We start from the raw sequence: 115,343 nt of genomic DNA on the forward strand, positions 1-115,343 counted from the left end.
TTAAAAGAAGAACGGCAAGGCAAAGCGCCTAAAGCAACACCCATGACTCCCGAGCAGCTTAGGATAAGAGAGCTTGAAAAGAAAATTGAACGCATTGAATTAGAAAAGGAAATTCTAAAAAGGCTACGGCTCTGTTGATGTCGGACTCACTGAACAATTCGAATTAATCGAAAAACTCAATCAGAGCCATAAAGCTAAGGTATCCAATAAAAATATTGTGTGATGTCTTCGGTGTTAATCGTAGCAGCTTTAAATATTGGCTGAAACGAGATAATTCGCCGTCAGTCGAGCATCAAGTATTACTAAAGAAGGTTGAGAATGCTCATGAGTTAAGCGGTGGCTCCGCAGGTGCCAGAACAATCAGTGAAATCATTACACAAGATGAAAGTGACGTAACGTTGAGTCGATACCGGGCTACTAAGTTAATGAAAAAGCTTAATTTAGTGAGTTGTCAGATACCACAACATGCTTATAAGAAAGGCTCAAAGGAGCATGTGGCAATACCTAACTTGCTTGGTCGTCAGTTTGATGTAACTGCGCCTAATCAAGTCTGGTGCGGCGATGTGACGTACATATGGACAGGAAATCGTTGGGCCTATTTAGCTGTCGTGATTGATTTGTTCGCTCGAAAACCTGTTGGGTGGGCAATGTCACACTCACCTGACAGCGAATTAACAGTCAAAGCACTAACAATGGCTTACGAGCTACGTGGCAGACCTGAAAACGTGATGTTTCACAGTGACCAAGGCAGTCATTACACGAGCCGAAAATTCAGACAGAGGCTGTGGCGTTACCAGATAACACAAAGCATGAGCCGTCGCGGAAATTGCTGGGACAACGCACCGATGGAGCGATTTTTCAGAAGTCTAAAGACAGAATGGGTTCCAACGGTAGGCTATCGTAGTTTTAATGAAGCCAAGATAGATATCACGAAATATATTATTGGCTATTACAGTCAAGTTAGGCCGCATCAGCATAATGGCGGTTTGGCACCAAATGAGTCAGAGAGAAGATACTGGCTAAACTATAAAACCGTGGCCAAAAACAGTTGACCACTACAACCAGACTATATAAAGTTGAGTACAAGTAATGATTTTAAAACTTAATAACGTTAACAAAATCCTTACTAATTGGCTTGATAGTTTGTCGAAAGGAAAATATGAACCTTTGATTAAAGTGTGGTCAGGGCCAAAGGGTACAAGACGTCATTTATATAAAGGGATCAAAAGTGGCCGAACTCACCATTTTTTAAGTGATGGTGAAAAGCGCCTAGGAATTGTAAGAGATTCTCTGCCCGAGACCGTTGACTATTTTGAACAATATCCACTTTATGTGTAACCAGACGCAGTGGTATAGGTACTTAGACTTTGGTCATTTGGGCTTCCAAGCTGCAAAAAATAAAGAAGCCCATTGGGAAGATGAAACAAAGGAAATTTTCAAAGGCTCTAGGCTCGATGAAGCGCTAGGTTAACTTGACGAAAATATTGAGTATTATTCAAACTAATAGAATATGGATTATTTATTGCGGTTGGTCATTGATTTAAGATGCCTAACTGCATTTAAAATTAAGGATTAATATATGAAACAAATTTTGATCATTTTGTTTATTGTAAGTCTTTTAGGTTGCGAATCATCGAAGGAAGATGGACTAATCGCAGATATAATCTTTGTAAGTGAATCAGTTGAGTCTTGTATTAAAGAACGAGCAGAAGCTGAGAGCTTTACTAAGGTAGAAGAGTTAACAGAGGTTCTTTGTAAAGGGGGCTATGGTTACTCAAATTTACAAGACTTAAACCACTTTCCAAATTTGAAAGGAGTCGCCCTTCATTCACTAGATGCTCATGAAGTAAACTTCGATAACATTCTGTATGTCGAAAGACTATCAGTAATTTCTTCGGAGCAACTTCGCAGGCTTACAATACAAAATTCTTCTAATTTAGAGACTTTTAAAATAGAAAATTCACATAAAGTTAACGAAGTTTCCCTTGATAACCTGCCAGAACTAAAGGATTTAACGATTCGAGACACAGTACTAGAAACTTTAGACATTGGCGATATACAGTCATTGGAAAGTTTATCAATAGGCACATATGGCTCTGACTCTTTTCTTTTTGATTTAGTAGTGTCAATTGAAAGTTTAGATCTTACGGCAAATCAAAACCTAGAAGAAATTACCTTAAAATACACAAAATTGAAATCAGTTATGCTTGAAGGTCTAAATAAGCTAAAAAATCTTACAATTCATAGCAGTGAGCTGGATCAAGTATATTTGGACCTTCCTAGCTTGGAAGAATTAGTTTTATTTCAAAACAAAATCTCTAGCATTGATTTAGGGTACGTACCAAAAATTACGCACCTACAACTTCAAAATAATTTTATTAATGAAATTGATTTAGATCCGAATACAAATCTTTCTTTTGTACGCTTAACCGATAATCCATTGTCACAAGAAGCTATTGAATATCTGGACTCTATAGATTGGATTGATGATTTAAAATACTAATAGCGTTTATAGATTAGCGGTCTGACAAGCCGCTAATCGCAAATACATACAGTGTTGTAAACTCACATTAGCCAACTTCAATTTTGCATCGATCCAGATCAAATAACGTATTCAATGTTTTCCAGCGCTCTTTGGCTCTAATAGCATTAACAAGAGAATTATAATTACCTACAAAAACACTGGTTTTTGAAGAGCGAGTTAGAGCAGTATAAATCATGCTTCTTTCTACAAAATCAGGTCTAACCTTTATTAAGTTTGGAGATAGCTAAGATGATTTGCTTATTATAAAAAGGTATTGAGCTTGAACTTTGCAGTAACATTATCATGGAGTCGAGTCCAAGCTCATTGCATTTTGATCCGGCTCATCAAAAATTATCAAACCGGGGATTACCGCTCATGCTCGTCGCAAGTTTATTGAAGCGAAGCAAGTGCAAGGTAAAAGAAGACCGGCAAAGCCGATGTGGTACTGAGCCTTATTCAAAAGCTCTACGGCATCGAGTCGAAAGCGAAAGACAAAACGCCAGCTGAGAAACTCGAGATAAGAGCGCAACAATCACAAGCTCTCATCGATAAACTGCATGCATGGTTAGAGAAAAACCAACCAAGGTTGATAGGAAAACGAAATTAGCAGAAGCGGCCAACTACCTAGCAAACCAATGGCGAAAGCTCATTTTCTACTTAAAAGATGGTCACCTGAACATTGGCAACAACCGTGCTGAACGAGCAATAAAACCGTTCGTCATTGGCCGCAAAAATTGGATGTTTAGCCAATCAGCAAACGGTTAACAAGCCAGCGCCAATCTATATAGCATCATTGAAACCGCTAAATCGAATGGCTTAGTGCCATTCGATTACATCATGCATTGCCTAGATGAACTCTGCCATGCAGAGCTTGACATTGATTGCTTACTGCCCGGAACTTTAAACCTTAAGTGGTGCTGGCCGAACGTTCACTGTCTAATAGGTAGTGTACTAGGAGGACCCCTTTAGGACCGAGCTTAAAGAGAAGTTGTAGTGATGAGGGTTCCATTTACCAAGTGATTGCGTCGGTATCAAAACAAACCAACTGGTAAATCATCGGTGGTGGGCCAAATTCGAATATAATATCAAAGCAATTCGGGTACATATTGTAAAAATCAACAAAACTGTCATTTAGTATATGATGCTGTACGACTATGGTGCAAAGGCCGTTGTCACATTTGATGGCGAATCGATTGAGGATAGACTTCCTAACAGGGTTTAAATCCAACGTTTCGATCACTCTCGCTTCGTGACTATTAATAGTAATATTATTCATGAAACTTGGCACAGCGTATTTGTCTGCCCAATCCCACATCACGTTAAATGTCTCCGTAATTCCGCTTGAGTCGGATAAGGCGCGCCACATTACATCGTCCATGTAAAGTGTGTCATAGCCATGCAATTTATACACAGCAAAAAGTTCGATACCCCAGCGGTTCTTGTGACAAGCTTTTTGCACTCCAAGCTGAGATGTGCGAGCTTTGCAATTATAATTTCCGCCCTCCAAAAATTGAAGTAGCGATAGATAGTCTTCATCACTCGGATAGATAAATCGTCCCTTTCGCAATTGGTTAAATTCATCCCAGTCAAATTTTGGTTGGTCGCTAGTATCGACAACTTCCCCGTTAACTTTTCTGAAACTGTTTTCATAATTGAGGCGGAGCATGTCGTCATATTTTTGAAACAAGTCGTTTTTTACAATTTTAAAAATGTCATCTAGTAGTGTAGAGCTATGTGATTCAGCATCGGCATGCATTACATTTAGTGGCGAGCTTGAGCTAATGGCAGGGTTGTTTGGTTTACTCTGATCGTTGAGTGCAGTAGAAAGGGCTTCTGCCTTATTCGTACTGATTACATCTTGTTCGTAAATCGGTGATTCGGCCAATGGAGGCACATCCGGTTTATCTAAGTATTGCCAAAGCATTGAGGTGATTAAAATCACCATACTTGTAATTAGAAGTCGTTTCATAAATGCCCTTTACAAAACCCCTTGTAAATAGCTTTCTAACTACAGGGTAATATTCATCGAAAAATACTAGGTATGATAGCAGACAATTAATACATCACCCGATACATTCGGATTGGGAATAGTCTTACAAGTCTCACCAATCGACCCTCTAAGACTATTAGTGCACGTAGAGCCTTTTACATTGTCGTCCTCATCCTTTTGTTCAACACAACTCAATGTAATATTCCCATATGCACTGGACAGCAAAAGTAAAGTTGGGTCTGCACTAGTGCCGCTGCCGCTAGATGAAGTTATTTCGTCTGCGTCAATGAATCGGACATTTTTTGGGTACCCATTCACGATGGCAACTTTGTTCCGCAGAAGTATCACTCTGTCTGCTTACTACTTCATATACCGCGACTGCATCATTTACCGGAACCCAGTTGCCGTTAGCGGAATCATGGGGTCAGGTCTTGCTTTTGCATAATTGGGAATAACAGCGACACCCACCGTTATTTCACTGGGTGATTTTTGTGACTGCACAAAGTTCGACTATATTGTAACTCATTGTATATATTATAATTTCAACTAGGTTGCAGTGGTTCGTACTAGTTTAAATGCAGGCACGATACTATGATCCAGTCATAGGTCAGTTATGCTCCAATGATCCGTTTGGTTGGATCGCGTTGGTCTATATTAAAGATATCGCTGTGATATTTAAACTAATGCATTAGTTATTAGGTTGTATAATTTAAATTTAGGTTTTCTTTTTGTGTAAAATCCTATTGGCAGTGTTCTGCAAGAAAACGTACAAGCATTAATGTTAAATTTTCGCGGCGCGATTTGTCTGGCCAAATAGCGTAATAGCCCATTGATTTTAATTCCCATTGCGGCAGTACATGTACAAACTCACCTGTTTTCAACTGCTCTGCAACTACATGCTCGGGTAGAATTGTTAAACCTAAATGTTGGCCCGTAAAATAAGACAAAGCATTAGCACTGTTCGCACTAATACGGGAGTTTTCGCTTATCGTCACTTTTTCACCAGTTGTCCCTGTAAACTCGATCGTATTGGTTCGCATTTGAAAGCGTATCCAATCCCAATCTGTTAGGTCTGATGGGTGATTAGGAGAGGGGCGCGCAGCCACATAGGATTTACTTGCCACAAGTAGACGCTTACTTTGACCTATTTTTCGCGACATCATCGAGCTATCTTCTAACCAGCCGACCCGAATACTGAGGTCGAGTCCTTCGTCTAGCATGTCCATGCGTTGATCAGTATAACTTAGCGATAATGATACCTGCGGGTTTTGAAGAGCAAACTTGGCAATGGCATTAGAAATAACAGAAGAAGTTAAAAACGCCGGTAGAGAAATTTTTAGCTCGCCAATATGTTTTTGGGATAACGTTTGTAGTTCGTTTAAACCTGCTTCCGCATTTCTCGTGATATCAACGACATGGCTATAGAACTTGCGGCCTTCATTGGTCAAAGCAAGCTTTCGTGTTGTTCGGTTTAATAAAGTTACGTTCAGGAACTTCTCAAGATCAGAAACCGTTTCACTGACACGAGATGGTGCTAAGCCAAGGTTTTTAGCCGCAGCGCGAAACGAACCCTCATCTACGACGATGGCAAAAATAGCCATATGTTTTAAATAATTTATCACTGGTCTGGAATTCCGAATTATAAAATACAATTATTCTATATATTCAGGCTAATTTGTACAGGATATATTACCCCTAGATTTTCCCTTATAAGCAAACCAAATGAATTGTTCATTTTGGTTGCAAACAAATTACTTCTAGGAGGTTTTATGAAAAATTATCACCATCAACTCGTTTTAGGCATCGCATTGGCTTTAGCTGGATCAAGTACCGCTCAAGCCGCTGGTTTTACGTATCAGGTCAGTTAGGTGTAAGTGAGCAAGCTAGCGATGTTGAACCTTACGGTAACAATATTGCTGTAGATAGCGAATTTCCGGGAGCTTTCGACAATGGTGACGGCACCGTTGGCAGTATTGGTTTTGGTTATATATTTAATCAGAATTATCGCCTAGAAGGCCGCGTTGGCAAGCGTGATGGAAGTTTTAGTGATAGTAAGTTAGGAAGTGGCTCTCGTGACGGCGAAGAATATATTGTCAATGGCAAACTTAAGAGCGCGACGTTTACTGTAGAAGCATTTTATGATTTTGCTAATGACACGGCCTTTACCCCTTATGTAAAAGTGGGGCTTGGTATTGCTGATAATAGTTATTCTGCTCGCCTCGGTGGGGCTGGTGTGGCTGCGTATGACGCTTATGATGGCTCGGTAGATGGTTATTACGACGCCTATGCAGATGATGAATCAAGTGAGTTTTCTTGGAATGCCGGTTTTGGTGCCAACTATGCGTTATCGCAAAATGTTTCTTTGTACGGCGAATATCAGTTTGCGACATTTGGTGAGGTAAAAACTGGGCAAGACTCTTTTACCGATGGTTTTAAAATAGACGATGCGGCGGCCCATGAGATGATGATTGGTATTCGCATTAAGCTTTAAATATTGATAATGCCTAGGTTAGTTCTATATGGGCATTTTTAACAGGTTTAAACGCATAAGTAATAGATAGATGTACATAAAATCACAGTACAAATATTTATTAAGTTTGAGTAAACAGCATAGAGAAATAAAATGAAAAAATTAATGGTTATCTTTGTATCAGCTTTTATGTTTATCAGTGTTGGTACATATGCAGCAGACAAAAACTTGGAACACCTATTAGACGGTAGCTCTATGAATTACCACTATCAATCAGGTAGTGGTATTCACATGGAGTTTTATAACGGTAAGCTTAAATATGAATGGATCACTGGCCCTCGCAAAGGTAATGGTAATAAAGATCTTACCTATAAGTCACGTAAAATAGGCCATAAAATGTATATGGTGAGTTGGTTAGAAGCCGAGAATCCAGACTATATTACCTTGGTATTTAACTTCGATAGCAGTGTTATGTACTCTTCTGGAATCGCTCGTTTTGGCTCAAAAAATCAATTTACGGTTTTTGATGGCGGTATTATTGAAAATTTAGTGTTAGTTGAAAAATGATCGACCAAGGGGTCAGAGACGCTGAAAGTAATAACCTCTTCAGTATTGTGTTAGCTGCGCTAAATATCGCCTAGGCGCGGCTAACTATATACCCTCGAGGAATGAGGTTTTAGTTTTTGTATTTTAAGCAAATAATAATCGAGAATAACGTGAATAGAACATCAGTGATGTTATTCTAACTGGCCGTAACTTTACGTAAATAACCAAGTGTGCATCATCCGTCCTTAAGCATCATAGCTAAGCTGCCAGCTATTAATAGCGCGCCCACATACATGCCAAGCATATGTCTTTTATGCGCACCCACATCGCCTTTTCGAATTGCTAAAATAGCTAATGGAACGGTTACAAACACGAGGACACTTAATAAGTGAATAAACCCGAAGTGGTTTAAAATTGTAGGGCCGACAACGGCTGGCATAAACAGAGTAATAAATGCGGTTGCAAGCATAAAACTCACATAAAGCTTTCCTAACATTTTGTGTTTTGGCGTTCCTTTGCGAATAAATAAAATGTATGTCCCGAGAAAGAAAGCCGGTACTACAGTGGCTAGATGTAAATATGCGAGTTGTATGTATGTCAAAATATGTCATCCATTTTTGTTTAAAATTAGATTAAACGATTACTCTTTTACATTCAATACGTTCTGATATTACTGACAATAAGGACCACGAATTTAAGTCGTTCTGTTCTTGCTATCCAGAACCGCTTGTTGTCGACGCTCTAAAAATTGTAGCCGAAAGTGCAAAGTTAATGAGCAACCGTTATCGCCTTGCGTAAATTTAATGTCATCACTGGCGAACTTATGGTCACGCTGTCAGTCTACACACTACTTTATTGACAACCATTTTATTTTATTGAAAGTCATTTTACTCAATTGAAACCCATTTAAAGCAAGGATGTTTATGAAAATCAAAGCATTAATATTTACCGCAGCAGTAACATTTATTTTGAACGGATGCATGAGCATGCCGATTAGCACCATGTATAAAATGAGTCAATTTTCGCCTCTTGATATAAAACCCCATGAGCTAAAAGTCGCAATTCGCACAAATGAAGCCATCAATATCCAAAGCGGCGCAGTGCAAATTAGTATGGATGTTCAAAGCAAGGGAATGGAAAAAGCGAGCGGTATCTCTAAATCGCAACTCGATGAGTTTGGTCCTCTGGACATTGCATTAAAAATGAATGTTCGTGTTTTACCTGAAAATAAAAAGGGTTTTGCGCCAATTTTGTTAGACGACATTGGGGATGATGAGCGTTTAACAATATTGAGTCTATCGGATGAAGATGCACAAACTATGTCCGACACGCTGGCGTTGGTTCGAAAATACAAAGCTAATGGCATAAAACCACGTGGTTCATTTGGTATATCAACGCAGTCACAATGTTTTGGTGACTTTTCTGGCTTCGATGAGCTTGAAGTTGATGTATTTATTCAGGTTGATAATCAAGAAGGGTACATCATGTTTTTAGAAGACATAGACATTATTGAAGAAGCCAACGACCGAGACTTAAAGATGCTCACAACAAATAAATGCGAATAGCAGACCTATGTGCTCAGAATAGCTTCGTTGATTTTTGAAGGATAGCGGCTAGGCTTAACATTCGTACTTATTATTAAAGGTTATTATTTATGGCACGGATGCTAAGATTAAATTTAGCAAATGTTCCGCAACATGTGGTGCAAAGGGAAATAATAGACAAGTTACGTTTGTCACACGTAATGATTATGTCGCTTATTTAGAAAAACTTAGACTCTACGCAGAAGAATACAAAGTGCAGGTCCATGCATTTGTTTTGATGACTAATCATGTTCACCTATTATTGACACCAACGACAGAGAAAGGCATTAGCCAATTAATGCAATCTTTGGGGAGCTATTATGTTCGCTACTTTAATCATGTACATAAACGAACAGGCACGCTGTGGGAAGGACGTTATAAGTCGACTCTGGTTGACTCTGAGAATTACTTCTTATTAGTTAGCCGTTATATTGAGCTTAATCCCGTAAGAGCCAATATTGTTAGTCACCCTGCAGATTATCCATGGTCAAGTTACCAACAAAACGCCGTTGGCAAACAAATTCAGATGCTGACTGAGCATATAACTTACTTGGCTTTGGGCAGCAATAGCGAACAAAGGCAAGAGCGTTATCGCTTCCTTTTTAATTCCGAGATCCCAGAAAAGTCACTGGCTGAAATTAGAGACTCTACGGATAAAGCATGGGTATTGGGCAATGATAAATTTAAAGAACAGGTGGAACAGTTAACGGGAAGAAGGGCATCGCCAATGCCCAAGGGAGGTGATAGAAAGTCTAAAAAATTTAGGGACAGACAAGGGGAGAATATCAGCGACTCTGACCCCATTGGTCTTATTTTGAGATGATTTTGTAGGGTAAATACGGAATGATTTTGTCTTCCCATGCTTTTACCTTTGTCGTCATTTCTTTTACTAAATCGGGGTGGTCCTTAGCGATATTATGCTGTTCAGAAATATCTTTAGATAAATCATATAATTGCGACTTTTTATAATAAGGGCTTACTACCAATTTCCATTTTCCAGATCGCATTGCTTTACTTTTATCTTTAGTTAATAAGCTCGTCGCTTTAACCGTTAAACCACCGTTGCGCCAAAACAATTCACGTTTTGTTTCTTGTTGCCCAAGAAAGGTAGGAATAAGATCAATCCCGTCTAGTTGATGATCTTTAGGCACACTAGCGCCCGATAACGATAAGATCGTTGGCATAATATCTAACGTTGTAGCTAACTGGTTGTTAACTGTGTTTTGTTCAATTTTATTTGGCCACCAAGCTATCGTAGGCACTCTGTGACCACCTTCAAATAAACTCCCTTTTTACCGCGTAATACACCGGCTGAAGACAGCGACATTGGTCCATTATCTGACGTAAATAAAATTAACGTATTGTGACTAATACCTGCACGTTTAACTGTTTCGACAATTTTTCCAACACTGATATCTAACTCTGTTAGGACTTCTTTATAAACGTCACTGGCCTTAATGTTCTTATCTTGTTTTTGTTTATTAGGCCCTCGTTGTATACGTGAATTCGGGCCTTGCATGGGATCATGTACAGCCTCGTGAGCAACGTATAATACAAACGGTTTTTCTTTATTGGCGTTAATGAAGTCGGTTGCGTGTTTCGTAATAAGATGAGTGGAGTATCCTTCTTCTTTAACTTGTTCATTGTTGTGCCACCAATCAAACGTACTCTGGCGGTCATAATGTGAAATGTAATCAATATTTCCAGATAAAAAACCAACAAAACGGTCAAAACCAAAATTCATTGGGTGATAGCGTTGCTCATAGCCAATATGCCATTTACCGATCAATGCAGTTTTGTAACCTTGAGATTTAACTAAATTTGGAAACGTTATTTGGCTTTTAGGATCAACACCAAAACTATGTGATGGATGTTTAGGATCTGCGTTTACTACCCCATCTACAGTAGATCTATGTTGATAACGGCCTGTAATAAGTCCGGCGCGAGTTGGGCTACAAACTGTGCCGCTTGAATGAAAATCGGTAAAACGCATACCTTCTTTGGCTAACTGATCTAAGTTCGGTGTTTTTTGTTTTCCGTTATAACTGCCTAAGTCACCGTAGCCTAAATCATCGGCCATAATAATAATGATGTTCGTTTTACCCGGTTGTATGTCTTGTGCGCTTGTTTGTGCAATTGACAGTAAACTAGCAATGATTATTAATATGGTTTTCATTCGTTCATTTCCTTTCAAAGTTCGACCAGTGGGGTCAGAGTCGCTGATTTTCTTGCGCTATAGACATCGGCTGACAAGTGAGGACCCTAATGGCCGTGAAACGCCCTATATTAAATATAATTAAATCGTCAGGGGCCAATTACTGACCCCTCGCGGTATGTTGGTATCAATGTTCATTTGTTGTTTAATTGTAATCTGTTGAATCTTTGGAATGAATCTCATTATCTTTTATACTTTCAACGCCTTTATCCAACGATGAACGTACAAATTGATTATTTACAGTTTCAATCTTAAATACCCACGCATGTTCGCTTTCACCAAAATCTTTTGGTGGCTCAATAACCAACCCTTTTCCATTTAAATGCCATTTTATTTGTTTCGAAGATCCCAATAATGATACGCGTTTGACGGTAGAATCAGCCCAACCTTTTGTACCTTTTATGGTGAATGGGTGATTTGGTTGCTCCGCAGCAATAGCAAATAGGTCATTACCTTTAACGGTAAAGTACAATTTGTCTTTTTTCTGCTCTGTATGTTTCCAATAACGGCTACCATAAATTGCTTCACCGTTGATCTTTAACCAAGTGCCCATATTTTTTAAACGTTGAACTTGCCAACTAGGGATCGTACCGTCAGCTTTTGGCCCAATATTAATTAAGAAGTTACCATTACGACTGATAATTTCTATCATTTCATGGATCACTTCTTTATCTGATTTTTCTTAAATGGGTAATCTTCTCTTTCTTCAGCTGCAAGATAGCCAAAAGAAGTGCCAAAAGTAGTACAACTTTGCCATTTTGGGCCTATGCTTTTTAGTCTCAAATTGTCTTTTTCGTATGCGCCAACGCCCGCTGGAAAATTCGGGTTACCCCTTTATTATTGAGGTAAACCTGCTTACCTTTTGCCGCAGCTTCGTTCATAAAGTCAGTGATCATTAATCGCACTTGATCATAAAAATACTGAACTTCTGGTCGAGAACTCTGGTGGCGGCGGATTCGTGTTATTACGAGATAAATTAGACTTATTACCATCGCGGGTTAAAATTGGATAATCATCCATCCATAAAAAGTCAGGGTCATATTTCGCCTGAATTTCTTTCCACCTTGCAACATAGTCATCCACAAACTCTTTTGAGTAAGATGTTGGTCCATATAATAAGGCCGCTTCAGGATTAAGCCTGATCTCTTCAGCTATATCAGATCGTCTAACACCATTTACAGTAAACTTTGTCTTTCCCCTGGTTCTCGCAAATTAAAGTGGTTAGGTAAGCGTTCGCGATGCGTTGATGGTGCGTATTTTAAACCTTGTTTTCTTAAAGCTTTTCCTAAATCTCCAACCAAGTCACGATTCGGCCCTTTATCCATTGCATTCCACGGTGTTAAATCTGAATCCCAGTTCGCCCAACCGTCATGATGTTCTGCGGTAAATACAACATAAGTCGCGCCGACATCCTTAAACAATGAAGCCCATTGGTCAGGATCCCAATTTTCGGCTTTAAAATGATCGATGATGTCTTTGTAACCAAACTCAGGAGGATGAGCACCAAAACGTTGTTCCAATAGCGGGTAATAATAATCCGGTTCGTCATACATTAGACGTGGAAAATGCTCAGCGTAGCCTCTGTCTCCTTTTTTGGCACCTACAACACTATACGGCCCCCAATGAATGAAAATTCCTATTTTCCCATCATCAAACCATTTAGGGACAGGCATTTCTTGTAAAGACTCCCAGCTGCCATCATAGGGTTTTTGTGGCTCATTAAAGTACTTTTTTGTGGGGCACAGCCGCTCAAAGCGGTTCCGAAAGCCAAAAGAACCGCAGTGTATTTGAGCCAATGTTTAGGTTTACAATATTCCATTAAGAGCACCTGATAGCTAAGTTACCTATATAAACAAAAGGTTAATTGTAAATCCGTAAAATTAAACCTAAACCTAAACCTAAACCTAAACCTAAACCTAAACCAGTGGGGACAGCGTCGCTGATTTAAAATTTTACTATCAGCGACTCTGACCCCATGAAGTCGATCAGCGACTCTGACCCCATGAAGTCGGTGCGAAATCGGAAGTTCCGGTTGGTGTTGTCACACTGATGGAAATTTTGTCGATTTTGGTATCTGCAAGGCCATCAATTAGCAAAAGGTCGACAGCACTAAACTTCAGTTTTTTAATAACTTCATGGTCATTGCCTTCGAGTTTAACTGTGTAATATTCAGCTTGAGGGGGGCGATATTACAAGCGCAACGGCGTTTTCACCAGCAAGTACACCTTTAAGTTCAGGAGGTTGTGGTTTGGTGTTTTTATCCGCGATGGTAAAATACAACCACTGGGACCAAACGGTTTTATCGCCTGACTCATTAACGCCACGCACACGAACTTTTTGTTTGATATTTGTAGGTAAGCCTCGTACTCGTGATGCGCCTTTCACTGTTGTGTTTTGACGTTTAATTATGTGTTCATCAGAAGCGCTGGCAACTTCTATATCCCAAGATGTCTGAAGTTCGCCACCAATAAAACCAACCATCAAATCGTTTGAAACAGGGATCGCGGCTTGGATGATTGGAGCCATTTCAGTTTTGGTTACTAAGGTATGAGTCGTGATCTTTGACTGTGTAGCGCCAACTGAATTTGTTGCTTTTAATCTAAACGTATATGGCTGATTAGGTTTTAACCCTGATATTTCAAGAAAGGTCTCTTGTTTAGTGGTTACGTGAACAGTGCTTTCTTTTAGCTTCCCATCCAGCAAATTGCCATCTATTAAACTCAATTCGTATTGGTTAGCTCCGGATACATGGTCAAATATTACCCGAATCGAATTACTTGAGGCGATGATCTGGCGCACATATGGCGTACTAGGTTTGGCAACAGGTACGCGGGTAACATCTACTTCGTAGCCAGTGGGAGTTAATAGACTAACCCGTTCTGTAACTAGGTTTAGGCCATTTTTGTGCCATTGAATATTTATATTATATTGACCACTTCCGGGGATTATGTCTTGCAAATTTTCGACTTTTCCACCAAGCACTTGGCCTTTTTTATCGATGCCTTGCACCACTATTTTGTAGCCTTTTAAGGCGAATGCAGGTAGTTCTTCGAGGGATTTGGCATTAAAGGTGACTTGGGTTCCTGTATCGGTTGAAACCGCTGTTAGCCCTTGTACGGCTGACATTGCTTTTTGCATCTGGAAGTATGCATTTTTAAATCCCTAAGGCATTTTGTAAACCCCAACCTCTGAAACCATTGGTCGATGTTCCTCTATAAGTCGAACGATAATCATTATATGCCCACACAGATGTGCCCATAACCTAGGGCTGTTTTTGGTATTTTTTAATAATACCATCAGCGCCAGTTGTGTGATTTAACCTTTCTCTAGAGGTAGGGTAGACAAATCCATCGGGGCTATATTCTGAGATGAAAACGGGCTTGTTTGGGAATGACTTATGGCTTTGCAGTGATTTTTTTCGAAATTTTGATAACTGTTTCGGCTTACAAAATCCGTGTACTGTGATGCTTCGGCGGGAACAACGTCATTATTGGTTGAAAACGTTAGAAACCGAGTTGTGTCATGTTGATTGCGAATATAATCCATCATGGTACGAACAAACGTTCTGCCGGTGTCATTGCTGCTTTTTATTTCGTTGGCGACCGACCATGCAAATATCGAGGCGTGATTCCAATCTCGTTGCAATAATTCATCGATATCTTTGTAGACTTGCGCGTTACTTGCGATAGACAGATCCGCTTTTTTCCCCAAACGGGAACTTCGACCGTTAACAGCATGCCTTTTTCATCGGCATAATCGAGCAGTGCAGGGTGTTGCCCATAATGCATAATTCGAGATAAATTGGCCCCAGCCGCTTTCATTCGATCCATATCTCGACGGATAACATGCAGGGGTTCTACTGAACCATGTGCTCGGTCATCAGAAACTCGGTTATAACCGTTCAACCTTACCTTTTCACCATTTAATACGAAGTCAGTCCCACGCAGTTCAATTTTACGAATGCCTACGCGATCAGAGACTCTATAGTTGCCGGGGCTAATTTGTACATTACTGCGATATAAATTGGGGTGATCAAAATGCCAAAGTTTGTATTGACTGGCATTAAGTGTCGCGGAAAGGCTCAGGGAGCGTGTTTGGCCAGCGGGTATGTCTATTGAATTTGATTGGTCAAATTGAGTGGTAAACGGAACCGCAGTCGCTCTATTATCGTTAAGATCAGAGAAGTCACCAGATATTTGTACGGTGCGGTCCGTTTTTGACATGTTTTCAATTGTTACTTCGGTCTTGATGTGTGCCTGCCCACTAATTAAGTCAGGCTCAGCAACAAACTTTTGACGAACAATTCTCACCGCAGAATCGACAATTAAACTTACATCTCGGGTCAGACCTCCCCAATAATACCAAGCACCAACGCTATAGGTATTATCATTCCTAACCGCAATTGTATTGGTTTGTTGCAATAACTCAGTAACGTCAAACTCAAACGGGGTATAGCCGCCTTTATGATTACCAAGGAAATGACCATTAAACCACACATCGGTGTCGTAATAAGCGGCCTCAAACCTTAATAAGACACGTTCATCATCTGTATAACTCGGTTTGTTAACAGTGCGCCGATACCAAGCGTCACCGACATAATTGGCATAATTGTCGTATAAACTCCAACTGCTAAGGTACGTCAATTGTGTCCCATTTTTTGTCATTAAACTTTTCGTTTTTAAATCCTAATGACACACCATTATTTTTAACATCCGTGGCAAATTTCCATTGCCCATTTAATGATATCGTTGTTCTCCCGTCGGTGACTTGATGTCCAGGGCCATCGACAATAAATTCGGCATGAGTCAAACATGAGAAGTACATTAGAGACAGTGAAAATAATGCCCAATATTTAGATCGGGTAGATAAAGATGAACTCATATTTTTGTCCTGATTTATTAACTGAACTTAGCGCTGAAGGTATTGTTAATCGCTTTCTATGTTAAATTTTGGTGTCGTATTATATGTAACAATTACCAAGTGCAAAAACGTAATAATATCTCGTAGAGAAACATCAAATCCAAAAATACATTCGCAGGTTGTTGCCTTTTGCCTAGATTAAGTTGCTAAACATCGGTGGTTTACAATGATATTTGTCAAAGCCAATGCAAGCTTTTAAAAAGCAACTAAACTTAATTTGAGTTAACTTACTTTAAAGGTGTCGCTATGCGTAAATCTATATGTAAAATCACAACTCTATGTCTGTCGATTGTATTCGCCAGTCCTGTCATCGCCGATTCTTTTTTGACGTCTTTTTTGACGTAACTTATGACACAGCCAGTGAGGCGCCCCAACTGATGGTCTCTAGTCGAGTCGTCACGCCTGGTTCAGGGGTTAAGCCTGTTGAAACTAAAGTGGTATCGATGAGTTCGTCGTCCCACAGAGGCATGGAAGATGGAAGCGTGAGCTATTCGTCTAGTGTCGCTGTTCGCAGTTGGCTTTCCAGTAGGGACGGTAAAACTAAACCAGTAGACTCATTTTTTGATGTTTATTATAAGTGTGTGACGCTCGAAAAAGAGAAACGAAGTGTGTGATCACAAATACGGCGGCTAAAACAAAAGGAAAACACCGCGGTCATGTCACGGTATTAAAGTAATAGCGAACACGTTTAGAACGTAAAAGGTAACCATACCCAAATGTAAAGACAAGCGCTGGCAGACGCCGATATTATATTGCTGGCTGTCAGCGCTTATCCTTTTGTTTTCACTATTGGTGTCAGGAATACAGGTTTTGAGCGTTCAATGTTTGGTGTTTTTTAGTTTTAAGAGTCTGCATTAATAAACACAAAGTAACTAAAAGCGCACCTATCCAGCCGATGGCGTTAAACTGCTCGCCTAAAATACTGACGGCCAATATTGTCGCGACTAAAGGTTCTATCAAAGTAATCAAGGTTGCTTTACTCGCATCAATAAAGGTTAATCCATACCCAAATAATACATATCCTAAAAACATTGGAATAATAGCCATATAAAGTGCAACTGAAATATTGGTTGCGCTGGCAAATAGGTTATCTCCGGTAAACCACAATGAAGGTAAAAGTACTAAAGAGGCAAGTCCAAATAGACCCGACATCGCCGATTGAGACTTTGCACCTGTTTCAATTAAACGTCTAGCTGCCCAAGAATAGCCTGCGTAAGTTAGACCGGCAATGCAACCCAATATTATCCCTATCAATTGACTAAAGTCACTTGTCTGCAAAGTCTCATTTTTTGCGCGGCCTAAGGTTAAAAGTGCGATGCCAACGGCTCCCATAATAAAGCTTATTAACCATTGTTTAGTGATATGTTTTTTACTTATCAGACGGTCTAGGATAGCTGCAAAAAACGGAGCAGTTGCAATAGAAACAACGGTACCAATAGCAACGCCAGTCAGCCGCATCGACGTGTAAAAAGCCAACGGGTAAATTGCCACGCAGGCTGCACCAAAAAGTAATACGATAGGTTGATTAAACATCAGCTTAGCGTCAATTAAGAGGTTTTTGTGGGCATTAATGACAAGTAATAGGCCACCAATACCCATTGAAAAGGCGCCAATTGCTAAAGGACTAGTGTCTGGTGAATAGCTAGCGACCGTGCCCGTTGTGCCCCACAAAAAGCTGGCGATAATAATGGCTAAAATTCCAGTAAAGCTTGTGTGTTGTCTATTCACGTAATGACCTAAAAGTAATGAAAGTAAAAAATACAGCACAAATCATAAGTCTGAATAAACCATTTGTTTTAACCATTCGGACGCATTGGTTAGCAATTACGACTTCGTTATTTTTTAAACTTGGTGGGGGACAAACCAAAGTATTGAGAAAATTTTCGGCTAAATGCTGAAAGCTCGTTGTAACCTACCATTTCACCAACAATTTGCATGGGGTAGTCGGTGTGAGTTAATAACGCCTGGGCTTTTTCCATTCGAACTTTAGTTACATAGTTCATTACGGTCATAGATGTTTGTTGTTTGAACAACTTTTTAAATTGGGTTTCACTTAAATAAGCGGTTTGCGCTAAACAGGTAATCGTGAGGGGGCTTGCAATGTTGTTAGTAATAAAAGCTATGGCTTTGTTAATACGGTTATCTAATTTCGGTAATAGAGTTTGTTCGGCAAGTAACAAGCAAAACATATCAGACATAGTCTGCTCTAATTGATTGTTAATTTTGTTTTCAAGCTGGCTTTCAATAAAACTTAAATATTTAACAAGTGGTGTACTAATTGCGAATACTTTAATTTGCGACGCTGCAATATTGTCTGGTAGTTGGTCGATATCTGCGACAACAAAACGGGCTTCAGAATTTGCGGTAAATAAATGCGACTCGTTAGCTTTAACCACGACACACTCATAAGGCGATACTTTGCCATTAAAGTAGCCTACGTCAATGCTAATCACGCCACGCAGTGGCTAAAACCAATTGGTTAAATTGGTGAGTATGACGCACAGGTTTAGTACTGTAGGACCTTATTGAAAGGTGATTTTTCATAATGATAGAAAACGGTAAACGCAGCCTGATGATAGTTGAATTTCCATATTAAAAGATTGAGAACTAAAGTAAAACATTCGTTTTATAATTAACTATTTTAGAATGTATAGCCGTAACTAGAAGGGTATTTAGCCACATCTAGATCCGGTGTTGAGAACATGCTGTTTAGCTATTTGCAGCTTATATTCTCTTTGATTACCGCTATTCGAGCATTATCCGGACGTTATCCTTTCATTATCCTGGGCGGCCGTCAGGTCGAGGGCTAGTTAAAATTTTCCAGTAAAATATGACATAACTCAGATAAGCTAAGATCCAACATCCTGCGGCAATGAGATAGATGTTTATACTAATGTTAGCTTGTAAATGCTGGGCGCAAATTCGACTTATTGCCGCAAAAACAATTAACATAAAAGCATACTTCATTACCCAGTGGGGCGTTAATGTTCTGCCGGTATGACCTAATGAAATTCTCGCTACCATCGCTAATATTATAGAGCTAATCGCACCTGCCGTTAATCCGTGTAAAGCGGTAGACGCTGTTATGTTTACGCCTGCTTTATGCAAGGCAAATAATCCAAAGCTAACGGGTATAAACCAATAAGATAAGTGTAATGACCAAACAAGAGGCGTACCCAAAGTTACCTGTGGTCGCCAACGCATTGCTCTAATTGCATGGCTACAGGCCGCAAAAACGAATACAAGTGCCGTGACCATGTTTGGTAAGGTTGAGGATAAATTGGTTAGATACAATAAAGCCAAAAATAACGTAGAACCAATTACTGCGGTTTCGAGATTGGCTAAATTAGGTACTTTTTCAGTCTGTGTACCATTAGCGGTAAACATAGGTAATACGCGGCCAGCAATAATTGTGATGATTAAGGTGATCGTCATTACGGTACTATGCGCTCCCCAAATGTAAAACGCTGGGTTCTGGTTTAATACGGATAAGTGAGTGAGCGAATTTCCTATGACCAAGAGCAGAAGCACCGGTAAAAATATCATGTTGCGGTATTGCTTCACTTTAAATACTAACTGGCCCATAAAGACGGCTGAAACTACTAAAAAGCTAATGTCGACTAGAGCTGTTAACCATGGAAAGGGCGATATATTGGTTAAGATCAAAATGCGACCTGCAAGCCATAATGTCACAAGAGCTGCTAGCGGCTTTCCATGTGTTGCACGTAATCCCGTCCAGTTTTGCACTGCTGTAAGTAAAAAGCCGACGATAATGGCGGCGACAAACCCAAACAACATTTCATGTGCATGCCAAAAAGCGGTCCGCCATAAGGTGATAATGAAATATTTCCATTTAAAAACAATGCCCAAAGCGCCATTGAAACAATGGCAAATAAAGTCCCGATTAAAAATAACGGCCTAAACGCTTGTCGCCAAATCGCAGGGATGTTTTGTTCTACACTCAGATCAGAAATATTCATTGTTGCAGTCCAATTGATTTAAGATACATATAATATGTATCTTTTAAAAGGTGCATATTAAATGTATCATTTAATTGTGTCAATCATAGGGCAAATAAATCAAGGTCATCCTAATGCAACTTACACGATATACAGACTATGGCTTACGAACTCTAATCTATCTAGCTTTGCTGCCCGCTGGACATAAGGCGAGCATCGATGAAATTAGTCAAACGTACGGGATTTCTCGAAATAATTTGAATAAAATTGTTCATCAATTAGGCAAAGCAAAAGTTATTCAAACACAAAGGGGAAAAGGCGGGGGCATGTTTTTAAACCAAGCTCCAGAGCAAATTAATATTGGTGATATGGTGCTGTTATTAGAAAATACCATGCGGGTCGTGGAATGTGATAAACCGCCATGTTGTATTTCGCCAGCGTGTAAACTTAAAGGAATATTTGCAGACGCCACGCAAGCCTTTGTGACCAGTTTACAGGCATATTATTTGTCTGATCTGTTACTTGAAGAGCAAAAGCCATTATTGCGAATTTTGGTGTAGAGGTCGTGTACTTATAGCACTTCCCAAATAACGATGAACGATATAATGTGGTAAACATAGTTCCTAATAAAACCCCTTTTTAAACAAAGCCAATTTAGTTAAAAGTACACAAGGAGTTGTTAATATGACTAAAGTACATTCTTCATTTTCTGGCCATGATATTGCGGGTAATAGCCATTTAAAACAAGAAGAGACTGCCTATTACGGCACTCAGCTATCTCGAATATCTATCGCTATTATTGCCTTGCTTCAGGGCCTTACACTGACCTATTTATATAAAAGTGTTGATTTGGTTTTTTTGCTAAGGCAGCAGTTAAAAACAGAAATCTCTCAATCCGAACCAGAAGTCGAAATAGTATATTGGCCAAATAAGGACGCATTTAATCCAGATTTATTGGCTTATATCAACAATAAAGATAATTACATTAACGTGGTTGATAAATCCATGTCACTTTCCTATCTGATCTCGTCTTACAATATGCACTAAATTGTTTAAGGGTTCTGGTTTATGAAAATGGAAGCCTTGTAAGTAGTCGACACCGACATCTATTAGGTAATCTGCGATGGCTTCTGAGGTGACAAATTCAGCGACGGTTTCAATGCCTAGGGTCTTGCCAATGTCTGCCATAGACTTGACCATAGCCTGATCGAGCGGGTCGTTGTCTACGTTCCTGATAAAACTGCCATCAATCTTTAGATAATTGACGGGAAGGTTTTTGAGATAGTTAAAAGAAGATAAGCCCGCGCCAAAGTCGTCTAGTGCAAATTTAAATCCTTCAGCACGCAATCGTTCAATGAAAGCAGACGCCTTGGATATGCTTCCTATAGCGGCGGTTTCAGTTATTTCAAAGCAAATATCGGCTGGATTAATATTAAATTCCTTTTGATAAATTTCTATCTCTTCAATAATTTCGGTTTTATCTATGGATTTGCCGGACAAATTTATCGCGCATTTTATTTTATGGCCTGCCAGAGTTTTTCTTTGCTTATTTAGCTAAGGCAAACGTGTGGCAAATGACCCAAGAGTCAATACGATGAATTAAACCATAACGTTCAGCCGCCGGTAAAAAGGCACTTGGCGGTATTATTAAGCCGTCAGCTTCTTTCATTCGGATTAGAATTTCAAAATGCAGAGGTGGTTTTTGCCCCTTTGTATGACTCGTCGACGGCGTAATGAGTTGGAAAAAGAGCTCAAACCCATTTTCTTGAATAACCGCTTCTTGTAATCGACCAGCCCAATGCGCGTCGCCGCTAATTTGTTCGATTTCAGCATCGGTTTTTTAAATACAGAGACTTGGTTTTTACCGCGCTTCTTAGAGGTGTAACACGCAGAATCTGCTTGTATCAACACATCTTGTACATTAGTGGTTTGTGCATTTATTTCTGCAACACCAATACTCGTGGTGACACCAAACTCTTTTTTATCTTGTTTGTATTTGTACTGGGATATATTTAGTTTAATTTTTTCCGCAATGACTAAGCTTCGCTCAATTGGGCAGTCATTTAGTATAATGGCAAATTCATCCCCACCTAAACGCGCTAGAGTGTCTTGATGACGAATTGTCTCATTCATAATGCTACTGACTTCTTTTAATAACGTATCACCCGCGGCATGGCCGCAAATATCGTTAACAAACTTAAACTCATCTAAATCGATAAATATTAAACTATGTTCGACACCAGATTTAGGCTGGCTTTGCACGTCATCAACAATTTGTTGTAGGCGAATGTCAAACTCTCGGCGATTAAACAAGTCGGTAAGCGGGTCGTGGGTTGCCTGATGGTTTAATTTTGACTGTATTTGTTGAGACTGAGTGATGTCCCGGAACACAATAACAATGCCAGTTAGCTTATTTTCCTTATCAAAAATAGGGGAGGCGGTATAACGAATGGCGTATACATCGTCACTACGACTAAATAGCAATTGGCTTTTTTGAGTAATAATGGTTTTGCGATTTTGATTTATATTTGTGATTAATTGATCGTTTGGATGATCAGTGATTTTATCAACAGCACAAAACACTCGATGTAGTGGTTTACCTATGGCGTCTTTGTCTAACCAGCCAGTGAGTTTGGCTGCGGTACGGTTAATGTACTGTACGTTGCCACTAGGTGAAGTTGAAATAACCCCGTCACCAATCGAATCTAGCGTTTTATTGGCTTTTTCTTTTTCTTGGAATAAATCGTTTTCGGCAATTTTTTGTAAAGTGATGTCGTGTACGAAACAAATGGTTTCATCTTCACTGTGGCTACTGGCAGACGCCGTCATATTAAGGAAGATCGGTTCTTTTGTTGTGGTAAGTTCACCTTCAACAAATATCTCTTCGATGGTGTCGAAAACGGCCACCCAGGGCAGATGGGTGATGTTAACCTGTTGTGGTAAAGCGAGAGCTTTTTGTGGGGTAATTAATTGTTCAAAGGGAATAGGGAAGTGATGGCTATCGGAGATACCAAAAATTGCTTTAGCAGCTGGATTTGCATTTATTACCTGAGCGTCTTTGTTTAACGTAAGAATACCAGCTTGAACATCTTTAATAATGTTTTTGGTTTTTTGAACCGCATCTTCAGCGCGTTCCATTAATTGATTGTATTTTTGGGCTATTTGGCCTACTTCGGTAAACGGCTCAACCGGTAGACGCTTCGACAAATCTTCATCAACATTAGCGTCATTTACGGACAATAAGAAGTCAACTAAGTCTGTTCGAGCGTCATGCTCTGAAACGTTCAGCCCTACATATTCTTCCTCAGGCGTGACTCGTAGTCGATAAAATCGACTAATAAGTTTTAATAGTATCCAAGTAATAGAGAAGGTCCAAACGGCACAAATTAGTATGCCTATTAGTTGCGCTTGAAACTGCTCCGAGCGAGACAATCCGGTTCCTAATAACTCTAAGTCAGAAAATAGCGCAACAGCAATTGTGCCCCAAATGCCAGCAAATAGATGAGCCGGAATCGCATCAATGGCATCGTCTATTTTGTAATGAACTAACAAGGCCGAACCGTAATAGACGATAACGCCGCCTACGGCACCGATGACAATGGCCGCAGGTTGCCCGACGGCATGGCAGCCCGCCGTTATAGATACTAATCCCGCAATTATGCCATTTAATGGCGCAACGCTCGTTTGAACATTAGGGTTTTTCGCGAACGAGCTAAGTAAATAGCTGCTGATACCGCCGGCCATGGCCGCCATAATAGTATTTACAATAATAGTTGGCACTAAGTTGTTAAACTTTAAGGTACTTCCTGCGTTAAAACCGATCCAGCCAATAATAAACAAAATAATGGCTAAGGTAGCTAGGGTTAAGTTACTTGCTGAAATATGCTGACGGCCTTTTTCAAAAACTCCGGTTCTAGGCCCAATGATGATAACCGCGGCTAAAGATGCCCAACCGCCTAAACTGTGCACTACTGTGGAACCGGCGAAATCGACAAAACCTATGTTGCCTAAATAACCTTTATCTCCGCCTAAAGCTCCTCCCCAAGTCAGGTGGGTAAATATTGGGTAAATAAGGGATGCGACGATGACGGCAATAAACAAGTAGGCTAAAAACCGAGTTCGTTCTGCTACAGCGCCAGATACAATTGTAATAGCGGTGGCACAGAACATTGCTTGAAATAAGAAGAAACTGCCTAATTCAGGGGTGTTTTGATCTATAGTAACAAAAAATAATTAGTGCCTAATGTGCCACCCCATGAATCACCAAACGCAAGTCCAAATCCGATAGCCCACCACACCATAAAAGTGACAACCAGATCGGCTAAATTTTTCATAGCGACGTTAATAGAGTTTTTTGTTCTGGTAAGCCCAGATTCAAAACAGAGGAAACCTGCCTGCATGATAAGCACCAAAATGGTGCCGAACATTAACCATAATGTATCAATTGTCACTTTAACTCCTTTACGCTAATTAGGGCTTAAAATCTGATTAACTAAATGCAAGGTATTGATTTATAGGTATTTGTTATTTATTACAATAAATTTGAATATACTGGTTATTATAAATAACGTGTCACTGAACTTGTAAAGAGCAATAAACCTGCCACTTGCCTTTAGCTACGAATAGCATGGGGTCAGAGTTGCTGATTTAAAAAAGTGTCGTGTATTCATAAAGATATGACGGTAATTATAGCTAAGGTGGAGTTTCTGGCAACTTTCGGGAGCTCTTTAAATTCCCACTAAGGCAAGGGTATAGGAGCGCACTAATTTGTTGAACTAAAGCCTTTGGCAAACACACTACATACTTGTTCTACCATCACTGACAACTCTTCTTCTGTGCGTTCCGGTTGCCATTTAATTGCTCGTTCCCAATAAACCAATTGTTTTAAGCTACCATAAAACATAGTTGCCGCAGTTTTTGCGGGATCCCTCCAATGCGCCGGCTCGCTCGGCTGTGGAAAACCAGCCAGACATGCCTTTTTCGCAGTCTTTAAATTTTGAATTCACTTTATCCGCAGCTTCTTTAGAACGCATGGACTCAATGATCACGATACGTGACAGCGTTAAATAATCTTCATTATTGGTTAACTTAATTGCTTGGTAAGCGAGTTTTCTCAATTGCTCATGCATAGGAATATCCATTTGATAGGGACATTCTGTTAGGCGACTAATTGTACCGAGTTGCAAATCTATAACGGCGTCAAACAATTCATCTTTGTTGGCGTAATTTTTATATAACGTTCGTTTGGAGACTTGAGCTCGTTTGGCGATATGTTCCATGGTGGAGCCCAAAACACCAAATTTAGCAAATTCACTAATAGCGGCACACAAGATATCGTCTTGTTTAGAGTTACTTTTCTCCGGACAATTGCCTAGCGAATTGCATAAGGTCATAATTTTTCGCGCCTTTAAATAATAGTTACCGTTTCAATTAACATGCTAACGGACAATTTAATATTTTTACAAACAAAGTAAACGATTGCGTGTACCTGTAATTATTTTTAGTATACACTATCGTTTACTTTTGCTTAACCCCTTATTTATAAACGTACTGAATTGAGTTTGGAACCAATATGCAAATTAAGAATATTCAAGTTTTACCCCTTTTAAAACTCCCTGTTTTAACAGTCATTTCTCTTATAATGGTTGGTTGCGGTGAAACACCTTCTGCCGGTGGCCATGGTGGAATGCCTCCTGCGAGTGTGCAGGTTATGTCGGCAACGACTCAGGACGTACCTTTTAATATTGAATTACCAGCGACGTTGTCTGGTTCAAAAGAAATTGAAGTACGTTCGCGTGTGGGTGGTATTTTAACATCGAGAAATTTTGATGAAGGCCAAACTGTAACAACAGGGCAGTCTTTGTTCACGGTCGATATTGAACCGTATCAATTGGCTGTGGCTCGCGCAGAAGCGTCTTTAGAAAGTGCCAAGGCAACGTTAAATAAAGCAAATAAAGATGTCGCTCGATTATCAAAATTAAAAAACACTATGTCTATTTCTCAAAGTGAATTAGATAGTGCCCAGTACTTCCGTAGAAGTCTCTGAAGCTGAAGTGAACAAAGCAAAAATCGAATTAAAACAAGCTAATTTGAATCTAGATTACGCTCAAGTTAAAGCGCCTATTGGTGGTGTAATGGGTCGAGAATTTGTGTCTGTAGGTACATTTGTATCAGGCCCAGAGCTCCTATTGAGCCAAATTACGCAACTTGACCCAATCCGTTTACGTTTTGGTTTGTCTGAGCGTGAACAACTCGCGATGCGTAAAGACCAAACTGCCGGCAGTCTAACGTTACCTGAAAATGGTCACTGGCAAGCAAGCATTAAACTACAAGATGGTTCTGCTTATGCTCATGCTGGATCTGTTAACTTCAACGACATTCGTGTAAATCAAGCAACTGGCACAAGTGAATTACAAGCCATTATTCCTAATCCTGAATTTAGTTTACGACCGGGACAATTTGTACGGGTTTCGCTATCTGGTGCTATCCGTAAAAATGCTTACGTAGTGCCACAACGAGCCGTTTTAGACAACGGAACTGGCAAATTTGTATACCTATGCGGCTAAAGCAGAAAACGGCATGTTGATAGCGCAACCTGCACCTATTAAAGTTGGCGAGTGGGTACAACAAACGGTTGACGGGGAAATTAAAAACTTTTGGGTTGTCCGTTCTGGTTTGAAACAAGGTGACCAAGTGATAATTGATGGGATGGCACGTATTTTCTTCCCTGGTATGCCGGTCGCAATTGCTCAAGAAGCCGCACCAACAGCAACTAAATAAACGCAAAGTAAGTTAATAAAAGGACAGTTCATGTTTTCAAGATACTTTATTGACAGACCCATATTTGCGTTTGTCATTTCCATTGTCATTGTATTAGCAGGCTTAGCTTCAATGCGAAGCTTGCCTATTGCACAATACCCACAAATTTCGCCTCCGGTTGTAAATGTAACAGCAATGTACCCATAAGTGCGTCTGCAGAAGTACTGTCGCAAACCGTTGCATCGCCGATCGAAAACGCTATTACTGGCGTTGAAGGCATGATGTATATGTCATCGACCTCTTCAAGTTCAGGCGTAGTAACTATTTCAGTTACATTTGAAATAGGCACAGACGTAGATAAAGCAACAGTAGATGTAAACAACCGAGTTAAACAGGTTGAAGCAAGGTTGCCAGAAGAAACTCGCAGACAGGGCGTTGTCGTTGAAAAGGCGTCTTCAAGCTTTTTGCAGATCCATGCTTTTTACTCACCAGATGGCAGTAAATCGAGTTTGTGGACGTCAAACTACGTGACGTTAAATATTCTAGACCGAGTTAAACGTATTCCCGAACCACCAGTGTCCAAGTTTTTGGTGCCAAGGATTACGCAATGCGTATTTGGTTGCGTCCAGATATCATGAGCCAGTTAAAAGTGACTGTAGATGATGTTGCCGGTGCAATTAGAAGTCAAAATTCTCAATATGCCGCCGGTAAAATTGGTGCGACGCCTACGTCGAGTTCGCCACAGGAATTAGTGTATAACGTAACTGCTCAGGGACGTCTGTCACAGCCTGAAGAATTTGAAAACATTATTATTAGAGCAAATCCTGATGGCAGCAGTTTACGATTAAAAGACGTTGCGCGTGTTGAATTAGGTGCCAAAGATTATAACTTTAAGGGAACATTTAATGGCAAAGAGGCCGTCTTATTAGGTGTATTCTTAAAACCTTACTCAAATGCTTTGGATGTCGCAAGTGACGTAAATGATGTTATGGCTGAGGTTAAAGCTGCGTTTCCACAAGGTTTAAAACACTCAACCTCTTATGACACAACTCGTTTTGTAGAAGTTTCTATATCCGAGGTTGTAAAAACATTAGCAGAAGCCATGGTATTGGTATTTTTAGTTGTTTTCCTATTCTTACAAAACTGGCGAGCGACATTAATTCCAACATTGGCCGTACCTGTTTCATTGCTTGGCACATTTGCTGGCTTATATATGCTTGGATATTCAATCAATACGCTAACCTTATTTGGCATGGTGTTATCCATTGGTATTGTTGTCGACGACGCTATAGTTGTACTTGAAAACGTCGAACGAATTATGCATGAAGAAGGTGTTAGTGCGCGTGAAGCCGCAATTAAAGCAATGAAAGAAGTCAGTGGACCAGTTATCGCCATCGTTCTTGTGTTGTGTTCAGTTTTTGTTCCTATCGCATTTTTAGGTGGCTTAACGGGAGAATTGTTCCGTCAGTTCGCAATAACAATTTCAATATCGGTATTTTTGTCAGGTGTTGTGGCATTGACCATGACGCCAGCACTTTGTGTTTTGATCTTAAAACAAGAACATAAACAAACGTCTGCTTTTTTCCTTTGGTTTAATCGCAAATTCACTGCAATCACAGGTAAATATGTAAGTACGGTTAGCTTTATGGTTCGACGTGGCTTTTAGGTTTGGTACTTGTGGTCGGTATGATTGCCATTACCGGCGCAATGTGGAAAAACACACCAAGTTCATTAGTACCAGATGAAGACCAAGGATTTTATATATCAGCGGTATTTTTGCCAGATGGTGCATCATTGGCCCGCACAGAAGAAGTTGTTGGCGAAGTAATAGAGGCCGTACGCTCAAACCCTGCGAACTTAGACATTGTCGCGTTTACTGGTTTTGACTTCATCGGTGGTGGTTATAAAAATAATGCCGCAACGTTATTCGTTACTCAAAAAGATTGGAGCGAACGTGAACAAGACACCAACTCTTTGGTCGGCGAATTGTTTATGAAAACCGCACATATTAAAGAAGCCTTAGTTTTAGCGTTTAACCCACCTGCAATTATGGGGTTAGGCAATACTGGCGGCTTTGAAGTCTACCTACAAAGTAAAGGCAACAACAGTACCGAAGAGCTTAAACAAGGCATGCAGATCTTAATGGGGGCAGCCCAAAAAAGTCCAATATTAGGTGGCATACAAACGTTATGGCGTCCAAATGCTCCGCAACTTAGTGTTGATGTTGACCGCGAACAAGCTCGTGCAATGGGCATTAATATTAGTGATGCGTTTAGTGCGTTAGCGGGCAACTTAGGCACTTACTACGTAAATGACTTTAATAAGTTTGGTCGTGCATGGCAGGTTGTAATGTCTGCAGAAGCAGAGTTTAGAAACTCGCCTGAAGACATAGGCCGTATATATGTTAAGAGTCAATCTGGTGAAATGGTTCCTATCTCGGCGTTTGCTGATGTGAAGTTCAGTCGCGGGCCTGACAGTCAAGACCGATATAATAACTTACCAGCAGTTAAATTATTAGGTAGTGCCGCACCGGGTTATAGTTCTGGTCAAGCGATTGCTGAATTGGAACGCATTGCAAAAGAAGTATTACCACCAAACTTAACGTATGAATGGACGGGCGCCGCGTATCAAGAAAACCAAAGTTCGGGTACAACTGGTTTAGCTTTAGGCTTGGCTGTAATTATGGTGTTTTTAATACTGGCAGCACTTTATGAGCGTTGGTCACTGCCAATTTCAGTATTGTTAGCTTTGCCTTTTGGTACATTTGGCGCACTCATTTCAGTTTGGATAGCAGGCCTAACAAATGACGTTTATTTCCAAATTGGCCTAGTTACCCTGTTGGGGTTAGCGAGTAAAAATGCCATATTGATTGTTGAATATGCCCTAATGAAACATCAAGAAGGCTGGAGCGCGAGTAGCGCGGCACTTGAAGCTGCACGATTACGTTTCAGACCTATCATTATGACATCACTTGCCTTTATCCTTGGTGTAGTGCCTTTAGTCTTCAGTTCTGGAGCTGGGGCAGGCGCACGTCATAGTGTAGGCACTGGGGTCATGGGCGGTATGATGGCTGCAACGTTCCTAGCTGTATTTTTTGTACCAATGTTCTTCTATTGGTTAACAGAACGTAAGCTAACAGAAAAACGTTCACGCCAAGAACTTGCAGATGAAATTGCGGAAAACCACAAAAAGAACACGTAAAAACCCAAGAAGGTTTAGTGTAAATAATCCTCATTTCAATTGTTAAAAAAGGAACCTAAAAGGTTCCTTTTTTATGTGCAGTGACCCATACTGGAGTAGTTTTAGTTTTAGTTTTAGTTTTAGTTTTAGTTTTAGTTTTAGTTTTAGACTGTTTTTATATACAGTATTGAATGTTTTTCCTCCTAAGTCAGAAAAAGAGGAAACTTTCCTCATTTCCACAAATTTTCCAAAAGATTACAATCTCCCAAACATAAACGTTGCAAACCCCCAAAGAATTTGCTACTAATAAATAAAATAAACACAGGGAAAATATTTTTTCAGGTTATGAGGAAACTTTCCCTGATTAAACTGTTATATTAACCAATCATAATCGGAGCCCTGTTATCAAAAAAGTAATCTATTTAGTCTCTCTGATTCTAATGTTTGGTTGTTCCGATACAGAACAATGGCAGCCCAAAATTGAGAGGATGGTTGCTGATTCACCTACAAAAGCACAAGCCATATCTTTTAGTCGCGGTGCTTGTTACGGAACTTGCCCAGTATATGACTTTTATATTTTTCCTGATGATAACTTTGTTTTTATTGGGCATGCACACGTAATAAAAATAGGAGCTTATCGAGGAGCTCTAGAAAAAGGTACATATAAGAGTTTAATCAACCTTGTTGATAATAATAACTTCTTAAAATTATCTAGAATTGGTTACTTTGGAAACTCTCACTCAAAAGAGGCAACTTTTAAATGTGGCTCATATAAAACTGATCACTCAACTGTTTCTATTGGTATTCAGCTTCAAGAAGCTGAATTAAAAGTAACACATAATTTAGGTTGTTCTGATTTTGCTGAGGAACAGGTAATAGTAAATATGTTTTCTAAATTTGAACAAGTTGTTGTATTAAATGGTAAAGGGTTAATATAACAAGTCATTAAAGCAGGACAAAAAACAGTTGGTTTTTGCTCGTGCCTCGCTTATTTTAACCAACTATTTTTAGCCTCTTAATGAGGCGTTATGTGTTTCTATGAATTACGATGAATTTGTCAACGAAGTCCAAAAATACGATAGCGACGCTGATGTTGCTAAGTTATTGCGCGTATTGAAAGACTGGAAGATTAATGGTGAAAGTGTGGTTCAGCTTCAATCGACCATTGAAAGGTTTTTGGGTCACTCTTGGATAGAGAGTAAGGAAACTCATAATCACCTTTATAAGTTGTGGTCATCTTTCAATACAAGTGCAATTGGAAACATCGGTGGTATGACAATGAATGAACGGCTTTTTTGGTTTGGTTTATTTGAGCAATTTGATAGTTGTAAATCTGAGGCTAAAAAACAGTTGATTTACAGTAAGTTGTCAGCCAACACATAACAAGTCATTAAAGCAGGACAAAAAACAGTTGGCTTTTGCTCCTTCGTCGCTAATTTTAGCCAACAATTTTTCGCCTCTTAATGAGGCGTTAGGTATACAAGGAAGTATTGAGTCTAGTGTTCATCCTTAAAGAAAAATTCAAAGCTATTTTTGAGTCTACTTTCTTAATCGTTGTATTCTCACTTTGTGGGCTGGCAATTAGTGAGATCCTAATTCAGCCATTTGCAAAACTCGTATTCGTATCTCTATTCTTTTTAGGATGGTTTGTATTGCTAATTTATGGCTTAATTTACAAAGAGTCTTATATGTTTAAGTGTTCTGTAAAAAGTAGATTATTTATATACTTAGCCGAGCAATTTATATATTGTTCTTTAATAATCATTACAGGTATTGTTCTCTTTCGAGCAGTGTATACCTAACAAGAACTTCAAACGGAAAAATACAGTTGGCTGTTTTCACTCCGTTCAACATTTTAGCCAACAATATTTTTCCGCTTAAGTAGGCGTTATAAGCCAAAGGCTAGTTTGGAGTATCATGGAAGAAAATAAGTTTTTTAAATTAGTTTGGCGTTTCAATGGGCTAATTATATCTGTTGCAGGAATTCTTGCGGTAGGTCTACTCGCTTTTGCTACATACAAGCTCTTTCAAGATGTTACTAGGGAAAGAACAACCCGAAATATTGTAAATATCGAAGAAAATGCAGAAATAAAGGAAAACTGGAAACTAGGACAATTTTCAGAAATAGACGATGGGAAAATCTTAATGCTCCCACTTAATTCTGATCAATCCTTTGATCGAGCCTATTTCAGTAAATCATCAAATTCTACTCGTAACTATCTATTCATTAATACCGATACTTCTGAAGAAAAGTGGTTATTTAACCATACTGATTATCTAATAGAGCGCAGTGATAAGTTGAGATTAGGTGGTTACAACTCAAAAGAGCCAATTGTCGCAATCTTATATCAACTAGTTAAGTTGGACTCTGATCATGATAACCGTCTGTCTGCGTCTGATTTAACAACAATAGCGATCACAAATCCCGATGGTTCAGCTTACGAAGAGTTAATCAAAGAAGTGGAGCTAATTGTTGATCATACACTTTTAAATAAAAATGAATTGTTCCTTATTTATCAAAAAGCTGGTGTCTCATATTCAGCGGTACTGAATTTAAATAGCCGTGAATTAACTAAAAGTCATCAACTTCCTAAAGTTGGCTTATAACAAGTCATTAAAGCAGGACAAAAAACAGTTGGTTTTTGCTCGTGCCTCGCTTATTTTAACCAACTATTTTATTGCCTCTTAATGAGGCGTTAGCAAGTCAAAGGAAGGGCTAGGATTTTTATTTAAACAAGGAATGTGTTCTGCTCAAATCAAAGCAATATTTCAACATTTCCTAGTTTGCACCAAATCCCGATAACGTTTCGTAAAGTATTTAAGTAGTGTGGTAGTTTGGCTACTCACATTTTATGTTTTGAAAAAGTGTGGTTTATCTGAGAAAGTTGAACCATGAATTATTAATTAAAAATTGTCTCACAGCGGAATTCTGTTTTGGCTTGGATTAGTCGGTAACTTACAGTGGCAGCAGTAAATTGCACACTCTGAAGGTTGCCAGCTAACAAGTCACTAAAGAAAGACAAAACAGAGTTGTACCGGTTCTTGCAAACGACGCAACAACCAGTCCAACAAACTGTTTTGCTTCTTAGTGAGGCGTTATATTTCACGGAAGGTTCATGGAAATACTCATTGATTGGAGTCTAATCAAATCCGAAGATCAATTTTACGATGTACTCTTATCACAAGTTGGAGCTCCAGATTGGCATGGGCATAATTTAGATGCTTTGGCTGATTCGTTAATTACAGGCTCTATCAATTCTATTGAGCCGCCGTACAAATTGATGTCTGTTAATTCCAGTGTTAATTTGGGTGAACTTAAATCATTTCAAACTAAGGTGTTAGCCATTTTTACTGAGGCAGCAACAGAACAAGACCGAGAAATCGAGTTTTGTGTAAAGTGAAATATAACAAGTCATTAAAGCAGGACAAAAAACAGTTGGTTTTTGCTCCTTCGTCGCTTATTTTAACCAACTATTTTTAGCCTCTTAATGAGGCGTTATGAGTATTAGGGATGATTGAGCTTTTAATATTTCTTCTGCCAATAATCACGGCAGGAATTGGAATATATCAAAAAACGATACTAGATGAAGGTTCTGCTATTTCCTTTGTAGATTATGCAAATAAGCATGGTGCAAAAGCGAGAACGTTAAAGTCACCTCGTTTCTTTTTGCAATTAACCTCATATATCATTTCGCCTCTGTACATCGGTTTTGGCTGGGTTTGGATGATATTAGGGGCACTTTATTAATTTGGATGGTTGTTTATTTTTTATTTGGTGATGAAAAAACGGTTACGCCAAATCTATGTTCTTCTGACTTTGATAAACTTGTTCTAAAAAGAAGAAAACAAGCAATGGTAAGCTCGGTGGTAATGTTATTATGGATTGCTAGTTGGGTTGCAGAATACTCATAACAAGTCATTAAAGCAGGACAAAAAACAGTTGGTTTTTGCTCCTTCGTCGCTTATTTTAACCAACTATTTTTTGCCTCTTAATGAGGCGTTATGTTTAAAGGAATAACCCGTGAAAACTTTGTTTTGGATTTTTTGTTTGTTGTCCTTTCAAGCAACTTCCAAAAGTAATGAACTTAATTTATTGGGTGGCCTTTATTGGAATCACACAGAAGAGGCCTCCCTTGTAATTGGTGGCGCCTATATTATTGATAGCCCTACTTCTGAGAAGTTAGCTGAAGGTGAACTTTCACAGTATCTTTATGCTGATATCGAGGTTGGCAAAAATAATAAACTTGCTACTTTTGGTCGAGGATATAAGGGACTATTTGGTGGAAGTTTTAGATATGGTGCCAGTATCGGAAGATTAGATGATTCAAATGTTATAGGCTTAGTCACAACCGCTTCTATTTTAACTATGAGTGCAAAGATTGGCATCTACTCTAGTTCTGAAAACCAAAGTAAATTAATACTCGGTGTCGGTTTTCAATTTTAAACATAACAAGCGCATTAAGTCAGACGGCCTCAACTTTGGCCCCATTTAATGCAAAAGAAACGACGCATAAATGCGTCCTAAATTGGTCCGCTGCTTATGCGGGCGTTATGTTTCAATCGGGAATGGTTGTGTTCGAAAAAGGTTTATCAATTTCAGTAGCTATTGCTTTTATTTTTAGTTCATTTCCTTTCGTATTTAATGCGGGATTTGAAATAGTCATGTTAAAGGACTTTTGGTTAACCACCTCAGCTATAATCGTTGCACTTTTTTATTATGTACTTGCAGTTGTTTCTTTGTATTACTCACTTAACGCCCCAAGATTAAACTATAAGTTTTTAAATTTTACTTTGGCAAACAACAAGTACTTGGTTCATTTACCAATACTTTTATGTACTATTTTTCAGTATGTGTTTTGGTTTGTGGTATCTGAAACATAACAAGTCATTCAAAAGGACAAAAAACAGTTGGTTTTTGCTCCTTCGTCGCTTATTTTAACCAACTATTTTTTGCCTCTTAATGAGGCGTTATGTACTAAAAAGGAATTTTAAACATTGAGAAATTTATTGCTTACTCTATTCGCAGTCCTTTGTTGCTCTTGCGCTACAGTCAAAACCCTTTCTCCCGAAAAAATCATGTTGTTATTAAGCATCAAGGTAAAAAAGCTATTGTGAGGAAATTCCTCGTATTTACAGTGGTATTTCATATAATTTTTGTCTTTTATATGGAGAGCCTAGCAAAAGTAAGAATTTAGGTGGTGGTATTAATGATGTGCCTTGGTTTGTTTTTGATTCAGTTTTCTCTGTTGTTGCTGATACTGTTGTAATCCCGTATACGATTGTAACTCAATCAAATAAAGGTAATATTAAAGTTAATTAATATTGTTTTGGCACGTACATAACAACACGCCCTGAGGTGGACAGCAAGTATTAATACTCACTTTCCACCGCATATTTCAGAAGGGGTGAGCCCTTACGCTTTAGTGCTTCAAGGTAGGTTGTTTCATCGTATGCCGTCTTTGTTTTCCAACATCTAAACAGTATCCTTATCCACTTAAATGCCAGCGCACGAATGATAGTATTATGTGGCTTTCCTTTGCTTACTTGTTGTTGGTAATAAGCTTTGGCCCAAAACGAATATCGCACTGATTGACCAGCCCATTCTACAAATGTCTGCCTTAAAAAGGTTGTGCATGAGTAGCGCCAATGTATCCATTCTTTTTGCCACTTCGTTCCGTTACAGGAGCAATACCGGCGTATTTTTGTATCTCTTCACATGACTGGTAACGCTCGCGATTTGACCCCATTGCGGCTAATAATCGAGGGGCCATTTGGGGACCAGCTCCTAGCAAGCTATCATAAATAAATCGGTCGCTGTTCTTTTTATAAATCGATTTTATCTCATGGTCGAATCGTTCGATTGATGACATTAATTGCTTGAGTTGCCCAATCAAACATTCAACAAGAAGTTGGTTAGGACTGATTATGGCATTGTCGTTCGTTAATGGTTCAGCTTGCTTAATTTCTATAATACGCTTTTCATTTACCGCTGAGTAACGTGAATTGTGTTGGTTAAAAAGTCAATTAAGGTTTGCTTTCTAGCCCGTTTAACTTGTGCAAGTGATGGCCAACGTGAAAGAAAATCACAGAATATCATGCTGTCTTTTTCTTTAAACCAATCAAGTACATGCGGGTAATAATTTTTTAATGTAGTGGAGAGCCTATTCGTTAAGTCAACTCGGTCCTGCACCAGTGTTCGGCGGTATTCCACCAGTTGAGCTAGTGACCTAATACTTTCGGTGTCGGGAGTGATAACTTTTAATTTACTCATGTGCTGTTGCAATATTTCTAATTGGATAGCTGCATCAGTGGGGTCATCTTTGGCACCGCTATGTGTAAATGCCTTTCGGTATTTTGCGACAGTTGACGGATTGATAGTAAACAAAACGATATGTTTAAATTTACTTAATGCGTAAATTAAAGGCCCCTTTTTTAATTCACAGGCGACCGCAATTTGTTGCCCATTGTACTTCTGCTTTAAAGCATTAGCCCAAGCACTAATCGCCTCGGGTTTAGAGGAAATTACGCTAAAAATGGGTTTGTTGTTTTGGTGATCGAGTTCACAAATGTCGTGCTTACGGTCGGCCCAATCAATAGCGATAAGAGCAGTAAAATCGGAAGGATTAAATACTTTCATTTTTTAACTCCGAAGCGTAAAGTTAACCATGGAATATGGCTGAAATATTGTTTCTCGCAGGTCTTATAGATAGTCGATATAAACGGCAATCCCTGAGTATGCGTATTGAAACAAGTGACCTCTGTTGCTCCGAAAGTCTTGTTAAAAGCATCGAGTGTTTGCGCTCAAATATTCGTAAGCAACAGAAGCATATTCCGCTTATTAATGAGCTAGGTAAACAGATTAATTAGTGGAACGGAGCAACTATAAGTCATTAAAGCAGGACAAAAAACAGTTGGTTTTTGCTCCTTCGTCGCTTATTTTAACCAACTATTTTTAGCCTCTTAATGAGGCGTTGAGGCTGTAGAATAAGTCCCTTTATGATCAAAAGTTCGTTCAGTATTGATTGCTAAACTTGTTTGTTATTTAGCCTCATTTTCGTTTGTGCTATGCGCTTCGCTATGATCTAATTGATATTATTCCGCCAGAGATAATTCCCAATGGCAAAGTACAAACCTGACTTATCCTGCCAGAGTAAGTTCATTCCCATCGACTTTTCGCGTCAAATACTTCGGGAACCTTTGAGTATGCATTGGCTCACATTGTCGATAATCATCTGGATTTAACGGGGTTTGATGCGTGGTATAACAACGATAAAACGGGCGCTACCGCTTATTCGCCAAGGTGTCATGTTAAAGGTCATTATATTTGCCTATTCCCGCGGTATTATCAGCAGCCGAAAAATCGCGTTGGCCTGTGAAACGAATATCACCTTTATGAGTCTATCTGGTGATATCCAGCCTCACTTCACCAGTATTGCGAGTTTTGTCGCAAATATGAAAGAGCAAATCGAGCCACTGTTTACCCAAGTGTTGATGATATGCGACCGTGAAGGCTTAATCGGTCGCAACATGTTTGCCATTGATGGTTGTAAAATCAAATCGAATGCCAGTAAAGAGTGGAGCGGAACATTTGAAGAGTTGCACCGAAAAGAAGCCAAATTGCGTAGAGCCAGCCAACGTATATTGGAACGGCATCAAGCCCTAGACACTCAGCCAGAAGATGGAATAGAACACGACTTAAAGCAACAAAAAAGTTGGACGCGAGCGCCGATAAAATCAAAGCCTACCTAGACAATCATGACGAAAAATTGGGCAGCAGGGGCACGCCTGTAAAAAGCAATGTGACCGATCCGGACAGCGCCAAAATGACCACAAGCAAAGGTACAATCCAAGGTTATAACGGTATCGCGATAAACGACGACAAACACCAAGTTATTTTGCAAGCTCAAACATGGGGCAGCGTAGGCGAGCAACAAACGTTAAAGCCGGCAATCGAACAATTGAAAACTCAGTTGAGTAAATTGGGCACACCGGAGTCACTATCGAAATCGAAATTTACCGCCGACAGCGGCTTTCACAGTGAAGCAAACTTAAGCTATTTATCGAGCACAGGGTTAGATTGTTATGTTGCAGATACAGGATTTAGAAGTCGAAACCCTCTGTTTAAAAGTAGTGAAAAGTATCAAAGTGAAAAAGAAAAGCGTCGGCACAAACGCAGAAAAGTAAAAAGCAAACTGTTCACATCTGAGGCCTTTTACTTTGATAAAGAAAGCGGCAGTTGCCAATGTCCAGCAGGGAAAACGCTGTGGCGACAAAGCCAAAGTATTAACAGCGGTGACAAATCGTATGTGCGGTTTACCGGTTACTTGAAAGATTGTAAATCGTGTCCATTGCAACGCGAGTGTATGAGAAAGCCGCCAAACAAGACCGGGCGCCAAGTTCAGTTTCAAATTAATAAAGAAAAATCGCTGAGTTTTACCGACCGGATGAAAGTCAAAATAGACAGCTCGATTGGCCGACGGCAATACAGCAAACGGTTAGGGGCAATAGAGCCGGTATTTGGCAACATATGTGTTAATAAAGGCATGGATAAATTCACCCTACGAGGGCAGGAAAAGGTAAATGCCCAATGGCAAATGTATTGTTTGGTTCATAATATAGAGAAGCTAAAGGACAGACTGCATTAATCGAAAGCCTATGGGCTTATAGACCCCGTCAATCACTCATCCTATCCCCCAAAAAAGGCTTTAAAGTCGATAATCCCCGAAATCGCACAGTAAATTAGAATTTAAAATTGAAAGCTCAATAAAACTCAGATAACGTTTATTCCATAAAAATTAATAGATAAACGAGTTAATCTACAGGCTCGTTATACGCTAATGAAACTTTTATTTTTAATTACTATTATATTAATCATACCGTTTAAGGCAAAGCTCTTGATTCACCCATATTCCATTCGGTCAATATTGGTGATCAGTTCATAGGTGAATATATATATTTGGGCTATTGGGATCAGGAACCTTTAGAAGGAGGTGCTAAGGGGATATCATATAGATATGGACTTGGAACCCATGGTCAAAAGGTTACAGTGTCATTTTCTAAATTTCAGTATTTTGGCGGCTATGATATTGGTTTGAGCTACATTAAACCATATGAAGAAAATACTCATGTATTTAATGGGAAAAACTCTGCATTAGCTATTGAAGGAACCTTAAGGTTTTTTCTATCAAATCTGACTATTGGTGTCACTGAAGAAACTGTATATGCTTCAGTAGGGTGGTCTTTCAATTATGGCTTTTAGCGTATAACAAGCGCATTAATAATGGACGTCTTAAACTTGGCTGGACGCTCATTCTTCGCTAATTTTAGCCAAGTCTAATACGCCCATTATGCGGGCGTTATATTTACATGGAGTTTCGTGAACCAATGAAGTCTTTTCTAATTATATTATTATCTGTATTTCTATTTTCTTGTGCCTCAACAAAAGAACAAGCTAACCACCTTGAATTCATGATGTACTCGGACGCACACCCTGAGCTAAACGATGCAGAAAGCAGTTTATGGTTTGGTTATAGTTTCGGGCTTGGTATATGTATACAAAACGAAAATGCATCTTATGATCGTTATCCAATGAAATGTGAAGTTAGTGCTAGAAAAGCTATGGCTCAAATGTACGAAAATGAAACGGATAAAAGTAAATATTCGAACTCTTATCCAAAGGAGTTATTCAGTGTATATCGCGCGGGTTTTATGGAGGCTTATGTTTGGTCTAACAATCAACAAAAAGATTGGAAGCGCCCTAAAAACACCGATGAATTTCAGACATGGGCAATTTCAAACTTAAAAAGTCATATCCCACAACAAAAGTTTATGGGTAAGTTTCAGTAAATATAACACATATGAACCTTCTTCCGTCAAATAGACAATAGGATCTTTTTAGCTGCTGTTAGGCAGCTAATTGTATTCGTCAATCAGCAAAATAATCTACTTCGCAATGTCATTGTGGCCGTTAAAATTGTTTACGGCAAACACATATAGAGGCTCTCTTATTGTGGTCTCATCACTGCCTAACTCTGTCATTCCTTTTGTTGGTTAGGGGCACTACGACTAAATGGATTTAGGAGGTAGAGCGACGCAGGATGCCAAAGCCGAGACATTCATCGGTTAACCTTACGAAGGCGCTATTCAAGTCAGTTGGCTCATAAGTCCAGTTAGTTTCAGGCTCAGCTAAGGTGTAAACAATTTTGCTCATTGTTAATGCGCACCAATGGGGTGTCTAATCAAGACCTAGTAGCTTATACAGCGACTATATTTACCTGCGATATGTTGCTTAAAACAAATAGGCCACAAATAACACGCGATAGTTCTTTCTTATCTAGTTAGGCGTTCAGCTCACCCCATTGTGCGACTTAAGCTTTTAAAAAACGTTCATCATCAAATACCGTTTTATTCTTTAACATGAAATAGACTGCTCGACCAAGCTTGTGTGCTAAAGCCGATAACGCTTTGGCTTTGCTCATGCGTTTTTGCAGTTTGTTTAGGTAGCGTCTAGCTTTGTCATTACCTCGTAAATAGAGCACGGCTGCTTCACTGAATGCCCATTTAAGATGACCGTTTCCAATTTTATTGCCACTTGTGCCGTAGGTTTTCCCAGCGGATTCAGCCTTACATTTCACTAATCGAGAGTAGGAGGCAAAATTTTGTACGGACTCAAAACGGTTGATATCCCCAATCTCATATAAGATAGTCATGGCTAGGATTAAACCAATGCTAAGGCACCGTTCTGAGTTGAGCATAGTAGTCAGGTCGATGTTGCTTTGCTTTATTTTCTAAAAAACATTCTAGTTTTTTTAACTCTAGGGCATAACTTTCGAGAATGACTAAATCAAAGGTTACGTTTCGCTGAACCACCTCATCGTCATAGCGGGATTTAAACTCATCCCTGACACATTTATTCTTCATGTTTAACTCAAGAGCAGGGTAGTTGTATTGGCTATTCGTGTTTACAACATGAGCTTTAAGTTGGGCTCCATGCTGAACCAACTTAGTTCGTCGGCGCAGTAAATCGCGAGTCGCTCTCATCTCTCTTGGATAATCATAGGCAAGAGGAAAGTTACCGCCTCTTAACAAACTAGCAATTTTATATGAGTCGATTTTATCGTTTTTGGCTTTACCACCGTGGATAGCTTTCATATATAAAGCATGACCTAGGACAAAATCAATGTTGTGCTCAGCGCATAAATCACTGACCCAATACCAGCAATGCATACACTCAACGGCAACGACCACGTCACCTATATAGGGTTGCAGCAAATTTAATAACGCTCGTTTATCAGCGCCAATCTTCTGGTGAAGAACCTTTTCGCCTTTGTTATTTAATATGCAGACATAAAGAATTCGAGCATGTAGGTCGATTCCGCAGTAAAAATTGTGTAATTTAGTATAAAATTTCATTGAGCTTTCTCCTTTTGGTTTGGTCGCCTTGAAGTTTAGCTAAAAGCTAAACTTCGGGGAGAAGGTTCAATAAGTATCAAGTCGTTCAAGCGGGACAAAAAACAGTTTGCTCGGTTTCGCTTCGCTACACATTTTAGCAAACAATTTTTAGCCCCTTATTGGGGCGTTAGCTTTCAATACGGGCTTGGGTGTAAGATTATTTAAACGGATTTAAAATGGAAAATTTAGTTAACAAAATATCTAGCAAAAAAGCTAATTACCTCTACCTTATTACCTTTTGCGTGTTTGCAGTTTTAATTTATATACGTGAATCAAAAAACTTTGGTCATATTTTTGATTTTCTACCTGTATTAGGTGGAAGTATTCCCTATTTCGTTTTGACAATCTCTTTAATTTTTATATATAAAAATAATGGTAATAACCTTAGAGAACTTGGGTTGTCGTGGCCCACATTTGGCAGTACTAGATTTAGATCATTATTGTTCGCATCTCTTTGGGCATTAATCATTATACTGATTGGACTTGTGAGTGGCTCTATCGTCATGGAGTCTTTCGATCTTATTGTAGGGACAGTGACGGACTCATCACCAAGAAAAAGTGTATTGGTAGGGAATTTACCTTTGTTACTCTTACTTACTCCTTTGATGTGGCTAGCCGTTATTGGTGAAGAGTTACTTTTTAGAGGATTCATTATGAATTTTCTTGCGAAGAAGTTTGGTGGTACAACTAAAAGTTGGATACTGGCAATTGTTGTATCTTCACTGATTTTTGGTTTAGCTCATTTTTGGCAAGGAGCTCGAGGGATAGTGGGAGCTGGTGTTTTAGCCTTAATATGGGGAACGGCTTACTATCGTTGTGGACGCAACCTGTGGCCTACTATAATTGCACATAGTGTTGGCAATACAATTGCTTTTATTTCAACCTACAATAGTTAAAGTATCTAAAGATCGTAGACTGAAAGCTAACAAGAACTTCAAACGGAAAAAATACAGTTGGCTGTTTTCACTCCGTTCAACATTTTAGCCAACTATATTTTTCCACTTAAGTAGGCGTTATATTCTTATCGACAACTGATGCGCATCACGCTACACTTGTTGCATGATTAAATCTTTTAAACACAAAGGCCTTAAGAAATACTTCCAAACTGGAAGTATTTCAGGTATTCAGGCAAAACATCAACGTAAATTACGTATGCAACTGACCGCAATAGATACCGCTCAAGAAATTGATGATATCAATTTACCCGGTTTTAAATTGCACCCATTAAAAGGGGATCGTGATGGGATTTGGTCTATTACAGTAAATGGTAACTGGCGCATTACTTTTGAATTCATCGATGGTAATGCATATATTCTCAACTATGAGGACTATCACTAATGACTATGCATAACCCGCCACACCATGGAGAGTTTATTTATGACGTATATCTAGAGCCAACAGGCTTTAGCTGTCGTTATTTGGCAAAACAACTAGATGTAGCATCATCTACTTTAAATAGGGTTCTAAAAGGGCAAAGTGCTATCTCACCAGAAATGGCACTTCGTTTGTCTAAAGCAATTGGCAGAACCCCTGAGAGTTGGTTAGCAATGCAAGATAACTATGATCTTTGGCATGCTAAACAGCAAATTAATTTAACAAATGTTCATGCAGTAAATTTTACAGTGGCATAAAAACTATAAGTTGCTCAAAAGGAAAAATAACAGTTGGCCATCACTCCGCGATTATAGCCAATCATTATTGTCCTCTTAGCTAGGCGTTATATTTCACGGAGTATTCAAGCATGAGTGAACAACAAATAGTTTATTCTTTCGCATGGTTTCAGCCTGAAGAATGGAAGTGTTTAAAAGAAACAGTAGATGATCCAACTACGCTAGATGATACTTATCAAGAATGGCGACATAATGCTGAAAATGCTATTGGTGAACTTAGGGCTAATGGCGAGCAAGTTAAAAAGATATCTATCAAAATTAGTAAGCTTGTTAGCTGGTGTGAATCTAAAGGTATAAAACCTGATAGTAAAGCTAGATCTGAGTATGCGGCATTTCTTGCAGACCAAAGAAGCAACTGAAATATAAAAAGAAAATTAAGCGGGACTGCTAACAGTTGGCTAGGTTTCGCTCCGCTTCACATTTTAGCCAAGCTAATCCGCCCATTATTTGGGCGTTAGCTATACAGTTGAAAGTTTTGCTTTCAGTGATACTATAGTAGCACTCACCCCTGTTAAGAGTTCGATTATGAAAGTAGAATTAGTTACAACCTTAAAGAGGCAGGCCACTAAAATATTGGCAGATCTCCATTCTTCTAAAGAACCAGTTTTAATTACTGAGCATGGTCAGCCATCTGCATATTTGGTCGATGTTGATGATTTTGAAATGATGCAAAAGCGTATGTCGATATTGGAAGGAATCGCTCGAGGAGAGCAGGCAATTAGAAATGAGCAAGTCGTTTCAAATACGCAGGCTAAAGAGCAAATGAATAAATGGCTGAAATAGTTTGGACACAATCAGCTCTTAATAAGCTTGATGAAATTGCTGAATACATTGCAGTGGCTAATTTGATTGCTGCGAAAAAACTAGTTCAGACTGTATTTAGTAAAATAGAAAGGCTAGAAGTACTAGAAGTACACCCCGAATCGGGAAAAGTTCCTTTGGAAATACCGACCCTTAATTACAGGGAGCTAGTAATAAAGCCATGTCGAGTATTTTATAAAATTGATGGGAACAAGGTTTTTATATTGCACGTTATGCGTCAAGAACAAGATCTTAGGCGGTTCTTGCTAATTTAGTGAAGTTATTATCCATACAAGTTGCTTAAACGGACACTGCTAAACAGTTGGCTAGTGCTCGTTCCTCGCAATTTTAGCCAACATATTATTTGCCTCTTAACGAGGCGTAATACGCTTCTTAAGGATATTGTATGAATTACCTAAAATTAATCTTACTAAGTATGTGTATAGCCACTTGTTATTATGCACTGACAATTTCCGCAATAGGGATTGCTGCTGCGGGTAAAATATTTTGGTGGTTTCAATGGAAAGGTAATTTTGATTTTTACCATATCGCTCAAAATTTTGTTGGTATTGGCTTAGCTGCTTTGATCCCAGCATTTCTCGTTCATAGTTATGAACCAAGTAAAAAGTGGTTAAGTATTTCTATTGTTATTTTAGTTTCTATGCTTTTTCACGGTAACATAAATTATATACCGCTTGATCCTAATGGTTTTGTTCGTTTTTTAAAACGACACTTGTTTATGGTGATATTGGTTCTGTCGGTGTATTTTTGGAAATTATATTGCTACCAGTACTCTGGTTGCTTGTGTTTAAACGTATAGGGCATTTAAACAGGACAAAACCAAGTTAGCTTTTGTTCGTGCATCACTATTTTTAGCCTCTAGCCTCTGAATGCGGCCTTATATTTTTCAGAGCGCGCGATTAACACCCATACTTTTGTGTAACATTCTTACAATCAAAATTTGATTTGTTTTGTGCTTTTTATAATAAACTACGTAACCACCTTGAGGGCGTTTTCTGTAACCTTCTCTTAAATAATCGCAATTAACTACTAACACAGGTTCATCAGCTAATTGATGGAACGTATTAACTAATAGTATTAAATAATCATTTCGTTGAGCGGTTTCCCATGTTAAAGAGTGTATTTTGCTACTTTTATTAAATCGTTTTTAGCTTTTCCTGATAATGTGAATTTAGGCATTAGTGGTTATCTTTGTCCAACTCTAAGATCAAAGAATCATAGGAATAATCGGAAACACCACTGTTTTCACCTTCAATAAGCATATTACCTAAATTAAGTATTTTTACTTCCTGATCTTCCAATGCTCTTAAACCAGCACGAATGACTTCACTTGCAGTGCCAGAACGATCTGAGTTAAGTTGCTGATGTATAAATTTATCAACATGCTCGCCTAATGTTACGCTCGTATTCTTAGCCATAATGTAAACCTCAAGTACCAATATATATTGGGTAATAGTCTGAAAAATATATCAAGGTAATCAAACGGACAAAAACAGTTGGCTTTTTGCCGTGCCGCTACGCGTCTATTAAATATCATCAATGAATAAGGAAGGGCAGTTCTAGCTCTCCATTTTGTGTTCCCTCCTTGAACTGTAGTGTCTTCGAGTAGGATAGTTTGCCGTAACTATAGAAATAAAGATTCCATTAAAGCTTTCTTAATCAATTAAAAACATGTGCGCATGCCTTAATCAAATTTAGTCACTTTTATGTATCTTTACGAATGACGAGGGATCTGAGCTGAAAGTTATAGCCTATAAAATAAACTTGCTCTGCCTTACTGTATTTTATTATTCATTAATATATACTCGTTAATTGTCAACAATAAACAATAGATGCCAGTCCATGAAAAAATTATTAACTCTTTGGTTTGTTATGCTCACCATTTTGCTTTCGTTTAGTAGTTATTCAGAAGATAAACGACCTAACATTATCGTTATTCTTTCAGATGACTCTGGTTATACCGATTTAGGAAGTTTTGGTGGTGAAATTGAAACCCCTAATATTGATCAACTAGCTAATGATGGGGTCCGTTTTAGTAACTTTTATAGTAATGCCAGATGCAGTCCAACACGTGCAACTTTATTAACTGGGGTAGATGCTGCACACGTTGGTTTTGGTGGCGGCGTTGTTGGTGATTGGGTGCGTGAATTACCTTTTGAAGCTCACCGTGGGCGATTGTCTTATGAGCAACCGTTAATTTCCGAATTACTTGGAAGTAATGGTTATCAAACAATGATGGTTGGTAAATGGCATTTAGGTGGAAGCTATATTAAAGAGAACCCGAAAGAAATGTCACCAGAATGGATAGCGTCGCATTCAGGTATGGAACTGACCCAATATGAAATGGACCAAGATTACCTTAGTTTGCCCCTCAGCGAGGTTTTCAGAAAAGCTTAGTTTTCATTGGAGCACAAGGAAATCTTTTTGCGACTCCGGAAGATAAACATCAATATTATGATGGGAATGATAGGGCAACGTTAAAATACGATTATAACTATAATATGCACTGCTATGCTGACACACCTTTTCTCAAAAAACATTATGGTGCTTGTCATGGAAAATCGGGGAAAGCCTTTTACTCAACCGACGGCATTACAGACCGAGCCGTTGATTTGATAGAAGAAGCTTCAGATCAAACAGATCCATTTTTTATGTATGTTGCTTACCGAGCGCCACATAAACCACTGCAGGCTCCAGAAGAACTCGTTCAAAAATATCTAAAACGTTATACAGATCTACAAAAAGTAGCTGATGATCGCCATAAGGGATTGGTTTCTGCAGGCTTGTTTCCACAAAATGGTGATATCGCTAATAATAACTTTTTATGGACAAAGCAAGATAAAGAAAAAATTGAGAAATTCCGTCTACAAGCTGCTGTACACGCCGCTATGGTAGAAAAGTTAGATGAAAATGTAGGTAAGCTGATACAAAGCCTAAAAGATAATGGCGAGTATGAAAATACGCTTATTTTGTACTTTTCAGATAATGGTGCGGCATCTCATATTGGTGATCTAATGAATTCACCTTATAAAGGGGTTAAAGCCTTGCTTTGGGAAGGTGGTGCACGAACGCATGCTATTGCGAGTTGGCCTGACGTAATAAAGCCGGGAACGATTTCAGATGATTTAGTGTGGGTTGGTGACATAACTCCTACCTTACTAGAGATCACTAACACCGAATTTCCTGAAAAGTTTCATGGATCAGTACCAAGAAAACCAGACGGGCGGAGTGTTTTGGCGAGTCTTAAAGGCAATAAAATGTTACCGCCTGAAGCTATTTTTTCAACGATAAAGGCCAGCAAAGCGTCATTTATCAAGGTCGATGGAAGCTTTTAATTGAGGCTGGTTGGTATCTACAAACACTTGCGAAACCAGGGATCACATACGAACTTTATGATTTAAATAACGATCCGGGTGAAACTAATAACTTGGCAAAATTAAAACCAGACCTGGTAAAAAACTAACAGCTATGTGTGACAAATGGAAAAAAGAGAACAAAATAGTTGATTATGAAAAGATAATTAAAATAAAACCACAAGACCCTTATTAACTATTGCACGACTATATCGACGGCCTCGGACAGGGGGCCTGCTTAGGGATAGAGCTTAGGGGCAAAGCTTTAGGAGTTGTTTCTTTGTGCACCTAGCAGAGCTAATCAACGGCAATGGGTTAATAGACCTGTTGCCTTTGCCGGCTTACTGGTTCGGGGCGTACGGGCTTATGCTCTGGTTGTATTTATTATTGGTATCTTGCCTTTGTATGGGCAAAAACCGGGCTTGGAAAATAGCTCAATAACAACACGCTTGTACACTTCTAGTATCTTGTTTGTTTTAAGGTTTCACGCTACGCTGGTTGAAAATAAACAACGAGGCTAACGTATTTTTGCGCGACGATAGTTAGCTGCTTTAAGGTTTTTATGTTTAGAAATATATTAATAACTAGTTTGTGTCTTTTGTTTGTTGGGTGTAAATCAACATCGGTATATGTACCTAAATCTCTTGTAAATGCAGCCGACACTGATCTTGTCACGCTAAAGGCCGATTCAGAGCATGACCATGGTATTTTTGTCGCATTCGATGAAAGACTCTACATTTCCTCAATAAACGGTGAAAGTACATACGATTTTATGTCTATGGACGGTTATCCAGAAACAGCAAAAATCCCTATCGGTAATAATAAGATTGAGTTGAAATATATTCAGGGTCAAGTATCGGGAGATGGTTGCGTTGTCTTTAAAGCAGAAAAAGGCAAAGTTTACTTGGCAACTAAAAAACGAGACGGCATGCGCGTTTTATACTGGATTATTGAAGAAGGCACAAACAATAAAGTGAGTAAACCTTGTATCGAATAATATCTCCGAGTAGCCAGTTAACCTTAGGCTGATAAAAGTTCTAGTATCTCCTATATCACGAAATTTAGCCGTAACGTTCGTCCTTTATTGGAGAGCCTAGATGAGTTAGATTCATTTTGAGGTAATCGATCAAGGCCGATTGTTGAGCCACAAATTAACATACAATTGTGTGGCTCAAGTTCAAAAATGTTAGTCAATTAAGGCCAAACGCTTAATGTAGTTGTCATCTAAAGCTTGGCTAAATATCATTATTTCCGCAATGCTGCCATTTAAGTTTCTTAATGGCTTTTGAAGCCGTTTTGGGTCCCAGTTACCTATGGAAGCCGGGCCAATCAACCAATAATCTGAAGGTTTCATTAATTTAGTTTGTTTGACTTTTTCGCCATTGACAAATAATGAGACGGTTTTAAGTTCACTGTCAACTCGCGTTGCCAGATGATACCAAGTGCCCGAATCTGAAACAGAAAAAATGGTTCATAAGTATAGTTTTTGGGGCCAAGTTCGCGTGAAAATAAACCTAAAACTATAGTGCCAATCCCTGCATTTATACCTTGGGCACGATAGTTAGAAATCTGCCAATGTATATCACCGGGTTTATATCCATCGGTTAATAACAGAGAATTGTATCTTCTATCTAAACTGTCTCATTTTAACCCATGTTGCCATGGTAAAACTGGTTAACTTCTCCTCAATATCAACACGAACGCGGTCACTTGCTCGTTTAAATTTTAACGCGTGTTTGCCTTGCCATGGACCTTGGCTCCAACGAGCACCAACGATAGCGCCGTGATGTTTATCGCCATGGCTGGATAAATTAGTGAGAATTCTAGGCTTTTTAGCACTTGGTTCAAAGTCGTAATACGTCACCAAATTGGAGTCAGCGAGAACCTCAGCTTTAACTGAAAGCCATTTTTGATGCTGTTGGCTTATCGCTGTGCCAGTGAGATCGTCGATAGTATTAAACTCGGCAAATTTGGCTTTTGAGGCGATATCATCGCGCCATTCAGAACGGGTCTCCCCAGAAAAATTTATTGCTTGTCCTTTTTCAATCAATTGTTGATAACCTAAGTCATTTCTAACTTCAACTAAGCCTTCAAAAACATGGACTTGAGATAAGCCATCCTTTGTTACTTCAACCCCGATTTCGGTCCCTAAGTCTATGATTTCGCTATTAGGTGTATCGATAGTAAAACCAATAGCCACTTTGGGAACATCGGTCATTACTTTGCCGCTTATTAATTCTACTCGTTCTTCATTAATAATATTGATGGCGGCCGGGCCGGAAATTTTTAGCTGTGCGCCGCGGTAAAATTCGAGCTCAAGAAAGCCCTCTGATAAATGTAATTGACCGGGTTTTACAGAGTCGCCAATTTTAAATATGGCGTTTTCGTGCAAGCCAATGGCATTGGCGATAACCGCAACGCCCAGATCTTGATATTCGTATTGAGGTTTGGCTTTATGCTCTGTTGGCTCTGATAATTGTGTGGTTAACTGAGTGGCCTCAGCGTGGTTGGATTTGTCGTGATTAGGCTCGGCCGTTAAAAAATGAAATGACAACAACGCACATGCCGCTGTGCTTAAGGCGGTTAGTAACCAAGGAAAATAGCCTCGAACAATATTGTCATCGGCTGGCCTTTTATCAAATTGATTGTTGGTAATCGCTGAAATAATGTCTGACTCAAAACGTTTATTGGTCTTATTTTCAAAAGCAGTAGTAACCGTTTGGTTCACAAAATTATCGAGTAGGTCGGTCGCTTCAAATCGTTGTCGAACTAAATTATCAATAGTGAGTTGTTCACTGAGTTGATTTTTTAATTCGGGATTATGTTCGGCCAATGCGATAAGCGCGTCAAACTCGTGATCAGCTAGCTTGTTATCTAAAAGTAGCGCAAGCAATGCTTCAAACTGTTTTTTATGCTCCATGTTATTGTTCATAACTCAACCTAAAATCTAGACATTGTTTCAATTTAGTTCGGATCCTCATCAAGGATAATCGAATGGCGGTTGGGGTCATTGCCATTTGCTCGGCAATGACCTGAGTGTCGTCTTCCATATGATATTTACGACCAATAAGTTCTTTACTTTTTAATGGTAGCGCATTGATACATTCTTTTAATGCATTAACCTCTTGATGTTCACCAAAAGTAACTTCATAACTTTGTTCAAACGAGTCAATTAGAAACAGGGTTAGTTTGTCGTTCATTATTCGGTTATGCCGAGCATGTTTACGAGTTTCATTCCTAACCAAATTTCGAGCAATACCTTTTAACCAATGACCAAAATCTAAACTTTGATCAAACTTTTCCAACTCTTTGTATGCAACGATAAAGGTTTCTTGGGCAATATCATCTACAGCGTGTGAAAATACTCCAAGTCCACGAATATAGCTCCTGAGAGTCGCTTGATATTGCCGAATAAACGATGTAAATAATTGATGTTCTTTAGTCATGTCCACATCAGCTATTGACGTTGTTGATGCCAGTCGGATTAGTCATTAACAAAACCTTCGGCTTGCTCTTGTTTACGGGCAAATAAACTAAAGACTAAAACGACCGCAAAACAGAATAACGGTAGCAAATAGCTAAGATTTACATTGGCGGTTTGATCAATGATACGACCTTGAATAGGTACAATTATCGCGCCACCTAAAATGGCCATAATAATAAATGAGCCACCAAGTTTTCGGTCCTCGCCAACGCCTGTTAACCCTAAACCGTAAATAGTTGGGAACATTAACGACATACAAGAAAAACAAGCTAACAAGGCATAAGTACCAATATTACCACCGACAAAAACGGCAATAGAAATTAACACGATTGCTAAACTTGCCATTATTGTTAGAAGACGAGCTGGGTGAATATAACTCATTAAAAAAGTACAGATAAAACGAAAACAAGTATAAACACACAGGCCATAAAAGACATAGTCTCCTGCTTCAGCTTCGTTTGTGATGCCCGATAGGTTGTCCATGATATACCGTATGGCATACGTCCATATTCCAACTTGGCAACCCACATAGAAAAACTGCGCAATAACCGCAAACTTCCACTTACTATTTTTCTTTAATCTGCTAAACGAAGCTTTTAAATTTCCAAATTTGTCGTCTGACTTACCTGACGGAAAGCGAGTGAAAAAGATAAATGCGGCCAATGTTAATGCGACAAGAGCGACGATTACGTAAGCCGAGACAACATTACTTAATTCTTGAGCTTGCATAGTATTGAGTTGCTCTGGCGACAAGGCTGCTCGTTCAGTTTCATTTGCACTATTTAAGCCTTTTAATATTACTTCCTTACCTAAAAATACGCCCATTAACACACCAATTGGATTGAACGATTGCGCAAGGTTAATCCGTTGAGTTGCGGTTTTTTCTGGCCCCATAGACATAATGTATGGCGCAGCAACTGTTTCTAAGATGGCGCAACCAGAGGCAAATACATAAAAGGCAAATAGGAAAAATTCAAAACTCATGGCCTTACTTGCTGGATAACATAAAAAGCACCAATGGCGTAAATTGTTAATCCAGTTAATACACCGTTTTTGTAGCTGTACTTTTGGATCAAATAAGCCGCGGGTAATGCCATGCAAAAATAAGCACCATAAAAGGCAGATTGGATAAATGAAGATTGAAACAAGGTCATACTAAGTACTTTCTGAAATGCAGGTACGAGCAAGTCGGTCATGTTGTTTGCCGCGCCCCATAGGGCAAAACAGGCAGTAATCAGTATAAAGGGCAATAATAAGCCTTTTGAAATAATCTTATTAGCATCTTTTGACGCGTCTGTTTGGGCTGTTCGCCTGATTGGGGCCGCCTCGATTGTTTGATTAACTTCCATTATGTTCTCATCTTTTCGTTATTATAATTAATATGAGTAGTTTGAATTACCCTGTAAATAGCGGATTAAACCCCGCCAAATGTTCATTACTATCTCCAAATTGACTTGTAGGTACACCACCGGCTTGAAGCATCTTTAGAAATAAATTAGACATTGGGATGTCTTCGGTGAACTTGTGATAGCGACCATGTTTAAGCCCCATGTTTTTACCTCCAGCTAAAATAAGAGGGCAATTTCGAGCATTATGGGTGTTACTGCATGCACTGCCATAAAGTATTTGCGTGTTGTCTAATAGCGAGCCGAATTGGTCGGTGGTATTTTTCATTCGGTCAATAAAATAACTAAAATGGCCCGCTAGCCATTGGTCATATTTACCCCAATCTTGCCAATGTCCGGTTGTTTTATCATGGGTAATTGCATGGTGGCCTTTTTGAGGCCTAGTTGAATTTTAGGGTATGCATCTCCCAGTCCCATGCCGTCTTCTCGGGCAATCATGTATGAAGCCACTTCTGTTAGGTCGAGTTGAAATGCCAAGACAATAAGGTCGTACATAGTGCGGATATAGGCTTGTGGGTCTATTTTAGCATCTACTGCAAGGTCAATATGATCCGCATTAAAGGCCCCTAACGGGATGTCTAACCATGCTTCGTTGCGCTTAATCTGTTCTTCTAGATCATTTAACGACGCTAAGTGCTCTGAAATTTTATTTCTATCTGCAACGCCCAAACGTTTTTGCAATCGTTTAGCGTCTTCGAGTAACAAGTCGACTACCTTTTTGTCTCGATGCAAACTTTTCTTGCGTTCGATAGATGTGTTTTGGCCGTCTGGGGCAAAATAACGCTCAAAAATTTGTCTATGGCTATGCTCAGATGGCAAGGCTTTACCCTGATGATTAAACGATAAGGTTGAAGCTCGTGACTTAAACCCAACACCGCCGTCGGCGGAAAGGATCAATGACGGGTATCGGGTATTGTGTTTTTTAATTGCTGCAGCGTATTGGTCTACAGAAATACTATTTTTGTAATCGCCACGCAGATCCCCAGCTGTTAAGAAACTATCACCGGCGATATGCCCTAGTAATTGTCTCGATTTTGGGTGGCTTAAACCACCTATAATTGAAAGGTCTTGTCTGTGCGGGTTGAGTGAAGACAATACGTTGGTGAATTCATAATTGTCGCCTTCGCCAGAGGGAAACCAGTTCCATTGTTTATATTCGGAGTCCAAGCTAAGGCAAACTAACACCATTAGGTACATACAGATAACACATGCGTTTAGGGGCGGTGAGTCGACTACCAAGTTGTTTAGTTTCCGCCATACATTCTAAGTATGGCAAGCTTGCCGCCACACCAATACCTTTGATGAAACTGCGGCGATCTAATTTAAACCCTTTAATGTAATTCATATCTTCTCCTTTAACTTGGGCGCTGGTTTATCTGTTTGTGCAGAAGGTGCTCTAACAAATGCCGGGCTTCTTATTATTGATGTAATTATGCTTTGCATTTGGTACTGGTTGTTTTTAACTTCGGTTAATATGGCATTTAACGCGTCTTCATCATGAAAACTGACTTCTTTGGCAAGGGCATAGGCGTATAGATGTTTGATGAGCGATAAGACCACCTTGTCTTTCTGCTCGGTCACAAGGTACTGCTTAATTTCTGCTGTACCTTTGATTTTTGTGCCGTCTGGTAATACGACAGAATCATCAATTTCGCCACCTTTATAAGATGCACGAAGGCGACCAACCGCATCGTATTTTTCAAATACAACACCAAAGGGATCGATTTTAGCGTGGCAATCTCGGCAGGAGTCTTTGTCTCTATGCAACTCTAATTGTTGTTTTAATGTTAAGTTTTCGAAACCAGGGTGTCGGGATCAAGCTCTGGAACATTAGGAGGTGGCGGAGGTGGAGAATCCCCTAAGATCTTTTCTTTTAACCATACCGCTCGTTTAACAGGGTGGCTATGTACGCCGTCGGCATGGCCTGTTAGGAAAGTCCCTTGGGATAATAAACCGCCTCGAGCATTATCTTCACCTAAAAGTACTTTGACAAACTCACTGCCTCTGACTTCTTCAATGCCATAAAACTCCGCTAAATTTTGATTTAACATCGTAAAATCGGCTTTAACCAAATTTAATGCTGGTAGGTTTTCCTGCAGTAAAATTCGTATGAAGTGTTGGGTTTCTAGTGCCATATCTTGTTTAATAAAACGGGTGTAGTCGGGGTAGGTTGCAATATCAACAGATTGATTTTTTTGTCTGTCTAATCTTAGCCATTGACTCGTAAATACATCGATAAAACGCATGACTTTGTCGTCGTTTATCATTCGTTTCATCTGTGTCTCTAGTTGACTTTCCAACTGGCCATGTTTGGCAAGCATCAACAATTCATTATCAGGTGGTGAATTCCAAAGGAAATAGGATAAACGGCTTGCTAATGCGTATTGGTGCATTTGTCGCGTTGTCTCATCACTTACTTTACTCGTCGTTATAACTGGTGCTGCTTGTGTTACAGAGTCAGTGAGCTCTGCCTTCATTTGTTCATCATCAGCTTGATATATAAATAAGAAGTTTGTTGAACATAGAACCGCAACTAAGGTCTCTTTTATGCTTTCTTCAAAGGACGAGTAATCATCTTTTATGTTTTGCCAATAATTAAAATAAAACATCACTTCTTCTGCGGTAGCGGGTCGCCGATATGCATTTGATACAAACTGTGTGATGATTTCATTGGCGTAGATTTCAGGATTGTTTTTGTTCGCCGATTCTATGAAGATCTTTTGATGTGCCTGCGTAGGCCACTGTTTAAAATAGGGGCTTCAAATTCGATGTAATCTATATGCAAAGGACTGCCAAATTCATCTGAACTTTTTACTAAATTATTATTCCAAAGTCCGACTTTTAAGCTGCTACTGGTAATGTGATCTCCCTGTGTACCATGGAAAGGGATTGGCAGGTTTTCTAGGCGGCCATAAAAACTAAAGACTTTTTGGTTGCCTTCAATATTTTCTACGCGGACACTTTTAGTAAATGTTTTATAATCCATACCATCGTCGGTCCGGGTTCCGATATAAGGCATGATCTCTGGTACAGCGTCTTCAAACTGACTGGTGTCGAGATATTTCGCAGGTAGGTTTTTAACATGTTTATGGTTAGCCTTTAACTTTGTAAATACAAGGTGGCTGAAACCGGGAAAGTGTTTGTCACTGCTAAATGCTACTTTTAGTTTGTCACCTCGAACTAAGTAAGCGACCCCTATGCTGGAAACAACCAAATTGTTTGCCGTTGATTTATCAGTGGAGACAAGAGGTGTGTTAAAACCAATATCTTTAGTAAATTGCAAATTAATATGACTGTTAACGCCTTTTGGCAATGCTGGGTGTACTAAATCTATTTGAAAATAGTCACCGCCACGCGCTGGTGCCTGAACCACAATTTCGCCAGACACGTTTTTACTATTTGGACTAGGTAATAATATTTGTGTCTCTTTAGTTGGTTTTTCAAAACCAATTGTCTTTTTGCATTTTTAGCTAAAACAACAAATCGATTTACACCTTTAGCTGGCTTTTTAAGCGAGGTATTGTTTTTATCTAGTTCAGCTAAAGGTTTGGCGTTGGTTAATGACTTTGCATTTAGCGCTAGTACGTCAAAAGCATATCCTTTGCTCGCCTTTACCCGTATTGCAAAATCGCCATTGCGTGGGTATTGATCTTTAATTTGCATCGATAAGTTAGGTGAAGGACCGTTCCAGAGCGCCATATCTGCCAGCTTGAGTTGTTTCCTTGTGCGGCAACGCGGAATAAAGAGTGATGCCATCTTCCATCATTTTGAATCGTCTAGGATTTGAACCTCGTAAACTCGCACTGAAATAAGGTTTTATTTGTTCTACTTGTTGGCCGTTTTTCGCCAGTCCATTTTCATCCAAAACTTCTACATAAAAATCATTTTTAGCAACGGCAACTTCCATATAACCTTTTGTCAAAGTATTAGGTTCGCCCTTACCGACACCTTTGCCAAAATGCATTCGGTAATGACTTATTGCTGGTTTGTCGCCCAAGTTAATTGCTTTATCTAATGCGCTTCTGGCAATTTTTTGGAAGGTTTCGAGATGCAAGTTTGATGTCGACAAAAGTTCGGCATTATTACTAAAACCAATTTCGGATAATTGGTCGTCAGGCAATTCACTCTCAAAGTTTACCGATACACCTAATAAGTCTTGTAAGGTATTTGAGTATTGCTGTTTAGTTAAGCGTTGCATTACCTGTTTGCTTGAGCCTTTTTCATCTCTTTGGCGGTAGCAATACCATTTGTAAGCCAATCTACTACGGCACGTCTTTCTTCTGTACTGAGTTGGTGTTCCTTCGGCGGTGGCATTTCTCCAGAGTTAATCATATCTAATATTGCATGCCACTGCGGGGCATCGTAACCGTTAACAAAGTCTGGATTTAGCGCTGAAATTTGTACTCCGCCTTTTTGTTTTTCGTCACCATGGCAGCTGTAGCAATATTTATCAAACAAGGGTTGGATGGTTTGCACAAATACTTCTGTCGTTACTTTCCGATAAATCAAATGCCTTAGCGTCTTCAGGTAACCATGATTTAATGGCGTTAGGTGCAAACCGCGTTAAGTAGGTTTCGCCATGTACCAAATTGCCGCCAGCGTGGGCAGCAAAAAACAAAATAATGAGTAACGCGATAGATGAGGTTGTATAGATAGAGGTTAACAATATTTGGTTTTTGGGGTTTTCACCAGTTTCACTGGTTTTACTAATCAACGTGTGCTTTAACGCTGTACAAATAAAGGTTATTAGAGCAACGCATATACCTGCGGTTAAATGGGCTTGAATTTGCTCAAAACGAAACCCTTCATTGGAGGCTAGAGTCATACCTAACATAACAGTGACAAAAACCGAGAACGAAGCAAACCACCATATAAACAGAATAATTTCGCTAATTTGAGGCGGTGACTTCTTGCGTACAAAGAACTCTAGGATTGGAATTAGCACGATAAGTGTAATGGGGAAGTGTAATACCAATACATGAAAACGTCCGAAGAATCGGGCGATACCTTGACCATCTATTTCATTAAATGGAATTGTAAGCGCGGAGGCGATTATTATTAATGCTAAACCAATTAAAATTGGAATTGGTTTAATCAATCTACGTAAATACATCTTTTTCCCTAGTTGTCGCTGTTAATCCGAAAACAAACAGCATTGAACATTATTATTATTTTGGTTGTTTTATATAATTGTCATGACTAAGCAAAGTGTTTCATTATTTATAATAAAATACTTATAACAGGTTTGGGAGCCAAAAACCGTTTATTAACTTGGATAACAGGTTCGATTTAGCAGAGTAAGAACGTAATCTTTTTTGACACTTCTTATTTTTAGCGATGTGGGGAGCGATAAATGACAGGGTTACGCTATTTAAGCTTTTATTCGGTGGTTACTTTCTTTGTCCATTTTATTGCTCTGCACCGCTAATATATTTGATGTTTACATAGGCTAAAGCTAAAGGGGGAGGCCTTTCTGGACAACACTTTATCGAAGCCTGCTACATTAAAATTAATGATAGGTATTGCAAAATACGCAGGGTTGCTAGAGCGTTAATATTTGGTGTTAAGACTTGGCTTATTCATTTACTATTTGCGCTAGGTCTAATTTTTTATACTAAAATGAATAACGGAAAAGCGCGCCTCGAATATGAGGTGTTCCTCCCCCATAAAAGGTCAATGTTATGTCTAAATTATTTATATTAATTGTGTTGTTAATGCTTAGCTTTACATCGTTTGCATCTAAAACCCTCATAAGCAACCTGACGATGCGATATTACTGACTGTTTTTCTCAAACATGATCAAAGCCATAGTTTTGAGGAGTTTCAAAAAATCCTTGAAGAACAAGGTTTTTTGACAACTTTCCACCAAAAGGGGTAACGGTTGTTAGCTGGTACGTGATGATGGGCATAGGGCAGGTGGTTACTTTGGAGGTGCCGGCCCATAAACTAAGAGAGGTTAATCTTGCTGTTGAAAAAAGTGCATGGAAGGCGTTTTCTACGGAATTTTACCCTACGTATAATCTGTACCCTGTATTCAAGGATAAACTTAAAAACAAAGCTAAAGTGGCATATTAGTTGTATTGCTATGTATAAATAAATTCGTGTTCGCAATATGTTATTTGTAGGAATGCCATTTATTATGACGTGAAAAATAAGTTTAAACTCTGACAAAGCCCCTAAAAGTAAAAGGGGCTTTTTTGTGTCTTTAGCTCTGGTAAATTATAGCTCTGGTAAATTATAGCGCTAATGTTGTTTTAATATCGGAAATGGCTTTAGTGGATTTACCCGAAATAAATGGAATTTAAAGGAATAGTTATTAAATGGATGTTGTAAAAAGTCGGTGGGCCGTCATTTTTTACCTAGCCGTATGTTTATTCTCAAACACGGCTAACGCGCTATCCCCTATAGAATGTAATAACAAAGATGCCTTTTTACAGGAAGTGTACTCTTCAATTGAATTACTCAATGTAACGGATCTCAAAAATAAAACTCATATACTATCAGCACTTTGTTTTGATCAATCACACCTCACATTTACTAAACTTGCCATCGCAGATGCAGAAGACGACGGACGAAGCATTGTTGAACTTAGAGATAAGATCGCTAATCAGCATTTGCTAAATAAAAATAATCCTTACTTTCATTGGCAGCTGTTTACGGTATTACAAAGTCACTATTGGGATGTCGATTATCAAGTAGCCATTGAAACCCTTTCGAAACTGAACGTTTACCTTAACCCGATTGCTAACACTGAGATTGAAGTAAGACTGTTTGTATTAATCGGAAATTTATACTGGAATGCAGAGACCGAGCTGCAATTGGAACACCAAGCTTACTACAAAGAGGCGTTGCGTTTTGCTCAGCAACAAGGAAATAAAGAGTTACTGGCTTATGTTTTGTATCATATCGGTGACTCCATTCCTTTAAGGAATGTTGATTCTGAACGCGAATTTTTGGCAAAAAAAGGCAATGGCTACAGTTAATTAACAATATGCCAAGTAGTGTTACAAAAGCGGATGTGCAATTGTTGTTAGGCACAGCCAATGTTGGAAATACAGCACAATCAAATATTCGCTTTGTTGAAAACAGTATAGAATTATTCGATATGTTTGGTGTGCGACGTTCTTCGATCAGCGCTAGGGTCAGTTTGGCTGAGTTATTATTTGAATATGGTTTGTATGACAATACAGTAGCGGTTATCAACGACTTACTCACAGAAAAAATACTTACTGGTTTGGATAAATCCAAGTTATATAAATTCCTATTTTTAATCTCTAAGAATCACAATAACTTTGAACAGGCAATTGTGTGGCAGGAATACTATTACGAATCAATTTTAGAACAGTCGTTACCTGAAGAAAGCTTAGACATGTTGTTAGCAAATTATAAAGTGGCCGAACAAAAAATAAGGCAATGTTACTGGAACAAACACTTAAAGTATCTGAGCTTAAAATTGAAAATAACAAACAACATATGGTTAATTTATTTTTACTTGTTGGTCTACTCATCGTTGGGCTTTCGTTTGTATTATTTATGTATCAGAAAAATCATAAATCAAAACTAAAATATGAAAAATTAGCAACCACAGACACATTGACTGGTGAAAAAATAGATATTCAATCTTACAATGTGGTGAAAGGGAAGTAGACGTTTCAAAACGTACTGGTATTCCGATGACCGTTGCGCTTGCAGATATTGATGACTTTAAAAAGATTAATGACCAGTATGGACATGACATAGGTGACGAGGCGTTAAAACTGTTTGCGGATGCTTCGAAGTCAGCAGTTAGAAGTATTGATTATTTTGGTCGGTATGGTGGTGAAGAGTGGTTATTTATTCTGCCAAATACCACAGAGGCAGAAGCTAACGCCTTGTTTAAGCGGATCTCAGTTAAACTCAGTAATAGCAGACAAGAACATGGTTTAAACCATATGACATTTAGTATGGGCGCTGTGGATTTGCATGGTGGTCACAACACCTTAGAGCAACTGATCAAAATAGCTGATGAACGTCTATATACTGCAAAAAACAACGGTAAGAACCAAGTTTGTGTCAACCCAACGGATCAAGTGCTTAATGTAACATTATCTAATGCATAAAAAACACCTGCGATAAGCTAGGGGATTTTAGCGCTTTAGTCCCATTTAATTAGACCGCTTCTGTTGATACTAGACGCTTATATATCTACATTTCATTTTAATAACCTCTGACATTGGATGTCATTTAACACTTAATTGCCACCGTCCTAAATCAATTTTAACTTCCATTTTTATATGATGCTAAATTTTGGCTAATATGACCACATATTGGTTTTGGAGTTTATTTTGTTTTTGATTTTTTGTATCGAATTTTATTTAAGTTATTGTTAATTATATATATTAAATGTTGGCACCCTCGTTGCAAAATAGAAAATAACTAAACATGAGGATTAAAATTATGAACAAATTAACTAAAACACTTTCAACAATCGTATTAACTCTTTCAACAATTGGTATGGCAAATGCGGCAAATTCAGTTGTCGCTGCTGATGATTATGTCACCACTAACCTATGTGTTGTTGCAGCACAAGGAGATCGAATTAAACTGCACAAAGCAATTAAAGACTCCCGTTTAAGTAAAAACTTCATTGCAGAAAAAGTTACGTGTAATGACCAGAACATCTTAGCTTTTGTGGAAGCGCACGCTGAAAATCCAGCCAAAATTAATAATCTACTGATGAATGGTCAGTATGATACTCAAGTTAAAATTACTGACTTAGCCGCTGTACAATACTAGGCAACGTCGTTTGGACTGATGTAAGCGGTCAGACTCAAAATCTGAATGTAAACATACAGGGTTCGATAATGATTTAACTCAAAAGTGAGCTTATTGCTCACTTTTTTGTGGGTGGTGAAAACCTGTGATTTTTCTATTAATTTTCCTATATAGTGGCGCTACACTATTCAGTATTTTTACTTAAAAAGGAATTTACGGCCTCAATGCATAACTTTCTAAAAAAGGTTTATCTGCGGTTCGCTCTGTGGCTGATAAGGCTTCAGAAGAGTTAACGTCGGGTTATACCCTTGTTAAAGAAAAGGTAAACGGGCTGCCGATATTTATGTCGGCAGAACAATCGGGTAACTACGACGATACCGAATACGATGAAAAACACTACTTTGTTATCCCCTACGAGCTATCTGACTATAAATTTGCGTTACATACAATGCGGTGTTTACCAAACGGCGTACCAGAAATTAATAATCTTCCGAAAAAACGTATTTTCCATTTCCCGAACGAACATTCGGAAGAAATGCTTAAAGGTTTTATGCGTCAATCTGCTGAGACGTTGGTTAGGACTCGAAACGATGGAAAACTAAATAGTCTTGAATCGTTAGCCAACCAAATTGATTTACTTGATAAAAAGCTCACCTATGGCATGTTGTTAGTGGGTGGTCTGGCGGCGATTGTAAATCCTCTATTAGGGGCTGGAATAGCAGCTAAAGCACTCATACCGAGCGTTGGTGGCTTACTTAATAGATACGGACTGCGTCCCACGGGTGAAAAGCTTTCTCAGTATCAATTAGATAAATCGATAAAAGAAGCAGAAGCACATATTGCTAAGGAATTTGAAGGTGCGGATACCTTGCAAGTTATTAATCCGATCTTACAAGAATTAGAGTTTGCGCTAAGGACGACTCAATCACAACATGACCCGCTAACTGACCCAAGCCTTGCTGATGGCAGCATTAAAGAGTTGGACGATGATAGGTGGCGTGAGTTAACTGAAAAAGCGATTTGTCATGTTTATAAGGAAGTTTATGAAGACAGTAGGTTGCATAAACAAGCCTCACTTGGACCGGAAGATCTAAGATGGTTACAAACACTCTTTTATGTTCATGATAGAAACATCTAGTCTCGAGCAACTGGAACATATAATAAAACTATTAATTTCTTAGTAAATACCTAAAATGGCAGCCATTAAATTATTCTAAGTACCTGTTCTTAGTTCTTGAAATCAAATCCTAAAGTTTATACATGAAATTATTGAAGTCAGCTGTTCACCCTGAAATACGAGATCTTTCTGCCCCAACGTTTACCCGTAAAGCGGCACGCGCCATCGTGCTTAAGGGTGAAGATATATTGCTTCTTTACACCCAAAGATACCATGACTACACATTACTAGGAGGTGGCATAGATGACTGTGAAACCCATGTAGAAGGATTAATAAGAGAATTGCGAGAAGAAACCGGTGCTCATTCAGTAACTAATATTAAAGAGTTTGGTTTATATGAAGAATTTCGGCCATGGCACAAAAGTGACTTTGATATTGTCCACATGGAATCTTATTGCTTTGTGTGTGATATCGATAGTGAATTGTTGACCACAAAATTAGAACCGCACGAAATTCAAAATGGCATGACACCGGTTTGGATCAATATTTTTGATGCCATAAAGCATAATGAAGAAACCTTAGCGAGCAACCCTAAAAAAGGATTGTCTATTGTCAGAGAAACCTTTTTATTAAAACTTATTGTTAAGCAATTATTGGGATTACAAAACTAGTAAGGAAAACCACTGATTTACATCTTGTTTGAAATAAAGTTAGTCGATTTCAATTGACTCACCACGTTGGTCAACTTGATGCGACAGATTTGTGGTAGAAGGTGAAACGCCACTTTGGAGATAACTTGGGATATTTTCCAACTCTAACGGGCGAGAATGAAAATAACCCTGAAGATATTGCACTCCAAGTTTTTTAAGGGCATTGGTTTGTTTTTCTGTTTCGACACCTTCCGCGATGACCAAAAAGTTAAAAGAGTCTGCAATATTGATAACGGCAGTCACAATGGCTGCACCATTTGAATCCATTTTAGCGACAAATGAACGATCTATTTTGACCATATTTACCGCTAAATCTTGCAATACAGATAGCGATGAATACCCTGTTCCAAAGTCATCGATAGAGACTTTAATTCCCATTCTTTGAAGTTGTTTTATCAGGTTAGATGTCGAGTCGAAATCGGCAACAAAAACTGACTCGGTTATTTCAAGATGTAATAATTCTGCCGGCAGCCCACTGTTTAAAAGAGCATTTTTAACAATATTGATAAAATTTTCATTTTGAAATTGGATCACTGAAACATTCACGCAAACAGCTACGTTACGTCCTATGCCCCATTGACTCGCGTGCTGACAAGCATGATTGAGTACCCAGGCGCCGATTTCGTGAATAAGGCCATATTGTTCAGCAATGGGAATAAACTCATCTGGTGGTATGTTTTCATCTTCATTTCGCCATCGAAGTAGGGCTTCAAATGCCGCTATTGTGTTATCTTCTGAGCGGATTATAGGTTGGTACACTATCCTGAGTTGGTGTTGTTCAATTGCTTTGGTCAAACCGTTTTTTAAACGTAACTCTTTGGAGTAAAGTTTTTCCATCTGTTCTGAAAACACTCCAACGGTAGAGCGCATTTGCTTCTTTTGAAAATACATTGCCATGTCGGCTAATTGAATTAGGCGATCTTCAGTCCTCGCATGTTCTGGGTACAAAGCGATACCAATAGTTGCACCTACCGATAAAACACCGTTTTCAATTTTGTGGTGTTCCGACAGCTTTTCAATTAATTGTTTTGATTTTTCTATGGCACTTGATTGGCGGGTATTGGTAAACACGATAATAAATTCGTCACCGCCCCAACGACATAACAATTGTGACTCTAACGTATAGGCTTTAAGGCGATTGGCTGTTTTCTTTAAAATTTGGTCTCCAGCCTTATGCCCAATTGAATCATTTATTTTTTAAAGCCATCGAGGTCAATAAACAGCAATGAGAAGGGCTCTATTGGTTTAGATACCATCATTTTTAGCGCGTCTAAAAATGCCGTGCGGTTGTATAGCCCGGTAAGGGATCCAAATTGGATAATTCATAGATTTTTTGAGTACGTTGTTTTACTTTTTCTTCCATCCGGTGCACTAAAACCGCGTTTTCATTTTTTAAAAATAATGCATTTCGCGTGAAATCAGCCGATTTTTTTGATGTTGCCAACATAACAAAGCCAAATGCTAAACCGAGGACACCGAGGAGTTGTAATGCCTCTATATCGGAAAAAGTAAACCAATGGCGCCGGGGACGAGCAAAATAACCGGATAAAACATCGAAGTGTATTTGTGAGCCGCAAGTATCGTTGCCGCACCACCAGCCATTGAAGCGACAGTAATAACGGTGGTGGTCAATTCTATACCGCTACTATGTGTTGTGGCATAAACTAGATAAGTGGTCCATACAATAGCGGTTGAATTAACCCCGATAATAAACCGTGTGATTGCTTTTTTCCGTCAAAGTCGGTGTTTTTTTCTTTAAAATTCCACCACATAGCATCAATAAATCGAAGAGAAAGGACGGCTGCCATTATCGGCCACCATACTGTTTTGAAATCGGCGGTTTGCGGGTTGTCAAAAGCAAAAACTAAAAAGCTAGAGGTGAGTAAAGTGATTAAAATACCAGAAATGGCGTTACCATATAACAGCACAGCCGCATCTTGTTCGACGTGCTTATTTAATTCCAAATTATTTTTGTTCAAAAAAACAATCTTACTTCTATTTAGACTATGACCTTAACCATAGCCTAAATTTAATAAAAAGCGCGTTTTGCATTACTAAAATGGCGGTTTTGTAAAAATATGCTATTCCATTGTATTTAGCACTATCTAAGTAGCCAGCTAAATTGCAACTTTTGCCAAATTCCTTGCGGTGCAATAAGGGCTTTAATTGCGGTTTTACATTTGCGATGAAAGCCATCACATACGGTCATCCCCGCGACCACGTTATACCTATTTCTAAGTTCGTTAAGTTTGGGCTTTATTGCTAAAATGCTGTTGTGTTTTTCGCTTTTCTCTAAGTCAGACATAAGATTTAGCGCATCAAATATGTATTGTTCGGTGGCGATAAGCTCTCTTTGGTCAATTAAATTAAGCTCTTCGGGGACAATTTGATTTGTTTGGATCCAGTTATCGGCATGACTCCACACTAACAAGTTATGCAAAGTGTGATCGGCATCTACTTGTAGTCCTTGATGAATAATTGGGCTGGCATCTTGGCCTCTGTCGAGCATTAATAAACAAACTGCATAATTGTAAAATCCTGCCATTGGTAATTTAGATAGGTCGTCAATTCCATCAAATAAATGGATCACATTATAATAGTGACCCGCTTGAATATAGACATCCATTAGCCTCATGACTAACTGGTCATCTTGATGTAAACGAGACTTGTTATCTGCAATCATTTTGTCGTCTGGTATTTCACTTTTTTCATGTAGATAGTCGAGAATGCTTGAAAATGCGCCGGCCCAACTGGGTTGCGATTGAATGGCCTCGATTTGTACGAGTAACTTATTAACCGGTTTGCGTTTATTATGCAGAAGAAACTTATCTGCCCATAAACTCGATTGCATGCGGCCACAATTTTCAAGTTGCAGACTCAACAGTTCGATGAGTTTTTCAGATGGAACATGATTGTTTAAACTTTTATATGCATGGTGCAAGGTGCCGTATATATCGCAGTGGTTGCTTATTAGCAACGTAAAGGCGTCAAGAGCTTCATCAATTTTATGAAGTTGGGTCAATACATTTACTTTCCTTGCGAGGGCAAAGTTTACCAAGCTAACTTTTTCATATTCAACTAAGCATGTCAGGGCAGCGTCAAACTGTGCCAAGTCGACTAATCGGTCGACGTAAGTCAGCATGATATATTCATCGCTCGGTGAAAGTTCATAAGCCCGTTTTAGACAATCCGTAGCTTCTTGTTTATCGCCGTAGGCTAAAATTTGTTCTCCTGCAACGCACAAAACGTCTGGGTCGTGTGGGTTTAGTGTAATGTGCCGTTGTGCAGCTTCAACCGCTCGTAATTTAGATTTATCGTCGTGTTCAATCAGTCGATCGAAAATGCCATAGAGTTTTTGCCAAGCTTGAATTAACCCACTTTTATTAAACAATAATTGATAGAGTACTGTCGCGGCCTCATCGTCTCTACCTGTTTGAGATAATAGTTCAGCTTTCGCAGTGGCTAATTCCACGGGCAATTGTTCTCCCAGGAGTTGAATTGAGTAGGTCTATCGCAGCGGTAAATTCACCTTGTCGTGTATATAATTGCGACAGTTGGGCGTAGCTGGACTCATCCATTGGATCGCATTGAATCGCCTGTTCAATGCAGCGCTTTTAGTTTGTCTGTCATCGGCTAAAAAGGCTTTGAAACGCCATGTTGGTGCTAAATGTGGCTGATGAGTCGTGAGTTCATTTGCTAACTCGAATGCTTGCTCAGGCACCCCTAATTCGGCCGTTATTTCTTGAAGTTGCTCCCAGCCCCACGGGTAATCAATATTAAAACGAATGGCTTGTTTCAGATGAGTTAAGGCTTCTTGTTTTTTATTTAATTTTAATGCGTAATCAGCGTAAAAGCCATGCAGTATACCGTCAAGACTATTGTGACTTAAGCAATCCGCTATGGTTTGCAACGCTTGATTTAAGTTGCCTTGTTTTTCGTATAGCTCCGATTGTTTTTTGGCAACTGTGTCCCAAGATGGATTTATCTTTAGTGCCTTTTTAGTGCTCTCTATCGCTGCTGAAATATCCCCAATGGCGAGCTCTATATCGGCTTGTTCACTGTACATTCTTGGAATTAGCGGAAACTTTTCCTGACCGGTGTTAAGGATCTCAATGGCTTTATCCATCTTATGAAACTGACTGTAAAACTGCGCTGCGATGCAGTATGTAAACCACTCGTTGTGATAGCGAACTAACAACATGTCGACAAAATCTTGCAATTCACTTTCCGGCAGTAAGTGTTGTCCTTCATGCCAGTAATGCCAAATTCCACTGTCTATTGAATGTTGCTTTAAGAGCAATTGTTTAACAAAGGCGAGGGAGTTTTGCTTTTCTTCGCGACTCGAAGTGGTTGCCGTGATCAGCCAAAGAGCGGTGCTATTATCAACATCGATGTTTAACGCTTGTTTTGCTAGATGTGTTGCTTGTTCGAAGTCGTTACAATAGTAATAACACTTAGCTAAAAACGCCGTTTGGAATGGTCCACAATTATGTCGTTGGTATGCTTCTTGTGCTTGTTTTAACGCTTCTGGATATTGATTTAATTGCAAATATGCATTGATTAACGTTTGATGCAAAAACCAATTGTCTGGTCGCAACGCTAACCCAGTGACTAGGTTATCAACGAGAAATTGAGGATCGTTATGCCAGTTGGCCGCATAGACATAAACAGATGAAATTTTAGGGTGTTGTTTAATGAGTGACTGTAACTCTAGATTGAGTTTTTCAGTTGCCCCAAATTTACTTAAACTCTGGAAATATAGGTTGGCAATGTCAGTAATAAAAGGGGCGTCAGAATATAACTGGTAATAACAGTTACAGGCTTGTTCCATCAATCCCTGTAATTCATTTAACCGGGCAGTTAATTTTACCCTTAGACGTTCGGATAGGACGTCTTTTTACTTTCAATTAGTGCTTGTAAGGCTTCAATTTCTCCAACGTCGGCTAAGGCAAAGGCGAGTGTTGAAACCAAGTCACTGTCTTTTGGATGCATGGTTAACGCATTTTGCAGTACTTCAATTCCCTTGGCTTTTTGATTGATAATGCAATAGGCGTGGTAAAGTGAAATTGCGGGTGAGGCCGAACGTTCTTGATACTTTTCTACGCGTCTTTGTAACCAAGAAAGGGCACTTTCACTTTCACCTAAAATGTTGGCCATTTTAAAGTAGTTTTCTACATAAACCGCGTTAGTTTCGCTCATGCAGTGACTAATAAAGTAATATTCTTTGGCCTTTAAAAACTCTTGAATTGCCCAATAATAATTGCCGATAGAGTAGTAAACCGAAGCGCTTCTGCATCCAATAGTTTTTAATCTTAATAAAAGTTTTTCTACTAATTTGGGGTTTTCTGAAGTGTCACATATTTCATTAAATAGGGTTTCTGTAAGGTCGAGATTGTGATTTTTGTCTAAATAATCACTAAGCCACTTTAACGCGCCTTTACGGTCACCTAAGTCACGGATACAGAAATATTGTGAATTAAGTAATACGGTTTCATTTGGGGCTATGGCAAGTAATTTATCGTTGGCGGATTGGATCAGTTTGGTATCGTTGAAAAAACACGCCAAATCGCGTTCCATAATTTGGGTCAAGCGATGATCAGGCGCAATTGTTTTCATTTGCTCAAACACACTTGTCATTTTGTCAGCGTCTTGTACTTGCCTTGCGAGTTGATATTGATCTTGAATTGGGAATATGTGACGACAAGTTGTGTCGATAAAATCTAATGTGTGACTGTTTTCTTTAGGCACAAAAGCCATGCAACGAGCGCCAAGAAACGATTCTTTTTCTATGGTTTCGTCTATCAACATTTCCTGCATCGCAGGCGAACTCGGATCCATGATATACATGCTGCCGTGGGGCAAATTATAGCCGATTACGGCTTGCATATGAGAGCTAAAACCCGATGTGGTGACTAAAGCAAAAGGAATGTTTTGATCAATTAAGTTAATCAAAAGTGGCTTTGTTAGTTCAAACTCTGCAAAAGAAAAATCATGGTCTCTGAGCCATTGTCGTTCTTTGGTGTCTGGCGTGCCATCAAAACAAATATCTTCAGCGATAAGCTCAGAGTCATATTGCTTGCCAAAAAACTCGCAATCGCTGCCATTGTAGTGGGTGCGCAAGTCAGGTGTTTTTGTCGGTAAAAGGGCACATCGAGAATTTTTTACCAGCACTGACGTGTTCATTGATGTTTTCGTTTTGGTCAGTGTTTTGGTTAGTTTTGGCTCCTAATGCCGTTTGTTTAAACGTGTCTATGTTGCGACAAACCGCTTGCCAGTAGTACTGTTTACTTTGCTTTAACACCTGTTGGCCTTGTTCAGTGTCACCTTTTGCGAGTAAACACTGGCCATGTAATATTAAATAGTTGCGTTTGCTTTGACGGTCTTCTGCTATTTTTAGCGCATCATATTTTTGTAATGCGAGTTCACATTGTGGCCAATTTAAAAGTTCGGCGTAACTTGTTGCACAGTTTAACCACATTGACGCTGATTGAAATTTGGGTAGTTCACGCCAATAAATGTCGATCGCAAATTCTAGGCCTTTAGCGTGCTGAGCTGAATTAAAATAGGCACGTAAAGTTGATACTTTAGGCTCGGATTCATATAGGGATTTAGCGACATTATAAGCTTGTTCAAATTGATCCTGAGCAATGAGGTTTGAAATATGCAATATTTCAAACCAAGCCTTGTTATCGGTGACTTGCCGGCCTTTTTCTATTAGTTGTTCAGACTGTTCGTAGTTATGAAAAAGTCGTTGTAAAATGGCTTCAAATCCAATGATGTCATCTTCATCTTTGGGCTCGGTTATTTGGGATTTTGTCCGGTCAAAAAACTCTTTGGCTAATATGCAACCGTCTTTATTAAGTACGTAGTACCAATGATCTTTAAGTTGTTCCGCTTTATCTGGAAATTGTCGATAGAGTTTTAGCGAGATGGCCTCAGCGTTTCTGTCCCCCCTAAATGCGCATAAATGGCACTGGCAATTTTACGTTGCGCAATGAGTTGCCAACTGTCTATTGGCCCCCAGAGGTTTGTGCTACACGTTAAGGCATCAGTGTAAAGACCTTGTTTCAATAACGCCTTAGTTTTTGTTACAGCAGTTTTTAATTGCTCATCTTCTTTTTCTACTGCAACTGTCGTCATTTACATTCCCTTAATCTTGACTTTAAACGCATAAAATAATTTTTGTTTGAGTGTATAGGTATTGCGAATAAATTAAAACATCAACTGATAAGTTAACCAGAACAATGCTTTAGCACTATAAAATATATGTTTTTGTTTGTTATAACGTCGTTTATATAGAGTGTTTTTAAGGTGGGAAATGCATCTAGATTGAGTCGATTTCGCCCATAGTTGACTCGTTGTATACCGGTAGGTACAATTTAACCTCTTTGAATAAATAAGTTTGGGAACATTGTGGCGAGCGGCAGAAAAAAGCATTTGATGAAAACACCGCCTTAAATGCTGCGATGGATGTTTTTTGGCAAAAGGGTTATGTAGGTGCGTCGTTAACTGACTTAACTCAACGTATGGGCATTAACAAGCCAAGCATGTACAGCTCGTTTGGCAATAAAGAAGCTTTATTTGTAAAAGCCACTCAGTGTTATCTCGATACTAAAATGAAACCCCATTTAGACTTGTTGTTTGCAGAGGGAGTTGGCCTTAAACAACGTTTAAAAAATCATATGATGTCGGTTGTATCGATGCAATGCAGCGATGACGGAGCCAAAGGCTGTTATCTCGTTTTATGCCAATCTGAACTCGAAAGCGGCGAAATTCCTGCAGAAGCTGAAACTTTGTTAAAACAAGCGGATGCAATACCAAAGCAAATTTTCACTGAATTATTTAAAACGGATCCGGAGTCAATAGAGCTTGGCCTGAACACTAAGGCGGCAGAAAATGCCTTGTGTTTGTACACGACGCTAAAAGGTACCGCAGCTATGGCCCGTTCAGGTGTCGATAAAGCTCAACTTGAATATAGTGTCGACGCTGTGCTTGCGGGCATAAGCACTCAGCTCCACTAGAATATTCATCTATTCTGTTGTTAGTTAACCCTGTTTTTATTATTTATGACCGCACCTAAGATTCCATTGTGTTGAAATAGCGCCTCTAAGCTATTGACTATACAATCTGCCTCAATGCCCTAGGGATCAAATACAGCATTATCACTTCGTTTTACCCAAGCCGCCTGTAAACCAAAGGACTTAGCGCCGATAACATCAAACGGATTGCTCGATATCAACCAAGTTGATCCCGCTTTAGAGTTTGTTCGAGTTAATAAATGTTGATAGATATCTGGGTTTGGTTTGAATGTACTGATCTCATCTGCCGATACGATGTCGTTAAATAATGAATCTATTTGGGCATAGTTTAGTAAGCTTTCGACCGAACTACGCTCGCCATTAGAAAATGCGATTAACGTAAAGCGTTCACTGAGTCTCAACAGTGATTTTTTAACATCATCAAAAGCAGGCAAGGTTTTGTAACTTTGCAGTAACGAGTCTTGCTGCGCTTGCGTTAAATGAAGGTTTAAATGTTCACATGTGAAGGCTAAGGCGTCTTTGGTACAAATCGAGAAATGAACATATTGCTTCATTAGGCCTCGGCGAAAAGAATACTCGAGTTGTTTAGCTCGCCAAGTCTCTGAAAACACCATTGCATGCTCACCCATATAAGTTTCTAAAAGCGCTACAACGCCATGGGTATTAATTAGTGTACCGTATACGTCAAATGCAAGTGTTGGTTTCATCTTCTACCTCTTTTTAAAAGCGATTTACGCATAGTAATAGATTTAAATAGCGCTTTGTACTAATTCATTATTGACTTTATAGTACCGGTCGGTACAATTCGGGAAAATTATAATGTACCGGTCGGTATGAAAATGTTTTTGACGCTTATTATTAGGTCGAAGCTTCAGTCCGAGCCGTTCTATTCAAATCGCTAAAAATTAGGAATTATAATGACATCATTAACGATACATACAATTGAATCTTCACCTGCTGAAAGCAAGCCTGTATTAGAGCAGTCCGTAAAAACCAATGGCATGTTGCCAAATCTACACGGTGTTTTGGCATCTGCACCAAGTACATTAAAAGCCTATCAATCATTACATCAGTTGTTTATGGATTCGTCGTTTAACGCTGAAGAACTTACAGTTGTATGGCAGGGCATTAATGTGGAACACGGCTGCACATATTGTGTCCCTGCGCATACGGCGATTGCTCATTCAATGAAAGTTGATCCAGCGATAACTGAAGCATTACGTAACCAAACGGCATTACCTACGGCAAAGTTACAGGCACTATTAGACATGACATTAATAATTGTCCGTCATAGAGGTCATGTCACTCCTGAAGAACTTGCTGCGTTTTATGCGGCAGGATACGGTGAGCAACAAGTGCTAGAAATCATTCTAGGCTTGTCTCAAAAAGTGATCAGTAACTATACAAATCACATTGCAAACACGCCACTAGATGCACCTTTTCAACCATTTGGTTGGGAAAAATCGTAAGCCACTTCCACTGATAAACGTGTTCCCAACATGATGCACACGTTTATCAATTTGTGTTTTTAGCCTAATGTTTGTTTAACGATATTTAGACAATTTACGTGTTTAAATGCGCTTTAAGTTGGTTTTATAAGGAAAGTGTTAATGGTGGATAAAGTGAAAATAGACATCATATCTGATGTTGTATGTCCTTGGTGCATTATCGGTTACAAAAATTTGCAACAAGCAATTGCCGAGTTGGATGTTGCAGATAGGGTCGAGATACAGTGGCAGCCATTTGAACTCAATCCTGATATGCCACCTGAAGGGGAAGAGTTACGGGCCCACTCAGCAAGAAAATACGGCTCAACGCCACAAAGCAGTGCTCAGTTTAGAATTGATATGACAAACCGTGGCAAGGAAGTTGGTTTCAGTTTTGACTATTTCGATAATATGAAGATAGTTAATACTCGCGAAAATCACATTTTGTTAGAGTACGCCAAAGAGTATGGCTTACAAACCGAGCTGAAATTACGTTTGTTCTCTGCATTTTTTCCGAGCACAAAGACGTGTCAGACCGTGATGTGCTTAGAAGAGAAGCTGCTGCCGTTGGTTTAAATGCTGACGAGGCGATGGCAACATTAGACAGTGACGACGCGATTCAAGCGGTTATAGAGCATGAAAAATTTTGGCAAGGTATTGGTGTGACGTCCGTACCTACGTTTGTCTTTAATCAATCGAGTGGCATTGCAGGTGCCCACCCTGTTGAAACATTCAAAAGTTTTCTCGCAAAAGAACTTAATATTAGCAATTAACATTGCTGTGTTAGTGACTTATGATAGCTGACATAAGTAAAAGGCCGCTTACAGAGCGGCCTTTTTAATGCTAGTTTTAGTTAACTCTACTTTTTAAACACGACGTCATTCGTGTTTAAAGCCTCAAAACCTCAAAACCTCAAAACCTCAAAACCTCAAAACCTCAAAACCTCAAAACCTCAAAATGCCGCTTGAATTATACATACACGCCGAACAATAAGACATTGACACTCTGTATGAAAAACATACAATCGAAGTGGCAAACTGTAAGGAAACTAATATGAAAAACAGATGGAGTTTAGTCGTACACGAAGTCACAGAACAAACCGTAAATATTTGGTTGGGCACCTTGTTCCATGATTGCCGGAAACCTATCAAAGTAAACGTTAAGATCACCGATACAAACTCTCAACTCGTTGCTACCCAATCTGTTTTAAAAGCCGAATGGGAAAGACCATTTAGCGACATAAAATCCCAACGTTTCTGCAAGTTAGTCACCTTCGATGGACTTTTACCGGGTCAGGATTATGAAGTAGTGGTCAGTGAGGTTTTTGCTGATCCAAGTATGCAACCTGAAATCATGCTCTCTGCGGGTACGTTCACCACATTACCTAATTCGATTGCCGACATGGATAACGGTTTTACGGTTGGGCTTGGCAGTTGTTTTTATGAAGAATTTGACGGCGGACACGTAGGACTTGCCTACGAAACCTTAGTTAAATTTGATGAGTCTACGTACAGACCTCATATTAAATTTCTAACGGGGGACCAAGTATATTTAGATATTGGTTGGGATTCGCTCAGTTTAGTTCCGAAGGAAATACGAGATCGAATAGCAAACGATTATGCGCTGCATTGGCAGGCGTTGAGGGGCGCATTTAGGAATGGCGCAACTTGGTTTTTATCGGACGATCATGAGTTTTGGAATAACTACCCGTTGGTGAAAGGCTTGTCACCGTTTATCCAGGCTTTGAAGATCCCATCGGTAAAAGACGCGTGGCGAAAAACCGCTAAAGATGGGGTTAAAAATGTGCAGCGAAGTCAACCTGTTCGAGTGTTTACCATCGCTAATGAATTGTCATTTTGTCTGGCTGATCTTCGAGCTTATCGTACGACAAGAAACATAATGCCGGAAACCAATTTTAAAGACATTCTAAATTGGGTAAAGGGGTTAACCTGTCCGGGCGTATTGGTTTTGTCTCAGCCACTTATGGTAAAACAGTCGGGAAATGACGATAGAAATTTTGTGTATTATGAAAAGCAATACAAAAACTCATAAAAGCGTTACATGACGCAGAACATGACGTTGTGGTGCTAAGCGGGGATGTACATCATGGCCGTATTTCAACTGTGGAATTTTCTAATCGCGATAATAAATTAATCGAAGTTGTCTCTTCTCCAATGTCTAATTTGTCCGGTATGAGCAGTATTGCAACCAGCGACATTACACGAAGCTCCAGACTCAAAAACTTCCCCCGATAACGGTGCTAAGGTGTTGAAAACAGTAAAATTAGTTATGAAACTCCTGGAAAGTCACATCTGAATATAATTTGTTTGATTTACGTTATTTAAATCGTCGAACCAAAGAGCACTTTTGTACACTAAATTTTGTTAAAAGCAGCGCTGGTGAGTTAACGGTTACTGTGCGTGCGTGGTTAGTTCGCGAAAAAGATCGTAAAACGGGTTTACCAAAACAAGATTGGTTGAAAAAGCCGATGGTATTTACATTGACCTAAACCTAAACCTAAACCTAAACTAATAAATTAGTGGCTACGCCTTTGTTTATAATAACAGGGGCTTCACAAAGTATGCTTTTAAGTAATCGATTAACAACCTTAGCTTTTTTGAGTCAGCGCCGCCGGGTGGAAATACGCCGTAGACATTAATATCGTTCATCGCATAATCGTCTAATACGGAAATAAGCGAGCCTTGTTGAATTTTGGGCTTAGCATCATATATTGGAATTCGAGCGATCCCGTGTCCACCTTCCACAAAGGCTGTTCTTGCAGCAGCATTATTGGTATTTATAGAGCCTTTCATTTCAATGCTAAACGACCGTGTGCCCTTGGTTAACTCCAAAGTGCCAGAGGTCAGTTTATAGATAACCCATTGGTGTTTATCAAGATCTGTCGGGTGTGTAGGAATACCAAACTTTTCAAAATAGGACGGTGCACCACAAAGGCAAGTACGAAGCGTAGATAGTTTTGTGGCTTGTAACCCTGAGTCAGCAAGCGGAGCGCCACGAATTGCCAAGTCTATGCCTTCTTTCATGATGTTCACAACTTCATCAGTTAACATGACATCGAGTTCGATTTTAGGGTAAAGGGTTTTAAACTCATTTAATGCCGGCACTATGGTTTGAAGTCCAACATTAACTGGACAGGTTATTTTAAGAAGACCCACAGGTTCATGTTTTAAGTTTTCGATTTGTTGATTGGCAGCGGAGGCTTGTTCGGCAATAACCCGGCAATGTTGATAGTAGTCGCTGCCGGCCTCGGTTAACGAGATGGTACGTGTTGACCGATTGAGCAATTTTATGCCCAAATGTGCCTCTAACTTTTTGATATGATAACTCACCACGGCACGAGATAGGCCCAGCCTTTTTGCCGCACCGCTTAGGGTGCCTTGCTCGATAACTTGGGCAAATACCACCATACTTTTTAGTTGATCAAACGAAATATCCAATGGGTTAGCTCACTTCATATATGCCATAGACAATTGAATTTAGATTGTATCATTTATTGATACAAAGATGTTTGTTTTGTCTGCATTGTCAGCTTTGTTTGTGTTCTGTAAGCTCTACCCAAGTTAATAGAACTAACAAGAACAACGATACAAAATAGTTTGTTATTCGTTTTCAAAAAGTGAACACATAGAGGCTCAATATGACTGCAAAAAAATATTAATGGTACTTACTTCGCATGCGGATTTAGGCAATACAGGCGAAAAAACAGGTTTTTGGGTTGAAGAATTTGCTGCACCATATTACGCATTTATTGATGCGGGTATTGAAGTGACATTAGCGTCGCCATTAGGCGGGCAACCACCGATTGATCCAAAAAGCGAATTAGATGACTTCCAAACCCCTGCAACAATCAAATATTATGCAGACAAGGCAACACAGGACGTTGTTGCGAGCACGCACGTATTAGCTGATGTTAATGCAGAAGATTACGACGCGGTGTTCTACCCTAGCGGTCACGGTCCATTATGGGATCTAACAGATAATAACGATTCTATTAAATTGATTGAAAACTTTCTTGCTGCAAATAAACCGGTTGCGGCGGTTTGCCACGCAACGGCAGCACTTTTAAACGTTAAAGATGCTACTGGTGCATATGCGATTAAAGGAAAAGCGGTGTCAGGCTTTACAAATACTGAAGAAGACGCTGTGCAACTTACCGATATTGTTCCATTTTTGTTAGAAGATGAATTAATTAAACGTGGTGGCGACTACCAAAAGGTGGCTGACTGGAATGCGTTTTCTGTTCAAGATGGTTTATTTATCACAGGTCAAAATCCAGCAAGTTCGGTACTAGTGGCACAGAAGCTGTTAAGTACAATTGTTTAATTACCGTTTGGACATAACCACGTTATTTCTAAAATAGTTAAATAAAAGTGATCATTTTTTCGCTTAGCTAACTACCTATGTTGTATATAGTTAAGCGCTTTATTTTTCCATGCAGCTGACTCAACTTAATTGCGTTGCAAAATTTTAAAAGAAAAGGAATTAGCCTTGTTAAATTTTAGTTTCCAAAACCCAACAAAAATTCATTTTGGCGAAGGTCAAATCGCTAAGATCACAAAAGAAATTCCAGCAGATGCTAAGGTTTTATTAGTATACGGCGGTGGTTCGATAAAAAGTAATGGTGTTTACGACCAAGTTGTCACGGCATTAGTTAATCACAGATGGTTTGAGTTTTCCGGTATCGAACCAAACCCAAGCTACGACACATTAATGAAAGCACAAAATATCATCAAACAAGAAAGTATTGATTATTTACTGGCTGTTGGTGGTGGATCTGTTGTCGACGGTGCTAAGTTTATTTCAGCTGCCGCTTTATTTGAAGGCGACGATCCTAGGACATTCTTGTTAAACAATCACCTGTAATTAACGTTTTACCCATTGGCGCAGTGTTAACCTTACCGGCAACGGGTTCTGAAAGTAATGGTAATTCAGTAGTGACACGTGATGGGAATAAAATACCATTCTCAAGCCCGTTATTACGCCCGCAGTTTGCTGTACTAGACCCTAAGGTGACATTGTCGTTGTCTGACCGTCAGATCAGTAACGGTGTAGTAGACGCATTTGTGCATGTAATGGAGCAATATTTAACATACAGCGTAAATGGCAAGGTTCAAGATCGTTTCGCAGAAGGTTTATTATTGACTCTAATCGAAGAAGGGCCAAAAGCATTACAAGCAGATACGAAAGAAGACTTAGAAATTCGCGCTAATATTATGTGGTCCGCGACGATGGCGCTAAACGGCCTCATTGCGGCTGGTGTGCCACAAGACTGGTCTACTCATATGATAGGTCACGAGTTAACTGGTGGTTTTGGTATTGACCACGCAAGAACCTTGTCAATTATTCTTCCTGCCGTTATGAAAGTTAAGCGAAATGAAAAACGTGAAAAACTCATTCAATATGCTGAGCGAGTATGGTCGTTGTCGGGTAATGACGATGCTGCAAAAATTGATAAAGCTATCGAGTTAACCGAAGACTTCTTTAAACGTATGGGTGTACCAACTCGCCTATCGGATGTCGACATTAACGAAACACACGTTGATGGCATTATAGATAAGTTAAAACAACATGGCATGGTTCAACTTGGCGAACACGGTGATATTACATTGGATGTCAGTCGTGAAATTGTCGAGTTAGCGCTTTAGCTTAAAACATACGAATTATTCCATGATTACGGCCGAGCCAATCTTAGAATTGGACTCAAATAATTAGGTTACTGATTGTCTGTCATAAAGCAAAACCGTCACTTAGTAACCTAACGACTCATTAGATAGAGAGATTAATATGAACGAATTAAATTCAGTACTTTATACCGCGGAAGTTACCACAACAGGTGGCCGTGACGGCGCTTCTAAATCAACTGACGGACACTTAGATATTTCTTTGTCGACGCCAAAAGGACTCGGCGGACTTGGCGGCGAAGGCACGAACCCTGAGCAATTGTTTGCTGCGGGTTATTCTGCATGTTTCATCGGCGCACTTAAAGTTGTTATGGGCTAAGGCAAAAATTAAGTTTCCTGAAGATGGCTATGTAAATGCAAAAGTATCTATTGGTCCAATTACTCAAGGTTTTGGTATTGAAGCAGAACTCAACATTTCTTTAGGTAATATTGATAAAGAAACAGCGACGGCTCTAGTCGAAAAAGCGCATGTTGTTTGTCCTTATTCGAATGCAACACGTGGCAATATTAAAGTTACGTTAAACGTTTTATAAATAACTGGCTAAGAGGGATTTTTTGATGACGTTAGATAACCAATCAGCAACGGCCAATCGTCAGATTGTATTGGCATCACGCCCGTTTGGCGCACCAACAACTGACAATTTTAAAACGGTATTAACTGACCGACCTACGCCTAAAAGCGGAGAGGTTTTGTTACGTACCGTTTATTTGTCACTTGACCCGTATATGCGTGGCCGAATGAATGATGCAAAATCCTACGCCGACCCTGTTGCAATAAATGGTGTGATGGTCGGCGGCAGTGTGTGTCGTGTTGAAGAGTCTCATCATGCTGACTTTAATCAAGGTGATTGGGTTGTTGCATATGGCGGCTGGCAAGATTACAGCATCTCCGATGGTGACAACTTGCTTAAGCTTGATGATACGATCACTAACCCTTCATTTGCGTTAGGCGTATTGGGTATGCCTTGGTTTAACTGCCTATATGGGATTGTTAGATATAGGTCAACCAAAGGCCGGTGAAACCGTAGTCGTCGCAGCCGCGTCTGGTGCCGTTGGCAGTTTAGTAGGGCAGATAGCTAAGATCAAAGGTTGTCGAGTCGTTGGTATTGCTGGTGGCGCAAAGAAGTGCCAATACGTAGTCGATACGCTTGGATTTGATGCCTGTTTAGATCATTACTCAGATGAATTACCACAACAACTCGCAAATGCATGCGGTGACGGTATCGATGTGTATTTCGAAAATGTTGGCGGTAAAGTCTTTGACGCGGTATTGCCTTTACTTAACTCAAGTGCACGTATTCCGCTGTGTGGTCTTATTTCACAATACAATGCCACCGAATTACCAAGTGGACCTGACCGTACCTCGGCATTGATGGGCGCATTACTTGTTAAGCGCATTAAGATGCAAGGGTTTATCGTATTTGATGACTATGGTCATAGATACAATGAATTTAGCGAGGCGATGGCCAGCTGGTTATCTGCGGGTAAAATTCAGTACAAAGAACATATGGTGGAAGGATTCGAAAATACGGTATCGTCATTTATCGGTTTGCTTGAAGGTAAAAACTTTGGCAAGTTGGTGGTTCGTATTGGCCCTGACAACCTAAGTTAACTTAAATTTTAAATGGATGCCTTTACTTTAACAGTAAGGGCATTTTGTTTGTATGAATCAAAATATAGACCAGTTAACGGCTATATAAGCTAAGGGAAAGTTATGATAACGGTACATCATTTAAATGCGTCACGTTCAAAACGTGTTCTGTGGTTACTCGAAGAGTTGCAGTTACCTTACGACGTGGTAAAGCATCAGCGGGACCCGGTAACACAATTGGCTCCAGATAGTTTAAAACAAGTTCATCCTCTTGCAAAAGCGCCGGTCATTGTCGATGGTGAGCTAACACTTTGTGAATCAGGTGCGGTTATGGAATACCTATTAGACCAAGACCCACAAAACCGATTACGTCCGGTTGCCCGTTCGCAGGAATATTATCATTATTTAGAATGGTTACACTTTGCTGAAGGCTCATTAAGCCTCCCCGTGATTACGTCTTTATTTATGACGATGGAAGGGCGCGACGGCACTAAACCAATGGATGGTTATATCGCTAAAGAAATTGCCCTCGATTTTTCTTATATTGAATCGACGTTAACCCAACGCCCTTATTTTGCCGGCGATAACTTTACCGCGGCAGACATCATGATGACCATTATGTTAGAAATTGCCGGTAAGCGAGGCATGTTAGAGGGACGTACTAATACATTGGCCTATTTAACAACGATGCAAAGCAGGGCCGCCTATCAAGCGGCGTTTAGCCAAGGCTAAAATTAAAGGCTAACTTGCATTGAAGTGCCTAATCAATCATTAGGCACGTTATCTCGGTTTACTGCTGTAATATTAACTCTTTTTAACTCAGTTCTTCGAGATAGGATTTTTGGCGTTATAAAATAGGGCAAAAGAAAACAACACTTCAATTATGCCACCGACAAATGCACCGGTTATAAAGGCCGCGTTAAAAACTATGCATAGAGCACCCGCCAACATTAGCGCGGCGCCAAGTACCCAATACAACTTATTACCGTATAACGTTTGAAACATTAAATAACGCACCCCAATGGCCAATAACATTATGGGGTAAAACCAAGTCGCTTGGTTTTGTGCGATGGTAAATGCGATAAATAAGCCAACAAACAAGATTACGGTAGTTTCCATTGCGAGTTTACTGAGGGGATTATTACTGTGGTGTGCGCCACTACGTTGTAGTAATTTAGCGAGAACAATTGAAAGCGGGAAGATAACCATGCCACCAAAAAACAGGGTAAGCATACTATTTTTATCGGTAGAAAATAGAGCAACCGAGGCCGCGATACACCAAACAATGCCGGAGACTAAAACCCCTGTAGCCCCGCCAAAATAGGCAATATCCATGTCGTTTTGAGCGTCGTTAAAATTCACTATCAAGTCCAAATTGAGCGGTCAGGAATACCAGCTCTAACTGGCTACCTGACCTTATATAGCTGTAGTTGTAGGTGTAGTTGCGACTGAACTAGTCAAGCGCTACAGTAAATGACGTATTTGTTGACGTACCCGACGGTGCGACCACTTCGATTGAAACTTCTGCGGTATCGGTTTCTCCGACATTATTCTTTAATGTGAATGTCATGAAAGCCCCACCATAACCATCAGGGTCGAGAGTACCGACCGTATCAGCGATGCGCAGTTGAGTTGTTCCTGATAATTCGCCAGCAGTTGTTGTAACGCTAATCTGCGTCCCGACTGCCATGGTTTGCATTGCATTGTCTGAAATGGCAAGTTTGTAACTCGCAAAATCATTTCGAGCGATGGCTGTTGAAGAACTTATTGATTCATTGCCATAGTTTTGGGCAAGAACGGCATCATTCGACAATTGCGTTACTTTTAAATAGGCATTACTACTTGAAGTAATCAGTACGCCAGCGCGTCTTATATGTATGAGTTTATTCGCATCATCTGAGCACAATGTCGTGCTGTTGCAATGTGGTCCATTAAAGTAACCGTCGCCGATATCATGGGCCGCATTTGAATTGTAATCAAAGAATTTTTCGCCACTGTCGTAGAGCATATTTTCATTGTCGTCACGCCATGCATCTTGTAGGTCAATAAAACCAGAAGTGAGTTGGGTGTCTGGACGCTGGAACCCTGAATCAACAGCATCCATGTTCCCAATTAAATTGTTTGCAACAGTGCCGTCTGCGTCACCCATGATATTATCGCCGTTCACATCAAAAAAGGTTTCATGACCAATGGCATAAGCTAATATTGTCGCTCGGTGGTCATCTAAAAACGGTTCTTGGCTGGTCCACATAACAGAACACTTACCATTGATTGTATTGCAATGTGACTCAATTGCACCACCTTCGGTCGTAAAATTTATGGTAGTGCCATCGGGAATAGGGTTGTTGAAGCTGTCAGCCAAATAGGCACTTACAATGACTTGCTTGCCTACGATATTTCGAGCTTCTGGGTTTGTTTCGGAAAATGCAATTGTGAATGAATCTTGATCAGGAAGGCCGGTATTTATTGACAATAAATCAGATTGAGTAGAAATATTGATGTCGTTTTCCAGTGCAACCGTCGCATTGACTCGTACTGAAGTTGGAACGGTTCCTGAGAGCACTATTGCGCTAACAAGACCATTAGAATTGGTCGTTCCGGAATCGTTTACTAGTTTTATATCGCCTACTTTTGATGTTAGCGAGAATTCTACTTTTTGTTGTTCAATTGGGTTGCCTAGTTCGCCTCGGACTAAAAATGTGATCGTTGAAAATTCTTGTTGGCCTTGACCGCCAGCGCCTTTAATTACTATTGATTCCGGTGAGGCACTCACAAACTCTATTGAGCCTAAGCCTTCTGGCAACAAAGTGATATCGTGAGTAATTACATAGTCTTTAGAATTAACAGTGATGGTCGCGATAATTGTATCAACATTACCGGAATTACCCGCACAACTAATGTCTTTATAAGTTGCTTTAAACGTGCCTTTAACACTTGTTATTGCGGTGTCTATTGATGCTTTGTCGTTGGCGGCACAAGTTGACGTAAAGCTTGCTGTTATTGAGTCGGTAATCAGTTCATGTGCATCGTCTACGATTGAAAATTCAATTCCAAGTGTTGCCCCTGCGTTTATTGTCGCTGGTGTTTCAAGACTGGGATCAGGTTTAAATTGATCAAGAATAAAGGTATTTGAATCATCAAAATAACCTAAGTTAACGCTTTCTACATTTACGCCTGCAATCACTTCGTAGGCTATGGAGTCAGAATTTGACACTGAGTTAACTTCAGCTTGGGCCGACGCAAATCCAGCGCCTAATGTTGTGTCGGTCGTAAGACTAACGGTTGCAATCCCATTACTATTAGTTAACGCAGAAGGGGCCTGTAAAGCGCCTAATTCAGCAGTAAAAATACTGGCGTATCAACAATGGGCGCATTGTCTTTATCAGTTAGCGTAGCCTGTAATTGCGCTGAGTTTTGTTCACGGATACGGTTTGTTATTATTCCCGTGCTGTCTACAATGGAAAGTGCGATGTTAAAACTGTCTTCTTCTACAACAACAGTTGTTGCGTCTACCACCTCAAATAAGATATCAGTTTGCAAAACTTCTTCGTCGACGGTTGTTGATATTGTCGCGGTTACAATACCAGTTGAGATCCCTGTCGTATCGACGACAAATTCTGTGGTGCCATCAGAACCGGTTAATCTGGCATCAGATGAGGCGGTACCTTTATTTGATGAAAATTCAATAGCATGATTAGTTATTACCCCTTTGTCGGCATTGGTTAGTTTCACTTTGATAATAGCCGATGCGCCAAGAGAAATTATATTTGCAGAGGTATCCTCTGAATTTGTCAATGTGACAGACAAAATACCATTAGTACCTGTCACTTCTAAGTCTGCGGTTGACGTTTCCGTGTCACTACAACCAAATAAAATTGACGTGAAAAACAATACGAATAATAACTTTAGGTTTACCATGATTTTCCATTGAATTAATGTTGATTCAGTAACAGATTTAAACACTTAGCTAGACAACCTGCAACAAAATAAAGGTTTGTTTTATCTTAATTTCTGCTTGGTTCTTAAGGTAAATATGCATATTTTTATGTCACAAGTATAGACAAACATATGGGGATTGTGACGCCGTAAATATAAAATATTTTAGAGGCTTACGTAGCAAATCGGTTAAAATTTTGTGGGGATAAAGATTGAATTTAACGAGTAGAGGGCAAGTCAACGGCGGCAATAGTTGCTTTATTGAATTGTGGAACCTTTTGTTTTAGTGGTGTATAAAAGGAGATAAGTGCCTGTTATTAGACACTTATCTATCAATTTTTGTGATTTATTTGTTAGTGATTAAATATCAACAACCACTTTGCCCATGCCTTTGCCACTTGTAAGTCGCTCATGTGCTTGACCAATCTGTTCTAGCGAGTAGTGTTTTTCGTCAACGATTGGCGTTAATTTACCTTGATCAACGATGGCCGCTAACGTCGTTAAGATCTCACTATGTTGTTCACGTTTCACATTATGAATCATCGGGATCAACATAAATACCACATGTAGCGACAGTCCTTTAAAGTGTGCTGTTGTTAAGTCCATTTCAATCATTGATACTGTCGTAGCAACTTGGCCATTAAGTGCAGCGGCTTCAAATGAATTAGCTATGTTAGCAGCACCAACAGAATCATAAACAATGTCAAAACCTGCGCCATCTGTGTGTTGTTCAACATACTCAGCAACCGTTTGGTTGCGGTAATTAATACCTGTAGCGCCTAACTTTTCAATTAGAGCGAGCTGCGGCTCACCGCCGCCAGTAGAATAAACGTCTGCGCCAAAATAATTAGCGAGTTGCAATGCAACGTGACCTACGCCACCGCTACCACCATGTACTAAGACTTTTTGTCCTTTTGAAATACCTGCACGAATAAGCCCTTCGTAGGCAGTAATACCGACCAAAGGTAGCGCCGCTGCTTCACGCATACTGATGGTTTTTGGCTTTAGCGCAACCAACTTAGCGTCAGCTACCATGTATTCAGCCAAAGCACCTTGAAGTTCACCTAAACCGCCTGCACAGCCATATACTTCATCGCCCACAGCAAACTGAGTTACGCCCTCACCAACGGACTCAACGGTACCAGCAAAGTCCATTCCGAGAATACCCGGCATTGTTGGAGCTAAAGGACCGAGTTCTGCACCCATTTGACGTAACATAGTATCCACTGTGTTCACGCTAGTGGCGGCAATTTTAACTAAAATATGGCCGGCTTTTATTTCTGGCTTTGCGACTTCTGCTGCTTCAAATACTTCAGTGCCGCCAAATTGTTTGATGATCATTGCTTTCATTATTATTTCCTTAAATATGTTCTATTTAGATTCTGTGTTTTGTTTATGCGGTCAGTATATTTACAATGTATGGGTTTGATAATATGCTTGATTACATAATCAGTTTTTACTTTTTGTTGATAATAAAATGAATATTGAACATCTGAAGTTGTTTGTCAGAATTGCCGCTACACATAATATAAGCTTAGCGGGGAATGAACTTGGATTATCTCCTGCAGTGGCCAGTTCACATATGAATAAACTGGAAGCCTCGCTTGGTGTAAAACTCATTTATCGAACAACTCGAAAAGTGTCATTAACGGAAGAGGGACTGGCTTTTTTGCCCCACGCTGAAGGTGTCCTCGATACCGTAGATACAGCTCGTGCGGCGGTTGGCGCTGGCAGCTATACGCCACAAGGTACTATCAGAGTTGCGGCTCCGGCGTCATTTGGCAGGATGCACATAATCCCAGCCTTAAAAGGATTTATCGACCAATATCCAGAATTGAAAATAGACTTGCGATTAAGTGACAGCATGATTGATATGGTTGAAGGTGGTTTTGATATTGCAATTCGAAACGCTTCCCTCAATGATTCGACACTCATTGCCAGAAAGTTGTCCCCCGACCGACGCGTAGTTTGTGCGTCACCTGACTATATCAAACAGTACGGAGAGCCACTTCACCCTTCGGAGTTACAACATCATCAATGCATTACGTTATTTGGATTAGACAATTGGCAATTTGAAACGCCTGAGGGGGTTGTTCGAGTTAAAGCGAAAGGCATGTTACGTACTGATAATGGTGAATCGATACGCGATGCAAGTGTTGAAGGTATTGGTGTCACCTTGTGTTCGATGTGGTGTGGTTATCGGGAATTTGAAAATGGTAAATTGGTTCAGATACTAAAAGAGTTTCCATTGGTTTCAGATACGGCAATTTGGGCCGTTTATCCAAGTTCTAGACTTGTTGCCCCTAAGGTCCGAGCGTTTATCGACTATTTCTCCCAATATTTTGGCAACACGCCGTATTGGGAGAAATCTTCACATTGAGTGGTTCAAATTAACGGGCTAAAACCTGCTCGATGGCTTGTGTCAACTTGATCGTTTTGTTGGTATCGAGAGCGTCTGGGTGCGGTGCTGAAAATCGTCCTATATCATTATCGAAATATAACCCAGAAGCTTTTGCAAAATCGTTAGATAATGCGGCTTTTACCAAAATATCAGCACCTTGTTGAACGTCTTCGCCAGCGACGCCGTAAGCTTCTTTTACCATTTTACTGCCTAAAAATGACTTAGGATTAACGGCGACAATTACAGGCCCATCTGAACCTAACGACATAGCCATTTGCCTTGACCACATAGTAATTGCGAGTTTGCTTTTAGCATAAGCTTCATTGTCTGATAACTTACCCACGGTAAACAACTCTGCGGGGTTGATTGAAGCCTGTGCTGCGGAGGATACGTTCACAACTCGGCCAGAATTATCCATTATTGGTAAAAGTTGTTGGGTTAACAAATAAGGGGCAATGGTGTTAACGGCAAATCGAACATCAAACCCATCAATGGTTTCGGTATTTGCTATTTTGAACACCCCCGCATTGTTAATTAACGCATCTAAGTGTTGGTGTTCTTCTTTGATTTGGTTTGCCAATTGCTTAACTTCGCTTAGGATGGATAAATCAGCTTTATAAGTTTTAATAAATTCAGGCAATGCAAAATCGGATAACAAGGTTTTAACCGCCGCTAGTTTGGCTTCACTTCTGCCATGCAATAAAACCTCATGACCCAATTTAAGCAATGATTTAGCCGTTGCAAAGCCAATGCCGTCAGTTGACCCGGTTATCAATATTGTTTTCTTCATTTTAGTTTCTCCGAACACATTACATTTTATTGTATGGTTGATTAGTTAATAATTAATTTAGGGAAGTTCAATGGCTTTGTTAATTTAGTCAGCGTTAGCTAAATTCGGTAAGAACCTTTTCAGCCAATAAATTTAGTGTTGTTTCAATGTCGAGCTGATTAAATCGTAAATTAAGTGCAACATGACTAATTCCTGCGCGTTCGAGCGATTTTAAATACCCGACTAAATACTCAACCGTAGACCTAAAACCGAGATGAATTGGCTCAGGTTTAGCTGAGTTAGAGGTAGCTAAGTCAAAATACAAAGGTTGCATTACGGGTTGCGGCGCTCGATTGTAACGTTTAAGCCGATTATACCAATCTTCAACAAATAGCTTTTGTACAAGAGGGTCGTGAGGATAGACCATGCACCCATCGCTATTTTTGGCGATCCATTCAGGTGATTGTTGACTGCCGCCTGTTACCAACAATGGCAAACGGCCATTGGTTGATTTTGGGAGCATATCGATGTCGCTATCGTGGTCAAATTTTCCATACCTATTATCAAAGGTCGGTTTATCGTTTTGCATTTTTCTAATGTATTCAAAACTATCACGAAAGCGTTCACCTCGGTTTTCATATTCAAGTTCCATTGCTGGATATTCCTGAGGTCTATCTCCGGAGGCTACTCCTAAGATGACTCTACCATTAGACAAGACATCAACACTCGCTGCAGATTTAGCAACATGGGCTGGATGCCGCAGTGGTAAAACAATACTCGCAACACCTAGCGCAATGGTTTTGGTCTGCGCGGCGAGATAACCAAGATAAACAAATGGATCAAAAACATGACCAGCGTCACCAAATGCAGGCACATTAAACGGTACATCTCGTAACCAAACAGATTTAAAGCCCAAACGCTCAGCGAGTTGTACGCGGGTTAAGTGGTCTTCCATTGTCGGCACTGGACCAGACTCATACCGCTCTAGTGGTACCACAAGTCCAATGCTTAATTTTCCTAATTTAAAAACAGAGTTATATCCTGAGTTTAATGAAGGAAAACAGTTTGTCTGAACTGTGTCTTGAGTGCCTTGCGTCTTTTTCGTCGTTTGCATGTTTTGCTGCATGTTTTGGTCCATGGTAGAAATGAGTGAACAATTTACTTGCCGATATTCACTGTGAAACTAACCATTATACTAACGACAATTAAAGTAATTGATAATACGTCAATTTAGATATTCAGTTTTTACATTTTGTTGATAAAGGGAGAGGGTATTTAGTCAATTTAACATACAAAATTGGCCTACAATTATAGATTTAGCTTGGCTGTCAATGGTTAAAAATGAATTTGAAATTTGACGACAATGTCATTAGAAGCCTTTTTACGCAACCTGGACTCGTTTTGAACTGCGTTTATTAATTTGCCAAAATTCCTATCTTTTTCTTTGCGTTCAGCCAATGTAGCACTATTAAAGGCTTGTTCTTTTATTAATTTCTGAAAGTTATTGAATCGTCGCGGATCTAGTTCTCCATTTGCAAGTGAACGTTGAACAGCGCATCCGGGTTCTGTTTGGTGAGAGCAATCACTAAATCGACACTGTTTAGCCAATGCCACAATTTCACTAAACGTTTCATTAACACCGGTTTCACATTCAGTTAACTGCAACTCTCTGATCCCCGGCGTGTCCATTAACAATCCACCTTGTGGTAGCGATTTTAATGCTCTGTGAGTTGTTGTATGTCGGCCCTTATCGTCATCTTCTCTGATGCTGCCTGTTTTCATAGATTCAGTTTGCAATAGCGTATTTACAATTGTTGATTTACCGACGCCTGAGGAACCTACAAACGCGATGGTTTGGCCTAGTTTGCAATAGGGGGTAAGTTGTTCGAGGTCTGAATACGCTAACGCATTTACGGCTAACGTGACCATCATCGCGTCGAGATCTTGTACTTGGTGTATTTTATTTGTTACTTCTTCATTATTTTCACATAGGTCGGCTTTGGTCAGGACGACAATAGGGTCGACCATAGCGTCTTTGGCAACCGCTATATAACGCTCTATTCGGCTTAAGTTAAAGTCTTGATTAAGTGAGCTGACAATGATGAGGTGATCTATATTGGCTGCGATAAGTTGCGTATCAACTTTTGACCCTGGAGACTTACGTTGAAACACAGATTGCCTTTCTAAACTTCGCTCAATTATTTTTGTGGTTTTATTGATTAAAAGCCAATCCCCGACACAAATAGGGTCAGCATTATTCGATGGTCGGATATCAAATTGACCTTGGTCGCTCTCAACAACTATTTTACTTCGGTGCTGCTCCACAACTCGACAAAATAGACAGGTGTCATATTCATCTAAATTGATCTGCTGTTGAAAGAATGGTCGCCAGCCTAGTTGCTGCAAACTTAAATGTGAAGATGAAGACAAAATTCTTTACTCTTTTCGGTTTAGTTTAAATAAGCGTTGTGCTTACCCACTATAGTCGAGATAGCCCGTTTTTGAAGTAAGTGAAACTCAGTTAAGGCGACTAAATACTTTTGTATATTAGCATTGCATTCCAACCAATAAATAATGCAATTGCATAGCTAATTAATGTCCCTAACAACATATATTCTGTCAGCTTCATATCTTTGTTTTTTGTTAAATCGCCAAATCTAAAAATTGTTTTTGTGGCGACTAAAAACCAATGCCTGCAAATTGCCCCATAAAAATAAAAGAAATCGCTAAACATCGTTCAATGTAGCCTATCCATGAACCTGCAGAGATCAATCCAACATTGTTTTCTTTTTCGATTTTCAGTTCGACTTCTGTTTTATCCGGCGTTTGACTAATTAATGTGTCGCTTCTTGTTGCCATATTATTATGAGTTAACGCATCGGTGTGTTTCTTTAGAGCGAGTGCTATTAAAACCGATGCCGGTTTACATACGAGCAAATAGGCAATACCGAGGATCATGGTTTTAGGGGTAATGAGTTGCTTTAAAAATCCAATAACGTCTATAAAAGTAATATTGGAAATAACAACCCATACTATGACTAAAATGACGATACGAAGTAATTGATCGAGTAGAAAGTAGACAAGGTTATTGCTTTTTGGTGACTTACAAAGGTCGGCCATCAAATGACCGGCAGTGATAACAAAAACCGCAGTAATGGCTTGAGTTAGGCTTGTCGGTGTTAAATAAATAATTGTCATTAATACTAACGTGTAGAGTAGGGCGTGTATAATTGCGCGTCTGCAGAGCGTTTTGATTTTTACGGATTTAGAGGTTGATTGCGTTAGCCACTGCGGCGATTGTAGATAAAAATCGCTAATAAAGTGGGCGGTTAGAAGTAACAACAAGGCTGTCATTGTGACTTTTCCTTCAGATATTCAATCTTACGATTAACATTCTCAATATATTCTTTTATTAAATACGCACCAATATTACTGAGCCTATTACTGATGTTTTGGCGAGTGGTAGCGGTTAACTCTGCCATGGTTTTATGATCGGTAAAATCGTTTTCAATATATTGATAAAGCAAGGTGGCTTGAGTTTTGGTGAGTCGATTTAAAAGATGATTTAAAAACTGTGTGAGTAAGTTAAGCTCACTTTCGTCTAAATCTTGCTCAAGCAGAAGTGATAGTTCACCCCTTGATGTTTTTTGAAGCCCCCTTCCAGACGCAACAAATACCGAACCTGAAGACGTGTTTGGTTTATCAGCATAAATGTCGTATTCACCATAGGCGAGCGAAAGTGTACACTGGATTGGCTTTTCTGAAAACGTGGCTAAATGCAGTGCGAGTTTAATTAATAATGTGCTTTTTAGTGCATCTAATGGGTTAGGGTATTGAATTTGAAATTCATCACCACGGTATATTTCACCGACGGCGTTAAACTGGACGTTTACGTCTTGCAGTAATGACGTTAGTTGCTTTATGACTTCTGAATACGTCTCTTTAGACATTTTTGTTGAATTAACAATGTCTCCAGTTAACACAGCGATCATTTCGATGTTTCTCAATAGTTAAATATTATGCAACCCTATATGATTGCAATTTGATTTGCAATTGAATTTAATTGCCTTTGAGTTTGCAACAAAAAAGGATTGTCTTCGCTCTAAGTTCTAAGTTCTAAGTTCTAAGTTCTAAGGATAGTGCAATAAAAAGCGAATCCAATCAATATGAATTCGCTTTTAAATTTAACAAGACCAATATTAGCCGTTAATTATTTACAATTTAGCATAACCTTAGTTTAGCCCTTAGAATAAATAGCTAACGCTTAAATCGACTGTCCTAGGCATGATATAGCGACCATTTGACGATAACGAATCGCGTGGATCACCTTCTGTTAGTGCGTTTTCATCGGTCAAATTACTGACTGACAATTGCACTTGAACCGCATCAGTTAAGTTTAAGATCATACCTAAATCGATTTTTTGATAACCAGCCAAGGTTACGGTATTTTCATTATTGGCAAAGCGGTCACCAACGGCTGAAATATTACCGTAAATAGTGGCCCAACTGCCATTGTCAAAATCAATGTCATAACTTGGGGTCAAACGAATTTGCCAACCCTAGTTGTCTTTGTGCCTCATTACCCTTGTTATCAGGGCTTTCAGTAATTTCGGTTTGTTGAACTGTAGAGTTCAGACTTAGCGATAGACCACTTTCGGTGTAATAATTGAAATCAATTTCAATACCATAAGCTTCATTAGTCAATACTTCAGCTGGCGCACCTTGATTGTGAAACAAACGTATCGCCTTTTACTTCATTAAAAAGGTTGTGGCATACAGTTCGTAATCATTTCGTACCATTTTATAACCAAACTCAAATTGAGTTACCTGTTTGATTAAGTCTTCACCATCTTGGTATGAACCAAAGTTGTCTCTGAAATCATCAAAAAACGGCATTTTACTTCCGTCACTATAACGAGCGAAAATACCTTGGTTTTTGTCCAACATCCAATTTGCACCAACAGTATAGGCCAGCTCTGTTTTGTCATAAGATACGGCCTTATTTATTGCACCGTCCAACCCTTCATCAACCGTATATTCAATCTTATGGTTTTCGTTTCTAAGTCCACCATCAATGGTGAGACCGTCTGTCACATCAAATGATGCTGCGATATATAAGGCACTTGTTGCTCCATCACCCACACTGTTAATATCATAGTTCCAGCCACAGCCATCTAAGTTATCGTTACAGTCAATACCGGTTAACATCTCGCCACCTGACTCAATGACATGGTAGGCTTGATTACCAATTGACCACCAGTCGTTTGCGGCAAATGTCGAGTGATAATAACCTGCGGTAAAGGTGCCATTATCCAACGTTTTAGTTAGCGTGAAGTCATTGGTGAATGCCTCTATTTGCTTTTTGACTACCCAGCGCCCAATTTGTTGAACCATAGTGTCGCCTGCATACACTTTGCCTGACACGGCACCAATTGCAGAACTGCCATTATCGGCAACATTAGACAATGCAGTAGCATCTTCATTTGGCACTAAACCATAAGTATTGGCGTCACCTGTGGTGTATATGAATCGGTCGACTAGCGCCCAATCATTTCCCAATGTTAAGTCTATGCTGCCACCTGTTACCGAACCATTCCAACCGCGGCCTTGACCAAAATCAACAGTTTCTTCGGTATTATCAGGGCCATATTTGATTGTGGCTAAGCGATTTTTACTGCCAATTTGTGTGTATTTATTATCGACCGAATCGACATTAAGTGGCGATGGCAAATACTAGAGCGCCATGATCGTCAGTTATACGGCTGTATAAATTGATCTTACCGTTGTCTAATTGTTTGGTGATGTTAAGGGTAAATTGAGACCCTTGTTCCGCATTAAAACCTGCGTCACGTATGCCTTGGTGAGCTTTTAATGTAACCGCCGGCCATAAAGTACAAATCTTCGGCTATTGCGCCACTGATCATACCGTCGATACGTTGTAAGCCGTAATCTGATGTAGAGTACTTAAAGAGACCTTCGGTATCTTCCGAACCTTCTTTAAGGATGAAGTTGGTTGTTAAACCGGGTTGTCCATTAGAAACAACGGCATTAGGGCCACCGCGAAGAGCGTCCATAAAAACGACCGTTTCGTCTAGCCTAAATAAGGTAGAATTTTCTAAAAAGGAAAGGGTTGGTGGTGGAAAAATCGGTGCACCTTGCAACTGTACAGTTAAGAAAGGTGCATCGCCACCACCGGGGAAGCCACGAACGAAGACATTGGCGCCAGAAACACCACCTGAGCTTTCCGCCCAAACACCTGAGTACGGCTTTGAACAAGTCAGCTGTACTTTTTGGCGCTAACTTTCTAATGTCGTCTTCTGAAAACGAACTGATCGCAAAACTCACTTCTTTTTTGCAACACTTTTACCGCTAAATGTGCCGGTAACAACAATTTTTTCAACGTTGTCATCATTATTATTTTTTGTTCAGCAAAGGCGTTACTTGTACTACAAGTAAAGGCCAAAGCTAAGGCGACTGACGATAATTTGAATTTTTTAGTCATTTTTATACCCTCTAAGTTGCGATGGTTTACACCCATGCAACTACTGATTATTTTGATTGTAGTTCCTTCCCCGCATTTAAACTAAACAAAAATGCAATCGTTTGCAATTACTTTGTGTAACTAATTGCAATCGATTGCAATTGTGGTTGTTTTACGACGTTAAGTTGCGTTTAACTAAAGTGGTTAGTGAAAATTGTTCGTTTGGGGAATTGCTACTAATGCAAAAGTGGCATTTTAAATGAAGCTATGGAATTTGTTGTAATTAGCTTACGGACCGAATTGTTGAAACGTTTTTAGCAATAAAAATGGTTATTAGAGATTGCTTAACATGAAAGAACTCATGGTTTGTTTTTGATTGTATTACTGACTATGTATGCAATAATTCTGTTATTACGATGACTAAAAATAATTAAAGGCGATATTTGCTTTGAGCAATGATAATAAACTCACCTTAGCTGGATTGGCCAAATTAGCTGGTGTTTCAACGTCAACGGTTTCCCGAGCGCTAAATGATAACCCCTTGATAAAAAAGAAACTCGAGAAATGTTGCAGGCGTTGGCTAAAGAAAATAATTTTAGTTTAAATCGCGCCGCAAGTCGTCTACGTACCCAAAAAACGAATGTTGTCGCGGTTATTCTCAATTTAATAGATGATACTGATCAGAGTATTAATGACCCTTTTTTGCTCAAAGTCGTAGGGGATCTTAACCAAGCGCTTAATCAAAAAGGCTACGAGTTGTTGTTGTCAAATTCTCTTATGGCAACTGACGATTGGAGTAATTATTTTATCAACAGTAGTCGTGCTGACGGTATTATTGTTATTGGTCAGGGAAAAAGCACCAGTAAAATAGAAGATGTTGCAGCTGCTGGTTCCCCATTAGTGGTGTGGGGCGATCCTAAAGTAGCAGCTAATTACGCTGTTGTCGGCAGCAATAATGAACTCGGTGGCTTTATTGCGACAGAGCACTTAATCGACGGCGGTTGCCAAAACATCGTATTCTTAGGGGATCCCGAACATGCTGAAATGAGTGAACGGCATAAAGGTCATTGTCGAGCATTAGCACAGGCGGGTAGGGTAATTGACAATAACTTGACCTTATCGTGTGACATCACAAGTAAAGCTGCTTACGAAAAAATATCGACGGAAATCTTAACTAAAGGATTATATTTTGACGGCATTGTCGCGACCAGCGATATGGTGGCATTAGGTGCTATGAAAGCGTTAAAAGAACGTTATGTCAGTATTCCGGGTGATGTCAGTATTATTGGTTTTGATGATATCGCGATGGCCGAATTACTGCACCCAGCATTAACTACGGTCAAACAGGACACCAAGTCAGCTGCAGAAGTAATGGTTGAGCAACTCCTTTATCAGTTTCAAGGTAAGCCCGCTAAATCGGCCATTGTTGATATCGAACTTATCGCCCGAAAATCCAGTAAACACGCCTAAAATACAATCTAGATGTTGTTATGGTATTTATATAATCGGATAAATACCATAACAACACCTTGTAAATAAACCCAAATGCAAACGTTTGCAATTATAGATAAACAATACTAGACTAAATGAAAATCTTTACTTAAGAGTGTCCAATGTCACGACTAATTACTATTTGCGCAATTGCCGCAAGCTATTTTGTTTTTGCTATTTTATTAAACAGTGTCGGTACCGTCATTCTGCAATCTATTTCGAGTTTTGGAATAACTAAACCAGAGGCGAGCACATTAGAAGGTTTTAAAGATCTTTCAATCGCGTTTGTGTCTTTTTTGTCGCGTCGATTATACCAAGGATTGGCTACAAGGTAACGCTACTAATTGGCTTGGCTTTAGTCACTGTAGCGTGTGTTGTCACACCGTTAGTTGGCAGCTTTTGGGTCATTAAGCTGTTGTTTGCCTGTATTGGTGTTTCATTCGCATTAGTTAAAGTTTCTGTTTATTCCATTATTGGGCAATTGTCTACCTCGGTAAAATCTCATTCATCTTTATTAAATACAATTGAAGGTATTTTTATGCTTGGTAGCCTTTCTGGTTATTGGTTGTTTAGTGTCTATGTTGACCCTAACTCAGTTGTATCGACTGATTGGCTAAATGTGTATTACCCTCTTGCAGGAATGATCGCATTAACTTTAGTTTTAGTTGGTTTTTCGACGATAAGTCAAACAGAGTTAACATCAAAAAATGAGAGCGTATTGGTTGAATTTATCAATATGATCAAAATGAGTTATCAACCGCTTGTTCTGGTATTTGTGTTATCTATATTTCTATATGTATTAATTGAACAGGGGATTGGTACTTGGCTTCCGACGTTTAACAACGAAGTACTTGGTCTACCAAATAATGTGAGCGTCCAAATCACGAGTATTTTTGCTGCCGCGCTGGCAATTGGTCGTTTACTTGCCGGTCAAGTTCTTCGCTTTATACACTGGTATCCATTTCTAAATATATGCATTTTATCCATGGGGTTGATCATAGTTGTACTATTACCACTTACCCAAGCAACTGAAATAGGGAGCGTTAATAACGTATTTGATGCACCAGTTGTTGCCTACTTACTGCCATTAATCGGTTTGATGATGGCGCCAATTTATCCTGTTATTAATTCGGTAATGTTAAGCAGTGTAAAGCAGTCTAAACAAGCGTCGATGACGGGCTTAATTGTGGTATTTTCAGCGTTAGGAGGCACCACAGGTTCGGTTATTACTGGTTATTCATTTCAAGCGCTCGGAGGCCAACAAGCATTTTATCTGTCGTTAATCCCAATGACACTCATTGTCATCAGCTTATATTTTTTCAATAAGGCATCACAGGCCAAACCAACATCAAGTTTGTAGTAGAAGGGTTATTGTATGCACCAGACCAACCTAAACGCATTTAATTGTCATGAAAGTTTTGCGTTTTTTGAAAGTGAATTATTTAAGGATGTACAAACTCAGGGGTATTTCCTGATAGTAAAACGTTTACCGATTCTGTACCAAAGCAGCCAATCCATAAGATTTTGACTAATTATCTACAGGAAAGAAAAAGCAATACTGGTTTTGTGCTTAAAGATTTTGTCTTAGCCAACTTTATTATTCCGGACACCCTTGAAATAACGATAGATAGTCCATCTACCGATATTAATCAGCAAATTGAAAAATTATGGTTGGCGTTGGAAAAACCAGCAGACAAACTAACTAATACCTCATTATTGCCTCTGGCTAATCCTTATGTTGTGCCTTAGTGGTCGCTTCCGAGAAATCTATTATTGGGACAGTTACTTTTCTGCGTTGGGCTTAATTAAATCCCATAAAACCAAACTCGTGATGAGTATGTTAGATAATTTTGTCGACTTACAGCGACGCTTTGATTGTATTCCGAACGGTAACAGAAGTTACTATTTATCCCGGTCACAACCACCAATATTGGGATTATTAGTTGAATTACTTTTGCCATTTCAATCAGAACCAATTTCATTTATTAAAAAATATATAGATGCTATTACCAAAGAATATGAGTTTTGGATGCAGGGCAGTGACGATTTAACCGACGAGAAGTCAGAACATCGACGTGTGGTGAAATTACCTGATGGTAGTTTTTAAATCGCTACTGGGACGACAGTGATACACCAAGACCTGAATCTTATAGAGAAGATATTGAACTGCTCAATGATTTTAAGCCTGATAATGAAAGTGAGTTTTTCCGTAATATTCGGGCCGCCTGCGAATCCGGTTGGGACTTTAGTTCTCGATGGTTAGCCGATCCGCAATCATTGGCGACAATTAGAACCACTCGAATTCTGCCAGTTGATTTAAATTGTCTTCTGTTTAAAGTTGAAAGTTTATTAGGACATTATTTTGAAATTTTGTCTGATGAGTTTTTAAGTTCAAAGTATAAAGATTTAGCATTAAAGAGAAAAATTGCGATAAATCGTTATTTTTGGTCAACAAAAACCAACTATTTTATGGACTACGATCTCGATAAAAAACCAATAGCCCAGTATTATCGATGGCAGGGATCTTACCACTATTTGTAGAGTTAGCTGATGAACATCAAGCAAAGTGGATATCTGATGCTATTAAAATACAATTTCTAAAGCCTGATGGACTAGTGACAACCTGTATTGAGAACACTCAGCAATGGGATGCGCCAAATGGTTGGGCGCCTTTGCATTGGTTTGCTGTAGTCGGATTACATAATTATCAACATGATGAACTTGCTAATACTATTAAACATAGATGGACAAAGACCATTGATGTTTACTTTAAATCAACAGGCAAGTTAATGGAAAAATATAATGTTTGCCAACAAACCCAAAAAGCAGGCGGTGGTGAATACGATGTTCAAGAAGGTTTTGGATGGACAAATGGAGTATATCAGGCGATGTCTGGCGAAGATTAATGACCGAAATGAGCTTAGTGGGCAATAACTAAGCTCATTCCCGTCGTGGTAAGTATGTAGCTTAAAACTTAATTTCACATACGGACATTTTACCTTGGATTGTTGTCCACCATTTTCCTGTCCATGTACCACCATTTCTACTCGCTAATTGTTTACATTTATTATTAGCATCGTTTTGATTCCAAATTGGACCAGCTTCAATTGCACGTTTATTGCCTGAGCAATTTTGAATGCCTTGTTGCCAATTATTATGTTTGTTAATTTCAGATTTAAAACACTGAACGGTATTAGCGGCATTAGGGCTGTTTTTACACAAGTTTTTAACGTTTGTTGGACTCCAAGAACGGCTTCCACCGCGTGCCCAAGCAACTTTCCCTTGGATCATGGATTCACATAACTGTTCTTGCGATTGTGTTTGTGCAGGTCTGCGATCTTGATTGTTTGTTGATTTTATTCGGCACAATTCGTTATTTGTGCCTTGGTTGTAATAGCCCCAACTGACTTTTGTGGTGTGTAAGTCTAGTTGCAAATTCATTTTTCTGGATGGGTCGTTGAGATAAACTGACCATTCATCTCGATTTTGTTCTTGCCAGTTGATCCGCGAGCCTCGCTCATTAATTTCTTGCCAGCGTTTATTTCCGACTCGTTGAAAGGTGCTTTTATAAGTGGAACCTTGATAACAAACCGCTTTAGTTAATGAGTACGCATCAATCCCAAATTTACCTTTTGCCCATGTATTTGACGACCATGACAACAATATAGCCATTATTATAATCACAATTTTTTCATAATATTTCCCTTTAGTCTATTTTAAATAACTGTCCTTACTTCCCCAGTAGTGTCTTTTTTTGATCTAAAAACAATTACGACTAAATATTATTTATTGACCAACCTTTTATAAAAATAACAGCTGTTTATTTTGTCGCCAATAAAAAATTGTTAAATTTTTGCTATAAACCTTTTCAGGCGACATATATTAAGTGGATTATTGCGAGGAAGATAAGAGTCGATTAACATTTAATTTGGCAAAGGCTTCAAAAGTTTCGGCTAATAAGGATAAATTACGCCCTGTTTTACGGACTAAAAACCATTGGTTGGTAATTGGAAATTGGTCTACATCTAAGGTGGTTAATCCAGGGACATTACTGTGATCTAACGTTGAACGACTTAAGATAGCAAGACCTAACCCTTCGGCTACAAAGAGCTTTATCGCTCCATTACTTTCTATTGTCATTCGTTCTTTGAGTTTTAAATTGTGCTGCTGACAAAACATATCAATACTCATGCGTGTGCCTGAGCCTTGCTCCCGCATAATAAAAGGGTAATGTTGCAGACGATTTAAACTGATGTGGGGCTGACGAGTCAATTCATGGGTATCACTTGCCATGACAACAAGTTCGTTATCCACAAAAGGTATTTTTTCAGCTTCCAAGTTTTCAGGCCAATGACTTAATACATAAAAATCATCCAAATTTTCCATATAACGTTTTAATACGGTTTGGCGGTTGTTTATGGTCAATTGAACGTCAATATTGGGATACTTTCGGCAAAACGCGCTAAGCAGCTTAGGCATGAAATACTGGGCGGTGGATACTACAGCAATACGTAGCTTACCTGCATTTAATCCGTTAAACGCATCTAATCTAATGTGTAAGTCTTCAAAGGTATTGGCGATTCCTAAGGTCGCTTGATAAACCGCATAACCGGCTTCGGTAATATGAACTTTTCTATTATTCACCACATACAGTTCTGTATTTAATTGTTCACATAGATTTTTGAGTTGAATAGATACTGAGGGTTGCGATATATGCAACTTTTCTGCGACTAAAGAAACACTATTGGTTTCTACGAGCGCAGAAAATATCTGCATCTGTCGTAAAGTTGGTGATTTTGTGAAATTAATCATATACAAAAGTCTATGGTTAGTATTGTTTATATATATTTTAAATTATATAAATTCTGAAATAACATCAAGCTCAAGTTTTAAATTTAATAAATATGTTTTTTAAGATATAAATTAATAAGCGTAATCAACATTATTGGAGCATTCATGTTAGAACCGGTACAACAAAACGTTCGTATATTAGGGACCTTACTAGGGAACAGTATTGCTGTTGAACATGGCGAGCAATGGATTGATAAAATTGAGCATATTCGCTTAAAATCACGTGACGCCCTAAATGACGATCCGAGTGTGATAAAAGAGTTACAAGCGTTGTTTGCAGAATGCTCTGAAGAGGATATGATCATTTATGCTCGGGCCTTTAGCCAGTTCTTGAATTTGGCCAATGTTGCAGAGCAACAATATACGGTAAGTGACGAAGGGTTAGATCAACTCGATTTACCGCACCCGTTAGAAGCTTTGGGTGAAAAATTGGTAAATGTTAATCCGGATAAATTTCACCAAGCACTTTCCAAGTTGCATGTAGAGCTTGTGCTTACAGCCCATCCTACGGAGATAAACCGGCGTACATTTATCCACAAATATCATCAAATCGCTGATGAATTACAAAATAATCAAGACGACCAAACACGTATTGCCGAGTTAATTGAGCAAGCATGGTTTACCAATGAAATACGTCAGGAGCGTCCTACGCCGTTAGATGAATCTCGTTGGGGCTTAGAAGTAATCGCTGATAGCTTATGGGAAGCCGTTCCTAGATTTGTGCGTGAATTGGATGGTTTGTCTCAACAAATTACCAAAACCTCGTTACCGATTGATGCGGCGCCAATTACATTAGCAAGTTGGATGGCTGGGGATCGAGATGGCAATCCATTTGTAACTGCCGAATTAAGTAAAAAGCGATTATTAATGCCCGCCTAAAAGCCTGTGAATTGTATCTCAAAGATTTTGAACACCTTTATTTAGAATTGTCTATGTCGGTCGCATCTGAACAATTAATGGCATTAGACATCGAGCGCATCGGTCCATACCGCACTCAACTAAAAGCGGTTGTTAACAAGTTAAAACAGAGCATTGTATTGCTGCAAAATGGTAAGACACGTGGTGTGATTGAAAGCCGCGAAGAATTACTTGAACCGCTTATGTTATGCCGTGAGAGTTTAATTAGCCATGGTTTACACCGTATTGCCAATTCTTCAATATTAGATGTGATCAGACGTATTCATTGTTTTGGTATCTCGATGGTTAAACTCGATGTTCGCCAGCATAGTGAGCGCCATAATGCTGCTATGGCCGAAGTGACACGCGCATTAGGTCTAGGGGATTATGAACAGTGGAGTGAAAAAGAGAAGCAAGCTTTTCTAATTGCTGAACTCAATAATAATCGTCCGTTAATACCAAATATAACGTTTTCTGCCGATGTTAAAGAAGTTATCGATACATACAAAATGGTGGCAAGCCAACCTCAAGAAGTACTCGGTATCTACATTATTTCAATGGCCAGCGAAGTGAGTGATGTCCTTCTGGTTAAGCTACTTATGAAGGCCTGTGGTGTAACTTGGGATATGCCAGTAGCGCCTTTATTTGAAACGCTTGATGACTTAAACAATGCTGCGCAAGTTATGAATGACGTGTTGAAAGTAGAACAATATGTTAAAGGCATTCAAGGCCAACATTATGTGATGATTGGTTACAGTGACTCGGCTAAAGATGCGGGCGTGTTAGCCGCAACGTGGGCGCAGTATCAAGCACAAGAAGCGCTTGTTAAAGTATTTAAAGAACATGACACCATCCTTAAGTTATTCCACGGGCGAGGCGGTACAATTGGCCGTGGGGGCGGTCCAGCACATGCGGCGATTGCGTCACAACCTCCAGGTACACTCGATGGCGGTTTACGCGTGACTGAGCAGGGGGAAACCATTCGATACAAATTTGGTTTACCTAACTTGGCGGTCAGAAGTTTGCACCTTTATGCATCTGCCATATTAGAAAGCTTAGTGACACCACCACCGGAGCCCAAAACGGAATGGCGTGACCTAATGGATACTATGGCGCAGAGTAGTTGTGAGCAATATCGTAGTTATATTCAAGACCGTCCTGAATTTGTAAAATATTTTAGACAAGCGACACCTGAGCAAGAATTATCTGCTTTACCGCTAGGTTCACGCCCAGCGAAACGTCGCCAAGACGGTGGTATTGAGTCGTTACGAGCGATCCCTTGGATATTTGCATGGAGTCAAAATCGTCTAGTTGTTCCAAGTTGGTTGGGGTTAGGTAAAGCGATTGAACAGCAATTAGCAGAGAATACAGATACGATGCGTGAGATGCTAAAATATTGGCCATATTTTAAAGCTCGTATTTCATTGACCGAAATGGTTTATTTGAAATCAGACCGTACAGTGTCGTCGTTATATGACCAAAGTCTTGTTGAGCCAGAGTTACAAGTGTTAGGTGAAGAGTTGCGTTCACAACTAAAATCGGATGAAGCGTCGGTATTGGCTTTATTGGGTCAAAAGCAAGCTTTACAAAAAGATGCGTGGAACTTACAGAGTTTTGAAGTGCGTAAACCGTATTTATTGCCACTTCATTTAATGCAGATCGAATCGTTAAAGCGGTTACGTCAAAGCCCAGAACATCCGACGTATGAACAATTGTTGATGTACACTATGGCTGGTATTGCAACTGGGATGCGTAATACCGGTTAGTGTCTAACTGGTATCCAATTCGCGTTTAGTTGTCATAAACAATCAGCGCATCGTAGATGGCCATACAACCTCAGTTGTTGGCCATCTGTTATTTTTGAGTGTTGGTATTTACCCAATTTAAACGATAATTGTGATATATTGCCGCGCGTTTTAGGAAGCTAACTTAACAGCGTTAATATTCAGTTAATTAAAGAGAGTCGATTATTATATGGATAACCAGCCAAACAACCCACTTCATGGGCTTAAATTAGAGACAATAGTGACCAAGTTGGTTGACTATTATGGTTGGCCAAAGTTAGGTACATTAATTAAAATTAATTGTTTTACTTCAGATCCGTCGGTTAAATCCAGTTTAAAGTTTTTACGCAAAACACCTTGGGCAAGAGAAAAGGTCGAAGGGCTTTATTTAGAGACATTTAGTGCTGTAAATCCATGGTTAAGTGGTAAAGACTGATAATCGATAGATGAGAGAACTGACGCTATGAACCGTCGTAAAAAGATCAATGATACACTCAAGGCAAAAGCTAAAAAGCGCAACGCAAAGTTGCATAAAAACCCTAAGCCTAAGTACATATCGAAAGCCGATAGAGTTGAAGTGTCGACTGATGAGATGTCAGCACAAACGACAGATTGCGAGAAGTAAATCGACATTTCAAACATCCATTTTAAATGTGATGTTTTGTTATTAGAGAATAACGCAGAAATACCCGCCATCTTCACCTGCAGGTGGGGTTCGATATTCTGTTATTTTTAGACTGAAGGCCATTTCGCAAATAGATAAGTATTTAAAACCAACCCAATTGTTTGATAGTTAAAGAGAGTAATGATCATGGATAAAGAAATAGAAATCTAGGCCGCGGTTTTTCGCCGTTTATTAGCCCATTTAGATAGCCGCAAAGATGTTCAAAATATCGAACTTATGAACTTGGCTGGGTTTTGTCGCAATTGTTTTTCTAAATGGACGGTATCTGAAGCCGAAAAATTAGGCGTCGATATTGACATGGATACGGCTCGTGAAAGTGTATATGGTATGCCTTATTCTGAATGGAAAGAAAAACATCAATTACCTGCAACAGAAGAGCAAATGGCGAAATTTAATGCGTTAAATAGCAAAAAATAACTGCTATGAGCTTATTCAAGGCGCTTATATAGGGCGTCTTGATCACGCAGATTGATTCGAGTTTAGCCTTGTGAATCAATATTCTGTTGAGTTAAGCGATACAGGATCGCGAGCTCAATGGGTTTCCCTATGTGTCCGTCAAAGCCAACTTTTTCATATTTGTCGATGTCTTCTTTCATGACATTCGCTGTTAACGCGATGATCGGCGTATAATTGTTATCAATTTTTCTTATCTCTAAACACGCATCAATACCGTCCATTTCAGGCATTTGAATATCCATAAATACAAGGTCGGGCTTATGTTCGATAAACGCTTTTACAGCCAGTTTACCGTTTTCTACGGCGATAATTTTAGCATTTGTTGCTGACATCATTGACTTGAATACGACCTTGGTTAATCATATTGTCTTCGGCTAATAGTATCGTTTTACCACCAAGGTTTGGGGTAACTAACTCAGTTTCAATCTTGTCTTCGTGTTTAATTTCAACATTGGTTTTACTTAGGGGTAATGTTAAATACACTTGAGTACCAACATCAGATTCACTCTTAATTTCAATTTCACCATTCATTATTTGTAATAAATTTTTAGTGATAGCCATTCCTAGACCGGTACCGCCATATTTTCTAGTCGTCGAACGGTCTGCTTGTTCAAATCGTTTGAATAATTGAGCTAGTCCGGCTTTAGACATACCAATGCCGGTATCAAATATGTTTATTTTAAGTCGAGGATTTCCCCATGGGTCTAAGTCAGATGAAACGCTGATTTGTACGTGGCCTTTCTCGGTGAATTTAATTGCATTAGACGCCAGATTTAACAAAATTTGTTTAATTCGGATAGGATCCCCAATCCAACCATCTTCAAAGTCTGTGTCTTTTTGAAAATGACCTCGAGACCTTTATCAACGGCGATAGGTCTAATGTCATTAAGTACCATTTTAACGATTTTGTTAACTTCAAAAGGAACTTCTTCGAGGCTTAACATACCAGCCTCTATTTTTGAAAAATCCAGAATGTCATTAATAATGGTGAGTAAAGATCGACACGAAAACAAAGCGTTTTCGATTAAATCATTAACCATCAAGTCATCTACTTGTTCTTCAATCAACTGCAATGAACCATAAATCCCGTTCATTGGCGTTCTTATTTCATGACTCATATTGGCCAAAAATTCGCTTTTGGCTTGATTAGCCACATCAGCTTCCTCTAGCGCGTTGACCAATTTCCGCTGTGTTTCTTGCCGAGCAGAGACGTCTCGAACCAAACCAATAAATAGCTTTCGGTCACCGACAACAATTTTTGTAACAACCAACTCCATATCAAATTCTTTATCAGTTTTATCAACGCCTTTTACCAACCTTGTTGTATTGATGATATTTCGATTGATATTGTCGTCCTGTGTTTTTAAATAATGGTCGTGGTGCACTGCGACGTTTTTAGGCATTAGCTTACTAATGTTTGCGCCGATCATTTCTGACTCTGTATATTTAAATAGTTTTTCAGCGGAGCGACTGAATTTTTGGATCAAACCTTTATCATCAATCATGATAAGGGCTTCGCCCAAGTTATCTAAAATTGCTTGTTGCACATCTAATGTTTCGTTCATGATGCTTTCTTGATGTTGACGTTCAACAATCAAGTCATTAAATGCTTTAGATAGCTGACCAATTTCGTTATTGCTATAAACGAGGTTTTTACTAACATTTTTTCCTTCACGGAAACGTTGGACCACTAAGTTAAGTATTTCGATAGGGTAGGTGAGCTGCGATGAAATATAGATTGAAAATGCTGCGACAAGTATGGTGGTTAAAATTAACATAGCGATAGATATTGTGATGATTTTATCGTTACTACTAAAGGCATAACCTTTTTCAGTTTCGTTCACCACAACCCAAGTGACATCGCCAATGGTAATGTCTTTATGAACGGAAATTACCGGTTTGGAAAATAATCCCAAGGTATCAAATAATTCGATTTTTGTGTCGCGTATATTATATTGGACTTTGTTGTCGTCTGATGGCTGCGGAATAACTTTTTCAAATTTAATGTTTGAACCGAACTCAGAGTGCATTTTTAATTTTCGGTCTTGATTGACAATAAAATTATTTGTGCCGACATTTTTATATAACTCAATCGTCCGTTGGATCCTGTCCATTTTAAGTTGCATGGCCATAACGCCCATTTTATGTCCCTTATTGTCTAAAACTGGGGACGTAATAAAGCCTGTTAGATGGTGCTTATTTGCTGGATTCTCAAACAAGTCTGAAAAGTTAACGCTGCCATTTGCAAAGGATTTTTGCATAACGTTACTCAATAAAGTACCGGAATATTGACCGGTAAAAAGATTAGAACCTAGCGTTGTATTATCACCTAACGAAAATAAAACATTGCCTTTACCGTCGACCAAAATTAAATCTGCAATATAATCATAATCAAGCCATCGCTTTGTGAAATAGCCTTTGTACTTCGACACAACGAGTTGGTGCTGATAACTTTTTGTGAAATTTTGTATGGTTGACGCTTGGTTTTTATGTTGCTCGATGAGTTCAGACAATAAAGAAATTGTTGAAGGACTTGATGAAATATCTTTAGCGTCCATAAATCGATATTGAAACCAATTGTTAATAAAAGAAGCCTGTGATGACGCTTTACTCACAAGGTGTTTTACAACTTCTTGCTTTATTTGGCCACTCGCTAAGTTGTAGTTAATCGAGACTGCAACAATTAAGGGCATTAAACTTATGATTAAAAGCCAACTTAATATAGAACGGTTTATCGAAGTAAATTTCTTTTTAATTGTCTTCATCGTTACCCGCTACTGATAAAGTATCAAATTCTTTAGCTGCAAAATTATTAATGTTGACTGGTGAAGTTATCGTGCCACTCTCCAACCCTAAATTCATCATTAACTTAAGTCCCGGTTTATCAATATCTAAATGTTCGTAATTAATCACACGTAATGTCGGATCTAGGCTTAACCTAATTGCTTCCGTTGTATGAGCGGGGATATGTTTTTGTACCATTTTAATGATTTCATTTAATTTTTCTGGATCACCGTTTCTTGCTTCTTCGATATATTTACCCGCTTTCTTAATCATAGAAAAAACCTCTTTTATGGCTTTTGATTTAGTTTCGAGCGCGATATTTGTTGCAAGGGCAATACATTCCACATGGCCGTTTTGCGTGTTTAAAACATCTTTTGAATACCATGCGACTTTGCCAACATTTTGTGATTCGGCAACATCTATCCATGGTAAAGACTGCTCAATGGCTACTGGCCTGTTTAAATTGTTGTTGCCACGTAAAAAGTTGAGTGACTCTGCAGGGTTAACGGCAATCGCTAATACTTGGTCGTTAAAATTAGGCTTGAAACTCAAAAGTAAATTGTTGTTTTTAAGATAATGAAACAAGATTACGGCATGCGAAGACTGCAAATGTGGTACGCCAATTAGGACTCGCTGATTTGCGTTTATTTCGGATTTAACAATTTGGGCAAGGTCATGACTGGGTTTGCGTTCGTTGTGGTCATCGGGCAATTCCAGTTGATTGGCAAGTACGTTGTTGATTGCTAATCCATTGCCGTCGCGATGCATCAAGCCTATCCATTTAAAAATTGGACTTTCCGTGAACATGTTTAACGCCAAAGGCGCCATTGCAAAAGCTATTTCGGTATTGCCTTCCAAAAATTTTGTTTTTAACAAGTCCCAATTTTTCATTTGCTGGATAGAAAAATCAGCATATTTCATTTGTTCCGCATACTTTTCAAACGCCACAATTGCCGCATAGTGATCAGCTAAAGGAACATAGATAGCGTTAACTTTTACACGTTCCGCATGTAATTGGGTTGAAAAAACGAAACAAAAGTGGATAAAACCGACGATCAAACCTATTCGAAGTTGCATTTACGCTTTCCTGAATTTACTCTTAATGAGCTTAGACTAAAAAATCAATTTTGGCCTAAAAAATAAATTACTTATAAATAGGTAATTGATTGAATTTTGGTCATTAATATATGAGTTAACAATCAGCTTGCTAACTTATTTTTAAACAGGAAACGTAATGCCTAAAGCTAGTGAAATAAAAAACATGCCGCACTCGATATAGATGGTCGAGTTTTAATCGTAAAAGATATTGTTCGTTCAGTTCCGCAGGGGCGTGCAGGCGGAAGCTTATACAGAATGCGTATGTATGATGTAGTCACCGGTGGTAAGGTTGATGAAACGTTTAAAGCCGATGATATGTTAAAATTTGCCGATCTAACACGACGTTCAGCGACGTTTTCATACATTGACGGTGATGAGTATGTCTTTATGGATGCAGAAGATTACACGCCATACAATCTAAATTCTGCAAGCATTGCAGATGAAATCCAGTTTATCACTGAAGATACACAAGGTCTTTCTGTCGTGTTAATCGAAGGTTCACCTGTAGGGGTTGAACTTCCTGCTCACGTGGAACTAGTAATCACGGAAACCGACCCTTCTATAAAAGGGGCTTCTGCTAGCGCGAGGACAAAACCGGCTACTATGTCTACTGGCCTGACGGTGCAAGTTCCAGAGCATATATCCGTTGGTGATAAAGTGAAAATTAATACAGCAGAGATTAAATTTTTGGGTCGCGCTGAGCACTAATTAGTCAATTAAAATGTCGAGTAAATATCGTTGAAAAGGTAAAACCAAGGTTTTACCTTTTCTATTTTAAGAGCTGTGATTTTGGCAATAATAAAATTGTTTTTCCGGTTTACATAGGTAACGCAGCTCAACGAAATAGAACCATGCATACGTATTTTCGTTTTTTCTGTTTCTATTTTTCAAACTCATAATACTATAACCCTATTTTTAAATAACGTGGCTAGTGAGTCGATTAGCCTTAGGAAGTTTACATGTCTAAACAATTACCTCTAACTCAAAAAGTACCGCATTGCAGTCAACTCGTCTTTGGTTGCATGGGTTTAGGTGGGGACTGGAATGAACCTAATTACAGTCTAAATGATGTTGCGGTCGCAAATAGAGCAATCGACACTGCGTTAGAGGTTGGTATCTCAATGTTTGATCACGCTGACATCTATACACGAGGGAAAGCTGAGCAAGTCTTTGGCGATGTACTCAAACAAAGACCACATCTTAGAAAAGATATGACGATCCAAACTAAATGTGGGATCCGATTTGAAGATGATAAAGGTCCAGGTCGATATGACTTCTCAAAAGAATGGATACTACATTCGGTTGAAACCAGTCTGAAGCGCTTGAATATTGAACAAATAGATATTTTACTATTACACCGCCCAGACCCATTAATGGAACCAGACGAAGTGGCTTCTGCATTTGACCAACTCATTAAACAAGGCAAAGTTAACAAGTTTGGTGTTTCTAATATGACAAGTGCGCAAATGCAATTGTTGCAGCAAGCACTACCAAATCCATTGGTTTGCAATCAATTAGAGATCAGTTTAGGGCATTTAGATTGTATTGATCAGGGCATTATTGCCAATGTAGGCGGAGAAGCTACATACAATGCGATGGCTGGCACATTAGAATATTGCCAATTGAACGACGTTCAAGTTCAAACTTGGGGAAGTTTAAGCCAAGGTTTATTTAGCGGACGCATTTTAGACGGGCAAGCTCCGCATATTATTACGACCGCTTCGTTAGTGTCGTCACTAGCTGCTGAATATCAAACAAGCCCTGAAGCAATTGTACTGGCGTTTCTTACTCGTTTGCCACAAGGTATTCAACCGGTAATTGGAACTGTGGATCCTGATAGGATCAGAGCGTGTCAGCGGGTAATTGAGGTAGAGTTAACCCGCGAACATTGGTATCAATTGTTTGTAGCAGCTCGTGGCCGTGTTGTACCTTAATTGGTAGTGCGAACGGCAACAAAAGTTGGCTGTTAAAAGGAACAGCCAGCTTTTTGATGGAATAAAAACCACCCTACAAAACAGCAACATGTTACGTTTTTGATTGTTGGTTTTTCGCGCCAAATTCGGTAAGAAATAAATCTAATTTAGCACTTGGTAAAGGTCGACTGAAATAATACCCTTGGATTTCTAGCAACCTAAATCAGACAATATTTCCATATGACTCAATTCTTCGACCCCCTCAGCAATTAACGTTAAGCCGAGGTTATTCCCTAATTCAATGACAGTACTGACAATTGCCTTGTCGTCTTTGTTTAATTCGATTTGTCGAATAAAGCTCTGGTCAATCTTGAGTTTATCTATTGGAAATTGCTTTAAATAACTTAATGAGGAATAACCCGTACCAAAATCATCAATAGACAATTTCACACCGCTATCTTTTAGCTTTTGTAACATCGCGATGGTATCTGTTTCATTGTACATAATGACACCCTCGGTGATTTCAAGTTCTATATTTTCGGCAGGAACTTGCGTTTTTTCTAACACACCGACAACAGTGTCGTAGAAACTAGGGTGATTAAATTGTTGAGGCGAAATATTTATCGCGACAACAATATCTTTATATCCCTGTTCGATTAACGCTGCCGCTTTGTTACAGGCATTTAATAAAATCCAATCTCCAAGTGGCACAATTAAACCGGTCTTTTCAGCCAGTGGAATAAAATCAATTGGTGGAATAAATTTATCCCTTAGCTGCCAACGAATTAGGGTTTCCACGCCAATTATTTGGTTTTTTGGATGTCCAGTTGCGGTTGGAAATACAACTCCAATTGTTGTTTTTCAATCGCTACTCTAAGGTCATTGGTTAACTCTATTTCTTTAGATATCGAATCACCTAATTGCTCTGAAAAAATAACCAATGATGAATGATCAATTTTTATAGCTGAATCTAAGGCGATAGTCGCAGATTTTACGATGGTTTGCGCTTCCGACGCGTGTTCTGGAAAACACGTAAAACCAAAGTCCAATTCTAGATTGACCGTATTTTCAAAGGAAAACGTTTCTATAATTTTTTCTAATTTATTAACTAAATTGGCAATTTCCCTATTACAAATATCTGACTGAACAACAACGGAAAATTGTTTGTCTGAGGTACGGTATAACGTATGAGGGACGTCTTGCAGTAGTGTCTTTAATTCTTTGTTCAGCAGCAAAGCAAGTTGTACTATGATTTCGCTGGTCTGTTGAAGACCTAAGCGGGTGATCAAGTGGCTGTAGTGTCTGACTTCAACTAAACCGACGACACTGTTTTTGTCAATTTCACACACCTTTTCTAAGTCAGCTAAAAATTGGTTTTTGTTAAATAGCCCAGTTTCCATGTCGTGAAAAGCTTGGTAATGCATTTGTGCTTCAGCCCGTTTTTTCTGGGTGATGTCTAAAATATGCAAATCCCAATTTTCTAAATCACTTAACCAATGCAAATTGCATTCAAGTGTACTGTCACCAATTTCTACTTCAAATTTATCTTGTTGGTCGTGGTTTGTGCACACCTTACTTTTAGTTTCTTTGAGTGGTATTGCGATAACTTCTTTAAACTCGTCTATATCAATCTTTAAATTAGTTAATAATCGTAACATCGCCGGGTTGGTATATTTAACTTCATTTGTTACATCAATGGACAGAATTGCATTTGGGTTTCTTTCTGGAAACAATGCAAGTCTTCTGTTTCTAACCGAAACCATAATTGACGTTCTAATTGCACGGCCTACAAAATAAGCGATAAGGATGATCATAACGCTGTATGCCAGTACGATTTGGTTGGTTGTATCTAAACTTTGCTTAGTATTGTTATATTGTTTGACGATACGTTCATTGGTGCTTTCGGTTATTTTGGCTATGACAGGTTTGATTTGAATACGGTACATGGCCAATATTTCTAAATGGGTGCGCGCTAAGTCCCACATTTTGCTGTCGGATGCATCACCAAGTTGCATGTTATCGTCAAATTCGGAAGCAAGTTTTATAGTTTCTAATTGGATTAAACTCAGTTGATTTATATATTCTAATCCGACACCAACTTTGGCTAATTCGACTAAATCTGAGGACACCTTATCCGCAGTTGCGTTAAAGTTAGTTTGGTATACTTCACGATTTTGATTTGCATAATATTCGTTTAGATAAAGCTCCTGCTCTATAAATAACGAATTTAGATTTTGTAAACGCTCAAACACTTTAATTTCATGGTCGACAAGCAGTAGGGCATTTTGTTTGATATTTTGAGTGGAGTTATAAACAATACCGGAAAGAATAGTTCCTAATAATATGATGACACCATAAATTAAACCTGCATTACGTTTTAGGATTGCACTATTTAATTCCAAACTAACCCACCTTGTTTATGTATATACATACGATTAACTAGACCGAAGTAAACTGAAAAATGTTTCAGCTTACGTCGACAATTGAAAAGTATAAACCATATTTGGTGATTGTATAACGTTATTATGTAGTTGAAATTATTGAATGTTTCCTTTTTGCTAACGGTGCAACGATAATCAATAAAATCAATGCGTAAGCCATTTGCCAAGACAAACTAAAAGCCAGTGTTAAACACACGATAATACTGATAGATGCGAGCCAGAAGTACTTTTTAGGTAATAATTTAAACGCAGCAAACATTGAAGTTAAATAAATCACGACAAAAACACCATTGCAGAGTCCGACTAACACCGCCAAATCTAGTTTAAATAAATGGGATACCGTTAACACCACGGCCATTAAAAGCACGATGTGGCGCAGGGCAATCTGAGCTGTACCAGATGAATTCTTTTGTTGATAAAGCGGTGGCAATACTCCGTTATGACTGAAGCTCCACATTAATTTACTGCAACTAGCCGTATATACATTAACGGTGGCAAGACCGCCTGCAATCCCTAAAAAGCAGATCACGATATTTCCATAGCCACCTAGCAACGTATCAAATATATCCACCATCGCTAAGGTTGATTGTGAACTTACATGGGCAACTAAAAAGGTACAGGCGATGTAAATCACACCAACTAATAGGGTTCCAAGTACAATCGCTGGGACTAAATCTTTTTGGGGTCTTTAAATTCCGACGACATGTGAGCCATGGCTTCTATTCCTAAAAAGCTCCAAAACGCCAATGCTGCTGCGCTAAACATGGTACTTATTGGTTTAGTATCCGTTATAAGAGCGGGCGTTATGTTGTTTACTGTATCAGCAGACAGGAAATACGCTAAGCACAAGATCCCTACCAAAGCGGATATTGTTAATGTTAGGCCCAATTGAATAGTCGCGGATAAACTTACGCCGCGTATATTTAGTAAGTATATGATTAATAAAAAGAGGTACTGAACCATCAATCCTGAAATGTCACTCAATTCCAATAGTGTATCAACAAATTGGAATGTCATAATCAGCGCAGCAGGGGCGCCTAGCGGTACAACCAATAAAAAAATGAGTCCAATAGAACGACCAACAACTTTTCCAAAAGCAAGTTCGCAAAAATTAGCAGGTCCTCCGGCATGTGGGAACTGCCCCGACAACTTTGCAAAAACAAGTGCTATGGGGAGAATAAACAAAGTCAAAAATGTCCATGACCAAATCGCATTGACCCCTGCGATTTCAATTGTCATTTCCGGTAGTATAAAAACACTTGTTCCTAATAGTGTCGTAGCGAGTAATCCAGCTCCCTGCCATACACCTAATGTTCCTGCGTGACTCATCGTTGTTCCAACATCATTATTGAATTTGAGTAAAGTATAAGGGAGTTTACTTTTACATATCGACGTAAATTAACAACAAAAAACTAATTTGACCGTCAATTTGCAGGCATAATGCAATTTTCCCATCAATTTGAAGGTAAGTATGGATAAGTTTGATCAACACATAATTGAAATGCTCCGGTTAAACGCCCGGGCGAGTATTTCGTCTATTGCTGACCAAGTCAGTTTGTCGCGTTCATCGGTCACTGAGCGGATCAAAAAACTTGAACAACGTAATATAATCAAAGGTTATCAAGTGCTATTGACCGAATCTCAAAAAGACGGCGTTAGTGTTTATTTTGAAATCCAACATCAATGTGCAAGGTGTTCAGAAGTCATCCCAGAAATTAAAAAATTCCGGAAGTTGTGACATGTCATGGCATAACAGGTGATATGGATTTATTGGTTTTTGTGAGGGCAAATTCAATGCAACGAATCCATGAAATAAGAGAGTCGTTAGATGCAACAAATGACATAGTAAAAATAAAAACCCACGTTGTTATGAGTGAATGGATCTAATCGTTATTGTTTTTAAAGGGCGAATGTTTAATTTGACCAAATTTTGTCTAACACTAAGATTTTATTGACATACAATTGTTGTGACTCATGGTCATTTTAAAATGTGACCTATGGTCATATCCCTAATTGGGGAGGGAAAAGCGTTTTTTTAAATGCTTAAAAAATATCGCATATTTATCAAAATGCCGATGGAACTTTCGCGTTAAATTAGTTACTAATAGGTTCACCTTTTTATATTCCAAAACACTGTTTATGCAGTTTTTAGGGGAATCAACCTGCAAAAATTGTTGTTCGCCGAAAGGGATGAAATTAGTTTTCAACTTTGAATATCTAATTTGGCAGAATAAAAAATGAGTCAGATTGACACAAAAAAACGGAAGAGAAATTTAGTGAAACAGAGTTATATTAGGTTATTGACAGTTGTTGTACTGAGTAGCGTGACGGCAAGTTGTGCGACCAATAACAATATAAGCATAAAGCAGGATCAAATTACTGTCCCTGAAATGTGGCAAAACCCATCGTCAAATGCGGTTGTCTCAGCTCAAAAAGTGTCAGTGCACGACGTTATTGACAAAAACTTGATTGAGTTTATTCAAGTTGCAGTAACGCAAAATCCTGAGTTAAAACAACTTAGCTTCGAATTAGAAGCGGCAAAACATCGCGTAACGGCAAGTGGAGCGACATTATGGCCTTCACTCGATTTAAATTTGCAGAGCAGTGTACGTCAGGCAAACGAAAATGCTGATGTTGTTGACAATGCAAGTTTAAACCTTGCACTTAAATACGAAGTTGATATTTGGGGCAAATTGTCTGCGGCTGATCAACAAATCAATCTCAATTTCTTGAAGTTGCAAACTCAACATAAAGATAGAATTAATACTTTAGTTGCTGAGGTGATGACAACCTACTTTGCGATTGTAGAAGCAAAGCAACAGTTGGAGCTTAATAAGCTTCGATTGGAGAACACCCAAAATAATTTGGCAATAATAGAAACCGGTTATGAACAAGGATTGAATGACGCTCTGGACGTGTACTTAACTCGCAATGATTTGGCAAATGAGCAGGCAAATATTTCAGCCCAAACTCAAACGCTCGAAAATCTGGTTAGGCAATTTAAAACATTGATTGGAACCTACCCTGACAACCAGTTTGATTATCAAGATTTGGCGTTAGATATTTTACCTCTTGACGCGCTTTCCAACACACCTTCAGATGTTGTAAAGAACCACCCTAAATTGCGCGCTGCGTGGCAAGGGCTATTATCGTCGAATGCGGCGGTTGCATTTGCTCATAAACAACGATTTCCGTCATTTTCGCTGTCGTTAAGTGCGGGTAGTGAAGGTACAGATCTCGGCAAAGCATTAAATGAGTTTGACTTAGGTTGGTCTTTTATAGGCAATATCGCTGCTCCACTTTTTAATGCGGGACGTTTAAAAGCGAACGAAAATGCGGCTAAATCGAATTTGCAGGCACTAGAACAAAACTACATTAGTGTTTTTTAAGTACCTTTGAAACCATTGAAAGGCTAAAGGCAAATCAAACAAATCTGCAGGCACAACTTAATGCAAATAAAATTGCCGAGCAAAATGCTGTTGCAGCAGAAGAACTTTCTTTTGAGCAGTACTTAAAAGGTCTCGTTAACTACGCCACCGTTTTAACATCACAAACACGGGCATTTAACGCACAGAGTTCGGTTATTAGACTGCAATATCAATTACTACAAAATCAAATTAATTT

123 protein-coding genes and 19 pseudogenes (1 of these 142 only partly in view) are annotated in these 115,343 nt (G+C 39.2%); 71 read left to right on the forward strand and 71 right to left on the reverse strand.

From position 1 onward, the window contains the following. From PN838_RS00580 to PN838_RS00600, 5 genes and pseudogenes are all read left to right on the forward strand, one after another. A pseudogene (locus tag PN838_RS00580) lies at positions 1-1,052 on the forward strand (IS3 family transposase); it begins 144 nt to the left of the window's first position. Positions 1,053-1,089: 37 nt separating this feature from the next. Continuing rightward, entirely contained in the window at positions 1,090-1,338 is a 249-nt protein-coding gene (locus PN838_RS00585; RefSeq protein WP_272179437.1) for a PDDEXK family nuclease, read from the forward strand. Next, on the forward strand, positions 1,331-1,471 hold the full coding sequence (locus PN838_RS00590; RefSeq protein ID WP_272179438.1) for a hypothetical protein: 141 nt from the start codon (positions 1,331-1,333) through the stop codon (positions 1,469-1,471). The genes PN838_RS00585 and PN838_RS00590 overlap by 8 nt, the downstream gene beginning before the upstream one ends. 108 nt (positions 1,472-1,579) lie before the next feature. Next, on the forward strand, positions 1,580-2,503 hold the full coding sequence (locus tag PN838_RS00595) for a leucine-rich repeat domain-containing protein (RefSeq protein WP_215964926.1): 924 nt from the start codon (positions 1,580-1,582) through the stop codon (positions 2,501-2,503). Between the two features lie 383 nt (positions 2,504-2,886). Beyond that, positions 2,887-3,493 (forward strand): annotated as a pseudogene (locus tag PN838_RS00600) (IS66 family transposase); the annotation flags it as partial. A 40-nt stretch (positions 3,494-3,533) separates the two neighbouring features. Here PN838_RS00600 and PN838_RS00605 read toward each other — a convergent pair. Both PN838_RS00605 and PN838_RS00610 read right to left on the reverse strand, forming a co-directional pair. Then, positions 3,534-4,493 (reverse strand): hypothetical protein, encoded by a 960-nt coding sequence (locus tag PN838_RS00605; protein WP_272179439.1) that lies wholly within the window; start codon positions 4,491-4,493, stop codon positions 3,534-3,536. 761 nt (positions 4,494-5,254) lie between these two features. Beyond that, positions 5,255-6,115, reverse strand: coding sequence for a LysR family transcriptional regulator (locus PN838_RS00610; RefSeq protein WP_272179440.1), 861 nt, complete (start codon positions 6,113-6,115; stop codon positions 5,255-5,257). Between the two features lie 221 nt (positions 6,116-6,336). On the opposite strand from PN838_RS00610, the gene PN838_RS00615 reads away from it, so the two are divergent. Further along, complete coding sequence (locus tag PN838_RS00615) at positions 6,337-7,005, forward strand: outer membrane protein (RefSeq protein ID WP_272182476.1); 669 nt, start codon at positions 6,337-6,339, stop codon at positions 7,003-7,005. A 132-nt stretch (positions 7,006-7,137) separates the two neighbouring features. Beyond that, complete coding sequence (locus PN838_RS00620) at positions 7,138-7,551, forward strand: MoaF-related domain-containing protein (RefSeq protein WP_272179441.1); 414 nt, start codon at positions 7,138-7,140, stop codon at positions 7,549-7,551. Between the two features lie 214 nt (positions 7,552-7,765). Here PN838_RS00620 and PN838_RS00625 read toward each other — a convergent pair whose 3' ends face one another. Beyond that, positions 7,766-8,131, reverse strand: a complete 366-nt coding sequence (locus PN838_RS00625; RefSeq protein WP_272179442.1) for a DUF2306 domain-containing protein — start codon at positions 8,129-8,131, stop codon at positions 7,766-7,768. 322 nt (positions 8,132-8,453) lie between these two features. Here PN838_RS00625 and PN838_RS00630 point away from each other — a divergent pair, with 322 nt between their 5' ends. Further along, the gene (locus PN838_RS00630; RefSeq protein WP_272179443.1) at positions 8,454-9,095 is read left to right on the forward strand and encodes a hypothetical protein; all 642 of its coding nucleotides are present in this window, start codon (positions 8,454-8,456) and stop codon (positions 9,093-9,095) included. 106 nt (positions 9,096-9,201) lie between these two features. Next, entirely contained in the window at positions 9,202-9,936 is a 735-nt protein-coding gene (locus tag PN838_RS00635) for a transposase (protein ID WP_334313461.1), read from the forward strand. Here PN838_RS00635 and PN838_RS00640 read toward each other — a convergent pair. The 9 genes from PN838_RS00640 to PN838_RS00680 form a co-directional block, all read right to left on the reverse strand. Further along, positions 9,923-10,375, reverse strand: coding sequence for a sulfatase family protein (locus PN838_RS00640; RefSeq protein WP_272179444.1), 453 nt, complete (start codon positions 10,373-10,375; stop codon positions 9,923-9,925). The genes PN838_RS00635 and PN838_RS00640 overlap by 14 nt on opposite strands. Further along, entirely contained in the window at positions 10,363-11,289 is a 927-nt protein-coding gene (locus tag PN838_RS00645; RefSeq protein WP_272179445.1) for a sulfatase-like hydrolase/transferase, read from the reverse strand. The genes PN838_RS00640 and PN838_RS00645 overlap by 13 nt, the downstream gene beginning before the upstream one ends. Positions 11,290-11,473: 184 nt before the next feature. Continuing rightward, positions 11,474-11,992, reverse strand: coding sequence for an alpha-L-fucosidase (locus PN838_RS00650; RefSeq protein ID WP_272179446.1), 519 nt, complete (start codon positions 11,990-11,992; stop codon positions 11,474-11,476). 245 nt (positions 11,993-12,237) lie between these two features. Further along, entirely contained in the window at positions 12,238-12,411 is a 174-nt protein-coding gene (locus PN838_RS00655; protein WP_272179447.1) for a hypothetical protein, read from the reverse strand. Positions 12,412-12,503: 92 nt separating this feature from the next. Beyond that, positions 12,504-13,001 carry an alpha-L-fucosidase gene (locus tag PN838_RS00660; RefSeq protein ID WP_272179448.1) on the reverse strand — a complete coding sequence of 166 codons (498 nt, stop codon included), beginning with the start codon at positions 12,999-13,001 and terminating at the stop codon, positions 12,504-12,506. Between the two features lie 496 nt (positions 13,002-13,497). Next, complete coding sequence (locus PN838_RS00665) at positions 13,498-14,466, reverse strand: fibronectin type III domain-containing protein (protein WP_272179449.1); 969 nt, start codon at positions 14,464-14,466, stop codon at positions 13,498-13,500. Positions 14,467-14,643: 177 nt separating this feature from the next. Then, on the reverse strand, positions 14,644-14,973 hold the full coding sequence (locus tag PN838_RS00670; protein ID WP_272179450.1) for a glycoside hydrolase family 2 TIM barrel-domain containing protein: 330 nt from the start codon (positions 14,971-14,973) through the stop codon (positions 14,644-14,646). Beyond that, complete coding sequence (locus PN838_RS00675; protein WP_272179451.1) at positions 14,916-15,992, reverse strand: glycoside hydrolase family 2 protein; 1,077 nt, start codon at positions 15,990-15,992, stop codon at positions 14,916-14,918. The genes PN838_RS00670 and PN838_RS00675 overlap by 58 nt, the downstream gene beginning before the upstream one ends. After that, entirely contained in the window at positions 15,958-16,209 is a 252-nt protein-coding gene (locus PN838_RS00680) for a hypothetical protein (RefSeq protein ID WP_272179452.1), read from the reverse strand. Before PN838_RS00680 ends, PN838_RS00675 begins: the two co-directional genes overlap by 35 nt. A gap of 416 nt (positions 16,210-16,625) precedes the next feature. Between PN838_RS00680 and PN838_RS00685 the strand changes: the two genes are divergently transcribed. Further along, positions 16,626-16,862, forward strand: a complete 237-nt coding sequence (locus PN838_RS00685; RefSeq protein WP_272179453.1) for a hypothetical protein — start codon at positions 16,626-16,628, stop codon at positions 16,860-16,862. A gap of 181 nt (positions 16,863-17,043) precedes the next feature. Here PN838_RS00685 and PN838_RS00690 read toward each other — a convergent pair whose 3' ends face one another. The 3 genes and pseudogenes from PN838_RS00690 to PN838_RS00700 form a co-directional block, all read right to left on the reverse strand. Next, positions 17,044-17,976, reverse strand: coding sequence for a DMT family transporter (locus tag PN838_RS00690; RefSeq protein ID WP_272179454.1), 933 nt, complete (start codon positions 17,974-17,976; stop codon positions 17,044-17,046). Positions 17,977-18,083: 107 nt separating this feature from the next. Further along, on the reverse strand, positions 18,084-18,701 hold the full coding sequence (locus PN838_RS00695; protein ID WP_272179455.1) for a helix-turn-helix transcriptional regulator: 618 nt from the start codon (positions 18,699-18,701) through the stop codon (positions 18,084-18,086). Positions 18,702-19,026: 325 nt separating this feature from the next. Continuing rightward, a pseudogene (locus PN838_RS00700) lies at positions 19,027-20,228 on the reverse strand (NnrS family protein). Positions 20,229-20,341: 113 nt separating this feature from the next. On the opposite strand from PN838_RS00700, the gene PN838_RS00710 reads away from it, so the two are divergent. Both PN838_RS00710 and PN838_RS00715 read left to right on the forward strand, forming a co-directional pair. Further along, on the forward strand, positions 20,342-20,767 hold the full coding sequence (locus PN838_RS00710) for an Rrf2 family transcriptional regulator (RefSeq protein ID WP_272179458.1): 426 nt from the start codon (positions 20,342-20,344) through the stop codon (positions 20,765-20,767). Positions 20,768-20,891: 124 nt separating this feature from the next. Continuing rightward, a complete protein-coding gene (locus PN838_RS00715) occupies positions 20,892-21,254 on the forward strand; it encodes a hypothetical protein (RefSeq protein ID WP_272179459.1) in 363 nt (120 codons plus the stop codon). On the opposite strand, the gene PN838_RS00720 is transcribed toward PN838_RS00715, so the two are convergent. From PN838_RS00720 to PN838_RS00745, 6 genes are all read right to left on the reverse strand, one after another. Next, a complete protein-coding gene (locus PN838_RS00720) occupies positions 21,216-21,740 on the reverse strand; it encodes an EAL domain-containing protein (RefSeq protein ID WP_334313462.1) in 525 nt (174 codons plus the stop codon). The genes PN838_RS00715 and PN838_RS00720 overlap by 39 nt on opposite strands. 13 nt (positions 21,741-21,753) lie before the next feature. Further along, the gene (locus PN838_RS00725; protein ID WP_334313463.1) at positions 21,754-21,978 is read right to left on the reverse strand and encodes an EAL domain-containing protein; all 225 of its coding nucleotides are present in this window, start codon (positions 21,976-21,978) and stop codon (positions 21,754-21,756) included. Beyond that, complete coding sequence (locus PN838_RS00730; protein WP_272179460.1) at positions 21,882-24,377, reverse strand: diguanylate cyclase; 2,496 nt, start codon at positions 24,375-24,377, stop codon at positions 21,882-21,884. Before PN838_RS00730 ends, PN838_RS00725 begins: the two co-directional genes overlap by 97 nt. A 44-nt stretch (positions 24,378-24,421) precedes the next feature. Beyond that, on the reverse strand, positions 24,422-24,658 hold the full coding sequence (locus PN838_RS00735; protein ID WP_272179461.1) for a hypothetical protein: 237 nt from the start codon (positions 24,656-24,658) through the stop codon (positions 24,422-24,424). Positions 24,659-24,969: 311 nt separating this feature from the next. Then, a complete protein-coding gene (locus PN838_RS00740; RefSeq protein WP_272179462.1) occupies positions 24,970-25,110 on the reverse strand; it encodes a hypothetical protein in 141 nt (46 codons plus the stop codon). After that, positions 25,097-25,600: a TetR/AcrR family transcriptional regulator gene (locus tag PN838_RS00745; RefSeq protein WP_272179463.1), complete on the reverse strand. Its 504-nt coding sequence runs from the start codon at positions 25,598-25,600 to the stop codon at positions 25,097-25,099. Before PN838_RS00745 ends, PN838_RS00740 begins: the two co-directional genes overlap by 14 nt. 179 nt (positions 25,601-25,779) lie before the next feature. Here PN838_RS00745 and PN838_RS00750 point away from each other — a divergent pair, with 179 nt between their 5' ends. The 15 genes from PN838_RS00750 (at position 25,780) to PN838_RS00820 (ending at position 35,466) form a co-directional block, all read left to right on the forward strand. Then, positions 25,780-26,253, forward strand: coding sequence for an efflux RND transporter periplasmic adaptor subunit (locus PN838_RS00750; protein ID WP_272179464.1), 474 nt, complete (start codon positions 25,780-25,782; stop codon positions 26,251-26,253). Then, positions 26,225-26,773 (forward strand): efflux RND transporter periplasmic adaptor subunit, encoded by a 549-nt coding sequence (locus tag PN838_RS00755; protein ID WP_272179465.1) that lies wholly within the window; start codon positions 26,225-26,227, stop codon positions 26,771-26,773. Before PN838_RS00750 ends, PN838_RS00755 begins: the two co-directional genes overlap by 29 nt. After that, positions 26,754-26,987 (forward strand): permuted SH3 domain-containing protein, encoded by a 234-nt coding sequence (locus PN838_RS00760; RefSeq protein ID WP_272179466.1) that lies wholly within the window; start codon positions 26,754-26,756, stop codon positions 26,985-26,987. The genes PN838_RS00755 and PN838_RS00760 overlap by 20 nt, the downstream gene beginning before the upstream one ends. Before the next feature lie 30 nt (positions 26,988-27,017). Then, on the forward strand, positions 27,018-27,173 hold the full coding sequence (locus PN838_RS00765) for an efflux RND transporter permease subunit (RefSeq protein ID WP_272179467.1): 156 nt from the start codon (positions 27,018-27,020) through the stop codon (positions 27,171-27,173). 53 nt (positions 27,174-27,226) lie between these two features. Next, positions 27,227-27,604: an efflux RND transporter permease subunit gene (locus PN838_RS00770; RefSeq protein ID WP_272182479.1), complete on the forward strand. Its 378-nt coding sequence runs from the start codon at positions 27,227-27,229 to the stop codon at positions 27,602-27,604. Beyond that, positions 27,574-28,632 carry an efflux RND transporter permease subunit gene (locus PN838_RS00775; protein ID WP_272179468.1) on the forward strand — a complete coding sequence of 353 codons (1,059 nt, stop codon included), beginning with the start codon at positions 27,574-27,576 and terminating at the stop codon, positions 28,630-28,632. Before PN838_RS00770 ends, PN838_RS00775 begins: the two co-directional genes overlap by 31 nt. Before the next feature lie 20 nt (positions 28,633-28,652). Further along, entirely contained in the window at positions 28,653-30,167 is a 1,515-nt protein-coding gene (locus PN838_RS00780) for an efflux RND transporter permease subunit (protein WP_272182480.1), read from the forward strand. Positions 30,168-30,634: 467 nt separating this feature from the next. Further along, the gene (locus PN838_RS00785; protein WP_272179469.1) at positions 30,635-31,084 is read left to right on the forward strand and encodes a DUF6438 domain-containing protein; all 450 of its coding nucleotides are present in this window, start codon (positions 30,635-30,637) and stop codon (positions 31,082-31,084) included. Positions 31,085-31,184: 100 nt separating this feature from the next. Then, on the forward strand, positions 31,185-31,529 hold the full coding sequence (locus PN838_RS00790) for a hypothetical protein (RefSeq protein WP_272179470.1): 345 nt from the start codon (positions 31,185-31,187) through the stop codon (positions 31,527-31,529). 534 nt (positions 31,530-32,063) lie between these two features. Continuing rightward, positions 32,064-32,753, forward strand: a complete 690-nt coding sequence (locus tag PN838_RS00795; RefSeq protein WP_272179471.1) for a hypothetical protein — start codon at positions 32,064-32,066, stop codon at positions 32,751-32,753. Between the two features lie 509 nt (positions 32,754-33,262). Further along, complete coding sequence (locus tag PN838_RS00800; protein WP_272179472.1) at positions 33,263-33,547, forward strand: barstar family protein; 285 nt, start codon at positions 33,263-33,265, stop codon at positions 33,545-33,547. 110 nt (positions 33,548-33,657) lie between these two features. Continuing rightward, positions 33,658-33,894 carry a hypothetical protein gene (locus PN838_RS00805; protein ID WP_272179473.1) on the forward strand — a complete coding sequence of 79 codons (237 nt, stop codon included), beginning with the start codon at positions 33,658-33,660 and terminating at the stop codon, positions 33,892-33,894. A 5-nt stretch (positions 33,895-33,899) separates the two neighbouring features. Then, positions 33,900-34,058, forward strand: a complete 159-nt coding sequence (locus tag PN838_RS00810; protein WP_272179474.1) for a hypothetical protein — start codon at positions 33,900-33,902, stop codon at positions 34,056-34,058. A 109-nt stretch (positions 34,059-34,167) separates the two neighbouring features. Continuing rightward, positions 34,168-34,590: a hypothetical protein gene (locus PN838_RS00815; RefSeq protein ID WP_272179475.1), complete on the forward strand. Its 423-nt coding sequence runs from the start codon at positions 34,168-34,170 to the stop codon at positions 34,588-34,590. A 696-nt stretch (positions 34,591-35,286) separates the two neighbouring features. Next, a complete protein-coding gene (locus PN838_RS00820) occupies positions 35,287-35,466 on the forward strand; it encodes a YceK/YidQ family lipoprotein (RefSeq protein WP_272182481.1) in 180 nt (59 codons plus the stop codon). 50 nt (positions 35,467-35,516) lie between these two features. Here PN838_RS00820 and PN838_RS00825 read toward each other — a convergent pair. Beyond that, positions 35,517-36,783: pseudogene (locus PN838_RS00825) on the reverse strand (IS110 family RNA-guided transposase). A gap of 479 nt (positions 36,784-37,262) precedes the next feature. Here PN838_RS00825 and PN838_RS27800 point away from each other — a divergent pair. The 3 genes and pseudogenes from PN838_RS27800 (at position 37,263) to PN838_RS00845 (ending at position 39,992) form a co-directional block, all read left to right on the forward strand. Further along, positions 37,263-38,791, forward strand: a pseudogene (locus tag PN838_RS27800) (transposase). Between the two features lie 311 nt (positions 38,792-39,102). Then, positions 39,103-39,405: a hypothetical protein gene (locus PN838_RS00840; RefSeq protein ID WP_272179478.1), complete on the forward strand. Its 303-nt coding sequence runs from the start codon at positions 39,103-39,105 to the stop codon at positions 39,403-39,405. A gap of 107 nt (positions 39,406-39,512) precedes the next feature. Further along, positions 39,513-39,992 (forward strand): hypothetical protein, encoded by a 480-nt coding sequence (locus PN838_RS00845; protein WP_215964018.1) that lies wholly within the window; start codon positions 39,513-39,515, stop codon positions 39,990-39,992. Between the two features lie 521 nt (positions 39,993-40,513). Here PN838_RS00845 and PN838_RS00850 read toward each other — a convergent pair. Then, positions 40,514-41,558: pseudogene (locus PN838_RS00850) on the reverse strand (IS110 family RNA-guided transposase). A 215-nt stretch (positions 41,559-41,773) separates the two neighbouring features. Between PN838_RS00850 and PN838_RS00855 the strand changes: the two are divergent. The 7 genes from PN838_RS00855 to PN838_RS00885 all read left to right on the forward strand — a co-directional run bounded on the left by PN838_RS00855 (position 41,774) and on the right by PN838_RS00885 (position 44,888). Continuing rightward, positions 41,774-42,493, forward strand: a complete 720-nt coding sequence (locus tag PN838_RS00855; RefSeq protein WP_272179479.1) for a CPBP family intramembrane glutamic endopeptidase — start codon at positions 41,774-41,776, stop codon at positions 42,491-42,493. A gap of 163 nt (positions 42,494-42,656) precedes the next feature. Continuing rightward, positions 42,657-42,935: a type II toxin-antitoxin system RelE/ParE family toxin gene (locus PN838_RS00860; RefSeq protein ID WP_272179480.1), complete on the forward strand. Its 279-nt coding sequence runs from the start codon at positions 42,657-42,659 to the stop codon at positions 42,933-42,935. Further along, positions 42,935-43,228 (forward strand): HigA family addiction module antitoxin, encoded by a 294-nt coding sequence (locus PN838_RS00865; protein WP_272179481.1) that lies wholly within the window; start codon positions 42,935-42,937, stop codon positions 43,226-43,228. Before PN838_RS00860 ends, PN838_RS00865 begins: the two co-directional genes overlap by 1 nt. A 110-nt stretch (positions 43,229-43,338) precedes the next feature. Beyond that, positions 43,339-43,626: a hypothetical protein gene (locus PN838_RS00870; RefSeq protein ID WP_272179482.1), complete on the forward strand. Its 288-nt coding sequence runs from the start codon at positions 43,339-43,341 to the stop codon at positions 43,624-43,626. 166 nt (positions 43,627-43,792) lie between these two features. Then, complete coding sequence (locus PN838_RS00875) at positions 43,793-44,050, forward strand: type II toxin-antitoxin system Phd/YefM family antitoxin (protein ID WP_215963065.1); 258 nt, start codon at positions 43,793-43,795, stop codon at positions 44,048-44,050. Further along, positions 44,038-44,343: a type II toxin-antitoxin system RelE/ParE family toxin gene (locus PN838_RS00880; RefSeq protein ID WP_272179483.1), complete on the forward strand. Its 306-nt coding sequence runs from the start codon at positions 44,038-44,040 to the stop codon at positions 44,341-44,343. The genes PN838_RS00875 and PN838_RS00880 overlap by 13 nt, the downstream gene beginning before the upstream one ends. 131 nt (positions 44,344-44,474) lie before the next feature. Continuing rightward, positions 44,475-44,888 carry a hypothetical protein gene (locus PN838_RS00885; protein WP_272179484.1) on the forward strand — a complete coding sequence of 138 codons (414 nt, stop codon included), beginning with the start codon at positions 44,475-44,477 and terminating at the stop codon, positions 44,886-44,888. 87 nt (positions 44,889-44,975) lie between these two features. Here the strand turns inward: PN838_RS00885 and PN838_RS00890 are convergent, their stop codons facing one another. Both PN838_RS00890 and PN838_RS00895 read right to left on the reverse strand, forming a co-directional pair. Next, positions 44,976-45,212: a type II toxin-antitoxin system RelE/ParE family toxin gene (locus PN838_RS00890; protein WP_334313464.1), complete on the reverse strand. Its 237-nt coding sequence runs from the start codon at positions 45,210-45,212 to the stop codon at positions 44,976-44,978. 55 nt (positions 45,213-45,267) lie between these two features. Next, positions 45,268-45,507: a type II toxin-antitoxin system ParD family antitoxin gene (locus tag PN838_RS00895; protein WP_272179485.1), complete on the reverse strand. Its 240-nt coding sequence runs from the start codon at positions 45,505-45,507 to the stop codon at positions 45,268-45,270. 424 nt (positions 45,508-45,931) lie between these two features. On the opposite strand from PN838_RS00895, the gene PN838_RS00900 reads away from it, so the two are divergent. The 3 genes from PN838_RS00900 to PN838_RS00910 all read left to right on the forward strand — a co-directional run bounded on the left by PN838_RS00900 (position 45,932) and on the right by PN838_RS00910 (position 48,439). Further along, a complete protein-coding gene (locus tag PN838_RS00900) occupies positions 45,932-46,486 on the forward strand; it encodes a sulfatase-like hydrolase/transferase (protein ID WP_272179486.1) in 555 nt (184 codons plus the stop codon). A 104-nt stretch (positions 46,487-46,590) separates the two neighbouring features. Continuing rightward, positions 46,591-47,424, forward strand: a complete 834-nt coding sequence (locus PN838_RS00905) for a sulfatase-like hydrolase/transferase (protein WP_334313243.1) — start codon at positions 46,591-46,593, stop codon at positions 47,422-47,424. A 616-nt stretch (positions 47,425-48,040) separates the two neighbouring features. After that, positions 48,041-48,439 (forward strand): hypothetical protein, encoded by a 399-nt coding sequence (locus PN838_RS00910; protein ID WP_272179487.1) that lies wholly within the window; start codon positions 48,041-48,043, stop codon positions 48,437-48,439. A gap of 189 nt (positions 48,440-48,628) precedes the next feature. On the opposite strand, the gene PN838_RS00915 is transcribed toward PN838_RS00910, so the two are convergent. The 15 genes from PN838_RS00915 to PN838_RS00985 all read right to left on the reverse strand — a co-directional run bounded on the left by PN838_RS00915 (position 48,629) and on the right by PN838_RS00985 (position 57,445). Next, positions 48,629-48,910, reverse strand: a complete 282-nt coding sequence (locus tag PN838_RS00915) for a LamG-like jellyroll fold domain-containing protein (protein WP_272182484.1) — start codon at positions 48,908-48,910, stop codon at positions 48,629-48,631. Between the two features lie 159 nt (positions 48,911-49,069). Further along, positions 49,070-50,374 (reverse strand): FecR domain-containing protein, encoded by a 1,305-nt coding sequence (locus tag PN838_RS00920; RefSeq protein ID WP_272179488.1) that lies wholly within the window; start codon positions 50,372-50,374, stop codon positions 49,070-49,072. Further along, a complete protein-coding gene (locus tag PN838_RS00925; RefSeq protein ID WP_215963071.1) occupies positions 50,364-50,888 on the reverse strand; it encodes a sigma-70 family RNA polymerase sigma factor in 525 nt (174 codons plus the stop codon). Before PN838_RS00925 ends, PN838_RS00920 begins: the two co-directional genes overlap by 11 nt. A gap of 38 nt (positions 50,889-50,926) precedes the next feature. Then, positions 50,927-51,910: an L-fucose:H+ symporter permease gene (gene fucP, locus PN838_RS00930; protein ID WP_272179489.1), complete on the reverse strand. Its 984-nt coding sequence runs from the start codon at positions 51,908-51,910 to the stop codon at positions 50,927-50,929. Then, positions 51,907-52,275, reverse strand: a complete 369-nt coding sequence (locus PN838_RS00935) for an MFS transporter (protein WP_272179490.1) — start codon at positions 52,273-52,275, stop codon at positions 51,907-51,909. Before PN838_RS00935 ends, fucP begins: the two co-directional genes overlap by 4 nt. Before the next feature lie 46 nt (positions 52,276-52,321). Continuing rightward, on the reverse strand, positions 52,322-52,600 hold the full coding sequence (locus PN838_RS00940) for a hypothetical protein (protein WP_272179491.1): 279 nt from the start codon (positions 52,598-52,600) through the stop codon (positions 52,322-52,324). Positions 52,601-52,629: 29 nt separating this feature from the next. Next, entirely contained in the window at positions 52,630-53,499 is an 870-nt protein-coding gene (locus tag PN838_RS00945; RefSeq protein ID WP_272179492.1) for a DUF1552 domain-containing protein, read from the reverse strand. Between the two features lies 1 nt (position 53,500). Further along, the gene (locus PN838_RS00950) at positions 53,501-53,677 is read right to left on the reverse strand and encodes a hypothetical protein (RefSeq protein ID WP_272179493.1); all 177 of its coding nucleotides are present in this window, start codon (positions 53,675-53,677) and stop codon (positions 53,501-53,503) included. After that, positions 53,674-54,099 (reverse strand): DUF1585 domain-containing protein, encoded by a 426-nt coding sequence (locus PN838_RS00955; RefSeq protein ID WP_272179494.1) that lies wholly within the window; start codon positions 54,097-54,099, stop codon positions 53,674-53,676. Before PN838_RS00955 ends, PN838_RS00950 begins: the two co-directional genes overlap by 4 nt. 20 nt (positions 54,100-54,119) lie before the next feature. Continuing rightward, positions 54,120-55,049 carry a DUF1592 domain-containing protein gene (locus PN838_RS00960; RefSeq protein ID WP_334313465.1) on the reverse strand — a complete coding sequence of 310 codons (930 nt, stop codon included), beginning with the start codon at positions 55,047-55,049 and terminating at the stop codon, positions 54,120-54,122. After that, positions 55,040-55,705, reverse strand: coding sequence for a hypothetical protein (locus PN838_RS00965; protein ID WP_272179495.1), 666 nt, complete (start codon positions 55,703-55,705; stop codon positions 55,040-55,042). The genes PN838_RS00960 and PN838_RS00965 overlap by 10 nt, the downstream gene beginning before the upstream one ends. Then, positions 55,663-56,031 carry a hypothetical protein gene (locus PN838_RS00970; protein ID WP_272179496.1) on the reverse strand — a complete coding sequence of 123 codons (369 nt, stop codon included), beginning with the start codon at positions 56,029-56,031 and terminating at the stop codon, positions 55,663-55,665. Before PN838_RS00970 ends, PN838_RS00965 begins: the two co-directional genes overlap by 43 nt. Further along, positions 56,003-56,530, reverse strand: a complete 528-nt coding sequence (locus PN838_RS00975; protein ID WP_272179497.1) for a DUF1587 domain-containing protein — start codon at positions 56,528-56,530, stop codon at positions 56,003-56,005. Before PN838_RS00975 ends, PN838_RS00970 begins: the two co-directional genes overlap by 29 nt. After that, positions 56,530-56,808, reverse strand: a complete 279-nt coding sequence (locus PN838_RS00980) for a c-type cytochrome (RefSeq protein WP_272179498.1) — start codon at positions 56,806-56,808, stop codon at positions 56,530-56,532. The genes PN838_RS00975 and PN838_RS00980 overlap by 1 nt, the downstream gene beginning before the upstream one ends. Continuing rightward, entirely contained in the window at positions 56,783-57,445 is a 663-nt protein-coding gene (locus PN838_RS00985) for a DUF2231 domain-containing protein (RefSeq protein ID WP_272179499.1), read from the reverse strand. The genes PN838_RS00980 and PN838_RS00985 overlap by 26 nt, the downstream gene beginning before the upstream one ends. 1,207 nt (positions 57,446-58,652) lie before the next feature. Here PN838_RS00985 and PN838_RS00990 point away from each other — a divergent pair. The 6 genes from PN838_RS00990 (at position 58,653) to PN838_RS01015 (ending at position 62,874) form a co-directional block, all read left to right on the forward strand. Then, entirely contained in the window at positions 58,653-59,315 is a 663-nt protein-coding gene (locus PN838_RS00990; protein ID WP_272179500.1) for a hypothetical protein, read from the forward strand. Positions 59,316-59,323: 8 nt separating this feature from the next. Continuing rightward, positions 59,324-59,896 carry a hypothetical protein gene (locus tag PN838_RS00995; protein ID WP_272179501.1) on the forward strand — a complete coding sequence of 191 codons (573 nt, stop codon included), beginning with the start codon at positions 59,324-59,326 and terminating at the stop codon, positions 59,894-59,896. A 55-nt stretch (positions 59,897-59,951) separates the two neighbouring features. Next, a complete protein-coding gene (locus PN838_RS01000) occupies positions 59,952-60,431 on the forward strand; it encodes a GGDEF domain-containing protein (RefSeq protein WP_272182486.1) in 480 nt (159 codons plus the stop codon). 337 nt (positions 60,432-60,768) lie between these two features. After that, entirely contained in the window at positions 60,769-61,107 is a 339-nt protein-coding gene (locus tag PN838_RS01005; protein ID WP_215963077.1) for a DUF3718 domain-containing protein, read from the forward strand. Positions 61,108-61,351: 244 nt separating this feature from the next. Next, a complete protein-coding gene (locus tag PN838_RS01010) occupies positions 61,352-62,224 on the forward strand; it encodes a hypothetical protein (RefSeq protein ID WP_272179502.1) in 873 nt (290 codons plus the stop codon). Positions 62,225-62,346: 122 nt separating this feature from the next. After that, entirely contained in the window at positions 62,347-62,874 is a 528-nt protein-coding gene (locus tag PN838_RS01015) for an NUDIX hydrolase (protein WP_272179503.1), read from the forward strand. Between the two features lie 39 nt (positions 62,875-62,913). Here PN838_RS01015 and PN838_RS01020 read toward each other — a convergent pair whose 3' ends face one another. The 9 genes and pseudogenes from PN838_RS01020 to PN838_RS01060 form a co-directional block, all read right to left on the reverse strand. Continuing rightward, positions 62,914-63,810, reverse strand: a complete 897-nt coding sequence (locus PN838_RS01020; RefSeq protein WP_370661079.1) for a putative bifunctional diguanylate cyclase/phosphodiesterase — start codon at positions 63,808-63,810, stop codon at positions 62,914-62,916. 12 nt (positions 63,811-63,822) lie between these two features. Next, positions 63,823-64,172: pseudogene (locus PN838_RS26850) on the reverse strand (GGDEF domain-containing protein); the annotation flags it as partial. Between the two features lie 235 nt (positions 64,173-64,407). Next, positions 64,408-64,545 (reverse strand): hypothetical protein, encoded by a 138-nt coding sequence (locus PN838_RS01030; protein ID WP_272179504.1) that lies wholly within the window; start codon positions 64,543-64,545, stop codon positions 64,408-64,410. Between the two features lie 32 nt (positions 64,546-64,577). Next, positions 64,578-64,892, reverse strand: coding sequence for a hypothetical protein (locus PN838_RS01035; RefSeq protein WP_272179505.1), 315 nt, complete (start codon positions 64,890-64,892; stop codon positions 64,578-64,580). Between the two features lie 122 nt (positions 64,893-65,014). Continuing rightward, complete coding sequence (locus PN838_RS01040; RefSeq protein ID WP_272179506.1) at positions 65,015-66,385, reverse strand: tetratricopeptide repeat protein; 1,371 nt, start codon at positions 66,383-66,385, stop codon at positions 65,015-65,017. Between the two features lie 36 nt (positions 66,386-66,421). Then, entirely contained in the window at positions 66,422-67,744 is a 1,323-nt protein-coding gene (locus tag PN838_RS01045; RefSeq protein WP_272179507.1) for a tetratricopeptide repeat protein, read from the reverse strand. 41 nt (positions 67,745-67,785) lie between these two features. Next, entirely contained in the window at positions 67,786-69,084 is a 1,299-nt protein-coding gene (locus tag PN838_RS01050; RefSeq protein ID WP_272179508.1) for a hypothetical protein, read from the reverse strand. Beyond that, the gene (locus PN838_RS01055) at positions 69,035-69,580 is read right to left on the reverse strand and encodes a hypothetical protein (RefSeq protein WP_272179509.1); all 546 of its coding nucleotides are present in this window, start codon (positions 69,578-69,580) and stop codon (positions 69,035-69,037) included. The genes PN838_RS01050 and PN838_RS01055 overlap by 50 nt, the downstream gene beginning before the upstream one ends. 254 nt (positions 69,581-69,834) lie before the next feature. Next, positions 69,835-70,053: a hypothetical protein gene (locus PN838_RS01060; RefSeq protein WP_272179510.1), complete on the reverse strand. Its 219-nt coding sequence runs from the start codon at positions 70,051-70,053 to the stop codon at positions 69,835-69,837. Between the two features lie 326 nt (positions 70,054-70,379). On the opposite strand from PN838_RS01060, the gene PN838_RS01065 reads away from it, so the two are divergent. Continuing rightward, complete coding sequence (locus PN838_RS01065) at positions 70,380-70,934, forward strand: TetR/AcrR family transcriptional regulator (protein ID WP_215963118.1); 555 nt, start codon at positions 70,380-70,382, stop codon at positions 70,932-70,934. A gap of 119 nt (positions 70,935-71,053) precedes the next feature. Here the strand turns inward: PN838_RS01065 and PN838_RS01070 are convergent, their stop codons facing one another. Beyond that, entirely contained in the window at positions 71,054-71,659 is a 606-nt protein-coding gene (locus tag PN838_RS01070; protein ID WP_272179511.1) for a haloacid dehalogenase type II, read from the reverse strand. Between the two features lie 210 nt (positions 71,660-71,869). Between PN838_RS01070 and PN838_RS01075 the strand changes: the two genes are divergently transcribed. From PN838_RS01075 to PN838_RS01095, 5 genes and pseudogenes are all read left to right on the forward strand, one after another. Continuing rightward, positions 71,870-72,421, forward strand: coding sequence for a carboxymuconolactone decarboxylase family protein (locus PN838_RS01075; protein WP_215963081.1), 552 nt, complete (start codon positions 71,870-71,872; stop codon positions 72,419-72,421). A gap of 141 nt (positions 72,422-72,562) precedes the next feature. Further along, positions 72,563-73,212: pseudogene (locus PN838_RS01080) on the forward strand (DsbA family oxidoreductase). Between the two features lie 280 nt (positions 73,213-73,492). Further along, positions 73,493-74,491 (forward strand): alkaline phosphatase D family protein, encoded by a 999-nt coding sequence (locus PN838_RS01085; protein ID WP_272179512.1) that lies wholly within the window; start codon positions 73,493-73,495, stop codon positions 74,489-74,491. A gap of 29 nt (positions 74,492-74,520) precedes the next feature. Next, positions 74,521-74,694 carry a hypothetical protein gene (locus PN838_RS01090; RefSeq protein ID WP_272179513.1) on the forward strand — a complete coding sequence of 58 codons (174 nt, stop codon included), beginning with the start codon at positions 74,521-74,523 and terminating at the stop codon, positions 74,692-74,694. Positions 74,695-74,762: 68 nt separating this feature from the next. Further along, the gene (locus PN838_RS01095; protein WP_272179514.1) at positions 74,763-74,948 is read left to right on the forward strand and encodes a hypothetical protein; all 186 of its coding nucleotides are present in this window, start codon (positions 74,763-74,765) and stop codon (positions 74,946-74,948) included. Positions 74,949-74,994: 46 nt separating this feature from the next. Here PN838_RS01095 and PN838_RS01100 read toward each other — a convergent pair whose 3' ends face one another. Then, on the reverse strand, positions 74,995-75,897 hold the full coding sequence (locus tag PN838_RS01100; protein ID WP_215963084.1) for a LysR family transcriptional regulator: 903 nt from the start codon (positions 75,895-75,897) through the stop codon (positions 74,995-74,997). Between the two features lie 220 nt (positions 75,898-76,117). Here PN838_RS01100 and PN838_RS01105 point away from each other — a divergent pair, with 220 nt between their 5' ends. The 5 genes and pseudogenes from PN838_RS01105 to PN838_RS01125 all read left to right on the forward strand — a co-directional run bounded on the left by PN838_RS01105 (position 76,118) and on the right by PN838_RS01125 (position 80,464). Continuing rightward, a complete protein-coding gene (locus PN838_RS01105) occupies positions 76,118-76,783 on the forward strand; it encodes a type 1 glutamine amidotransferase domain-containing protein (RefSeq protein WP_272179515.1) in 666 nt (221 codons plus the stop codon). Between the two features lie 165 nt (positions 76,784-76,948). Continuing rightward, positions 76,949-78,105: pseudogene (locus PN838_RS01110) on the forward strand (iron-containing alcohol dehydrogenase). 139 nt (positions 78,106-78,244) lie between these two features. Then, a pseudogene (locus PN838_RS01115) lies at positions 78,245-78,674 on the forward strand (organic hydroperoxide resistance protein). Between the two features lie 25 nt (positions 78,675-78,699). Next, positions 78,700-79,753, forward strand: a pseudogene (curA, locus tag PN838_RS01120) (NADPH-dependent curcumin/dihydrocurcumin reductase). Between the two features lie 102 nt (positions 79,754-79,855). After that, positions 79,856-80,464 (forward strand): glutathione S-transferase family protein, encoded by a 609-nt coding sequence (locus PN838_RS01125; protein WP_272179516.1) that lies wholly within the window; start codon positions 79,856-79,858, stop codon positions 80,462-80,464. Between the two features lie 87 nt (positions 80,465-80,551). Here PN838_RS01125 and PN838_RS01130 read toward each other — a convergent pair whose 3' ends face one another. The 4 genes from PN838_RS01130 to PN838_RS01145 all read right to left on the reverse strand — a co-directional run bounded on the left by PN838_RS01130 (position 80,552) and on the right by PN838_RS01145 (position 85,018). Then, positions 80,552-81,094 (reverse strand): DUF7010 family protein, encoded by a 543-nt coding sequence (locus PN838_RS01130; protein WP_272179517.1) that lies wholly within the window; start codon positions 81,092-81,094, stop codon positions 80,552-80,554. A gap of 91 nt (positions 81,095-81,185) precedes the next feature. Beyond that, complete coding sequence (locus PN838_RS01135; RefSeq protein WP_272179518.1) at positions 81,186-82,946, reverse strand: Ig-like domain-containing protein; 1,761 nt, start codon at positions 82,944-82,946, stop codon at positions 81,186-81,188. A 116-nt stretch (positions 82,947-83,062) separates the two neighbouring features. Beyond that, on the reverse strand, positions 83,063-83,650 hold the full coding sequence (locus PN838_RS01140; RefSeq protein ID WP_272179519.1) for a hypothetical protein: 588 nt from the start codon (positions 83,648-83,650) through the stop codon (positions 83,063-83,065). Positions 83,651-84,028: 378 nt separating this feature from the next. After that, positions 84,029-85,018, reverse strand: coding sequence for a zinc-dependent alcohol dehydrogenase family protein (locus PN838_RS01145; RefSeq protein WP_272179520.1), 990 nt, complete (start codon positions 85,016-85,018; stop codon positions 84,029-84,031). A gap of 127 nt (positions 85,019-85,145) precedes the next feature. Between PN838_RS01145 and PN838_RS01150 the strand changes: the two genes are divergently transcribed. Next, positions 85,146-86,048: a LysR family transcriptional regulator gene (locus tag PN838_RS01150; protein WP_215963105.1), complete on the forward strand. Its 903-nt coding sequence runs from the start codon at positions 85,146-85,148 to the stop codon at positions 86,046-86,048. A gap of 10 nt (positions 86,049-86,058) precedes the next feature. On the opposite strand, the gene PN838_RS01155 is transcribed toward PN838_RS01150, so the two are convergent. The 6 genes and pseudogenes from PN838_RS01155 to PN838_RS01180 form a co-directional block, all read right to left on the reverse strand. Then, positions 86,059-86,859, reverse strand: a complete 801-nt coding sequence (locus PN838_RS01155; protein WP_272179521.1) for an SDR family NAD(P)-dependent oxidoreductase — start codon at positions 86,857-86,859, stop codon at positions 86,059-86,061. A 94-nt stretch (positions 86,860-86,953) separates the two neighbouring features. Beyond that, the gene (locus PN838_RS01160; protein ID WP_272179522.1) at positions 86,954-87,976 is read right to left on the reverse strand and encodes an LLM class oxidoreductase; all 1,023 of its coding nucleotides are present in this window, start codon (positions 87,974-87,976) and stop codon (positions 86,954-86,956) included. 197 nt (positions 87,977-88,173) lie between these two features. Next, the gene (rsgA, locus tag PN838_RS01165) at positions 88,174-89,268 is read right to left on the reverse strand and encodes a ribosome small subunit-dependent GTPase A (protein ID WP_272179523.1); all 1,095 of its coding nucleotides are present in this window, start codon (positions 89,266-89,268) and stop codon (positions 88,174-88,176) included. Between the two features lie 249 nt (positions 89,269-89,517). Continuing rightward, the gene (locus PN838_RS01170; RefSeq protein ID WP_272179524.1) at positions 89,518-90,192 is read right to left on the reverse strand and encodes a DUF3307 domain-containing protein; all 675 of its coding nucleotides are present in this window, start codon (positions 90,190-90,192) and stop codon (positions 89,518-89,520) included. Further along, positions 90,189-90,830, reverse strand: a complete 642-nt coding sequence (locus PN838_RS01175) for a MarR family transcriptional regulator (protein WP_272179525.1) — start codon at positions 90,828-90,830, stop codon at positions 90,189-90,191. Before PN838_RS01175 ends, PN838_RS01170 begins: the two co-directional genes overlap by 4 nt. A 252-nt stretch (positions 90,831-91,082) precedes the next feature. Next, positions 91,083-93,260: pseudogene (locus PN838_RS01180) on the reverse strand (TonB-dependent receptor); the annotation flags it as partial. A gap of 507 nt (positions 93,261-93,767) precedes the next feature. Between PN838_RS01180 and PN838_RS01185 the strand changes: the two are divergent. From PN838_RS01185 to PN838_RS01205, 5 genes and pseudogenes are all read left to right on the forward strand, one after another. Then, positions 93,768-94,789: pseudogene (locus PN838_RS01185) on the forward strand (LacI family DNA-binding transcriptional regulator). 143 nt (positions 94,790-94,932) lie between these two features. Next, a pseudogene (locus tag PN838_RS01190) lies at positions 94,933-96,170 on the forward strand (MFS transporter). A gap of 164 nt (positions 96,171-96,334) precedes the next feature. Further along, a complete protein-coding gene (locus PN838_RS01195; protein ID WP_272179526.1) occupies positions 96,335-96,559 on the forward strand; it encodes a hypothetical protein in 225 nt (74 codons plus the stop codon). Beyond that, positions 96,546-96,917, forward strand: coding sequence for a trehalase family glycosidase (locus tag PN838_RS01200; protein WP_272179527.1), 372 nt, complete (start codon positions 96,546-96,548; stop codon positions 96,915-96,917). The genes PN838_RS01195 and PN838_RS01200 overlap by 14 nt, the downstream gene beginning before the upstream one ends. Positions 96,918-96,970: 53 nt before the next feature. Then, positions 96,971-97,716 (forward strand): annotated as a pseudogene (locus tag PN838_RS01205) (trehalase family glycosidase). A gap of 61 nt (positions 97,717-97,777) precedes the next feature. Here the strand turns inward: PN838_RS01205 and PN838_RS01210 are convergent. Continuing rightward, positions 97,778-98,482, reverse strand: coding sequence for a mannan-binding lectin (locus PN838_RS01210; RefSeq protein ID WP_272179528.1), 705 nt, complete (start codon positions 98,480-98,482; stop codon positions 97,778-97,780). Between the two features lie 219 nt (positions 98,483-98,701). Continuing rightward, positions 98,702-99,586, reverse strand: coding sequence for a LysR family transcriptional regulator (locus PN838_RS01215; protein ID WP_272179529.1), 885 nt, complete (start codon positions 99,584-99,586; stop codon positions 98,702-98,704). A gap of 180 nt (positions 99,587-99,766) precedes the next feature. On the opposite strand from PN838_RS01215, the pseudogene ppc reads away from it, so the two are divergent. The 4 genes and pseudogenes from ppc to PN838_RS01235 all read left to right on the forward strand — a co-directional run bounded on the left by ppc (position 99,767) and on the right by PN838_RS01235 (position 103,444). Next, positions 99,767-102,324 (forward strand): annotated as a pseudogene (gene ppc, locus PN838_RS01220) (phosphoenolpyruvate carboxylase). A gap of 208 nt (positions 102,325-102,532) precedes the next feature. After that, complete coding sequence (locus PN838_RS01225; RefSeq protein ID WP_215962760.1) at positions 102,533-102,778, forward strand: VF530 family protein; 246 nt, start codon at positions 102,533-102,535, stop codon at positions 102,776-102,778. 27 nt (positions 102,779-102,805) lie between these two features. Continuing rightward, the gene (locus PN838_RS01230; RefSeq protein WP_215962761.1) at positions 102,806-102,967 is read left to right on the forward strand and encodes a DUF2986 domain-containing protein; all 162 of its coding nucleotides are present in this window, start codon (positions 102,806-102,808) and stop codon (positions 102,965-102,967) included. Positions 102,968-103,153: 186 nt separating this feature from the next. Then, positions 103,154-103,444: pseudogene (locus tag PN838_RS01235) on the forward strand (DUF1244 domain-containing protein). Between the two features lie 62 nt (positions 103,445-103,506). Here the strand turns inward: PN838_RS01235 and PN838_RS01240 are convergent. From PN838_RS01240 to PN838_RS01255, 4 genes are read right to left on the reverse strand one after another with little or no spacing between them, the layout of a single operon-like run. After that, a complete protein-coding gene (locus tag PN838_RS01240; RefSeq protein ID WP_272179530.1) occupies positions 103,507-103,818 on the reverse strand; it encodes a response regulator in 312 nt (103 codons plus the stop codon). Then, positions 103,796-104,263 carry an ATP-binding protein gene (locus tag PN838_RS01245; RefSeq protein ID WP_272179531.1) on the reverse strand — a complete coding sequence of 156 codons (468 nt, stop codon included), beginning with the start codon at positions 104,261-104,263 and terminating at the stop codon, positions 103,796-103,798. Before PN838_RS01245 ends, PN838_RS01240 begins: the two co-directional genes overlap by 23 nt. After that, the gene (locus PN838_RS01250) at positions 104,257-106,248 is read right to left on the reverse strand and encodes a histidine kinase dimerization/phospho-acceptor domain-containing protein (protein WP_272179532.1); all 1,992 of its coding nucleotides are present in this window, start codon (positions 106,246-106,248) and stop codon (positions 104,257-104,259) included. Before PN838_RS01250 ends, PN838_RS01245 begins: the two co-directional genes overlap by 7 nt. Continuing rightward, positions 106,235-107,344: an ABC transporter substrate-binding protein gene (locus PN838_RS01255; protein WP_272179533.1), complete on the reverse strand. Its 1,110-nt coding sequence runs from the start codon at positions 107,342-107,344 to the stop codon at positions 106,235-106,237. Before PN838_RS01255 ends, PN838_RS01250 begins: the two co-directional genes overlap by 14 nt. 157 nt (positions 107,345-107,501) lie before the next feature. On the opposite strand from PN838_RS01255, the pseudogene efpL reads away from it, so the two are divergent. Together efpL and PN838_RS01265 are read left to right on the forward strand one after the other, a co-directional pair. Beyond that, a pseudogene (efpL, locus tag PN838_RS01260) lies at positions 107,502-108,073 on the forward strand (elongation factor P-like protein EfpL). Positions 108,074-108,324: 251 nt separating this feature from the next. Then, positions 108,325-109,299: an aldo/keto reductase gene (locus PN838_RS01265; protein ID WP_272179534.1), complete on the forward strand. Its 975-nt coding sequence runs from the start codon at positions 108,325-108,327 to the stop codon at positions 109,297-109,299. 189 nt (positions 109,300-109,488) lie between these two features. On the opposite strand, the gene PN838_RS01270 is transcribed toward PN838_RS01265, so the two are convergent. The 4 genes from PN838_RS01270 to PN838_RS25865 all read right to left on the reverse strand — a co-directional run bounded on the left by PN838_RS01270 (position 109,489) and on the right by PN838_RS25865 (position 113,048). Next, on the reverse strand, positions 109,489-110,076 hold the full coding sequence (locus tag PN838_RS01270; RefSeq protein WP_272179535.1) for an EAL domain-containing protein: 588 nt from the start codon (positions 110,074-110,076) through the stop codon (positions 109,489-109,491). 5 nt (positions 110,077-110,081) lie between these two features. Continuing rightward, positions 110,082-111,680: a diguanylate cyclase domain-containing protein gene (locus tag PN838_RS01275; RefSeq protein ID WP_272179536.1), complete on the reverse strand. Its 1,599-nt coding sequence runs from the start codon at positions 111,678-111,680 to the stop codon at positions 110,082-110,084. Positions 111,681-111,801: 121 nt separating this feature from the next. Beyond that, complete coding sequence (locus PN838_RS25860) at positions 111,802-112,353, reverse strand: hypothetical protein (protein ID WP_334313244.1); 552 nt, start codon at positions 112,351-112,353, stop codon at positions 111,802-111,804. Between the two features lie 35 nt (positions 112,354-112,388). Further along, positions 112,389-113,048 carry an amino acid permease gene (locus PN838_RS25865; protein WP_334313245.1) on the reverse strand — a complete coding sequence of 220 codons (660 nt, stop codon included), beginning with the start codon at positions 113,046-113,048 and terminating at the stop codon, positions 112,389-112,391. A 142-nt stretch (positions 113,049-113,190) separates the two neighbouring features. On the opposite strand from PN838_RS25865, the pseudogene PN838_RS01285 reads away from it, so the two are divergent. After that, positions 113,191-113,606: pseudogene (locus tag PN838_RS01285) on the forward strand (Lrp/AsnC family transcriptional regulator). A 389-nt stretch (positions 113,607-113,995) separates the two neighbouring features. After that, entirely contained in the window at positions 113,996-115,108 is a 1,113-nt protein-coding gene (locus PN838_RS01290) for a TolC family protein (RefSeq protein WP_272179537.1), read from the forward strand. Positions 115,109-115,343 lie beyond the last annotated feature (235 nt).

The sequence above is a fragment of the Psychrosphaera algicola genome, assembly GCF_028401425.1.
Taxonomy (GTDB): domain Bacteria; phylum Pseudomonadota; class Gammaproteobacteria; order Enterobacterales; family Alteromonadaceae; genus Psychrosphaera; species Psychrosphaera algicola.

Coding starts and splice junctions, on each gene's coding strand:
- PN838_RS00585 (WP_272179437.1), top strand. CDS start 1,090: ATGATTTTAAAACTTAATAACGTTAACAAAATCCTTACTAATTGGCTT.
- PN838_RS00590 (WP_272179438.1), top strand. CDS start 1,331: ATGTGTAACCAGACGCAGTGGTATAGGTACTTAGACTTTGGTCATTTG.
- PN838_RS00595 (WP_215964926.1), top strand. CDS start 1,580: ATGAAACAAATTTTGATCATTTTGTTTATTGTAAGTCTTTTAGGTTGC.
- PN838_RS00605 (WP_272179439.1), bottom strand. CDS start 4,493: ATGAAACGACTTCTAATTACAAGTATGGTGATTTTAATCACCTCAATG.
- PN838_RS00610 (WP_272179440.1), bottom strand. CDS start 6,115: ATGGCTATTTTTGCCATCGTCGTAGATGAGGGTTCGTTTCGCGCTGCG.
- PN838_RS00620 (WP_272179441.1), top strand. CDS start 7,138: ATGAAAAAATTAATGGTTATCTTTGTATCAGCTTTTATGTTTATCAGT.
- PN838_RS00630 (WP_272179443.1), top strand. CDS start 8,454: ATGAAAATCAAAGCATTAATATTTACCGCAGCAGTAACATTTATTTTG.
- PN838_RS00645 (WP_272179445.1), bottom strand. CDS start 11,289: ATGAAAACCATATTAATAATCATTGCTAGTTTACTGTCAATTGCACAA.
- PN838_RS00660 (WP_272179448.1), bottom strand. CDS start 13,001: ATGCCTGTCCCTAAATGGTTTGATGATGGGAAAATAGGAATTTTCATT.
- PN838_RS00665 (WP_272179449.1), bottom strand. CDS start 14,466: ATGCAAAAAGCAATGTCAGCCGTACAAGGGCTAACAGCGGTTTCAACC.
- PN838_RS00675 (WP_272179451.1), bottom strand. CDS start 15,992: ATGACAAAAAATGGGACACAATTGACGTACCTTAGCAGTTGGAGTTTA.
- PN838_RS00680 (WP_272179452.1), bottom strand. CDS start 16,209: ATGAGTTCATCTTTATCTACCCGATCTAAATATTGGGCATTATTTTCA.
- PN838_RS00685 (WP_272179453.1), top strand. CDS start 16,626: ATGGTCTCTAGTCGAGTCGTCACGCCTGGTTCAGGGGTTAAGCCTGTT.
- PN838_RS00710 (WP_272179458.1), top strand. CDS start 20,342: ATGCAACTTACACGATATACAGACTATGGCTTACGAACTCTAATCTAT.
- PN838_RS00715 (WP_272179459.1), top strand. CDS start 20,892: ATGACTAAAGTACATTCTTCATTTTCTGGCCATGATATTGCGGGTAAT.
- PN838_RS00730 (WP_272179460.1), bottom strand. CDS start 24,377: ATGTTCTGTGCCACCGCTATTACAATTGTATCTGGCGCTGTAGCAGAA.
- PN838_RS00740 (WP_272179462.1), bottom strand. CDS start 25,110: ATGTTTTATGGTAGCTTAAAACAATTGGTTTATTGGGAACGAGCAATT.
- PN838_RS00745 (WP_272179463.1), bottom strand. CDS start 25,600: ATGACCTTATGCAATTCGCTAGGCAATTGTCCGGAGAAAAGTAACTCT.
- PN838_RS00750 (WP_272179464.1), top strand. CDS start 25,780: ATGCAAATTAAGAATATTCAAGTTTTACCCCTTTTAAAACTCCCTGTT.
- PN838_RS00765 (WP_272179467.1), top strand. CDS start 27,018: ATGTTTTCAAGATACTTTATTGACAGACCCATATTTGCGTTTGTCATT.
- PN838_RS00775 (WP_272179468.1), top strand. CDS start 27,574: ATGCGTATTTGGTTGCGTCCAGATATCATGAGCCAGTTAAAAGTGACT.
- PN838_RS00780 (WP_272182480.1), top strand. CDS start 28,653: ATGATTGCCATTACCGGCGCAATGTGGAAAAACACACCAAGTTCATTA.
- PN838_RS00785 (WP_272179469.1), top strand. CDS start 30,635: ATGGTTGCTGATTCACCTACAAAAGCACAAGCCATATCTTTTAGTCGC.
- PN838_RS00790 (WP_272179470.1), top strand. CDS start 31,185: ATGAATTACGATGAATTTGTCAACGAAGTCCAAAAATACGATAGCGAC.
- PN838_RS00795 (WP_272179471.1), top strand. CDS start 32,064: ATGGAAGAAAATAAGTTTTTTAAATTAGTTTGGCGTTTCAATGGGCTA.
- PN838_RS00800 (WP_272179472.1), top strand. CDS start 33,263: ATGGAAATACTCATTGATTGGAGTCTAATCAAATCCGAAGATCAATTT.
- PN838_RS00805 (WP_272179473.1), top strand. CDS start 33,658: ATGATTGAGCTTTTAATATTTCTTCTGCCAATAATCACGGCAGGAATT.
- PN838_RS00810 (WP_272179474.1), top strand. CDS start 33,900: ATGGTTGTTTATTTTTTATTTGGTGATGAAAAAACGGTTACGCCAAAT.
- PN838_RS00845 (WP_215964018.1), top strand. CDS start 39,513: ATGGAGTTTCGTGAACCAATGAAGTCTTTTCTAATTATATTATTATCT.
- PN838_RS00855 (WP_272179479.1), top strand. CDS start 41,774: ATGGAAAATTTAGTTAACAAAATATCTAGCAAAAAAGCTAATTACCTC.
- PN838_RS00860 (WP_272179480.1), top strand. CDS start 42,657: ATGATTAAATCTTTTAAACACAAAGGCCTTAAGAAATACTTCCAAACT.
- PN838_RS00865 (WP_272179481.1), top strand. CDS start 42,935: ATGACTATGCATAACCCGCCACACCATGGAGAGTTTATTTATGACGTA.
- PN838_RS00870 (WP_272179482.1), top strand. CDS start 43,339: ATGAGTGAACAACAAATAGTTTATTCTTTCGCATGGTTTCAGCCTGAA.
- PN838_RS00875 (WP_215963065.1), top strand. CDS start 43,793: ATGAAAGTAGAATTAGTTACAACCTTAAAGAGGCAGGCCACTAAAATA.
- PN838_RS00880 (WP_272179483.1), top strand. CDS start 44,038: ATGGCTGAAATAGTTTGGACACAATCAGCTCTTAATAAGCTTGATGAA.
- PN838_RS00885 (WP_272179484.1), top strand. CDS start 44,475: ATGAATTACCTAAAATTAATCTTACTAAGTATGTGTATAGCCACTTGT.
- PN838_RS00895 (WP_272179485.1), bottom strand. CDS start 45,507: ATGGCTAAGAATACGAGCGTAACATTAGGCGAGCATGTTGATAAATTT.
- PN838_RS00900 (WP_272179486.1), top strand. CDS start 45,932: ATGAAAAAATTATTAACTCTTTGGTTTGTTATGCTCACCATTTTGCTT.
- PN838_RS00905 (WP_334313243.1), top strand. CDS start 46,591: ATGCACTGCTATGCTGACACACCTTTTCTCAAAAAACATTATGGTGCT.
- PN838_RS00920 (WP_272179488.1), bottom strand. CDS start 50,374: ATGAACAATAACATGGAGCATAAAAAACAGTTTGAAGCATTGCTTGCG.
- PN838_RS00925 (WP_215963071.1), bottom strand. CDS start 50,888: ATGACTAAAGAACATCAATTATTTACATCGTTTATTCGGCAATATCAA.
- fucP (WP_272179489.1), bottom strand. CDS start 51,910: ATGAGTTTTGAATTTTTCCTATTTGCCTTTTATGTATTTGCCTCTGGT.
- PN838_RS00935 (WP_272179490.1), bottom strand. CDS start 52,275: ATGGAAGTTAATCAAACAATCGAGGCGGCCCCAATCAGGCGAACAGCC.
- PN838_RS00940 (WP_272179491.1), bottom strand. CDS start 52,600: ATGAAAAATACCACCGACCAATTCGGCTCGCTATTAGACAACACGCAA.
- PN838_RS00950 (WP_272179493.1), bottom strand. CDS start 53,677: ATGAATTACATTAAAGGGTTTAAATTAGATCGCCGCAGTTTCATCAAA.
- PN838_RS00970 (WP_272179496.1), bottom strand. CDS start 56,031: ATGGCGCTCTGGAACGGTCCTTCACCTAACTTATCGATGCAAATTAAA.
- PN838_RS00975 (WP_272179497.1), bottom strand. CDS start 56,530: ATGCAACGCTTAACTAAACAGCAATACTCAAATACCTTACAAGACTTA.
- PN838_RS00985 (WP_272179499.1), bottom strand. CDS start 57,445: ATGTATTTACGTAGATTGATTAAACCAATTCCAATTTTAATTGGTTTA.
- PN838_RS00990 (WP_272179500.1), top strand. CDS start 58,653: ATGGATGTTGTAAAAAGTCGGTGGGCCGTCATTTTTTACCTAGCCGTA.
- PN838_RS00995 (WP_272179501.1), top strand. CDS start 59,324: ATGCCAAGTAGTGTTACAAAAGCGGATGTGCAATTGTTGTTAGGCACA.
- PN838_RS01005 (WP_215963077.1), top strand. CDS start 60,769: ATGAACAAATTAACTAAAACACTTTCAACAATCGTATTAACTCTTTCA.
- PN838_RS01015 (WP_272179503.1), top strand. CDS start 62,347: ATGAAATTATTGAAGTCAGCTGTTCACCCTGAAATACGAGATCTTTCT.
- PN838_RS01020 (WP_370661079.1), bottom strand. CDS start 63,810: ATGGCAATGTATTTTCAAAAGAAGCAAATGCGCTCTACCGTTGGAGTG.
- PN838_RS01045 (WP_272179507.1), bottom strand. CDS start 67,744: ATGGAACAAGCCTGTAACTGTTATTACCAGTTATATTCTGACGCCCCT.
- PN838_RS01060 (WP_272179510.1), bottom strand. CDS start 70,053: ATGACGACAGTTGCAGTAGAAAAAGAAGATGAGCAATTAAAAACTGCT.
- PN838_RS01065 (WP_215963118.1), top strand. CDS start 70,380: ATGGATGTTTTTTGGCAAAAGGGTTATGTAGGTGCGTCGTTAACTGAC.
- PN838_RS01070 (WP_272179511.1), bottom strand. CDS start 71,659: ATGAAACCAACACTTGCATTTGACGTATACGGTACACTAATTAATACC.
- PN838_RS01075 (WP_215963081.1), top strand. CDS start 71,870: ATGACATCATTAACGATACATACAATTGAATCTTCACCTGCTGAAAGC.
- PN838_RS01085 (WP_272179512.1), top strand. CDS start 73,493: ATGAAAAACAGATGGAGTTTAGTCGTACACGAAGTCACAGAACAAACC.
- PN838_RS01105 (WP_272179515.1), top strand. CDS start 76,118: ATGGTACTTACTTCGCATGCGGATTTAGGCAATACAGGCGAAAAAACA.
- PN838_RS01125 (WP_272179516.1), top strand. CDS start 79,856: ATGATAACGGTACATCATTTAAATGCGTCACGTTCAAAACGTGTTCTG.
- PN838_RS01140 (WP_272179519.1), bottom strand. CDS start 83,650: ATGGTAAACCTAAAGTTATTATTCGTATTGTTTTTCACGTCAATTTTA.
- PN838_RS01145 (WP_272179520.1), bottom strand. CDS start 85,018: ATGAAAGCAATGATCATCAAACAATTTGGCGGCACTGAAGTATTTGAA.
- PN838_RS01150 (WP_215963105.1), top strand. CDS start 85,146: ATGAATATTGAACATCTGAAGTTGTTTGTCAGAATTGCCGCTACACAT.
- PN838_RS01155 (WP_272179521.1), bottom strand. CDS start 86,859: ATGAAGAAAACAATATTGATAACCGGGTCAACTGACGGCATTGGCTTT.
- PN838_RS01160 (WP_272179522.1), bottom strand. CDS start 87,976: ATGGACCAAAACATGCAGCAAAACATGCAAACGACGAAAAAGACGCAA.
- PN838_RS01170 (WP_272179524.1), bottom strand. CDS start 90,192: ATGACAGCCTTGTTGTTACTTCTAACCGCCCACTTTATTAGCGATTTT.
- PN838_RS01175 (WP_272179525.1), bottom strand. CDS start 90,830: ATGATCGCTGTGTTAACTGGAGACATTGTTAATTCAACAAAAATGTCT.
- PN838_RS01200 (WP_272179527.1), top strand. CDS start 96,546: ATGTTGTGCCTTAGTGGTCGCTTCCGAGAAATCTATTATTGGGACAGT.
- PN838_RS01210 (WP_272179528.1), bottom strand. CDS start 98,482: ATGGCTATATTGTTGTCATGGTCGTCAAATACATGGGCAAAAGGTAAA.
- PN838_RS01215 (WP_272179529.1), bottom strand. CDS start 99,586: ATGCAGATATTTTCTGCGCTCGTAGAAACCAATAGTGTTTCTTTAGTC.
- PN838_RS01225 (WP_215962760.1), top strand. CDS start 102,533: ATGGATAACCAGCCAAACAACCCACTTCATGGGCTTAAATTAGAGACA.
- PN838_RS01230 (WP_215962761.1), top strand. CDS start 102,806: ATGAACCGTCGTAAAAAGATCAATGATACACTCAAGGCAAAAGCTAAA.
- PN838_RS01240 (WP_272179530.1), bottom strand. CDS start 103,818: ATGATGTCAGCAACAAATGCTAAAATTATCGCCGTAGAAAACGGTAAA.
- PN838_RS01250 (WP_272179532.1), bottom strand. CDS start 106,248: ATGAAGACAATTAAAAAGAAATTTACTTCGATAAACCGTTCTATATTA.
- PN838_RS01255 (WP_272179533.1), bottom strand. CDS start 107,344: ATGCAACTTCGAATAGGTTTGATCGTCGGTTTTATCCACTTTTGTTTC.
- PN838_RS01265 (WP_272179534.1), top strand. CDS start 108,325: ATGTCTAAACAATTACCTCTAACTCAAAAAGTACCGCATTGCAGTCAA.
- PN838_RS25865 (WP_334313245.1), bottom strand. CDS start 113,048: ATGAGTCACGCAGGAACATTAGGTGTATGGCAGGGAGCTGGATTACTC.